99 protein-coding genes and 1 riboswitch (2 of these 100 running past the window's edge) are annotated in these 113,824 nt (G+C 67.7%); of the genes, 51 read left to right on the forward strand and 48 right to left on the reverse strand.

Annotation, left to right across the window (positions count from 1 at the left end):
- The 5 genes from ACFFGH_RS17800 to ACFFGH_RS17820 form a co-directional block, all read right to left on the reverse strand.
- On the reverse strand, window positions 1–103 hold the 5' portion of the coding sequence (locus ACFFGH_RS17800; RefSeq protein WP_386670711.1) for a WGxxGxxG family protein. The gene continues 128 nt to the left of window position 1, outside the view; only the first 103 of its 231 coding nucleotides appear in the window; the start codon lies at window positions 101–103; its stop codon lies beyond the left edge, outside the window.
- A gap of 216 nt (window positions 104–319) precedes the next feature.
- Window positions 320–1,918: a hybrid sensor histidine kinase/response regulator gene (locus ACFFGH_RS17805; RefSeq protein ID WP_386670713.1), complete on the reverse strand. Its 1,599-nt coding sequence runs from the start codon at window positions 1,916–1,918 to the stop codon at window positions 320–322.
- On the reverse strand, window positions 1,915–3,405 hold the full coding sequence (locus ACFFGH_RS17810; RefSeq protein ID WP_386670715.1) for an ATPase domain-containing protein: 1,491 nt from the start codon (window positions 3,403–3,405) through the stop codon (window positions 1,915–1,917). The genes ACFFGH_RS17805 and ACFFGH_RS17810 overlap by 4 nt, the downstream gene beginning before the upstream one ends.
- A 124-nt stretch (window positions 3,406–3,529) precedes the next feature.
- Entirely contained in the window at window positions 3,530–4,243 is a 714-nt protein-coding gene (locus ACFFGH_RS17815) for a glycosyltransferase (protein WP_386670717.1), read from the reverse strand.
- Between the two features lie 33 nt (window positions 4,244–4,276).
- The gene (locus tag ACFFGH_RS17820) at window positions 4,277–5,548 is read right to left on the reverse strand and encodes a mechanosensitive ion channel family protein (RefSeq protein ID WP_386670719.1); all 1,272 of its coding nucleotides are present in this window, start codon (window positions 5,546–5,548) and stop codon (window positions 4,277–4,279) included.
- Between the two features lie 84 nt (window positions 5,549–5,632).
- Here ACFFGH_RS17820 and ACFFGH_RS17825 point away from each other — a divergent pair, with 84 nt between their 5' ends.
- The 3 genes from ACFFGH_RS17825 (at window position 5,633) to ACFFGH_RS17835 (ending at window position 7,725) form a co-directional block, all read left to right on the forward strand.
- Window positions 5,633–6,559, forward strand: coding sequence for an ABC transporter ATP-binding protein (locus ACFFGH_RS17825; protein ID WP_386670721.1), 927 nt, complete (start codon window positions 5,633–5,635; stop codon window positions 6,557–6,559).
- 33 nt (window positions 6,560–6,592) lie between these two features.
- Window positions 6,593–7,354 carry an ABC transporter permease gene (locus tag ACFFGH_RS17830; RefSeq protein WP_386670723.1) on the forward strand — a complete coding sequence of 254 codons (762 nt, stop codon included), beginning with the start codon at window positions 6,593–6,595 and terminating at the stop codon, window positions 7,352–7,354.
- A gap of 107 nt (window positions 7,355–7,461) precedes the next feature.
- A complete protein-coding gene (locus ACFFGH_RS17835; RefSeq protein ID WP_386670725.1) occupies window positions 7,462–7,725 on the forward strand; it encodes a hypothetical protein in 264 nt (87 codons plus the stop codon).
- Window positions 7,726–7,773: 48 nt separating this feature from the next.
- Here ACFFGH_RS17835 and ACFFGH_RS17840 read toward each other — a convergent pair whose 3' ends face one another.
- The 4 genes from ACFFGH_RS17840 to ACFFGH_RS17855 form a co-directional block, all read right to left on the reverse strand.
- Entirely contained in the window at window positions 7,774–7,986 is a 213-nt protein-coding gene (locus ACFFGH_RS17840; RefSeq protein WP_386670727.1) for a hypothetical protein, read from the reverse strand.
- Between the two features lie 106 nt (window positions 7,987–8,092).
- Entirely contained in the window at window positions 8,093–8,374 is a 282-nt protein-coding gene (locus ACFFGH_RS17845) for a DUF3297 family protein (protein ID WP_386670729.1), read from the reverse strand.
- 79 nt (window positions 8,375–8,453) lie between these two features.
- Window positions 8,454–8,735 (reverse strand): DUF4031 domain-containing protein, encoded by a 282-nt coding sequence (locus ACFFGH_RS17850; protein ID WP_386670731.1) that lies wholly within the window; start codon window positions 8,733–8,735, stop codon window positions 8,454–8,456.
- 94 nt (window positions 8,736–8,829) lie between these two features.
- Window positions 8,830–10,164: a PilT/PilU family type 4a pilus ATPase gene (locus ACFFGH_RS17855; RefSeq protein WP_446686157.1), complete on the reverse strand. Its 1,335-nt coding sequence runs from the start codon at window positions 10,162–10,164 to the stop codon at window positions 8,830–8,832.
- Window positions 10,165–10,380: 216 nt separating this feature from the next.
- Here ACFFGH_RS17855 and ACFFGH_RS17860 point away from each other — a divergent pair, with 216 nt between their 5' ends.
- Window positions 10,381–10,590 (forward strand): cold-shock protein, encoded by a 210-nt coding sequence (locus ACFFGH_RS17860; protein ID WP_386670733.1) that lies wholly within the window; start codon window positions 10,381–10,383, stop codon window positions 10,588–10,590.
- 188 nt (window positions 10,591–10,778) lie between these two features.
- Here ACFFGH_RS17860 and ACFFGH_RS17865 read toward each other — a convergent pair whose 3' ends face one another.
- On the reverse strand, window positions 10,779–11,408 hold the full coding sequence (locus ACFFGH_RS17865) for a DUF4142 domain-containing protein (protein ID WP_386670735.1): 630 nt from the start codon (window positions 11,406–11,408) through the stop codon (window positions 10,779–10,781).
- 263 nt (window positions 11,409–11,671) lie between these two features.
- Here ACFFGH_RS17865 and ACFFGH_RS17870 point away from each other — a divergent pair, with 263 nt between their 5' ends.
- A complete protein-coding gene (locus tag ACFFGH_RS17870; protein ID WP_386670737.1) occupies window positions 11,672–12,577 on the forward strand; it encodes an SDR family oxidoreductase in 906 nt (301 codons plus the stop codon).
- A 9-nt stretch (window positions 12,578–12,586) separates the two neighbouring features.
- On the opposite strand, the gene ACFFGH_RS17875 is transcribed toward ACFFGH_RS17870, so the two are convergent.
- Window positions 12,587–12,910: a DUF3247 family protein gene (locus ACFFGH_RS17875; RefSeq protein ID WP_386670739.1), complete on the reverse strand. Its 324-nt coding sequence runs from the start codon at window positions 12,908–12,910 to the stop codon at window positions 12,587–12,589.
- Between the two features lie 129 nt (window positions 12,911–13,039).
- On the opposite strand from ACFFGH_RS17875, the gene ACFFGH_RS17880 reads away from it, so the two are divergent.
- Together ACFFGH_RS17880 and ACFFGH_RS17885 are read left to right on the forward strand one after the other, a co-directional pair.
- Window positions 13,040–15,202, forward strand: coding sequence for a TonB-dependent receptor family protein (locus tag ACFFGH_RS17880; protein ID WP_386670741.1), 2,163 nt, complete (start codon window positions 13,040–13,042; stop codon window positions 15,200–15,202).
- Window positions 15,203–15,413: 211 nt separating this feature from the next.
- Window positions 15,414–16,826 (forward strand): PQQ-dependent sugar dehydrogenase, encoded by a 1,413-nt coding sequence (locus tag ACFFGH_RS17885; RefSeq protein WP_386670742.1) that lies wholly within the window; start codon window positions 15,414–15,416, stop codon window positions 16,824–16,826.
- A 26-nt stretch (window positions 16,827–16,852) separates the two neighbouring features.
- On the opposite strand, the gene ACFFGH_RS17890 is transcribed toward ACFFGH_RS17885, so the two are convergent.
- Window positions 16,853–17,137 (reverse strand): hypothetical protein, encoded by a 285-nt coding sequence (locus tag ACFFGH_RS17890; protein ID WP_386670744.1) that lies wholly within the window; start codon window positions 17,135–17,137, stop codon window positions 16,853–16,855.
- 156 nt (window positions 17,138–17,293) lie between these two features.
- Here ACFFGH_RS17890 and ACFFGH_RS17895 point away from each other — a divergent pair, with 156 nt between their 5' ends.
- From ACFFGH_RS17895 to ACFFGH_RS17910, 4 genes are all read left to right on the forward strand, one after another.
- A complete protein-coding gene (locus ACFFGH_RS17895; RefSeq protein ID WP_386670746.1) occupies window positions 17,294–18,325 on the forward strand; it encodes a class I SAM-dependent methyltransferase in 1,032 nt (343 codons plus the stop codon).
- Complete coding sequence (locus tag ACFFGH_RS17900; RefSeq protein WP_386670748.1) at window positions 18,322–19,029, forward strand: pseudouridine synthase; 708 nt, start codon at window positions 18,322–18,324, stop codon at window positions 19,027–19,029. The genes ACFFGH_RS17895 and ACFFGH_RS17900 overlap by 4 nt, the downstream gene beginning before the upstream one ends.
- Entirely contained in the window at window positions 19,026–19,715 is a 690-nt protein-coding gene (locus ACFFGH_RS17905; RefSeq protein WP_386670750.1) for an HAD family hydrolase, read from the forward strand. Before ACFFGH_RS17900 ends, ACFFGH_RS17905 begins: the two co-directional genes overlap by 4 nt.
- 354 nt (window positions 19,716–20,069) lie before the next feature.
- Window positions 20,070–22,385, forward strand: a complete 2,316-nt coding sequence (locus ACFFGH_RS17910) for a glycogen debranching protein (RefSeq protein WP_386670752.1) — start codon at window positions 20,070–20,072, stop codon at window positions 22,383–22,385.
- Between the two features lie 121 nt (window positions 22,386–22,506).
- On the opposite strand, the gene ACFFGH_RS17915 is transcribed toward ACFFGH_RS17910, so the two are convergent.
- Both ACFFGH_RS17915 and ACFFGH_RS17920 read right to left on the reverse strand, forming a co-directional pair.
- A complete protein-coding gene (locus ACFFGH_RS17915; RefSeq protein ID WP_386670754.1) occupies window positions 22,507–23,067 on the reverse strand; it encodes a DUF1415 domain-containing protein in 561 nt (186 codons plus the stop codon).
- A 53-nt stretch (window positions 23,068–23,120) separates the two neighbouring features.
- Entirely contained in the window at window positions 23,121–23,603 is a 483-nt protein-coding gene (locus ACFFGH_RS17920) for a YajQ family cyclic di-GMP-binding protein (protein ID WP_386670756.1), read from the reverse strand.
- A 190-nt stretch (window positions 23,604–23,793) separates the two neighbouring features.
- Between ACFFGH_RS17920 and ACFFGH_RS17925 the strand changes: the two genes are divergently transcribed.
- The 3 genes from ACFFGH_RS17925 (at window position 23,794) to ACFFGH_RS17935 (ending at window position 26,392) form a co-directional block, all read left to right on the forward strand.
- Complete coding sequence (locus tag ACFFGH_RS17925; protein WP_386670758.1) at window positions 23,794–24,849, forward strand: NAD(P)-dependent alcohol dehydrogenase; 1,056 nt, start codon at window positions 23,794–23,796, stop codon at window positions 24,847–24,849.
- Between the two features lie 18 nt (window positions 24,850–24,867).
- On the forward strand, window positions 24,868–25,407 hold the full coding sequence (locus ACFFGH_RS17930; RefSeq protein WP_386670760.1) for a DUF1453 domain-containing protein: 540 nt from the start codon (window positions 24,868–24,870) through the stop codon (window positions 25,405–25,407).
- A 142-nt stretch (window positions 25,408–25,549) separates the two neighbouring features.
- Window positions 25,550–26,392, forward strand: a complete 843-nt coding sequence (locus ACFFGH_RS17935) for a DMT family transporter (protein ID WP_386671272.1) — start codon at window positions 25,550–25,552, stop codon at window positions 26,390–26,392.
- Between the two features lie 9 nt (window positions 26,393–26,401).
- Here ACFFGH_RS17935 and ACFFGH_RS17940 read toward each other — a convergent pair whose 3' ends face one another.
- The gene (locus tag ACFFGH_RS17940) at window positions 26,402–27,142 is read right to left on the reverse strand and encodes a DNA-formamidopyrimidine glycosylase family protein (RefSeq protein WP_386671274.1); all 741 of its coding nucleotides are present in this window, start codon (window positions 27,140–27,142) and stop codon (window positions 26,402–26,404) included.
- Window positions 27,143–27,495: 353 nt separating this feature from the next.
- On the opposite strand from ACFFGH_RS17940, the gene ACFFGH_RS17945 reads away from it, so the two are divergent.
- The 3 genes from ACFFGH_RS17945 to lpdA all read left to right on the forward strand — a co-directional run bounded on the left by ACFFGH_RS17945 (window position 27,496) and on the right by lpdA (window position 32,122).
- Window positions 27,496–28,956: a dihydrolipoyllysine-residue acetyltransferase gene (locus ACFFGH_RS17945; RefSeq protein ID WP_386670762.1), complete on the forward strand. Its 1,461-nt coding sequence runs from the start codon at window positions 27,496–27,498 to the stop codon at window positions 28,954–28,956.
- 99 nt (window positions 28,957–29,055) lie between these two features.
- On the forward strand, window positions 29,056–30,204 hold the full coding sequence (locus ACFFGH_RS17950) for a mechanosensitive ion channel family protein (RefSeq protein ID WP_386670764.1): 1,149 nt from the start codon (window positions 29,056–29,058) through the stop codon (window positions 30,202–30,204).
- A gap of 28 nt (window positions 30,205–30,232) precedes the next feature.
- Window positions 30,233–32,122 carry a dihydrolipoyl dehydrogenase gene (gene lpdA, locus ACFFGH_RS17955; RefSeq protein ID WP_386670766.1) on the forward strand — a complete coding sequence of 630 codons (1,890 nt, stop codon included), beginning with the start codon at window positions 30,233–30,235 and terminating at the stop codon, window positions 32,120–32,122.
- Between the two features lie 288 nt (window positions 32,123–32,410).
- On the opposite strand, the gene ACFFGH_RS17960 is transcribed toward lpdA, so the two are convergent.
- Window positions 32,411–32,638 (reverse strand): DUF2061 domain-containing protein, encoded by a 228-nt coding sequence (locus ACFFGH_RS17960; RefSeq protein WP_386671276.1) that lies wholly within the window; start codon window positions 32,636–32,638, stop codon window positions 32,411–32,413.
- A gap of 192 nt (window positions 32,639–32,830) precedes the next feature.
- Here ACFFGH_RS17960 and ACFFGH_RS17965 point away from each other — a divergent pair, with 192 nt between their 5' ends.
- From ACFFGH_RS17965 to ACFFGH_RS18005, 9 genes are all read left to right on the forward strand, one after another.
- Window positions 32,831–33,196, forward strand: a complete 366-nt coding sequence (locus tag ACFFGH_RS17965) for a hypothetical protein (RefSeq protein ID WP_386670768.1) — start codon at window positions 32,831–32,833, stop codon at window positions 33,194–33,196.
- Between the two features lie 32 nt (window positions 33,197–33,228).
- Complete coding sequence (atpB, locus tag ACFFGH_RS17970) at window positions 33,229–34,026, forward strand: F0F1 ATP synthase subunit A (protein ID WP_386670770.1); 798 nt, start codon at window positions 33,229–33,231, stop codon at window positions 34,024–34,026.
- Window positions 34,027–34,119: 93 nt separating this feature from the next.
- On the forward strand, window positions 34,120–34,410 hold the full coding sequence (gene atpE, locus ACFFGH_RS17975) for a F0F1 ATP synthase subunit C (protein WP_386670772.1): 291 nt from the start codon (window positions 34,120–34,122) through the stop codon (window positions 34,408–34,410).
- A gap of 103 nt (window positions 34,411–34,513) precedes the next feature.
- Window positions 34,514–34,984 (forward strand): F0F1 ATP synthase subunit B, encoded by a 471-nt coding sequence (locus tag ACFFGH_RS17980; RefSeq protein ID WP_386670774.1) that lies wholly within the window; start codon window positions 34,514–34,516, stop codon window positions 34,982–34,984.
- Between the two features lie 5 nt (window positions 34,985–34,989).
- Complete coding sequence (locus tag ACFFGH_RS17985; protein WP_386670776.1) at window positions 34,990–35,517, forward strand: F0F1 ATP synthase subunit delta; 528 nt, start codon at window positions 34,990–34,992, stop codon at window positions 35,515–35,517.
- A gap of 92 nt (window positions 35,518–35,609) precedes the next feature.
- A complete protein-coding gene (gene atpA / locus ACFFGH_RS17990; RefSeq protein ID WP_386670778.1) occupies window positions 35,610–37,160 on the forward strand; it encodes a F0F1 ATP synthase subunit alpha in 1,551 nt (516 codons plus the stop codon).
- A 107-nt stretch (window positions 37,161–37,267) separates the two neighbouring features.
- Entirely contained in the window at window positions 37,268–38,131 is an 864-nt protein-coding gene (gene atpG / locus ACFFGH_RS17995) for a F0F1 ATP synthase subunit gamma (protein WP_386670780.1), read from the forward strand.
- Between the two features lie 106 nt (window positions 38,132–38,237).
- The gene (gene atpD, locus ACFFGH_RS18000; RefSeq protein WP_386670782.1) at window positions 38,238–39,668 is read left to right on the forward strand and encodes a F0F1 ATP synthase subunit beta; all 1,431 of its coding nucleotides are present in this window, start codon (window positions 38,238–38,240) and stop codon (window positions 39,666–39,668) included.
- 128 nt (window positions 39,669–39,796) lie between these two features.
- Window positions 39,797–40,219: a F0F1 ATP synthase subunit epsilon gene (locus ACFFGH_RS18005; RefSeq protein WP_386670784.1), complete on the forward strand. Its 423-nt coding sequence runs from the start codon at window positions 39,797–39,799 to the stop codon at window positions 40,217–40,219.
- 413 nt (window positions 40,220–40,632) lie between these two features.
- On the opposite strand, the gene ACFFGH_RS18010 is transcribed toward ACFFGH_RS18005, so the two are convergent.
- Window positions 40,633–41,016 carry a GtrA family protein gene (locus ACFFGH_RS18010; protein ID WP_386670786.1) on the reverse strand — a complete coding sequence of 128 codons (384 nt, stop codon included), beginning with the start codon at window positions 41,014–41,016 and terminating at the stop codon, window positions 40,633–40,635.
- A 254-nt stretch (window positions 41,017–41,270) separates the two neighbouring features.
- On the opposite strand from ACFFGH_RS18010, the gene glmU reads away from it, so the two are divergent.
- Window positions 41,271–42,635: a bifunctional UDP-N-acetylglucosamine diphosphorylase/glucosamine-1-phosphate N-acetyltransferase GlmU gene (gene glmU, locus ACFFGH_RS18015; protein ID WP_386671278.1), complete on the forward strand. Its 1,365-nt coding sequence runs from the start codon at window positions 41,271–41,273 to the stop codon at window positions 42,633–42,635.
- Between the two features lie 200 nt (window positions 42,636–42,835).
- Here glmU and ACFFGH_RS18020 read toward each other — a convergent pair whose 3' ends face one another.
- The 6 genes from ACFFGH_RS18020 to ACFFGH_RS18045 form a co-directional block, all read right to left on the reverse strand.
- Window positions 42,836–44,158, reverse strand: coding sequence for a sensor histidine kinase (locus tag ACFFGH_RS18020; protein WP_386670788.1), 1,323 nt, complete (start codon window positions 44,156–44,158; stop codon window positions 42,836–42,838).
- 52 nt (window positions 44,159–44,210) lie between these two features.
- The gene (locus ACFFGH_RS18025; RefSeq protein WP_386670790.1) at window positions 44,211–45,548 is read right to left on the reverse strand and encodes a sigma-54-dependent transcriptional regulator; all 1,338 of its coding nucleotides are present in this window, start codon (window positions 45,546–45,548) and stop codon (window positions 44,211–44,213) included.
- 103 nt (window positions 45,549–45,651) lie between these two features.
- Window positions 45,652–46,875 (reverse strand): ABC transporter permease, encoded by a 1,224-nt coding sequence (locus ACFFGH_RS18030; RefSeq protein ID WP_386670792.1) that lies wholly within the window; start codon window positions 46,873–46,875, stop codon window positions 45,652–45,654.
- Between the two features lie 12 nt (window positions 46,876–46,887).
- Window positions 46,888–48,198 carry an ABC transporter permease gene (locus ACFFGH_RS18035; RefSeq protein ID WP_386670794.1) on the reverse strand — a complete coding sequence of 437 codons (1,311 nt, stop codon included), beginning with the start codon at window positions 48,196–48,198 and terminating at the stop codon, window positions 46,888–46,890.
- 10 nt (window positions 48,199–48,208) lie between these two features.
- Window positions 48,209–48,928, reverse strand: a complete 720-nt coding sequence (locus tag ACFFGH_RS18040; protein ID WP_386670796.1) for an ABC transporter ATP-binding protein — start codon at window positions 48,926–48,928, stop codon at window positions 48,209–48,211.
- Between the two features lie 40 nt (window positions 48,929–48,968).
- Window positions 48,969–50,243, reverse strand: a complete 1,275-nt coding sequence (locus ACFFGH_RS18045; protein WP_386670798.1) for an efflux RND transporter periplasmic adaptor subunit — start codon at window positions 50,241–50,243, stop codon at window positions 48,969–48,971.
- A gap of 181 nt (window positions 50,244–50,424) precedes the next feature.
- Here ACFFGH_RS18045 and glmS point away from each other — a divergent pair, with 181 nt between their 5' ends.
- Window positions 50,425–52,254 carry a glutamine--fructose-6-phosphate transaminase (isomerizing) gene (gene glmS / locus ACFFGH_RS18050; RefSeq protein ID WP_386670800.1) on the forward strand — a complete coding sequence of 610 codons (1,830 nt, stop codon included), beginning with the start codon at window positions 50,425–50,427 and terminating at the stop codon, window positions 52,252–52,254.
- A gap of 456 nt (window positions 52,255–52,710) precedes the next feature.
- Complete coding sequence (locus ACFFGH_RS18055; RefSeq protein ID WP_386670802.1) at window positions 52,711–56,571, forward strand: PAS domain S-box protein; 3,861 nt, start codon at window positions 52,711–52,713, stop codon at window positions 56,569–56,571.
- A gap of 166 nt (window positions 56,572–56,737) precedes the next feature.
- Here ACFFGH_RS18055 and ACFFGH_RS18060 read toward each other — a convergent pair whose 3' ends face one another.
- The 6 genes from ACFFGH_RS18060 to msrC all read right to left on the reverse strand — a co-directional run bounded on the left by ACFFGH_RS18060 (window position 56,738) and on the right by msrC (window position 61,790).
- A complete protein-coding gene (locus tag ACFFGH_RS18060; protein WP_386670804.1) occupies window positions 56,738–57,424 on the reverse strand; it encodes a histidine phosphatase family protein in 687 nt (228 codons plus the stop codon).
- The gene (locus ACFFGH_RS18065) at window positions 57,310–58,104 is read right to left on the reverse strand and encodes an adenosylcobinamide-GDP ribazoletransferase (RefSeq protein WP_386670806.1); all 795 of its coding nucleotides are present in this window, start codon (window positions 58,102–58,104) and stop codon (window positions 57,310–57,312) included. Before ACFFGH_RS18065 ends, ACFFGH_RS18060 begins: the two co-directional genes overlap by 115 nt.
- Window positions 58,101–58,427 (reverse strand): nicotinate-nucleotide--dimethylbenzimidazole phosphoribosyltransferase, encoded by a 327-nt coding sequence (locus tag ACFFGH_RS18070; protein WP_386670808.1) that lies wholly within the window; start codon window positions 58,425–58,427, stop codon window positions 58,101–58,103. Before ACFFGH_RS18070 ends, ACFFGH_RS18065 begins: the two co-directional genes overlap by 4 nt.
- 61 nt (window positions 58,428–58,488) lie before the next feature.
- The gene (btuB, locus tag ACFFGH_RS18075; protein WP_386670810.1) at window positions 58,489–60,336 is read right to left on the reverse strand and encodes a TonB-dependent vitamin B12 receptor; all 1,848 of its coding nucleotides are present in this window, start codon (window positions 60,334–60,336) and stop codon (window positions 58,489–58,491) included.
- A gap of 115 nt (window positions 60,337–60,451) precedes the next feature.
- Window positions 60,452–60,714: riboswitch (cobalamin riboswitch) on the reverse strand.
- Window positions 60,715–60,945: 231 nt separating this feature from the next.
- Window positions 60,946–61,308: a TfoX/Sxy family protein gene (locus ACFFGH_RS18080; protein ID WP_386670812.1), complete on the reverse strand. Its 363-nt coding sequence runs from the start codon at window positions 61,306–61,308 to the stop codon at window positions 60,946–60,948.
- Complete coding sequence (msrC, locus tag ACFFGH_RS18085; protein WP_386670814.1) at window positions 61,305–61,790, reverse strand: free L-methionine (R)-S-oxide reductase MsrC; 486 nt, start codon at window positions 61,788–61,790, stop codon at window positions 61,305–61,307. The genes ACFFGH_RS18080 and msrC overlap by 4 nt, the downstream gene beginning before the upstream one ends.
- Before the next feature lie 178 nt (window positions 61,791–61,968).
- Here msrC and bioD point away from each other — a divergent pair, with 178 nt between their 5' ends.
- Window positions 61,969–62,637: a dethiobiotin synthase gene (gene bioD, locus ACFFGH_RS18090; RefSeq protein WP_386670816.1), complete on the forward strand. Its 669-nt coding sequence runs from the start codon at window positions 61,969–61,971 to the stop codon at window positions 62,635–62,637.
- 220 nt (window positions 62,638–62,857) lie between these two features.
- On the opposite strand, the gene ACFFGH_RS18095 is transcribed toward bioD, so the two are convergent.
- On the reverse strand, window positions 62,858–63,403 hold the full coding sequence (locus ACFFGH_RS18095; protein WP_386670818.1) for a phasin family protein: 546 nt from the start codon (window positions 63,401–63,403) through the stop codon (window positions 62,858–62,860).
- Window positions 63,404–63,646: 243 nt separating this feature from the next.
- Between ACFFGH_RS18095 and ACFFGH_RS18100 the strand changes: the two genes are divergently transcribed.
- From ACFFGH_RS18100 to ACFFGH_RS18120, 5 genes are all read left to right on the forward strand, one after another.
- Window positions 63,647–64,282, forward strand: coding sequence for a YjfI family protein (locus tag ACFFGH_RS18100; RefSeq protein WP_386670820.1), 636 nt, complete (start codon window positions 63,647–63,649; stop codon window positions 64,280–64,282).
- The gene (locus tag ACFFGH_RS18105) at window positions 64,279–65,025 is read left to right on the forward strand and encodes a PspA/IM30 family protein (protein ID WP_386670822.1); all 747 of its coding nucleotides are present in this window, start codon (window positions 64,279–64,281) and stop codon (window positions 65,023–65,025) included. Before ACFFGH_RS18100 ends, ACFFGH_RS18105 begins: the two co-directional genes overlap by 4 nt.
- Window positions 65,018–65,653 carry a hypothetical protein gene (locus tag ACFFGH_RS18110; RefSeq protein ID WP_386670823.1) on the forward strand — a complete coding sequence of 212 codons (636 nt, stop codon included), beginning with the start codon at window positions 65,018–65,020 and terminating at the stop codon, window positions 65,651–65,653. The genes ACFFGH_RS18105 and ACFFGH_RS18110 overlap by 8 nt, the downstream gene beginning before the upstream one ends.
- A gap of 149 nt (window positions 65,654–65,802) precedes the next feature.
- Window positions 65,803–67,842 carry a flotillin family protein gene (locus ACFFGH_RS18115; protein ID WP_386670825.1) on the forward strand — a complete coding sequence of 680 codons (2,040 nt, stop codon included), beginning with the start codon at window positions 65,803–65,805 and terminating at the stop codon, window positions 67,840–67,842.
- A gap of 73 nt (window positions 67,843–67,915) precedes the next feature.
- The gene (locus ACFFGH_RS18120) at window positions 67,916–73,216 is read left to right on the forward strand and encodes a DNA repair ATPase (protein ID WP_386670827.1); all 5,301 of its coding nucleotides are present in this window, start codon (window positions 67,916–67,918) and stop codon (window positions 73,214–73,216) included.
- Window positions 73,217–73,339: 123 nt separating this feature from the next.
- Here the strand turns inward: ACFFGH_RS18120 and queD are convergent, their stop codons facing one another.
- From queD to acnD, 3 genes are read right to left on the reverse strand one after another with little or no spacing between them, the layout of a single operon-like run.
- The gene (queD, locus tag ACFFGH_RS18125) at window positions 73,340–73,705 is read right to left on the reverse strand and encodes a 6-carboxytetrahydropterin synthase QueD (protein WP_386670829.1); all 366 of its coding nucleotides are present in this window, start codon (window positions 73,703–73,705) and stop codon (window positions 73,340–73,342) included.
- Window positions 73,706–73,761: 56 nt separating this feature from the next.
- Window positions 73,762–74,949: a 2-methylaconitate cis-trans isomerase PrpF gene (gene prpF, locus ACFFGH_RS18130; RefSeq protein WP_386670831.1), complete on the reverse strand. Its 1,188-nt coding sequence runs from the start codon at window positions 74,947–74,949 to the stop codon at window positions 73,762–73,764.
- The gene (gene acnD, locus ACFFGH_RS18135) at window positions 74,946–77,561 is read right to left on the reverse strand and encodes a Fe/S-dependent 2-methylisocitrate dehydratase AcnD (protein ID WP_386671280.1); all 2,616 of its coding nucleotides are present in this window, start codon (window positions 77,559–77,561) and stop codon (window positions 74,946–74,948) included. Before acnD ends, prpF begins: the two co-directional genes overlap by 4 nt.
- A gap of 445 nt (window positions 77,562–78,006) precedes the next feature.
- On the opposite strand from acnD, the gene ACFFGH_RS18140 reads away from it, so the two are divergent.
- From ACFFGH_RS18140 to ACFFGH_RS18170, 7 genes are all read left to right on the forward strand, one after another.
- A complete protein-coding gene (locus ACFFGH_RS18140; RefSeq protein WP_386670833.1) occupies window positions 78,007–78,207 on the forward strand; it encodes a CbtB domain-containing protein in 201 nt (66 codons plus the stop codon).
- On the forward strand, window positions 78,198–78,971 hold the full coding sequence (locus tag ACFFGH_RS18145) for a CbtA family protein (RefSeq protein WP_386670835.1): 774 nt from the start codon (window positions 78,198–78,200) through the stop codon (window positions 78,969–78,971). Before ACFFGH_RS18140 ends, ACFFGH_RS18145 begins: the two co-directional genes overlap by 10 nt.
- Window positions 78,972–79,023: 52 nt before the next feature.
- On the forward strand, window positions 79,024–79,371 hold the full coding sequence (locus tag ACFFGH_RS18150) for a (2Fe-2S) ferredoxin domain-containing protein (RefSeq protein WP_386670837.1): 348 nt from the start codon (window positions 79,024–79,026) through the stop codon (window positions 79,369–79,371).
- Between the two features lie 191 nt (window positions 79,372–79,562).
- On the forward strand, window positions 79,563–80,789 hold the full coding sequence (cobW, locus tag ACFFGH_RS18155; RefSeq protein WP_446686159.1) for a cobalamin biosynthesis protein CobW: 1,227 nt from the start codon (window positions 79,563–79,565) through the stop codon (window positions 80,787–80,789).
- A gap of 4 nt (window positions 80,790–80,793) precedes the next feature.
- Complete coding sequence (gene cobN, locus ACFFGH_RS18160; protein WP_386670839.1) at window positions 80,794–84,588, forward strand: cobaltochelatase subunit CobN; 3,795 nt, start codon at window positions 80,794–80,796, stop codon at window positions 84,586–84,588.
- A complete protein-coding gene (locus ACFFGH_RS18165; protein ID WP_386670841.1) occupies window positions 84,585–85,649 on the forward strand; it encodes a magnesium chelatase ATPase subunit I in 1,065 nt (354 codons plus the stop codon). Before cobN ends, ACFFGH_RS18165 begins: the two co-directional genes overlap by 4 nt.
- Before the next feature lie 26 nt (window positions 85,650–85,675).
- A complete protein-coding gene (locus ACFFGH_RS18170) occupies window positions 85,676–86,302 on the forward strand; it encodes a vWA domain-containing protein (protein ID WP_386670843.1) in 627 nt (208 codons plus the stop codon).
- A 19-nt stretch (window positions 86,303–86,321) separates the two neighbouring features.
- Here the strand turns inward: ACFFGH_RS18170 and cobJ are convergent, their stop codons facing one another.
- Genes cobJ through cobG form a run of 4 tightly spaced genes read right to left on the reverse strand, consistent with a single transcriptional unit; the run spans window position 86,322 to window position 90,931 of the window.
- On the reverse strand, window positions 86,322–88,037 hold the full coding sequence (gene cobJ / locus ACFFGH_RS18175) for a precorrin-3B C(17)-methyltransferase (RefSeq protein WP_386670845.1): 1,716 nt from the start codon (window positions 88,035–88,037) through the stop codon (window positions 86,322–86,324).
- Window positions 88,037–88,771, reverse strand: coding sequence for a precorrin-2 C(20)-methyltransferase (locus ACFFGH_RS18180; RefSeq protein ID WP_386670847.1), 735 nt, complete (start codon window positions 88,769–88,771; stop codon window positions 88,037–88,039). Before ACFFGH_RS18180 ends, cobJ begins: the two co-directional genes overlap by 1 nt.
- The gene (locus tag ACFFGH_RS18185; RefSeq protein WP_446686160.1) at window positions 88,768–89,487 is read right to left on the reverse strand and encodes a precorrin-8X methylmutase; all 720 of its coding nucleotides are present in this window, start codon (window positions 89,485–89,487) and stop codon (window positions 88,768–88,770) included. The genes ACFFGH_RS18180 and ACFFGH_RS18185 overlap by 4 nt, the downstream gene beginning before the upstream one ends.
- The gene (gene cobG, locus ACFFGH_RS18190) at window positions 89,387–90,931 is read right to left on the reverse strand and encodes a precorrin-3B synthase (protein ID WP_386670849.1); all 1,545 of its coding nucleotides are present in this window, start codon (window positions 90,929–90,931) and stop codon (window positions 89,387–89,389) included. The genes ACFFGH_RS18185 and cobG overlap by 101 nt, the downstream gene beginning before the upstream one ends.
- Here cobG and cbiE point away from each other — a divergent pair.
- Genes cbiE through cobM form a run of 4 tightly spaced genes read left to right on the forward strand, consistent with a single transcriptional unit; the run spans window position 90,930 to window position 94,655 of the window.
- Window positions 90,930–92,135 carry a precorrin-6y C5,15-methyltransferase (decarboxylating) subunit CbiE gene (gene cbiE / locus ACFFGH_RS18195; RefSeq protein ID WP_386670851.1) on the forward strand — a complete coding sequence of 402 codons (1,206 nt, stop codon included), beginning with the start codon at window positions 90,930–90,932 and terminating at the stop codon, window positions 92,133–92,135. The genes cobG and cbiE overlap by 2 nt on opposite strands.
- Window positions 92,135–93,223, forward strand: coding sequence for a cobalt-precorrin-5B (C(1))-methyltransferase (locus tag ACFFGH_RS18200; protein ID WP_386670853.1), 1,089 nt, complete (start codon window positions 92,135–92,137; stop codon window positions 93,221–93,223). The genes cbiE and ACFFGH_RS18200 overlap by 1 nt, the downstream gene beginning before the upstream one ends.
- Window positions 93,220–93,933, forward strand: coding sequence for a cobalt-precorrin-6A reductase (locus tag ACFFGH_RS18205; protein WP_386670855.1), 714 nt, complete (start codon window positions 93,220–93,222; stop codon window positions 93,931–93,933). Before ACFFGH_RS18200 ends, ACFFGH_RS18205 begins: the two co-directional genes overlap by 4 nt.
- Window positions 93,930–94,655, forward strand: a complete 726-nt coding sequence (gene cobM / locus ACFFGH_RS18210) for a precorrin-4 C(11)-methyltransferase (RefSeq protein WP_386670857.1) — start codon at window positions 93,930–93,932, stop codon at window positions 94,653–94,655. Before ACFFGH_RS18205 ends, cobM begins: the two co-directional genes overlap by 4 nt.
- Window positions 94,656–94,700: 45 nt before the next feature.
- Here the strand turns inward: cobM and bluB are convergent, their stop codons facing one another.
- The 6 genes from bluB to ACFFGH_RS18240 form a co-directional block, all read right to left on the reverse strand.
- Entirely contained in the window at window positions 94,701–95,342 is a 642-nt protein-coding gene (gene bluB, locus ACFFGH_RS18215; protein WP_386670859.1) for a 5,6-dimethylbenzimidazole synthase, read from the reverse strand.
- Window positions 95,326–96,627 (reverse strand): cobyrinic acid a,c-diamide synthase CobB, encoded by a 1,302-nt coding sequence (locus ACFFGH_RS18220; RefSeq protein ID WP_386671286.1) that lies wholly within the window; start codon window positions 96,625–96,627, stop codon window positions 95,326–95,328. The genes bluB and ACFFGH_RS18220 overlap by 17 nt, the downstream gene beginning before the upstream one ends.
- The gene (cobO, locus tag ACFFGH_RS18225; RefSeq protein ID WP_386670861.1) at window positions 96,624–97,226 is read right to left on the reverse strand and encodes a cob(I)yrinic acid a,c-diamide adenosyltransferase; all 603 of its coding nucleotides are present in this window, start codon (window positions 97,224–97,226) and stop codon (window positions 96,624–96,626) included. The genes ACFFGH_RS18220 and cobO overlap by 4 nt, the downstream gene beginning before the upstream one ends.
- The gene (locus ACFFGH_RS18230) at window positions 97,223–97,651 is read right to left on the reverse strand and encodes a cobalamin biosynthesis protein (protein WP_386670863.1); all 429 of its coding nucleotides are present in this window, start codon (window positions 97,649–97,651) and stop codon (window positions 97,223–97,225) included. The genes cobO and ACFFGH_RS18230 overlap by 4 nt, the downstream gene beginning before the upstream one ends.
- Window positions 97,648–98,475, reverse strand: a complete 828-nt coding sequence (cobA, locus tag ACFFGH_RS18235) for a uroporphyrinogen-III C-methyltransferase (RefSeq protein WP_386670865.1) — start codon at window positions 98,473–98,475, stop codon at window positions 97,648–97,650. Before cobA ends, ACFFGH_RS18230 begins: the two co-directional genes overlap by 4 nt.
- A 143-nt stretch (window positions 98,476–98,618) precedes the next feature.
- Window positions 98,619–99,032 (reverse strand): YfeK family protein, encoded by a 414-nt coding sequence (locus ACFFGH_RS18240; RefSeq protein ID WP_386670867.1) that lies wholly within the window; start codon window positions 99,030–99,032, stop codon window positions 98,619–98,621.
- A 924-nt stretch (window positions 99,033–99,956) separates the two neighbouring features.
- Here ACFFGH_RS18240 and ACFFGH_RS18245 point away from each other — a divergent pair.
- A complete protein-coding gene (locus ACFFGH_RS18245) occupies window positions 99,957–100,361 on the forward strand; it encodes a hypothetical protein (RefSeq protein WP_386670869.1) in 405 nt (134 codons plus the stop codon).
- A gap of 377 nt (window positions 100,362–100,738) precedes the next feature.
- Here the strand turns inward: ACFFGH_RS18245 and ACFFGH_RS18250 are convergent, their stop codons facing one another.
- Window positions 100,739–101,389: a hypothetical protein gene (locus ACFFGH_RS18250; protein WP_386670871.1), complete on the reverse strand. Its 651-nt coding sequence runs from the start codon at window positions 101,387–101,389 to the stop codon at window positions 100,739–100,741.
- A gap of 180 nt (window positions 101,390–101,569) precedes the next feature.
- On the opposite strand from ACFFGH_RS18250, the gene ACFFGH_RS18255 reads away from it, so the two are divergent.
- Complete coding sequence (locus ACFFGH_RS18255; RefSeq protein WP_386671288.1) at window positions 101,570–101,728, forward strand: helicase C-terminal domain-containing protein; 159 nt, start codon at window positions 101,570–101,572, stop codon at window positions 101,726–101,728.
- 159 nt (window positions 101,729–101,887) lie between these two features.
- On the opposite strand, the gene ACFFGH_RS18260 is transcribed toward ACFFGH_RS18255, so the two are convergent.
- On the reverse strand, window positions 101,888–103,375 hold the full coding sequence (locus tag ACFFGH_RS18260) for a S41 family peptidase (RefSeq protein ID WP_386670873.1): 1,488 nt from the start codon (window positions 103,373–103,375) through the stop codon (window positions 101,888–101,890).
- A 134-nt stretch (window positions 103,376–103,509) separates the two neighbouring features.
- Between ACFFGH_RS18260 and ACFFGH_RS18265 the strand changes: the two genes are divergently transcribed.
- Window positions 103,510–104,808: a tetratricopeptide repeat protein gene (locus ACFFGH_RS18265; protein ID WP_386670875.1), complete on the forward strand. Its 1,299-nt coding sequence runs from the start codon at window positions 103,510–103,512 to the stop codon at window positions 104,806–104,808.
- A gap of 1,861 nt (window positions 104,809–106,669) precedes the next feature.
- Here ACFFGH_RS18265 and ACFFGH_RS18270 read toward each other — a convergent pair.
- Window positions 106,670–107,545, reverse strand: coding sequence for an AraC family transcriptional regulator (locus ACFFGH_RS18270; RefSeq protein ID WP_386670877.1), 876 nt, complete (start codon window positions 107,543–107,545; stop codon window positions 106,670–106,672).
- 78 nt (window positions 107,546–107,623) lie between these two features.
- Here ACFFGH_RS18270 and ACFFGH_RS18275 point away from each other — a divergent pair, with 78 nt between their 5' ends.
- Entirely contained in the window at window positions 107,624–108,790 is a 1,167-nt protein-coding gene (locus ACFFGH_RS18275; RefSeq protein WP_386670879.1) for an alpha/beta hydrolase, read from the forward strand.
- A 209-nt stretch (window positions 108,791–108,999) separates the two neighbouring features.
- Here the strand turns inward: ACFFGH_RS18275 and ACFFGH_RS18280 are convergent, their stop codons facing one another.
- The gene (locus tag ACFFGH_RS18280) at window positions 109,000–109,644 is read right to left on the reverse strand and encodes a thioredoxin family protein (RefSeq protein WP_386670881.1); all 645 of its coding nucleotides are present in this window, start codon (window positions 109,642–109,644) and stop codon (window positions 109,000–109,002) included.
- 26 nt (window positions 109,645–109,670) lie between these two features.
- On the reverse strand, window positions 109,671–111,779 hold the full coding sequence (locus tag ACFFGH_RS18285) for a protein-disulfide reductase DsbD family protein (RefSeq protein ID WP_386670883.1): 2,109 nt from the start codon (window positions 111,777–111,779) through the stop codon (window positions 109,671–109,673).
- 786 nt (window positions 111,780–112,565) lie between these two features.
- Between ACFFGH_RS18285 and ACFFGH_RS18290 the strand changes: the two genes are divergently transcribed.
- Window positions 112,566–113,824: the 5' portion of a hypothetical protein gene (locus ACFFGH_RS18290; protein WP_386670885.1), read on the forward strand. Its footprint extends 76 nt past the window's final position; only the first 1,259 of its 1,335 coding nucleotides appear in the window; the start codon lies at window positions 112,566–112,568; its stop codon lies beyond the right edge, outside the window.

Consider the following 113,824-nt stretch of genomic DNA (forward strand, 5'->3'; position numbering starts at 1 on the left):
CCGTGGTGGCAGCACCCGGCTGCGCCATCACCGGCGCAATCGCCGACGTGGTGAGAACGGTTGCGAGCAGGGCGGCGCCGAGCAGTTTTTTCGATGTATTCATGAGGACCTCTGCGTTGAAAGGAGGGGCGATCGTTGATCGCGGGGCCACCCTGACGTTTACCGCAGCTGTCGGACGTGAAACGCGACGGGAAAGCGACGCTCGTGTTACTCGCACGCTCAGTTTTGCGAGGACGTCAGGCGACGCCCGCGATCGCGTTCAATGCGCAAGCTTGCGCCGCGTGCAAAGGCACGCCACGGCTGTCCGAACGTCTGCGTGTCAGACCGCTGCGGTAGCCGGTTGCAGCGTCGTCAGCAGGTTCTGCAGCGCACCGATATCGACCGGTTTGCTGAAGTGGTGGTCGAAGCCGGCGTCGCGGCTGCGCCGCTGGTCCTGCACCTGGCTCCAGCCGGTCAGTGCGACCAGCGTGATGCGTGCGTTCGCCGGGTCGGCGCGTAGCCGGCGCGCGACTTCATAGCCATCGATACCCGGCATGCCGATGTCGAGCAGCACCGCGTCCGGCCGGAACGTCTGCACCGCGTCCAGCGCGGCCAGCCCGTCGAACACGACCTGGTTTTCGATGCCCAGCAGGTCCAGCACCATGCCCATCGACTGCGCCGAGTCCACGTTGTCGTCGACCACCAGGACACGCAGGCGGTCGGGTTCGCCTGCATCGCCTTCGGTGCTGTCGCGACGCGCGGGCACGCTGCCGCCCATCGTCTCCAGCAGCGGCAGCATGACGGCGAACTCCGAGCCACGGCCGCGGCCTTCGCTGGTCACCGATACCGAGCCGCCGTGCATCTCGACGATGCTGCGCACCAGCGTCAGGCCGATGCCGAGGCCGTCCTGCGCGCGGTGGGCCTCGCGACGGCCCTGGGTGAACAGCTCGAACACGTGCGCCAGCATTTCCGGCTCGATGCCGATGCCGTTGTCGCGCACGCAGATACGCACATTGCCGCCGTCGACGCATGCCGACATGGTGATGCGCCCGCCGGGCGGGGTGTATTTCGCGGCGTTGTTGAGCAGGTTGCCGAACACCTGGATCAGCCGCACCGGATCGGCATCGACCGGCAGCGGCAAACCGGGCAGGTCGATCTCGAGTCTGTGCTCGCCGGCATCGAGCAGCGGCCGGCTTTGCTCGACGGCGTTGTCGATAATCGTGGCCAGGTCGGTCGGCTCGCGCCGTAGCGCGATCGTGCCGCGCGAAATGCGCGAGACGTCGATCAGGTCATCGACCAGCCGCACCATGTGGTCGACCTGGCGCTTCATCATGCCGAACAGGCTGATGCGCTCCGGCGGCGGCACGGCGGTCTCGGAGCCGAACAGGTACAGCGCGTTGCGGATCGGTGCGAGCGGGTTGCGCAGTTCGTGGCCGAGCATCGCCAGGAACTCGTCCTTGCGCCGCGCGGTTTCGGCCAGCGCGTCGCGCGCTTCGGCCAGTTCCTGCAGGTGGCGGAAGATCTGGTACTGCCGCTCGCGCGCTCGCAGCGCCGTGCGCACGTTGCTGGTCAGTGCGGCCAGCCGCAGCGGCCGTTCCAGCAGCATCACGTTGCCCAGCTGGTCCATCGACCGCGTCAGGTGCGGCGAGGCGCCGCCGTCGCGCGTGAGGATCAGCACCGGCAGGTCCGACCAGCGCGGTTGCTGCTCGACCGCATCGGCGATCACGCCGTGCGCGCCATAGGCCAGCAGCTCTTCACAGACGAACACCGCGCCGGCGCCACGCTTGAGCTCGCGGGCGAGTTCGCCCGGGCTTGCGCAAGGAGTCGACACGATGCCGTCGCGCGCAAGCACCTCCGACGTCAGGCTCGCGTCACGCTGCGTCGGCAGCATCAGCAGAACCCGGTTCGGCGCAACGCCGTCGGTAAAGAACGGCTTCACTCGGGCAGGCGGCCTCCGCGCATATCGCGCGGATCATGGGGCACGCCGGTCAGCACGCCGCGCAGCTCCGACAGTGGCTCGCCGATCTCGATGCCGGTGGCGGTCAGGCGCAGCGGGCGGATCGTGCGCTCGTGCGCGCCGGTGCGCTTCTTCAGCACGGAGATCGCCTGCCTGACCTCGCCGCGGGTCTCGAAGTAACGCAGCATCACGACCGAGTCGGCGAGGTAGCTGATGTCGACCGGGTTGCTCATCTGGCCGATCAGTCCCTGCTGCGCGCTGACCAGGATCGTCACCACGCCGCAGTGGGCGAGGTAACTCAGCAGCTCATGCAGCTGCACGGTCATGAAGTTCTCTTCCGGCATCGCCTGCAGGTAGCCGTTGAGGCTGTCGATCACGACCACGCGCGCGCCGCCCTGTTCGACCGCATCGCGGACCAGGTGCGCGAACTGGCCCGGCGCGAGCTCGGCGGGGTCGACCGACTGCACGCTGATCACGCCTGCTTCGAGGTGGCGCTCGACGTCCAGCCCAATGCCGGCCGAGCGCTTGAGCATCGAACGCACGCTTTCGTCGAACGTGAACATCGCCGCGCGCTCGCCGCGCTCGGCCGCAGCGACCATGCACATCGTTGCGATCGACGACTTGCCGGTGCCGGCCGCGCCGATCATCAGCGTGCTGGTGCCGCGGTCGAGCCCGCCACCGAGCAGCGCATCCAACGCCGCCGAGCCGGTGCTGACCGTCTGCTGCTCGGTCTCGGCGCGGTGTTCGGCCGCGACGAGGCGCGGAAACACGCGCAGCCCGCCGGTTTCGATCGCGTAATCGTGAAAACCCGAGCTGAAGCGGCGCCCGCGGAACTTGCTGACACGCAGCCGGCGTCGGTCACCGCCGTACTGGACGTTGATCTGCTCGAGCAGGACCGTGCCGTGCACGATCGTATGCACGTGCAGGCCATGGTCGGCCGACGCGCAGTCGTCGAGCAGCAACACGGTGCACTGCTGGCCGACGAAATACTGCTTGAGCGCCAGCACCTGCCGGCGGTACCGCAGCGGCGAGCCCGCGAGCAGTCGCAGCTCGGCCAGCGAATCGAACACCATGCGCTGCGGGCGGCGGTCGAGCACCTGGTCGAGGATGCGCTTGGTGGTGTCGCCCAGCTCCACCTCGGAGGGGTGGAACATCGTGTAGTGCGAGTCCGGGTCCAGGCTGTCGTGCGGCGGCGCTAGCTCGTGGATGAACATGCCCTCGAGTGACCAGCCATGCGAGCGGGCAACTTCTTCGAGCTCGTGCCGGGTTTCCGAAAGCGTCACGTAGAGCACGCGCTCGCCGCGGGCGATGCCTTCGAGCAGGAACTGCAGCGCGAGCGTGGTTTTGCCCGAGCCCGGAGCGCCTTCGATCAGGTACATGCGGTCGGGGGTAAACCCGCCGCCGAGCACGGTGTCGAGGCCGCTGATGCCAGAGCGGAGCGGGGCAGGCTGGAACGTGGGTCCGGTCATTCGATCAATCCGCGGGAACTAGGAGCCGCGCGGTGTCAACCGGGTGGGCCAGTGTGAATGCTGCCACAGTCCCGCATTCTCGATGTGCAGGCGCCGGCGTTGCCGCCACGCGGCGTTAACCGGTTCAGTCGTGGTCGGGCTCGTGCCGCCGCTCGCCGTACCAGAGGTCCAGCCCCTGGCGCGACCGCAGCAGGCCGCGGCGCCGCCGTGCGAAATGCGCGAGCAGGCGCAGGTGGTCGAGCAACGAATGCGTGCGCAGCTTGCGGGCCGAGCTGGACACCGGCGCGCGCAGCACCACGAAACGGCCGTGGCGCGCCAATGCGCGGCTGAACGCGACGTCCTCGCCCGCGTAGTAGCGCTCGTCGAAGCCGCCGCTGGCCGCATAGGCGGCGGCCGTGCAGAACACGAAGCAGCCCGGCGCGATGCGCGCGATGCGCAGCAGCCAGGTCACGAATCGCAGCACCACGCGCTGCACCCATCGCAGCCGCCCATGCAGCTGCAGCCGCGCGCCGCCGCCGGCCGCGCCGCCGTCCAGCGCATCGAGCGCGTCGCGCAACGTGCCCACAGGCACCAGCGTGTCGGCATCGACGAACACCAGGGTGTCACCGGCCGCCGCGCGCGCGCCTGCGTTGCGCGTCGCCGCGATGTGCCGGTATTCGACCGGCACCACGCGGGCGCCGGCTGCGGCCGCGATGCGTGCGGTGTCGTCGTCGGAGGCGTCGTCCACCACGATGAGCTCGTAGCGGCGCCCCGCCGCGAGCGCGGCCGTATGCAGCGCCTCGAGCGTGGGCCCGATCAGCCGGGCTTCGTTATGCGCGGGGACGATGAACGAGATCACCGTTTGATGCTCACATGCCAACGCGGTCGGCGGTCACCCCGGCAGCGGCCGGCCGGCGGCCCGGTCGGCCTCGTCCACGTCCTCCGCGCCCGGTGAGCCCATCCGGTGCGCGGTGCTGCCGGACACGCGTTGCGCGGCGTGCACGCGCACCTCATTCGCGTCCGGGCGCGTGCTGCCGCGCACGACGTTCGCGCGCATCCGCGGCAGCGCCTCGGGGTGCTGCGCGTTGAGGTAGTCGATCATGCGTTCACGCACCGCGCAGCGCAGGTCGAACAGATCGCCCGAGTTGCGTGCGCTCACCAGCAGGCGCACCGCGATCGTCGTGCGGTCGCTCTCGGTGACCTGGGCGACGCAGACGCGCCCGTCCCAGCGCGGGTCGGTGCGGCAGATGCGCTCGAGTTCGGCACGCACCTCGGGCATCGGCGTGCGGTAGTCGAGCCACAGCGTCGCGTCGCCGAGCAGCTGCGACGAGGTGCGGGTCCAGTTCTGGAACGGATTTTCGATGAACCACTGCAGCGGCACGACCATGCGCCGCTCGTCCCAGATGCGCACGACGACGAACGCGCTGGTGATTTCCTCGACGCGGCCCCACTGGCCTTCGACGATCACCACGTCGTCGATCCGGATCGGCTGGGTCAATGCGATCTGCAGCCCGGCGATCAGGTTGCCGAACACCGGCTTGGCAGCGAGGCCCGCGACCACGCCTGCGATGCCGGCTGAAGCGAGCAGCGTCGCGCCGATTTCGCGGATCGCCGGGAACGTCATCAGCGCCAGCGCCAGCCCGACCAGGATCACCGCGACCTGGGTCATGCGGCTCAGCACGCGGGCCTGCGTCTGCACGCGTCGCGCGCGCAGGTTGTTTTCCACGTCGACCGGGTAGCGCTGCACGATCACGCGTTCAACCGCGCCGATCACGCGCACGATCAGCCACACCAGGCACAGCATGCCCAGCAGCGCGAACGCGTGCTGGATCGCGCGGCGCCAGTCCAGCCACAGCGGCGTCGATGCGACCGCGATGCTGAGAAACAGCAGCGGCAGCGCAACCGCGGCCGGCACCGCGATCGCCTCGACGATCTGCGTGCGCATGCCATCGGCCGCGCGTGCATGCGCACGCCGCGCCACCGCAAGCAGCACGGCCCGCACCACGTAACCGAGCAACAGCGCGACCAGTACCGGCCACGCAATCGCGATGAGTTCCTGCCATCTGTTCAACCGCACACACCCGTTTCGCGAAGATGGCGACGCATGGTGGGCACCCGGTCGTAAACAGGCTGTCGTAAGGGGCCTGTTGAAACGGTCTGTCATAAACGTCCTGTCGACCGGATGCGCATGGCGACGCGGGTGGCGCGGCGGCTAGCATGGGCGCCGCCCCGTTTCCGCAGGCCGCCTGTGCAACCGATCCTGTCGATCCGCAACCTCAGCAAGACCTATGCATCGGGCCACGTCGCGCTTGCGGGCATCGACCTCGAGATCCGTCGCGGCGAGATCTTCGCGCTGCTCGGGCCGAACGGTGCCGGCAAGACCACGCTGATCAGCATCGTCTGCGGTATCGTCAATGCGAGCGGCGGCACCGTGACGGCCGATGGCCACGACATCGTGCGCGACTACCGCGCCGCGCGGTCAAAGATCGGCTTGGTGCCGCAGGAGCTGTCGACCGACGCGTTCGAGACTGTCTGGGCGACCGTGCGCTTCAGCCGCGGCCTGTATGGCAAGCCACCGGACCCCGCGCACCTGGAGCGCGTGCTGCGCGAGCTGTCGCTGTGGGACAAGCGCGACGCGAAGATCATGACGCTCTCGGGCGGCATGAAGCGGCGCGTGCTGATCGCCAAGGCGCTCGCGCACGAGCCGAGCATCCTGTTTCTCGACGAGCCCTCCGCCGGCGTCGACGTCGAACTGCGCCGCGACATGTGGAAGATGGTCCGTCGCCTGCGAGAGAGCGGGGTCACGATCATCCTGACCACGCATTACATCGAGGAGGCCGAGGAGATGGCCGACCGGATCGGCGTGATCACGCGCGGCGAACTCGTGGTGGTCGAGGACAAGGACGTGCTGATGCGCAAGCTCGGCAAGAAGCAGCTCGTGCTGACGCTGCAGGAGCCGCTCGACCACGTGCCGGATGCGCTGGCGGGTTACCCGCTCGAGCTGGGCCCGAACGGGCACACGCTGGTCTACACGTTCGATGCGCAGGCCGAGCACACCGGCATCGCCGGGCTGCTGCGCCGGCTGGCCGAGCACGGCATCGATTTCAAGGACCTGCACTCGCGCGAGAGTTCGCTCGAGGAAATCTTCGTGGAGCTCGTCAATGCACGCCGCTGACCGCCTGCCTGCGCCCCGCACCGGAGCCCACCGATGAACCTGCACGCGGTACGCGCGATCTACCGCTTCGAAATGGCGCGCACATTCCGCACGCTGGCCGAGAGCATCCTGGCGCCGGTGCTGACCACGTCGCTGTATTTCGTCGTGTTCGGCGCGGCGATCGGCGGGCGCATGGGCGAGATCGAGGGCGTGAGCTACGGCGCGTTCATCATCCCGGGCCTGGTGATGCTGTCGCTTCTGGCCGAAAGCGTGTCGAACGCGAGTTTCGGCATCTACCTGCCGAAGTGGTCGGGCACGATCTACGAGCTGCTGTCGGCGCCGGTGTCCACGTTCGAGATCGTGCTCGGCTACGTCGGCGCGGCGGCGACGAAGTCGGTGATGCTCGGCGTGCTGATCCTGATCACCGCGCGGTTCTTCGTGCCGTACGAGATCCAGCATCCGGTCTGGATGGTCGGCTTCCTGCTGCTGACCGCGATCAGCTTCAGCCTGTTCGGTTTCATCATCGGCGTGTGGGCCGACAGCTTCCAGAAGCTGCAGGTCGTGCCGCTGATGGTGGTCACGCCGCTGACCTTCCTCGGCGGCAGCTTCTATTCGATCCACATGCTGCCGCCGTTGTGGCAGAAGATCGCCCTGTTCAACCCGGTGGTCTATCTGGTCAGCGGGTTTCGCTGGTCGTTCTACGGCATCTCCGATGTCGATCCGATGCTCAGCGTGCTCGCGATCCTGGGCTTCCTCGCGCTGTGTATGGGCGGGATCTTCTGGATCTTCCGCACCGGCTACAAGCTCAAGGCCTGAGCAGCGGGTTGTTAACGCCGCCAACGCGATCGCTTGCCATGCCGCTTACGCCCGCGGTGGGACGGTCTAGGTCTGCACATGCGATGCAGCCCATCAGGAGACCGAACATGAGCACCCGATCCAGCCCGAACGGCGATACCCGCAGCGGCGTCGGCCGGCAGAGCAACGACCCGCGGCCCGGCGGCACCACGGCCGGCGCGCTGTCGCCGGACAGCAACCTCGACAGCAAGCAGGCGATTGCCGGCACCGACACCGACGATCTCAGTGCGGGCAGCGAAGAAGAAATGCTGGCGCGCCAGGCGCGCAGCACGCCATCGATGAACGATGTGCGCAGTGACGTGACCAACCAGGCGACCGGCGAGCCGCGTTAAGCCCTGCCGGTGGCGCCGGAGGGCGATCGCCCCCGGCGCCTGCCTGTTTCAGTCTTCCTTGTGGCTGAGCTCGCCGGGTGCGCCCGGCGTCATGTTCGTCTGGGTGCCACCGTGGAACGACGGCCAGTCGGTTTCCCGCTTGCGCGTGTTGCGGTCTTCCGAGCTGTGGCCGTATTCGCGCGGCGAATGGCCGTCCTGCATCTCGGGCGGCAACGGATCGGCGTGCGGCGTGGACTTGCTGGGCATGGTCGGATCAGGCATCGGAGCGCTCCATCTATCGGAGGCCCCACCTTGCTCGCCACGCGATTAACGACGCGTGGAATCACGCGGGCCGCGGGCACGTACGGCGCCGCGGCCGGGTCGGCGTTCAGCCCGCGTCGGGCTGCGTCTGGTCGTAGAAATACGCTTCGACCGGGCCGCTGAGCTTGAGCGTCATCGGGTTGCCGCGGCGATCGCGCGCACGGCCGGCCTGCACGCGGATCCAACCTTCGCTGACGCAGTACTCCTCGACGTCGGTGCGGTCCTGGCCCTTGAAACGCACGCCAACGCCGCGCTCGATCAGCGCCGCATCGTGGAACGGGCTGCGCGGGTCGGTCGACAGGCGGTCGGGCGGGGTGGTGGCGGTGGAAGCGGCGGGCGTGTCGGTCATGGCGGTGCGGATCGTGTATCGGTCCGGCTATCCGGACGGCCGCACAGGATAAGCAATCGCGGTGGACGCGGCATCGTCGCTAGCGTTGGCGCGTGGCTTGGGCCCGGGCCTGCGCGATCACGGCCCGCATCAGCGCGCGGTCGCGGTGGCGCGAAATCGCCAGCGCGCCGAGTTCGACCGCCTGCACGCGCATCGCGGCATTGATGTCGTAGTGCGCGCCGCTGGGCCGGTCCTGGAATGCGTGCCGGGGCAGGCCCAGCCGCGCGGCGAACGCGTGCAGCTCATCGAGCGTATCGGCCATCAGGTGGGCCCAGCGCTGGCCGCGCCATAGCGTCACCGCATCATCGACATAGACGGTCATCGCGGCAGCATGCCCCAGCCCGGATCAGCGGGGCGCATCCGGATCGCGCTGGCGGTCTGCGCGCTCCCGCCGGGCGGGACTGCCCGAATCGCTACTACCGCTGCCCGGCCGCCTTCTCAGCCTGCAGCCGCGCCAGCTCGTGCGCCTCGAGTTCGCGCCGGCGCTCTTCCTGCTTGCGCAGTTCCTCCTGGCGCATCGCCTCGAGTTCCTCGCCGGTCGGTTCGGCGTCCAGCGTCAGCATCGTCGCAGCGGCCACGGCCGGCTCGCCGCGCGCGCTCTTGAGCTTGATGTTCAACCGCAGCTCGTTCGCGGAGTCGGCGTTGCGGATCGCTTCCTCGTACGAGATCCGCCCTTCGTTGTAGAGCTCGAACAGCGCCCAGTCGAACGTGCGCATGCCGAGCTCGCGCGACTTGTTCATCACGCCCTTGAGCTCGTTGAACTCGCCCTTGAAGATCTTCTCGGCGATCGTCGGCGTGTTGAGCAGGATCTCGATCGCCGCCACGCGGCCCTTGCCATCGACGGTGCGGACCAGCCGCTGCGAGACGACTGCGCGCAGGTTTGCCGACAGGTCCATCAGCAACTGCGTGCGCCGCTCTTCCGGGAAGAAGTTGATGATGCGCTCCATCGTCTGCGAGGCGCTGTTCGCGTGCAGCGTCGACAGGCAGAGGTGCCCGGTCTCGGCGAACGCGATCGCGTGCTCCATCGTCTCCGCGTCGCGGATCTCGCCGACCAGGATCACGTCCGGCGCCTGGCGCAGCGTGTTCTTGAGCGCGTGATGCCAGCTGTGGGTGTCCACGCCGACCTCGCGGTGCGTGACCAGCGACATCTTCGACTGGTGCGCGTACTCGACCGGGTCCTCGATCGTGATGATGTGGCCCGGCGAGGTGCTGTTGCGGTGGTCGATCATCGCCGCGAGCGAGGTCGACTTGCCCGATCCGGTGCCGCCCACCAGCAGCACCAGGCCGCGCTTGTTCATCACCACGTCCTTGAGGACCGGCGGCAGGCGCAGCTGTTCGAAATTCGGGATCTCGGCCGCGATCGTGCGCAGCACCATGCCCACGTGCTGCTGCTGGACGAACACGTTGACGCGGAAGCGCGACACGCCGGGCACGCTGATCGCGAAGTTGCATTCGAACTCGCGGGCGAACTCGGCGCGCTGACTCTCGTTCATCAGCGACTGCGCAAGCTGCGCCGTGACATCGCCGGTGAGCTTCTGCGCGCTCAACGGCGTCATCGCGCCGTGGGCCTTCATGCTCGGCGGAAAGTCGTGCGCGATGAACAGGTCCGAGCCGCCGGCCTTGCTCATTGCGCCCAGCAGCTTGTGCATGTAGCTGCGGGCCTGGTCTTCGGAGAGCGCGGTCATGGCAGCGGTAACGGCCGGGCCCTGCGCGACTTGGCGGCCGGCGTGCGGATCTGCGCCGACGGTCACGGATGAACGGTCGAGCCGGTGCTGTAGCGCTCCCGATTGCATTTCTCCGCCGGGGCGACTACGGTGCACATGCTGTGTTCGCCAGGGTCACCGTGATTCGTGGCCCGATGCGGTAGATCACTGATCCACTCCATCGTTGCACCTCGCTTCCTCCTTGCAACCAGCGCCACCGCCGTGAAAGCGGCACTTCAATTCAAATGTTCCAAGGAGCAAGTTATGTCGAACCGTGAAACCGGTACCGTCAAGTGGTTCAACGATGCCAAGGGCTTCGGCTTCATCAGCCGTGAGAATGGCGAAGACGTGTTCGTGCACTTCCGCGCCATCCAGACGCAGGGCTTCAAGAGCCTGCAGGAAGGCCAGAAGGTCACGTTCACCGTGACGCAGGGCCAGAAGGGCCTGCAGGCTGACGCCGTTCAGCCGGTCTAATCGGGTCCGCGGCGTTCACGCCGCATGCGCCGGGGGTCACCCCGGCGCGACCTGAAAGAAAAGCCCCGCCTCGGCGGGGCTTTTTTTCGTCCGGAGTTTCCGGTGGGTCGACTTTGCCGGCCTGATCCTGCACGGCCCCGGCCCGGTTCCCCGCGGCGCCGGCAGTCAGCCTGCCGGCGCCGCGGGGATCAGCGCTGCGCGAGCAGCTCGCGGCCGCGCTGCAGGTGCTGGGCGATCTGGCTGCGCGAGCTGGCCAGGAAGTCGCGCGCGTCCTCGTCGACCGCCTCCGGCAGCAGCCGATCGAGCATCGCCAGCGACTGCTGGTGGCCGTCGACCATCGCCTGCAGGTACGCACGTTCGAACTCGTCGTCGTCGAGCTCGGCCAGCGCTTCGAGGCGCTCGCTGCGGCGTTCGGCGAAGTCCGTCACCTCGGTCGTGGTGAACGGCTCAAGGCGCAGCGCCTGGGCCGCGGCGAGGTTTTCGGAATGGTGCGACAGCAGGGTCTCGGCGTACTCGGCCACGTCGACATCCAGGCCCAGGCGCTCGAGCGCTTCCTCGGCCGCCTCGATCTCCTGCTCGTCGACCGTGCGCAGCAGGCCCAGCGCCTGACGCGCCGAGTCGACGTCGTCGTCGTCCTCGTCGAGCGAGGCGCCAGCGTTGCGCGTGTTGATCGGGTCGTTGTCGAAATAGTCGTCCGGGTCGGTCTGCCATGCCTCGGGGACCAGCGGGGCGACGAACTGGCGCTGGCGACGGCGCGAGGCGACCACGGCAGTGGCGACGCCGGCGGTGACGAGGGTGAGCAATAGCTTGTGCTTCATGGTGACTCCAGTGCGAGGGGCGTCAGTGCGGATCGGCGCGACGCGTCGGCAGAGTCGTCGCAATCGCCGTGCCAGTGCTCGAGGCGTGCTGCGACGCGGGGTCTGTGGCGTCGCAGCACGAAAACTCTTCGCATGCCCGCAAGCTTTGCTTCACGCCGCCCCGGCACGCGCTCGACGTTGGCTGTGTTTTCACCGCGGGATCATGTGACGGCTGCTTTGTTGCAACGACGGCGGCGGAAAGCCGCGATCCATGCAGGAATGTCGTGCACGTCCCGCACAGACCGATCGACCAACAGGTCATCGTGATCACCGGTGCTACCAGTGGCATCGGGCTGTGCACGGCGCTGCTGGCGGCCGAGCGGGGTGCGAAGGTCGTGCTCGCCGCGCGCAGCGCAGGAACGCTGGACGCCGTGGCCGAGCAGATCCGTTTCGACGGCGGTGAGGCGGTCGTCGTCGCCGCTGACGTCGGCGTGCGGGCCGACGTGGCGCGCATCGCGGAGACCGCGGTCGAGCGCTTCGGCGGTGTCGACACCTGGGTCAACAACGCCGGCGTGTCGGTCTACGGCCGGCTCGACGAAGTCAGCGAGGAGGACAGCCGGCGGCTGTTCGATACGAATTTCTGGGGCGTGGTGAACGGCTCGCTGGAGGCGCTTGCGCTGCTGAGGCGACGCGGCGGGGCGCTGATCAACATCGGCAGCGAGGTGTGCGAGTCGGTGCTGCCGTTGCAGGGCATGTACAGCACGTCCAAGCATGCGGTGAAGGGCTTCACCGATGCGCTGCGCGTCGAGGTCGAACAGATCGACCGCGCACCGGTGTCGATCACGCTGATCCAGCCCGCGGCGGTGAATACGCCGTATCCGCAGCACGCCCGCAATTACATGGACCGCGAGCCGAAGCTCCCATCACGGATGCTCGACCCGCACCGCGTGGCCGAGGCCATCCTCAAGGCTGCGGTCGATGGCGGGCGCGACGTCAAGGTCGGCGCCATGGCCTACATGAACACCACGATGGCGCGGTTGTTGCCGCGCGTCAGCGACCTGATGTCGGCGCGGCGCGTCGATCAGCAGCAGGCGGACGTGGAGCCGCAGTTCCCGCAGGGTGCGCTGCACCGCCCGCACGACACCGGGCGCATCTACGGATCAGTGCCGTTTACGCCGCCCGATGCCTAGCGCCGGCGTTTAGCGAGGTCGATGACCCAGCGTGCTCTGCGGGTCCAGCCGGTCAATCCGCACGATGCGGTCCAGCCAGATGTCCCGCGGTGCAGGCGTGGCCCGCGGGTGGTTGAGTGCGGGCTTTTCGAGGCGCACCGTGCCGTTTGTGCCCTCGTGGCCGTGCAGGTCGAAGAAAATCTGCAGGCTCGGCCGCGCGCCGACGATGCCGACCAGCTGCTCGCCGTCCTCGAGTTCGAGTTCGACGTGCGCGCCGTTCGGCAACGCGGCGATCTTCGCGCGCAGGCGCTCGAGGTCTTCGGCGCTGGTGTAGACGTGGTTCGCATTGCGCATCGATCGGTCTCCGCAGGGACGGCCACCGCAGCCTAGGCGGGGCCGCGGAAAACCCGGGTGAAGCGGCGCGTGTACCAGTGTCGACACCGTCGCCGTTACGCTGGCGGCCTGTCGCTGCCCGGATCACCGATGTCCTGTTTTGAATCCAAACCGCTGTCGACCGCGCAATCGCACCGGTCGGGATTGCTGTTGCTCGCGTTTGCGGCCGCGCCGCTGCCCGCATGGGCCGGTCCGCAGGACGCCGAGCCACGCACGCTCGACCGCCTGCAGGTGACCGCGACGCGCAGTGCGCAGCCGACCGCGGCGGTGCCGGCCGCGATCAGCGTGGTCGACGCGGAGCTGCTCGACAGCGCGACGCTGGGCGTGTCGCTGTCGGAAAAGCTCGCGCTCGTGCCGGGGCTGCTGGCGCGCAACCGTCACAACTACGCGCAGGACGAACAGGTGTCGATCCGCGGCTTCGGCACGCGCTCGGCCTTCGGCATCCGCGGCGTGCGGCTGTACCTCGACGGCATCCCCGCGACGATGCCGGACGGCCAGGGGCAGCTGTCGCATTTCCAGCTTGCGACCGCCGAGCGCATCGAAGTGCTGCGCGGGCCGTTCTCGGCGCTGTATGGCAACGCCTCCGGTGGCGTGCTGCAGCTGTTCACCGCCGACGGGCAAGCGCCCGGCGAGGTCGAGGCGAGCGCGGTGTTCGGCGGCTACGGACAGCGACGGCTCGGGCTGACCGCGAACGACGCGTTCGAGCGTGTCGATTACCGCGTCGGCATCACCCGGTTCGACAGCGACGGCTATCGCGAGCACAGCCGCGCGACGCGCGAGTCGTTCAACGGCAAGGCGAACATCGCCCTCGGCGATTCGGGCCGGCTCACGCTGGTCGCGAACGTGCTGCATGCCCCGGACATCGAAGATCCGCAGGGGCTGACGCGCGCGCAGTTCGACACGGATCCGCGGCAGGCCAGCGCCGGCGCGCTCGCGTTCGATACCCGCAAGAGCGTGCGCCAGCGCCAGCTTGGTGCGGTCTACGAGCACGAGTTCGACCCGGCCTCGCGCCTGCGTGTGCTCGCGTATGGCGGCGAACGTGAGGTCTCGCAGGTGCTGTCGATCCCGGTCGGTACCCAGCGCAGCCCGCTCAGTGGCGGCGGCATCATCGCGTTCGAATCGCCGTACCGCGGCGTCGATGCGCGCTGGACCGTGCAGCGCCAGCTCGCCGGGCAGCCGGTCGAGTGGACGGTCGGCCTTGCGCACGATCGCCAGCAGCAGGACCGCAGCGGCTTCGAGAATTTCGTCGGCGATCAGCTTGGCGTGCGCGGTGCGTTGCGGCTGCGGCAGTACGACACCGTCGAGTCGTTCGACCAGTACGCGCAGATGCTGTGGCGCCCACACGATGCGTGGTCGCTGATGGCCGGCATGCGTCGCAGCGAGGTCAGGTTCCGCTCCGACGACCGCTTCATCACCGAGCGCAATCCCGATGACAGCGGGCGCGTGCGCTACGACGCGGTCTCGCCCGTGCTGGGCGCCAGCGTGCGGCTGCGGCCGGCGCTGCATGCATATGCGGCGTACGGCGAAGGTTTCGAGACGCCGACGTTCAACGAGATCAGCTATCGCGGCGACGGTGGCAGCGGGCTCAACTTCGAACTGCAGCCGGCGCGCACGCGCAGCGCGGAGGCCGGCCTCAAGCTCGATCGCGACGACGGGCTGCGCGCGGAGCTTGCGGTGTTCCGCGCCGATACGCGCCAGGAAATCACGGCCGCGACCAGCGCCGGTGGCCGCACCACGTTCCAGAACGCCGGGCGCGCGCGCCGGCGCGGCGTCGAGCTGTCGGCGATGCTGCCGCTGGCGCCGGGGCTGCGTGCGTGGCTTGCGGCGACGTATCTCGATGCGCGTTTCGTCGATGCGTTCCTCACCTGCAGCGGCGTGCCGTGCAGGTCACCCGATCTTCTGGTGCCGGCCGGCCGCCGCATCCCGGGCGTGCCGCGCACCAGTGCGGCCGTCGCGTTGCACTGGGGCGGTGAGACCGGATGGCAGGCGCGCGTCGATGGCCAGTACCTCGGCGCAGTGCCGGTCGCGCAGACGCGGGACGAGCGCGCGCCGGCGTATGCCGTGTTCGGGGCCAGCGTCGGCTACGGCGTCCGCAGCGAAAGCGGCGACGGACGCGTGTTCGTCGCGGTGCAGAACCTCGCCGACCGGCGCTATGCGGGTTCGATCATCGTCAACGAAAGCAACGGCCGCCATTACGAACCCGCGCCGGACCGGCACTGGCTCGCAGGGTTCGAGTGGCGCTGGCGGGATTGAGGTCGGATGAGCGAAATCGCGTGACGAGGTCGGTCGATTGAAACCGCGCGATCGAAACCAGGTAATCGCTGTCGCGCATTGAACCTGGCACCGATGAGCTGGCGGTGATTGAGCGGGCTGGCCGGCGCGAAACCGCTGACGGACGCGGCAACGCGCCGCATTCACGTCCCGCACGGCAGCCTCCAGAGTCAGTCCCCACGAGGCCGGACCGATGACACGCCTGCGCCTTGCCTCACCGCACCGGGCTGCGCTCGCCGCAGCGACCGCGCTGATCATCACGGCCTGCGCGGGGACGGCCGAACTGACGGTCGATGAGGGCACCGGGCCCGACCCGGTGTTGCCGCCGCCGGAGCGCGCGCTGATCCCGGTCGTCAATCCGCCAAACGCCGTCGGTTGGCCGCAGGGCCGGATGCCGACTGCGGCGCCGGGCCTGAAGGTCAACGCATTCGCGACCGGGCTCGATCATCCGCGCTGGCTGTACGTGCTGCCGAACGGGGACGTGCTGGTTGCCGAAACGAACGCACCGCCGAAGGACACGCCACCTTCGCTGCGCAAGTTCGCGATGAAGCTCGTGATGAAAAAAGCCGGCGCCGCGGTGCCGAGCGCAAACCGCATCACGCTGCTGCGCGATACCGATGGCGATGGCGTGGCCGACGAGCGATCGCCATTCCTGACCGGCCTGAATTCACCGTTCGGCATGGCGCTGGTCGACGGCATGTTCTACGTCGCCAACGCCGATGCGGTGGTGCGCGTGCCGTACCGGCCGGGCGACATGCGCATCACGGTTGCGCCGGAAACGCTCGCGACGCTGCCCGGTGGGCCGATCAACCACCACTGGACGAAAAGTCTGGTGGCCAGTCCGGATGGCCAGCGCCTGTATGTCGGCGTCGGCTCGAACAGCAACGTCGCCGAGCACGGCGTCCAGGTCGAGCAGGGGCGCGCGGCGATCCACGAGATCGACATTGCGACAGGCCGCAGCCGCGTCTTCGCATCGGGCATGCGCAATCCGGTCGGCATGGACTGGGAGCCCGTCACCGGCCAGCTGTGGGCTGCGGTCAACGAGCGCGACGAGATCGGCAGCGACCTCGTGCCCGACTACATCACCTCGGTGCGCGACGGCGGCTTCTACGGCTGGCCGTACAGCTACTTCGGCCAGCACGTCGATGTGCGCGTCGAGCCGCAGCGGCCTGACCTCGTCGCACGCGCGATCAAGCCCGACTACGCGCTGGGCCCGCACACGGCTTCGCTGGGCTTCACGTTCTACGAGGCTGATCTGATGCCGCAGTTCTCCGGTGGCGCACTGATCGGCCAGCACGGCTCATGGAACCGCCGGCCGCCGAGCGGCTACAAGGTCGTGTACGTGCCGTTTGCCGATGGACGCCCTGCCGGCATGCCGCGCGATGTGCTGACCGGCTTTCTCGGGAAGGGGCAGGATGACGCGTTCGGCCGACCGGTCGGCGTGGAAGTTGCGCGCGACGGCGCGATCCTGGTCGCCGATGACGTAGGCAATGTGATCTGGCGGGTGACGCCGGAGGCTGACGCGAAGACCGGCGCACCGATGCGCGGCCCCATTGTGCCGGCTGCGACGCGGTCACCTTCGCCCGGCGGCGCGCCGCGCCGCTGATGCGGCCGGCGCGCCTCGGTCAATGCTCAGTGGAACGTGTTGCCCGGCTGCACCGGTTGCGGTTCGGCGCTGAAGCGTCGCGGATAGTCGCGCTCGTCGCTGATGCGCACGATATCGGCGTCGGCCATCTCGGGCGCGCCGTACACGGCATAGGCGACTTCGCCTTCGCGCATGCCGACATGGTGCAGGCGGTAGCGCGGCCGGCCTGCGCCGCTGTTCTCCGGGTAGTGCATCGGCGGCTGCCTGCCCTGGACTTCAAGATCCAGTTCGGCGTTGTCGACCGTGCCGCCAACAAAAAGGGCTCGCGTCATCGCATGTGCTCCAGCAACCGGGACAGGGCCAGTGTGTGCCTGGCCCTGTTGGCCACGCATGAAGTCCGCGTTGGCTTTGCGCGAACGCAAGCAATGCCGACCGGATGGGCACATCGGCTCGACTAGAATCGCGGCCCCACGATGGTTGTGATTGCGATGGCTTCCGACACCGGGCGCGTGCTCGATACCCTGATGTTGCCGTTCGACGAGGGCCTGCTCGAATGGCCCACGGACGGCGCGTTGTTTCTGCGTGCAAGTCATGGCGTCGCACTGCACCGGCGGCCGGGCCTGGTCTGCGAACAGGGGTTCCGCCCCGATGCCGACACGCTCGAGGCAGCCGGCTTTGCGGTCACCGGCCACGATCCCGCACGCCGCTACGCCATCGTGCTCGTGCTGCCACCGCGTCAGCGCGACGAGGCGCGCGCACTGTTCGCGAACGCGATCGCGCGCACCGCGCCGGGCGGACGCGTCATCGCCTGCGTGGCGAACAATGCAGGCGCGCGTTCGGCCGAGTCCGACCTCGCCGCGGTCGCCGGGCCCGTCTCGCACCTGGGCAAGCACAAGTGCCGCGTGTTCTGGACCGCGCCGCTCGACGGCCCGGCCGATGCGGCACTGGCGCAGGCCTGGGCCGAGCTCGACGCGCCTCGCACGATCGAGGACGGCCGCTTCGTGAGCCGCCCGGGCGTGTTCGCCTGGGCCCGCATCGATGCCGCTTCGCGCCTGCTGGCTGCGCACCTGCCGGTCGGGCTTGCGGGCGATGCCGCCGATCTCGGCGCCGGCTTCGGCTATCTGTCGGCCGAATTGCTCGAGCGCTGCCCCGGCATCGGCACGCTCGACGTGATCGAAGCCGAGGCGCGCGCACTCGAACTGGCCCGGCTCAACCTCGAGCGCTACGCCACACGTGCCGAGCTGCGCTTTCACTGGCTCGACGCCACCCGCGGCCTGCCGGGGCGCTATGACGTGATCGTCAGCAACCCGCCGTTCCATGCGCAGGGCCGTGCCGACCGCCCCGACCTCGGCCGGCGCTTCATCGAAGTCGCTGCCGAGTCGCTGCAGCCGCGCGGGCGGTTGTGGCTGGTTGCGAACCGGCATCTGCCGTACGAATCGGCACTCGCCTCCGGTTTCGCACAGGTGCGCACCGTCGCCCAGGAAGGCGGCTTCAAGGTCATCGAAGGGGTGCGCGCATGAAGCTCGTCAAGCTGATCGCGAACCTCGGCTACGGCAGCCGCAAGGACGTCACCGCGATGTTCCGCGAAGGGCGCATCACCGATGCCGACGGCGAGGTGCTCTACGCCGACGACAAGGTCGAGCATGGCGCGATCCGCATCGATGGCGAGCCGCTCGACGCGCCCGCGGGGCTGGTGCTGATGCTGCACAAGCCGGTCGGATACACCTGCTCGACGAAGGATCCGGGCCGCGTGATCTACGACCTGTTGCCGCCGCGCTTCCGGCTGCGATCGCCGCTGCTGTCACCGGTCGGCCGGCTGGACCGCGACACCAGCGGCCTGCTGCTGATGACCGACGACGGCGCGCTGCTGCATCGCATCGTTTCGCCCAAAGCCAAGCTCGCGAAGGTGTACGACGCGACGCTTGCGCAGGACCTGCGCGGCGACGAGGCCGAGGTATTCGCGAACGGCACGCTGCTGCTCGAATCGGAAACCACGCCGCTGCACCCGGCAAAGCTCGAAGTGCTCGGCCCGCGCCTGGCGCGTCTGACGCTGACCGAAGGCCGCTATCACCAGGTGCGGCGTATGTTCGCGGCGGTCGGCAACCACGTCGAGGCGTTGCACCGGCCCCGCATCGGCGGGCTCGACCTCGGTGAACTGCCGGCAGGGCAATGGCGCGCGCTTGGCCCGCGCGATCTGGACACACTTTTTGGAGGCGGACAATGACGGCAAGGGCGATCGGTTTCGAACCCGCAGCGGTGCTGCTGGACATGGACGGGCTGATGCTCGACAGCGAGCGCGTGCACCAGGAGTGCTGGCGTGAGGCGGCCAAGCAGCTCGACCTGGAGGCCGACGATGACCTGTGGATGTCGCTGGTCGGCATGCACGAGGACGACCAGCACGACCTGCTGTGCGAACAGCTGGGCAAGTCCAAGGCCGAGCCGCTGATCGAGTGCTGCGACGCGCTGTTCGCAGAGCGCATCGAGGCCGGCCTGCCGCACAAGTCCGGTCTGGTGCCGCTGCTCGAACAGCTGGCCGGCGCGGACGTGACGCGCGCGGTGGTGACGTCCTCGAACCATGAGCGCGCATGGCAGAAGCTCGAGACCGCGGGGCTGCAGAAGTATTTCGATACGGTGATCACCGGCAGCGATATCGACTCGCCCAAGCCCGCGCCGGACATCTACCGGCTGGCGGCGGAGCGCCTCGGGGTCGACCCGGAGCGCTGCATCGTTTTGGAAGACTCCGAGCCCGGCGTGCGCGCGGCACTGGCCGCCGGCATGCACCCGATCCAGGTGCCCGACCTCATCGCTCCGGACGACGAACTGCGCGCGCTGGGATACCGGATTGTCGAGTCGCTGGCCGAGGCCAGCGAGCTGATCGGGCCGCGGCTGGGGCAGGCGGACGCACGCTAGCCGGGCAGGGACGGGCTCCATGCGTCCCGGGGGCAGCGTTAGCGGCGCACGCGCTGCCCCTTCCCGGCGGCCGTGCATGCGTGTCCAACAGCCATCGATCGACCTCCGGGTACGCCTCGATGCGTCTCGAACGTGCATCCAGGGCACTTGCTGCATCGGTGCTCCTCGAAGGGGCATGCATCCATGGCAGTGCACCGATCACGGCAAAGCGGTCCGTTCGATTGACCCGCGGCTACTGCGGGACGCGACCGCGCTCGTGAATACGATTGCAGCTCACGCGCCATCGACGTTGTGCGTTCGCACATCGGGCGACAGTTCCGGCGGGCACCGGCCCGACGACTGGAGCGCGACGCCATGGGTCATCTGTTCTTCCGGCTTTGCACCGCGATCCTGGCAACGCTGCTGGCGCTGGCGAGCGTGTCTGCGCGGGCCGGCATCAACAGTCAGAACCTCGGAGCGAAGTACGACTCGACGCAGAGCAACATCACGTTCCGCCTGTATTCCTCGCGCGCAAGCCGCATCGAGGTGGCGATCTACAAGACGCCGCAGGGCGCACAGGAGGTCGTCCGCTACGTGCTGACGAAGGACAGCACGACGCAGGTCTGGTCGAAGACCGTGTCGGTGTCGACGCTCAAGAACACCTACGGCGTATCGGGCCCGGTGTATTACGGCTACCGCGCCTGGGGGCCGAACTGGCCCTACAGCAGCAGCTGGAGGAAGGGCACGAGCACCGGGTTCATCAGCGACGTCGATTCCAAGGGCAACCGCTTCAACCCGAACAAGCTGCTGCTGGACCCGTACGCGCTGGAAATCAGCCATGACCCCAACACGCCGGCCTGCACCGACGGCACGATCTACGCGAGCGGCGCCTCGCATCGCGCCAAGGACAGCGGACCGTGCGCAAGCAAGGGTGTGGTACTTGCGCCGATCAGCACCTCGACCGGCACCCGGCCCACGCGCGCGTTCAAGGACGAGGTGATCTATGAAGTGCATGTGCGCGGGCTGACGAAGAACGACACAAGCGTGCCGTCATCGCTGCGCGGCACGTACGCGGGCGCTGCCTACAAGGCCGGCTACCTCGCCAGCCTGGGCGTCACCGCGGTGGAGTTCCTGCCGGTGCAGGAAACCCAGAACGACACCAACGACGTCGATCCGAGCTCCAGTGCAGGCGACAACTACTGGGGCTACATGACGCTGAACTACTTCGCGCCGGATCGCCGCTATTCCTCCGACAAGACGGCTGGCGGCCCGACGCGCGAATGGCGCGCGATGGTCAAGGCGTTCCACGACAAGGGCATCAAGGTCTATGTCGACGCGGTCTACAACCACACCGGCGAGGGCGGCCCCTGGAGCGGTACCGACGGGCTGACGGTCTACAACATCCTGTCGTGGCGCGGCCTGGACAATCCGACGTACTACTCGCTGACCAGCGATTACCAGTTCCCGTGGGACAACACCGGCGTCGGCGGCAACTACAACACCCGCAACGCGATCGCGCAGAACCTGATCGTCGACTCGCTCGCGTACTGGCGCGACAGCATGGGCGTGGACGGCTTCCGCTTCGACCTTGCCTCCGTGCTCGGCAACACCTGCCAGCACGGCTGCTTCAACTTCGACAGGATGGACTCCGGCAATGCGATCAATCGCATCCGCAGCGAACTGCCGCCACGTGCCGCGACCGGTGGCAGCGGCATCGACCTGATCGCCGAACCCTGGGCGATCGGCGGCAACTCCTACCAGGTCGGAGGATTCCCGTCCGGCTGGGCCGAGTGGAACGGGCGCTACCGCGACAGCCTGCGCAAGAAGCAGAACCAGATGGGCGTCGCCGCAGTGACGCCGGGAGAGGTGGCGCGGCGCGTTTCCGGCTCGTCCGACCTCTACGGCGACGATGGCCGCAGGCCATGGCATTCCGTGAACTTCATCGTCGCGCACGACGGTTTCACGCTCGCGGACCTGTACAGCTATAACACCAAGCAGAACAACCAGCCCTGGCCTTATGGGCCGTCCGACGGCGGCGAGAACGACAACCACAGCTGGGACCAGGGCGGTGTGCTGGCCGAGCAGCTCAAGGCACCACGCACGGGCCTGGCGCTGATGATGCTCAGCGCCGGCGTGCCGATGTTCAACGGCGGCGACGAGGCGCTGCGCACGCAGTTCGGCAACAACAACCCGTACAACCTGGATTCGTCGGCGAACTGGCTGCTGTGGACGCGTGATTCGTACGAGCAAAACCACCAGACGTTCACTTCGCGACTGATCGCGTTCCGCAAGGCGCATCCGGCATTGCGCCCGCTGAACTTCTATTCGGGCAGCGACGCGAACGGCAACGTGATGGAACAGCTGCGCTGGTTCCGGCCCGACGGGGCGCAGGCCGATGCCGCGTACTTCGATAGCCCCGACAACCACGCGATCGCGTGGCGCATCGACGGCAGCGAGTTCGGGGATCCGGCAAGCGCGATCTACGTCGCCTATAACGCGTGGTCCGGCCAGGTGGACTTCAGGCTGCCTTGGCCCGGCAGCGGCAAGCGCTGGTACCGCGTGACCGATACCGCCACCTGGAACACCGGGCCGGATGCGTTCGTGCTGCCGGGCAACGAGGCGCTGATCGGCGGGGAGGGCGTCGTCTATGGCCTGCAGGGGCGGTCGGTGCTGCTTCTGATTGCAAAGTGAGGCAGCGGCAGGCGCGCCGCGGATGATGGGACGGGCGCAGGTGAATGCCGCGCCCGTTTCTCGGCCGAAGGGCGGCACTGACGCCGGTGGCGCTTGGCCGCAGCTCTGAGCGTCGGCGCGTTCAGTCGAGCAGCCTGCGCCACCCCTCGATTCCGAGCCGCTCCATCGTCTCGATGTTGCGCTCAACGATCGCATCCGGATCGGGAAACGCCGCAACCGCGCGCTCCACGCTCGCCTCGCGCAGCAGGTGCAGCATCGGGTGCGGCGAGCGGTTCGTGCAGTTGGCCACGTCGTCGTAGGCCGTGCCCGCGAACTGGTAATCCGGGTGGAAGCTCGCCACCTGGATCTCGCCAGCAAGGTCCAGCGCCTCGATCGCCTGATCGGCCTCGTCCAGGAAATCGTTGTAGTCGTAGAAATCCTGCAGCACCTGGGGATGCACGATCAGCGTCGTGTCGATCGCCTCGGCCGGCGTCGCGTGCAGCAGGCGCAGCTCATCCTCGAGCACGGACCGCAGCGCGTCGGTCGTGTCCGCTTCGCTCAACACGAACCTTACCTGCTGCTTCACGTATACCGCTTTTGCGAACGGGCACAGGTTGAGCCCGATCACCACGCGCTCGAGCCACATGCGCGTCGCTGCGATCTCAGGCGCCTCGTCTGCTGCTTCGACGGGCTGCGGGCTCACCGCGCTCTCCGCGCCCCGGGGCATCGTGGTGCTGACAGGTCCATCGCGGATCGTCAGTCGCGGAAGTTGTCGAACTGCAGCGGCCGCTCGAACTCCTGCGCGCGCAGCAGCGCCATCGCCGCCTGCAGATCGTCGCGCTTCTTGCCGGTCGCGCGCAGCTTGTCGCCGTTGATCTGGGTGTCGACCTTGATCTTCGCGTCCTTGATGGCCGCCTGGATCTTCTTCGCCAGTTCGCGCTCGATGCCCTGCTGCACGGTGATCTTCTGCCGCGCTCCGGCGAGGTTGGTTTCGATGTCGCCAAACTCCAGGCAGCGCACGTCGATGCCGCGCGCGATCAGGCGGGCACGCAGGATGTCCTGCATCTGCTTGAGCTGGAAGTCGCTCGGCGCCTTGGCGGTGATCACCGATTCCTCGCGTTCGAACGTGGCATCCACGCCCTTGAAGTCGAAGCGCGTCGACAGCTCGCGGTTCGCCTGGTCGACGGCGTTGGTCAGTTCGTGGGTGTCCACTTCGGACACGATGTCGAAAGACGGCATGCGGGGCACCTGAGTAAGCGGGCCGGAAGGGTAGCGCATGTGGCCGGGGCCAGGCAGGCGGCTGCGGTGCGTGGCGGCGGATCCAGCCGGTGTCACGAAGCCTCGACCGAGCCCGCAGCGACAGGCCGCCTTGACCACCCTCTACACCCGCGTCGCTAGACTTCCCGCCTCCCCCGTCAGGTCTGCCGCCATGCTGCCCACCGCCGCCTATGCCGCCCACGAGCCGCGCTCGCCGCTTGCGCCTTTCATGATCGAGCGTCGTGAGCCGGGCCCGGACGAGGTTCTGATCGACATTCTCTACTGCGGCGTCTGCCATTCGGACGTGCATCAGGCGCGCGACGAGTGGGGCGGCGCGATCTTCCCGATGGTGCCGGGCCACGAGATCGTCGGCCGCGTGAGCCGTGTCGGCGACGCGGTGCAGCGGTTCAAGGTCGGCGATGCGGTCGGCGTGGGCTGCTTCGTCGATTCCTGCCGGCAGTGCCCGCAGTGCCTGGCTGGCGTCGAACAGCATTGCGCACTCGGCATGACCGCGACCTACAACTCGCGCGAGGGCAACACCGGCGCGCCGACCTACGGCGGCTACTCGACCCAGATCACGGTCGACGAGAAGTACGTGCTGCGCATGCCGGAAGGCATGGCGCTGGACCGCGCCGCGCCGCTGCTGTGCGCGGGTGCGACGACCTACTCGCCGCTGCGGCAGTTCGGCGCCGGGCCGGGGCACGAGGTCGGCGTGGTCGGGCTGGGCGGGCTCGGACACATGGCGGTCAAGCTGGCGGCCGCGATGGGTGCGCGCGTCACGGTGCTGAGCACGTCCGAATCCAAGCGCCCGGATGCGCTCGCGCTCGGCGCGCACGATTTCATCGCCACGCAGGACAAGAACGCGTTCAAGAGCCATGCCGGCCGCTTCGACCTGATCCTCGATACCGCGTCCGCGCCGCACGATTACAACGCCTACCTCACGCTGCTGAAGTTCAACGGCACGATGGTGCTGCTTGGCATTCCCGAACAGCCGCTGCCGGTCGCGGCGGGCGCGCTGATCATGCAGCGGCGCAAGCTGGCCGGCTCGTTGATCGCCGGCATCGCCGAAACCCAGGAGATGCTCGATTTCTGCGGCGAACACGGCATCGTGTCGGACATCGAGCTGATCGGAATGGAGCAGATCAACGAAGCGTACGAGCGCATGGTGCGCAACGACGTGCGCTACCGCTTCGTGATCGACATCGCGACGCTCGCGCAGAATCAGTAAGCCCGCCGCGCCGTCGCGATGCCGCTGCTGCTGATCCCGCTCGGGCTCGCGCTGCTGGTCGCGCTGTGGCTGCTGACGCTGCCGCTCGCGGTTTGGCAGCGCTACCGCCGCGGCCGGGCGCGCCGGCGCGCGCGGCCGTGGGCGGTGCGCGCCAATGCCTGGTCGCTGCTGCTGTCGGCGGCGCTGTTCATGCTCGGCGCTTGGTTCGCGACCATTTGGATCGACGGGGCGCTCGCATACGCCGCGCTCGGGCTGTCCGCCGGGCTGGTCGTGGGCTGGCTCGGGCTGTACATCGCACGCATCGAGCACGAGCCCGAAGCCATATTCCATACGCCGAACCGCTGGCTGGTGCTGGTGCTGACCGCGGCCGTCGCGGCGCGCATCGGGTACGGGCTCTGGCACCTGGCGCAATGGCAGGCCGATGCGGGGCACGCCGTATGGCTGGCTCGCCAGGGTGGGCTGCTCGCGTTCGGCGGGCTGCTGCTCGGCTACCACCTCGGCTACGCCTGGGCGCTGCGGCGCCGCATCGGTCGCGGTGCGTCGGTGCTGCGCTATTGAACTGCACGCGCGCAGCGGTCAGCCTTCGCGTTCGCAATCGGGGCAGGTGATGGACAGGATCGGGCAGCACAGGGACGCGCAACGGGGCACGGGAGCGGCGCCGAAGCCCCGGCGTTCGCCCGCGTTCACGGCCGCGCTGGCGATGCTGGCCGCAGTGGCGCTGTTCTCGGTGATGGATGCCGGCCTCAAGCAGCTCGCCGGCCATTACCCGCCGTTCCAGGTGGCGGCGCTGCGCGGCGCCGCGTCGCTGCCGTTCGTGCTGGTCTGGGCCGCGTCCACGAGCGGCCTGCGCCCGCTGCTGCGCGTGCGCTGGCGCCTGCACCTGCTGCGCGGCGTGTTCGGCGTCGCGATGATGGCCTCGTTCGTCTATTCGCTGCGCACGCTGCCGCTGTCGACCGCGTACTCGCTGTTCTTCATCGCCCCGCTGCTGGTCACCGCGATGTCGGTGCCGATCCTGGGCGAGCGCGTAGGCCCGCGCCGGTGGACCGCGATCGCGGTCGGCCTGATCGGCGTGCTCGTGCTGCTGCGGCCGACCGGCGAGGGGCTCGGCACGCTCGCATCGATTGCCGTGCTGCTGGCCGCGACGATGTATGCAGTCAGCGCGATCACCGTGCGCGTGCTCGCGCGCACCGACAGCACGCAGGCGATGGTGGTATGGCTGATGACGCTGATCGCGGTCGGCGCAGGCCTGCTTGCGTGGCCGGATTGGGTGCCGATCCGCGCAAGCGACGGCTGGCTGATCGCCGGCATCGGCCTGGCCGGTGCGCTGGGCCAGTACACGATCACCGAGGCGTTCCGGCGCGGCGAAGCGTCGATGATCGCCCCGCTGGAATACACCGCGCTGATCTGGGGGGTGCTGCTCGACGCGATGTTCTGGGGTGTGCTGCCCGATGCGGTGACCTGGATCGGCGCGGCGATCATCGTCGCCAGCGGGCTTTATCTGCTGCGCCGCGAGCGCGTGCATCTGGAAGCCGAACACCCCTGAGCACGGGCCTCAGCGGTAGAGCCTCTGGCAGGCCTCGCAGTAGAACGCGCGGCGCTCGGCCAGGCCCAGGCTCTTCCGGAAGCTCAGCGGCGTGCCGTCGCGTGGGCAGGTCTTCTTCGCATGCACCTGCCAGTTTTTCTTCAGCACGAATTCGCGCTTCCACGCCAGGAAATCAAAGCTGTACTCGCGCGCCTGCGTCACCAGCTCGCCGAGTTTGCGCGGTGGCAGCGCGCCGACCGTGCTTTCGGGGTGCACGCGGATGCGGTGCAGCACCTCGTTCTTGATGATGTTGCCGACGCCTGCGAACAGGTCCTGGTCGAGTAGTGCATCGGCCACCAGCGTGTCGGGCTGCGCGCGCAGCTTCCGGCGCGCCTGTTTCGGGTCCCACACGTCGGACATCACGTCCGCGCTCCAGTCGTAATGCTCGTCCAGATCGCCTTCGATGAAGCGCACCGAGCATGCGTAGAGGTTGAGTTCCTCACCCTTGCTGAAGCCCAGGCTCAGGCGTATCGGAGAATTCGCCTTGCGCTCGTTGATGCGGTGGCTGCCGAACATCAGCAGGTGGACCCGCAGAGCGAAGCCGTCGAACTGGATCAGGAAATGCTTGCCCCAGGTGCGGATCGCGCGCACGGTGCGGCCCCGCATGCGGTTGATGTCCTGGGTGCTGTTGCCTTCCACGCGCAGCACGCGGCGACCGACGAAGCGCGTGGTCGCTTCCCGCAGCAGGACCAGCGAAGGGCCTTCAGGCATCGGCCGGCTGCCTGCGTGCCTGGCACTGGCACGACATTGCCGCAGCCAGCCGCGCGCGATCGCTTGCCACAACCGGCCGACGCGCGGATGCGGCGGGTGTCGATTCGCAATGCGATCGCTGGTCGGGCTTGAGGTGCATGTCGGGCTCCGTTCGCGTGCCGACGCTAGCGTCGCCGTGGCGCAGGAGCCGTGAACACAGCCCCCATGCCGCGCCGCATGGTCGTGCTGCAAACGTTTACAGCCCGGCTGCGCATTGCCGAACGCGGTGAATGCCCCCGCTGCGCCAACCTCAAGGTTGGCGCGTTCACGCTCGATCGCCACAATAGGTCCTTTCGTGCATGGCGGAGCCGGACATGGCTGAGTGGAAGGAAGCACGCGTCCCCGATATCGGGAATTACGATGGCGTGCCCGTGATCGAGTTGCTGGTGGCGGTCGGGGACACCGTCGCGGCCGACCAGGGTCTGGTCACGCTCGAGTCGGACAAGGCGACCATGGAAGTGCCGGCGCCGTTCGCGGGGGTCGTGCGCGAACTCAAGGTCAAGATCGGCGATGAGCTGGCCGAAGGCAGCGTCGTCGCGCTGATCGAGCCGGCCGAGGGCGGAGCCGCGCAGCAAGAGCCCGCGCGCGCTCAGCCCGCACCGGGCGCATCGCAGACGCTCGCCGCGCAGCCGGTGCCGGACGCCGTGCCGGGCCCGGTGCCCGCCAACGAGCCCGATGTGCGCACGGATGCGGTAGTCGTATCAGGGCAGCCGAATGCGCTGACCCAGCAGTCGATCCAGCGCAACGCTGTCGCCGATACCGTCCAGGCGGCGGCCTCAGGCGAGGGCGACGCACCGCGGACGCCGCCGGTCGCGTTCACCGCCGATGAGCTGATGCCCGACAAGGTCCCGTATGCGAGCCCTGCCGTGCGCCTGTTCGCGCGCGAACTCGGCGTCGACCTCGCACGCGTCAAGGGCAGCGAACGCGGCGGCCGCATCAGCCGCGAGGACGTGCAGAAGTTCGTCAAGGGCGTCATGGCGGGCGGCACGACCCAGGCAGGCGCGACGGCGCCGGCCGGTGGCGGTGGTGGCCTCAACCTGCTGCCGTGGCCGAAGGTCGACTTCGCGAAGTTCGGCGAGATCGAAACCCGCGAGCTCACGCGGATCCAGAAGATCTCCGGCGCGAACCTCGCCCGCAACTGGGCGATGATCCCGCACGTCACCCAGCACGACGATGCCGACATCACCGAGCTCGAAGCGCTGCGCGTCGCGCTCAACAAGGAAAACGAGCGCAACAAGGACGCGGTGAAGCTGACGATGCTCGCGTTCCTGATGAAGGCGTCGGTCGCGGCGCTGAAGCAGTTCCCGACGTTCAACGCCTCGCTCGACGCGACCGGCGAAACGCTCGTGCTCAAGAAGTACTTCCACATCGGCTTTGCGGCCGACACGCCGAACGGCCTGGTTGTGCCGGTGATCCGCGATGTCGACAAGAAGGGCGTGATGCAGATCGCGCAGGAGACGTCGGAGCTTGCAAAGAAGGCGCGCGACGGCAAGCTCGGCCCGGCCGACATGCAGGGCGGCTGCTTCTCGATCAGCTCGCTGGGCGGCATCGGCGGCACCAGCTTCACGCCGATCGTCAACGCGCCGGAAGTCGCGATCCTCGGCGTGTCGAAGTCCGCGATGAAGCCGGTCTGGGACGGCAAGCAGTTCGCGCCGCGCCTGATCCTGCCGCTGTCGCTGAGCTACGACCATCGCGTCATCGACGGCGCCGCGGCCGCGCGTTTTACCGCGTACCTCGCGCAGTTGCTCGCCGACCTGCGTCGCAGCCTGCTGTAACCGGATGGCGCGCTGCATTCTGATTCCGGTTTCCCCCGGCCGCTGCGGCGGTCGGGCCCTGTCGTGCGGCCCGTGCCCCTCCAAAGCGGAGGTGGGCGCATGAGCGTGGCGCAGACCGGCCGCGGCATGCGCGACGCCGCCGGCGCCGCGGCCGACCGCGGGCTCGATTCGGTCGGCGCGTTGCTCGATTTCCGGATCGTCAACGTCGCCGGTCTCAGCATCACGGTCGGCGGCATCATCGCGGCGCTGGTCGTCATCGCGATCGCCTGGTTCGCCTCGCGCGTGCTGCAGCGCATGCTCACGCGCTACGGCGACAGCCACCAGCACGTCAATCGCGCATCGCTGTACCTGCTCTCGCGCGTGCTGCACTACCTCGTCATCGCGATCGCGGTCGTCGTGGCGCTCGACGTCGCGGGCGTGCCGATCGGCAAGTTCAGCGTGTTCGCCGGTGCGCTCGGCGTCGGCTTGGGCTTCGGCCTGCAGGCGATCTTCAGCAATTTCATCTCCGGCCTGATCCTGCTGTTCGACCGCTCGCTGAAAGTGGGCGATTTCGTCGAACTCGAGTCGGGCGTGTACGGCGAAGTGCGCGACATCAATATCCGCGCGACCACGATCGTCACGAACGACAACATCGACATCCTCGTGCCGAACTCCGAGTTCGTGAGCGGCCGCGTCGTGAACTGGACGCACCGTGAAGTGTCGCGGCGACTGCGCGTCAAGTTCGGTGTCGCCTACGGCAGCGACAAGGAAGTGGTGAAGAAAGCAGCACTTGAAGCGGCCGCCGAGGTGCCCTTCACGCTCGCACTCGACGGCCCGCGGCGGCCGCAGGTCTGGCTGGTCGAGTTCGGTGACAGCAGCCTGAACTTCGAGCTCGTGGTCTGGCTCAATGCCGAGGCCACCAAGCGCCCGTCGGCCGTGAATGCCGCTTACCTCTGGGCGCTCGATACGGCGCTGAACAAGTACGGCATCGAAATCCCGTTCCCGCAGCAGGACCTGCACATCCGCAGCCTGTTCGGTCACGAGGGCGAGGCGGCGCTGGCCGCGTGGCGCGGCGAGAAGACCGAGCAGGTCAAACCGGTGCCGCACGTCGCCGAGCCGGCGGCCGATGCCCAGCTCGGGCATCGCGAGCGTGCGGAGCTCGCGTCCAACGATGCGCAGGACGACGTGCGCCTGCAGCTCGAGAACCCGCCGAGCGAAGACCTCAATCAAGACACGCATCAAGACACGCAACCGGGCGACGCGCGATGACGCGGCGCCGACCGAGGAGAGGCAGGCAATGACGCAGCGGATCGAACTGAAAGTCCCCGATATCGGCGGCTACGACAACGTGCCGGTGATCGAGCTGCTCGTCGCGCTTGGCGACACGGTGGCGGTCGACCAGGGGCTGGCGACGCTCGAATCGGACAAGGCGACGATGGAAGTGCCCGCCTCGGCCGCGGGCGTCGTCACCGAGTTGCGCGTCAAGGTCGGCGACGAGGTGTCCGAGGGCAGCGTGATCGCCGTGATCGAGGCCGAGGGCGCTGCATCCGGCGGCGCGTCCGCGCCCGATGCCGCGGCCGCTGCGCCAGCCGCGGCCAGGCCCGCGCCTGCTGCCTCGAATGCGCCCGCATCCGCGGCAGGCATCGGCCCGTCCTACGGCGCTGCGCCGGCAAGCGCGGCACCGGCCTCGGCTGCTCCGGCGACCGGCAAGGCCGTCGCGGGCGACGCGCCTGCCGCAGCCGCAGCCAGCGGGCGTACCCCGGACCTCGAATGCCGGATGCTCGTGCTCGGCGCAGGGCCCGGCGGCTACACCGCGGCATTCCGCTCGGCCGACCTCGGCCTCGACACCGTGCTCGTCGAACGCTACGCCTCGCTCGGTGGCGTCTGCCTCAACGTCGGCTGCATCCCGTCGAAGGCGCTGCTGCACGCGGCCGCGGTGATCGACGAGGCCGCGCATGCGAGCGATTACGGCATCGACTTCGGCGCGCCGAAGATCACGCTCGACGCGCTGCGCGCCTACAAGGACAAGGTCGTCGGCCAGCTCACCAAGGGCTTGGCTGGCATGGCGAAGCAGCGCAAGGTGCGCGTCGTCGAGGGCACCGGCCGCTTCATCTCGGCGAACGAGCTCGAGGTCAGCGGCAAGGACGGCGCCAAGCTGATCCGCTTCGAGCAGTGCATCATCGCCGCCGGCTCGCAGCCGGTGAAGCTGCCGGCGTTCCCATGGGACGACCCGCGCGTGATGGATTCGACCGACGCGCTCGAGCTCGCGGAAATCCCTAAGAAACTCCTCGTCGTCGGCGGCGGCATCATCGGTCTGGAAATGGCGACGGTCTTCCGCGCGCTCGGCAGCGAGGTCACCGTCGTCGAGTTCATGGACCAGTTGATGCCGGGCGCGGACACCGACCTCATCAAGCCGCTGGCCGAGCGCCTGAAGAAGCAGGGCGTCGCCGTGCACCTGCGCACGAAGGCCGCACAGGTCGAGGCGCAGACGCACGGGCTGAAGGTGTCGTTCGAAAGCGCCGAGGAAGGCAAGCCCGCCGCAATCGAGGCGCAGCTGTTCGACCGGGTGCTCGTCGCAGTCGGCCGTACGCCGAATGGCGGCAAGCTCGACGCCGACAAGGCCGGCGTGCAGATCAGCGATCGCGGCTTCATTCCGGTCGACCGGCAGATGCGGACCAACGTGCCGCACATCTTCGCGATCGGCGATCTGGTCGGCCAACCGATGCTCGCGCATAAGGCGACGCATGAGGGCAAGCTCGCCGCCGAAGTCGCCGCGGGCGAGAAGAAGGAATGGGTCGCCCGCGTGATCCCGTCGGTCGCGTACACCGATCCGGAAATCGCCTGGGTTGGCGTGACCGAGACCGAAGCGAAGGCCAAGGGGCTCAAGGTCGGCGTCGGCAAGTTCCCGTGGGCAGCAAGTGGCCGCGCGATCGGCCTCGGGCGCACCGAGGGCTTTACGAAGCTCGTGTTCGACGAGGCCACGCACCGCGTGATCGGCGGCGGCATCGTCGGCGTGCACGCGGGTGACCTGATCGCCGAGGTCGCGCTTGCGATCGAGATGGGCTGCGAAGTCACGGACATCGGGCACACGATCCACCCGCATCCGACGCTCAGCGAGTCGGTCGGCATGGCTGCCGAGGTTTACGACGGCACGATCACCGACCTCTACATTCCGAAGAAGAAGTAGCGCGAGCAAACGCAGGACGCGCGCACGGGCGGGGAGTCGCAGCAGCGGCAACCCGCCAGCGCGACGATGTTGCGCACCAGTGCCCAGCGACGGCCATGGCAGCTCGAGCGGTGCGGTGCCGCATTCCGTGCGATCAAGCGCGCTGGTCGCTCACGAAGAAGCCCCGGCGCTTCAGGCCGGGGCTTCTGAGCCCACCGGTGCCATGCCTTGACGAGGAAACCGCAATCGGTGGGCTACCTGAAAGACAACGCGGGTGCAGATTGGTTCCGGCCCTACTCAGGCCAGCAGTTATCCCGGCGCAGCGAGTAGCTCGGCCGACCGACGACGCTCGATGTGCTGCCACCCGCGCTCGTCGAGATAGAACGCCACGGTGTCGAATGCAGGCTCGACAAGAGCGAGCGCGCTGCCGACCAGCACGCTGCCGGTCATCGCGTAGCCGACGAGGAACGCGACACAGAAGTGCACGGCGGCGAAGCTCAGGGTCCTGTGTATGGCAGCGCCTTGGATGAGAGCAATTCACATTCTTCCCGGCGTGGGCGCGTCGTCCAATCGAATCCTCAACCTGGCGCCATAGCCGCCGCCTATCCCGGTGCCGGGCAGCCCGCCCAAGAGCCCGGGCAGGCTTGGTTGCCCGAAAAACGCCGGCGCTCTATACTTTTGCGGCTTCACCGGGCGGTTCGCCCACTTCCCCAGACCGACGAGACCTGCGTGCACGATCCGATGACCGCAGGCCGCCGGCTGGCGTCGCGCGCGATCGTCTGGCAAGCCGGCGCAACGACGCTGGTCGCGCTGGCCTTTCTCGTCCTTGATGCAGCCTACGCGCTTGCAGCGGCGGCGGGTGGGGCGGCCGTGGTGGTGGCGCATGCCGCGGCAGCTTGGCTCAGCTACCGCGGCGGGGTCCAGCCTGCGGGTGTGGTGCTGGTGCGCTGGTTCACCGGCGTGCTGGTTCGGTGGGGAGTGGTGTTGGTGGCGCTGGTGCTGTGTTTCGGAGTCTGGCGCCTGGCGCCGCTCCCGGTGCTCGCAGGCGCGGTTGCCGCGCTGCTCGGCCAGGGCGCCGTGGCACTGCGTCGCTGACTTGAATTCATCTAATTGTGGATCTCTGACTTATGGCGGCCGAAGCAGAACTGACCCCGACCGGCTATATCCAGCACCATCTGAAGAACCTCACGTTCCAGGTGCAGGAAGGAAGCTTCTGGACGCTGCACGTGGACACGCTGGTGACGGCGCTGCTCATGGGCCTGCTGATGGTGTTCGCGTTCTGGATGGCCACGCGCCGACCGACCGCGGGCGTCCCGGGCAAGTGGCAGGCGTTCGTCGAGATCTGCCTCGAGTTCGTCGACCAGCAGGCGAAGGACACGTACCACGGTTCCAGCAAGCTCGTGACGCCGATCGCGATCACGCTGTTCTTCTGGATCCTGATGATGAACCTGCTGAAGATGATCCCGGCGGACTTCATCGCGCTGCCGCTCGAGGCACTCGGCGTGCACTACTGGAAGCCGGTGCCGACCGCCGACGTCAACGCCACCCTCGGCATGTCGATCAGCGTGTTCTTCCTGATGCTGTTCTTCGCACTGCGCGCGAAGGGGTTGGGCGGGTTCACGAAGGAGTTCCTGACCGCGCCGTTCGGCAAGTGGATGCTGCCGTTCAACCTGATCCTCAACATCGTCGAGTGGCTCAGCAAGCCGATTTCGCTCGCGATGCGACTGTTCGGCAACATGTTCGGCGGCGAAATCGTCTTCCTGCTGATCTGGGTGCTCGGCGGCGCCAGCATCATCGGCGCGCTGGCTGGCGGCCTGTTCGGCCTCGGCTGGATGCTGTTCCACCTGCTGGTGATCCCGCTGCAGGCCTTCATCTTCATGATGCTCTCGATCGTCTACCTGAGCCTCTCGGAAGACGCGCACTGACCATTTACAGGGCCCGGCGCCGCCGGCGCCTGGCCACTTGTTCCCAGTTCCACCCTCCTCGTTAAACCACTAAAGCACGTTTCGGAGAAAACCATGGAAACCATCCTCGCCAACCTTGCGCAAGTCCAGGCTTACACCGTTCTGGCCGTCGGCATCATGATCGGTCTGGCCGCGCTGGGCGCCGGTATCGGTCTGGCGATCATGGCTGGCAAGTTCCTCGAGTCCGCCGCCCGTCAGCCGGAGCTGATCCCGGTGCTCCAGGTCCGCATGTTCATCACCGCGGGCCTGATCGACGCGGCGTTCATCATCACGGTCGCTGTCGCGCTGCTGCTGGCGTTCGCGAACCCGCTGATCGGCGAGTTCACGAGCCGCCTGGTCGGCTGATCGCGCGTGGTCGACGCGGGCCGGCATCCGCCGGTCCGCGACTTCCGCAAGGGCGTGCGCCACGGCCGCGCCCCAGACCACTCCAAACGGCAGAGCGTTACCAATGAACATCGGCCTTACTCTCATTGCCCAGGCGTTGGCCTTCGCCGGCCTCATCTGGATCATCGCGACCAAGATCTGGCCGCCGCTTCTGAGCGCGATCGAAGAGCGTCAGAAGAAGATCGCCGAGGGTCTTGCCGCGGCGGACAACAGCCAGAAGGCACTTGCCCAGGCCCAGCAGAGCGCCGACGCCGCGATGCGTGAAGCACGTGGCAAGGCGAACGAAATCATCGACCAGGCCCACCAGCGCGCCAGCCAGATCATCGAGCAGGCCCGCACCGAGGCGCTGGCCGAAGCGGTCCGTGCCAAGGAACTCGCCCAAGCCGAGATCGCCACCGCCGCTACCCGTGCGCGCGAAGACCTGCGCCGTCAGGTCGCGGTGCTCGCGGTTGCAGGTGCCGAGCGGCTCCTGCGCCGTGAAGTCGACGCCAGCGCCCACAAGGCCCTGCTCGACGAACTCGCAGCCGAGATCTGATCGACATGAGCGAAGCCCTCACTTTGGCCCGTCCGTACGCGCGTGCAGCGTTCTCGCTCGCGCACGAGGCGGGGCGCCAGGACCACTGGACGCAAGCGCTGCGCTTCGCGGCTTCCGTCGCGGCCGACCCGCGCGTGGCTCCGCTGATCAGCCATCCGCAGTTCTCGGCGAAAGACGCAGCCGGCCTGCTCGCGGTGGACGACGCTGAGCCGACGTTCGGCCGCTTCCTCGAACTGCTGGCGAACAATCACCGGCTGGGACTCCTGCCCGAGATCGCCGGTCTGTTCGAGCAGCTGCGCGCCGAAGCCGAACACATCGTCAAGGCGCGCGTCGTCTCCGCGGCGCCGATGCAGCCGGCCGAACTGGAGGCGATCCGCGCCGCGCTGAAGCGTCGCTTCGGTCGAGAGGTCGATGTCGAAACCTCGGTCGACGAGTCGCTGATCGGCGGCGCCCTGATCGACGCCGGCGACGTCGTCATCGACGGCTCGCTGCGCGGAAAGCTTGAACGGCTCCAGTCGGCGCTCGCGCGCTGAACCCACGGCCGCGGCGCCTGCGACCCCCCGGCGCGGAACCGCGACCCAACGATTGAATTCTCCGGCGGCGACGCCGGCATAAGGGAAACCCCATGGCTACGACGCAGCTCAACCCGTCCGAAATCAGCGAACTGATCAAGACCCGCATCGAGAAGGTCCAGCTGGCCGCCGAGGCTCGCAACGAAGGCACCGTGACCTCGGTCTCCGACGGCATCGTGCGCATCCACGGCCTCGCGGACGTGATGCAGGGCGAAATGATCGAGCTGCCGGGCAACACCTATGCGCTCGCGCTGAACCTCGAGCGCGACTCGGTCGGCGCCGTGGTGCTCGGTGACTACGAACACCTGCGCGAAGGCGCGGTGGCCAAGACGACCGGTCGCATCCTCGAAGTGCCGATCGGCCCGCAGCTGCTCGGCCGCGTCGTCAACGCACTCGGCGAGCCGATCGACGGCAAGGGCCCCTTGGGCACCACGCTGACCGCTCCGGTCGAGCGCGTTGCACCGGGCGTGATCTGGCGTAAGTCGGTCGACCAGCCGGTGCAGACCGGCTACAAGTCGGTCGACGCGATGATCCCGATCGGCCGTGGCCAGCGCGAGCTGATCATCGGCGACCGCCAGACCGGCAAGACCGCGATGGCGATCGACGCCGTGATCAACCAGAAGGGCACCGGCATCAAGTGCGTCTACGTCGCGATCGGTCAGAAGAACTCGACCGTTGCGAACATCGTGCGCAAGCTCGAGCAGAACGGTGCGATGGACCACACGATCGTCGTGGCCGCGACCGCGTCCGAGTCGGCCGCGATGCAGTACATCTCGGCGTACTCGGGCTGCACCATGGGCGAGTACTTCATGGACCGTGGCCAGGACGCGCTGATCGTGTACGACGATCTGTCCAAGCAGGCCGTTGCGTACCGCCAGATCTCGCTGCTGCTTAAGCGTCCGCCGGGCCGCGAGGCGTACCCGGGTGACGTGTTCTACCTGCACAGCCGCCTGCTCGAGCGCGCCGCGCGCGTGTCCGAGGACTACGTCGAGAAGTTCACGAACGGCGAAGTGAAGGGCCAGACCGGTTCGCTGACCGCGCTGCCGATCATCGAAACGCAGGCCGGCGACGTGTCCGCATTCGTGCCGACGAACGTGATTTCGATCACCGACGGCCAGATCTTCCTCGAAACCGATCTGTTCAACGCCGGTATCCGTCCGGCCGTCAACGCCGGTATTTCGGTCTCGCGCGTCGGTGGCGCCGCGCAGACGAAGATCATCAAGAAGCTGTCGGGCGGTATCCGTATCGCACTCGCGCAGTATCGTGAGCTCGCGGCGTTCGCGCAGTTCGCGTCGGACCTCGACGAAGCGACCCGCAAGCAGCTCGAGCGCGGCCAGCGCGTCACCGAGCTGATGAAGCAGAAGCAGTACCAGCCGATGTCGATCGCTGACGAGGCACTGTCGATCTATGCAGTCAACGAGGGTTACCTCGACGACGTGCCGGTCAACAAGATCCTCGCGTTCGAAGAAGGCCTGCACGCGCACTTCGCCAATACGCAGGGCGATCTGATGCGCTCGGTCAATACCACCGGTAACTGGGACGGCGAGATCGAGGGCAAGTTCAAGGCCGGTATCGAAGAGTTCAAGAAGACCGGTACCTGGTAAGCCGGGAATCGATGTCGGGAATCGGGGCTGTCTCGCCCCGAGGCTCTCGCCTCTGACGATTCCCGACTTTCCATCCCCGATACCCGAGCGAGCAGAGCGAGCGACACATGGCAGGCGGCAGAGAAATCAAAACCAAGATCAAGAGCGTGCAGAACACCCGCAAGGTGACGCGCGCGCTCGAAATGGTCTCGGCCTCCAAGATCCGCAAGGCGCAGGACCGCATGAAGGTCTCGCGCCCGTACGCGCGGGTCATGAAGCAGGTGATCGGACATCTGGCGCAGGCCAGCACCGACTACCAGCATCCGTACATGGTCGAGCGCAAGGGTGTGAAGCGCGTCGGCTACGTGATCGTGTCGTCGGACCGCGGTCTCGCGGGCGGTCTGAACAACAACCTGTTCCGCAAGCTGCTCGGCGAATTCCGCAAGTGGCAGGAGCAGGGCGTCGAGATCGACGTCGTCACGATCGGCCAGAAGGCGTCGGTGTTCTTCCGCCGCATCAAGGTCAACATGCTGGCCTCGGTCACCCACCTCGGCGACGCGCCGAAGCTGGAGCAGTTGATCGGCGTGATCAAGGTCATGCTCGACAGCTACAGCGCAGGCAACATCGACCGCGTGTTCCTGGCCTATAACGGCTTCGTCAACACGATGGTGCAGCGCGCCGAGTTCGACCAGTTGCTGCCGCTGCCCCCGGCCGATTCGCAGGTCGCGCGCCATGACTGGGATTACCTGTACGAACCCGATCCGGCGACCGTGCTGGAACACATGCTGACGCGCTATATCGAATCGCTGGTTTACCAGGCGGTGCTCGAGAACATCGCTTCGGAGCATGCCGCGCGCATGGTCGCGATGAAGGCCGCGAGCGACAACGCGACCAAGCTGATCGGCACGCTGAACCTGGTCTACAACAAGGCCCGTCAGGCTGCGATCACCCAGGAAATTTCGGAAATCGTCGGCGGCGCCGCCGCGGTTTAAGTACTCGGGAGCCGGGAAGGACACCGGACCGGAACAGGCGCCCGCGCCGCTCCGACCGATCACCCAGGCCCGCACCCCAACCCCCTTTGAAGAGTCAGGAATCGTCATGAACGCCCAGGTCAACACTCCGGTCGCCACCAACGGCAAGATCGTCCAGATCATCGGCGCGGTCGTCGACGTCGAGTTCCCACGTGATTTCGTGCCGCGCGTATACGACGCGCTCAAGGTCCAGGGCACTGATATCACGCTCGAAGTGCAGCAGCAGCTCGGCGACGGCATCGTCCGCGCGATCGCGCTGGGCTCGACCGACGGTTTGAAGCGCAACCTCGTCGCGGTCAACACCGGTCGCGCGATCTCGGTGCCGGTCGGCGCCGGCACGCTGGGCCGCATCATGGACGTGCTCGGTAACCCGATCGACGAAGCAGGCCCGGTGCAGGCTTCCGATGCATGGGAGATCCACCGCGCTGCACCGTCCTACGAGGACCAGTCGTCCGCGACCGACCTGCTCGAAACCGGCATCAAGGTCATCGACCTGATGTGCCCGTTCGCGAAGGGCGGCAAGGTCGGCCTGTTCGGCGGCGCTGGCGTCGGCAAGACCGTCAACATGATGGAACTCATCAACAACATCGCGAAGGCGCACGCGGGTCTGTCCGTGTTCGCCGGCGTGGGCGAGCGTACCCGCGAGGGCAACGACTTCTACCACGAGATGAAGGACTCCAACGTCCTCGACAAGGTCGCGATGGTGTACGGCCAGATGAATGAGCCGCCGGGCAACCGTCTGCGCGTCGCGCTGACCGGCCTGACGATGGCCGAGTACTTCCGCGACGACATCGATCCGGCGACCGGCAAGGGCCGCGACATCCTGTTCTTCGTCGACAACATCTACCGCTACACGCTGGCCGGTACCGAAGTCTCGGCGCTGCTCGGCCGCATGCCGTCGGCGGTGGGTTACCAGCCGACGCTCGCCGAGGAAATGGGCGTGCTGCAGGAGCGCATCACCTCGACGAAGACCGGCTCGATCACCTCGATCCAGGCCGTGTACGTTCCCGCGGACGACCTGACCGACCCGTCGCCGGCGACGACCTTCGCCCACCTCGACGCGACCGTCGTGCTTTCGCGCCAGATCGCATCGCTGGGTATCTACCCGGCAGTGGATCCGCTCGACTCGACCTCGCGCCAGCTCGATCCGAACGTGGTCGGCAACGAGCACTACGACGTCGCGCGCAAGGTCCAGTCGACGCTGCAGAAGTACAAGGAACTGAAGGACATCATCGCGATCCTCGGCATGGACGAGCTCTCTGAGGAGGACAAGCAGGCCGTGTCGCGCGCCCGCAAGATCGAGCGCTTCTTCAGCCAGCCGTTCCACGTCGCCGAAGTGTTCACGGGTTCCCCGGGCAAGTACGTCTCGCTCAAGGACACGATCCGCGGCTTCAAGGGCATCGTCGAGGGCGAGTACGACCACCTGCCGGAGCAGGCGTTCTACATGGTCGGCGGCATCGAGGAAGCGGTCGAGAAGGCGAAGAAGATCACCGGCTGATCCGGCGATCGTTGAACGTCCGCGGTTCGCCTCACGCGAGCCGCAGGGCGTGAGATCCGACGGTTCCGCGCACTGCAGCGGGACCGATCGGGCCCACGCCGATCCTCATCGAGCAAAGCGAGAGATTCATGGCCACGTTCCGTTGCGACATCGTCAGCGCCGAGGAAGAGATCTTCCACGGTGAAGCGACCCTGCTGGTCGCGACCGGCGAGATGGGCGAGCTCGGCATCGCGCCGAAGCACGCACCGCTGATCACCCGCCTCAAGCCCGGCAAGGTCGTCGTGACGCTGCCGAACGGCGAGCAGCACGACTTCGCCGTGTCCGGCGGAATTCTCGAGGTGCAGCCGACGGTCGTGACCGTGCTGGCCGATACCGCCATCCGCGCGCAGGACATCGACGAGGCCGCGGTGCGTGCCGCGAAGGAAGAAGCCGAGCGCATCCTCGCGAATCGCAGCGAGAAGATGGAGATCGCCGAGGCGCAGATGAAGCTCGCCGAGGCGATGGCGCAGCTGCAAGCGCTCGAGCGCCTGCGTCGCAGCATGAAGCACTGATCCTGTGCAGCGCATTCGCGCCGACTCGCGGGTCCTTGAACGCCGGCTAGAAGCCGGCGTTTTTTGTTGGTCGCAGGACGAGCCCTGCATAGCATCAGACGGTCTGGGCGCCGGCTCTGCAGGCTCTGCGCACCCAGCGCTGGATCTGTCGATAAGGTCCCGTTGTCCGACGAGCACCCCTCGTCCGCGACGGCGGCGGCGCCTCTGAAGCGGCGCACCCGGTGCTAATCCCAGTGCGCACTAAGGCGCTACCGTGCGCGACCGCCGCGCTTGGCTAAGGCACACGGTGACAGAGCACAGTTGAGCAAGCGTGGCTGCTACCAAAGGGCAGCGGGCGAGGCCCGTTAATCGCCATAAGCCGATGCCGAGCGTGAAGACCTGCCGGGACCAGTGCACGTGCACTGCCGCATCGCTCAGCGGCGATAAACCCAGTGGCGTGAGAGCAGGAAGCCGAGCGCTCCCAGGACGAGCTCGACGCCGGGCTTCGCCAGCCAGGTCCATTTGAGCCCGACAGCCCGGTTGATCGCACCGATTGCCCAGGTGCTCAGCAGCGTCGTGAACGTCCACATCAACGCGAACCGCAGGAACTGTCGACGCCCGACCATCGTGTCGTCACCGGCGAACGTAATACGACCGTTGAGCCAGAAGCCCAGCGCCGCACCACTGACGCGCCCGGCGATATTCGCGATCTCAACTGCGAGACCAAGGTGGCTGAGGCCGACCATCACGCCCCAGTCGAGCAGCCACTGGACGATGCCGATCGTGAGGTAATGGCGGCCTTGTCGGGTCAGGCTCATCGGCTGGGTGCGTCCGGTACATGGCGCGCCTGTGCCATGTCCAGGGTCATGCGTAGGTGTGCACGTCCGGCCCATGGCGATGTCGTGTACGGCATGAAGCTGCTCGCACACCCGGCTGCGCCGCTCCAGATCAGGACGCGCGCAACGGCATCACGCGCATGAGGGTAATAAAGGGCGGTCGGCACCGCGGCATGCTAGCAGCGCGGGGGCCGTTAGAATCACCGCCCGCCCCGAACCTGCCCCCTGGAGCCCGCATGAGCACACCGCTGCACGTCGTCATTCTTGCCGCCGGAGAAGGCAAGCGGATGAAGTCGACGCGGCCGAAGGTGCTGCAGCCGATCGCAGGGCGCCCGATGCTCGCGCATGTCGTGGAAACCGCACGCGCGCTGCAGCCGGCAGGCATCCACATCGTCTACGGCCACGGCGGCGACCAGGTGCTCGCCGCGTTCGGCGACCAGCCGGACCTGCAGTGGACCGAACAGACGCAGCGGCTCGGCACTGGCCACGCGGTGCAGCAGGCGATGCCGGACGTGCCGGAGGATGCACGCGTGCTGGTCCTGTATGGCGACGTGCCGCTGATCCGCGCTGACACGTTGCAGCGCCTGCTTACCGCGCCCGGGCGCATTGCGGTGCTGGTTGCGGACTTGGATGACCCGACGGGTTACGGACGCGTCGTGCGCGACGCCGAAGGCCGCGTGGCGCGCATCGTCGAGCACAAGGATGCCGACAAGGTCCAGCGCGGCATCCGCACCGTCAACACCGGCATCCTCGTCTGCGACGGCCTGCCGCTGCGCCGCTGGCTGCAGCACCTGGGCAACGACAACGCGCAGGGCGAGTACTACCTCACCGACGTGTTCGCCGCCGCGGCGGGCGAGTTCAGCGCCGCCGAGATCGCGCACGTCGACGAGCCGATCGAGGTCGAAGGCGCGAACGACCCTTGGCAGCTGGCGCAGCTCGAACGCGCCTACCAGCAGCGCGCCGCGCGCGCGCTCTGCGAAGCCGGTGCACGGCTGCTCGATCCGTTGCGTTATGACCAACGTGGGTCGATCACGGTCGGGCGCGACGTCGAGATCGACGTCAATGTCGTCATCGAAGGGCGTGTCGAGCTCGGAGACGGCGTGCGCATCGGGCCGTTCTGCCGGCTCAAGGACGTCAAGCTCGGGGCCGGTACCGAGGTGCGCGCGCACTGCGATCTCGACGGCGTGGTGGTCGATGGCGCCGCGACGATCGGTCCGTTCGCCCGGCTGCGGCCGGGCACCGTACTTGCTGACGGCGTGCACGTGGGCAACTTCGTCGAAACCAAGAACGCGCGCCTCGGCGTGGGCAGCAAGGCGAACCATCTGACCTATCTCGGCGACTCGGAGATCGGCAGCAAGGTCAACGTCGGCGCGGGCACGATCACCTGCAACTACGACGGCGCGAACAAGTTCCGCACCACGATCGAGGATGGCGCGTTCATCGGGTCGAACACCTCACTGGTCGCGCCGGTCACGGTGGGCGAGGGCGCAACGATCGCGGCGGGCTCGGTGATCACGCGTGACGCGCCGGCCGAGAAACTCAGCCTCGCGCGGTCACGGCAGACGACGATCGAAGGCTGGCAGCGGCCGAAAAAGGGCTGACCCGACGGTTGATACGGTCTCGGGCGCAGCATGCGCCGGAGCCCTTGCTCCGGACGGCGCGGCGGACGGGAACGACTCGCGTGAGCTGAGCGGCGCGATCGGTTGCCGAAGCGTGCACGGGCCGCACAGCGCACCGCGGTGCGCGTCGGCCGCAGCCTTGCGGCCCGACCCAACCGCCACCGCCAAGCTGCGCGCACTGCCTAGTCGGGCACGATCATCGTCACGCACAGGCCGCCGTCTTCGCGATTGAGCAATGCGATGCGACCGCCATGCGCCTCGGCGATCTCGCGAGCCAGCGCGAGGCCGAGGCCGGTGCCGTTGCGCTTGGTCGAGTAGAACGGCAGCAGCGCATTCGCGAGCACCGCCTCGTTCATGCCCTGACCGCGGTCGAGGATGTCGACTCGCCACGCGTCGGGCATCCGCCGCACCACGAGTTGCACGTTCTCGGCTGACGAGCCGGACTCGTGTGCGTTCTTGAGCAGGTTCAGCAGCGCCTGCTCCATCTGCGCCGCATCGATCCGCACGAAACCTTCCACGTTCGTCTCGCCGGCAAACGCCACCTGCGCCTTGAGCTGGGCCAGAAAACGCGACCACGGCACCGCTTCGAGACGCGGCGCCGGCAGCTTTGCGAAGCGTGCGTAATCGCGGATGAAGCCTTCGAGGTGGCGCGCGCGCTCCTCGATCGTCGCGAGTGCGATCGGCAGGCGCTCAAGCTGCCCGCGTCGCAGCAGCTCGGCGCCGGAATGGGCGAGTGACGCGATCGGCGCAAGCGAGTTGTTGAGCTCGTGGCTGATCACGCGGATGACCTTCTTCCAGGTCTGCACCTCCTGCCGGCGAAGCTCCGCGGTGAGCTGGCGCAGCAGTACTAGCTCGTGGCGCCGGCCGTTGAGGCGGAAGTGCCGCCGCGAGAGGTGGTAGATGTCCTCGTCCTCGCTGTCACCGACGGTGAACATCGCATCGCCGCCGCGCTCGAACGCGTCGCGGAATGCATCCGGCGTGCGTGCCAGCAGCGCGGAGAACGCCTGGCCCTCGAGCCGCCTGCCCTCGCCGAGCATGCGCCGTGCGGCCAGGTTTGCGTGCACGACGCGGTCGGACGGATCGACGAGCACCATCGCGACCGGCGTGTTCTGCACCATCGTGTCGAGCAGCAGTTCGCGCTGCACCAGCGCGAGCCGCTGGTCGCGTAGCACGTCGCCGAGCGCGTTGTGACTGTCGACGAGTTCACCAAGTGCCCCACCGCCGGGCCATGACAGGCCGAAGCTGAAATCACCGTCGCGATAGCTTGCGACCGTGCCGGCGAGCGCGCGGAACAGCGAGTTCATCGGCGCGAACGCACGTTGGACATGCAGCAGCAGGACCGGAGCAAGCAGCAGCGTTGCGACGACCGCGGCCAGCCACCGACTGGCGAGCCAAGCTTCGAGCACGATCGTGATCAGCGCGCCGGCGAGCACGTATGCAATCGCGAGCGTACTGAACACGACGCTCAGCGGAAGTCTGCGCAGCAGGCGGCCGGGCGTCGTCATCCGGCACGCCCCGCAGGCGTTGCCTCGACAAACGAGTGCGTGAGCCGACTGTTCACGGACGACCGATCCCGAGCCGCTCCATGCGCCGGTACAGCGCCTGTCGGCTCAGGCCGAGGTCGGCGGCGGCTTGCGCGACCGTGCCGCCGTGGCGCGCGAGCGCGGTCTCGATCGCGGCGCGGTCGGGCTCGTCACCGGAGGCAGGTGCGGACACGGAGGGTGGCGGCAGCCCGAGGTCGGCCGCGGCGATCATTTCGCCACGTGAAAGCAGCCCCGCGCGCTGGATCGCATTGCGCAGCTCGCGCACGTTGCCGGGCCAGGCATGCGCAAGCAGCGCGCGCTCGGCATCGCTGCCCAGGCACTTGCCGGGCGGCAGGAAATGCCGCGCGAGCGGCAGGATATCGGCGGGGCGTTGCGCCAGCGCCGGCACCTTCACTTCGATCGCGTTGAGCCGGTAATAGAGGTCTTCGCGGAAGTGGCCGGACGCGATGCAGGCCGGCAGGTCGGCGTTCGTCGCACTGACGATGCGCACCTTGACCGTGCGCTCGCGATTGCCGCCAAGGCGCTCGAAACGCCCGGTCTCCAGCACGCGCAGCAGCTTGACCTGTCCCGCCGGCGACAGCGTGCCGACCTCGTCGAGGAACAGCGTGCCGCCATCGGCCGCCTCGAACTTGCCTTCGCGCGCCCTCGTCGCCCCGGTATACGCGCCGGCCTCGGCACCGAACAGTTCGGCTTCGATCAGCTCGCCCGGCAGCGCGCCGCAGTTGAGTGCAACGAACGGCCCGCTGCGAACCGGCGAGTTTGCATGCACGATCTCGGCGAATTTCTCCTTGCCCGCGCCGTTCGGCCCGGTGATGAGCACAGGCAGGTCCGATCGCGCGACTTGGCAGGCGAGCGTCAACGCCGCTTCGCTGGCCGCATCGGCATAGATGAACCCGCGCAGGTCGTACTCGCGTTCCAGCGCGCTGCGACGGCGCCGCTGCCCGCTGCGCTCGCGCGCGAGTTCGGTGCGCGCCTGCGACAGTTCGAGCAGGTTGTTGACCGTGGCAAGCAGCTTGCGGTCGTCCCAGGGTTTGGCGAGGTAATCGGCCGCACCGGCCTTGACGAGGTCGACCGCGCTTTCCAGGTGGGTCCAAGCGGTCAGCAGGATCACCGGCAGGTCCGGGTGACGGGCGCGGATCGCCTTGAACAATGCGATTCCTTCCTCACCCGAGGTCGTGTCGGCCTGGAAGTTCATGTCCTGCACGACAAGGTCGACCGATTCGCGTTCGAGCAACGCAAGGCCGGCCTGCGGCGAATCCGCGCTCAACGTGCTGATGTCGTGCAGCGAGAACAGCACGTCGAGCGCGGTGGCGACTGCGGGGTTGTCGTCGATGACGAGGATGCGGGCCATCAGGGCGTTGCCTGTCGGTAGGCCACATCCACGCGTGGCGGCTGGCAAGTGCGATAAACCATCGAACGAAACCCCAGATCGATCGCGGTGGAGGACTCCGGCGTCAGGCGCTGCGCGTCGCGATTGCCGGCGAAACCGTCGATGCGCGCCACGCCGGCCCGTACACGGCCAGTATGCCCAACACCCACAGCGCGAGCATGCCGCCGCCGAGGTATTCCAGCGGCAGTCGTGGCAGCTCGAGCTTGCTCACCAGGAACTGGTTCAAGGCGAGCGCAAGCGCGGTACCAATGACGATGCCAACTGTGGAGATCATGGCGTTTTCGATCAGGAAGTAGCGCAGGATGTCGACCCTACGTGCGCCCAGTGCGCGCCGTACGCCGATCTGCTTGCGCCGCTGGGTAACCCACAGGCTGGCCAGGCCGACGATGCCGCTGCCGGTGACCAGCAGCAGGCCGATCGTCACCGCCAGCAGCATGCCGGCAATCGACCGCTCCTCCTGGTAGCGCTCGGCACGCCGTTCTTCAACCGTGTCGTTGAAGATCAGCATCCGTTCGTTGGAGAGCTTGCCCAGAGCCTCCTCCGCTTCGCGCATTACTCGGTCGCGCTGGCCTGGCTCAGTGCGCACAACGTAGCTGCCGGTGTTGTCCAGATAGCGCACGGGCAGTACGAAGCTGATGTAGGCGTTGTCGCTGTTCTGGGCGAACGGCGTGATAAGTCGCTCGATCACGCCAATCACGCGCAGTGGCACAGCTTCGGTCCCGCTGCCGAGGCTCACGGTCTTGCCGACCACGCTCGGTGCGTCCGGAAACAGGCGGTTCGCCATCTGCCGTGTCAGGAGCACGCTATCGGCCTGCGGCCGGCCCTTCGCCGGATCGACCGTGCGCACGTCGTCGTCGGTGAAATCACGGCCCTCGACGATCTTCACGCCGAAGCCCTCGCTCACCGGATGCGGCGTGAAGTACGCCGCGCCGGTGATGCCGGACGACGGATCCTGCGGCCGGTTCGTCAGGCTCAGGCCCCAGCCGCTCTGCCCCATCGGGAACTGGTTGACCCAGGCGGCGCCCTTGACGCCGGGAATCGCGCGCAATGTTTCCACGTCCCGACGCTGCATCGCCTCGACATCGGTCGCCGGGCCAGCGCCCACGTACAGCATGTAGAACGTATTCGCCTCGTCGAGCCCGCTCGGTCTCGCGGCGCGGTCGGTGCGGTCTTTCACGATGTACAGCGCGTTCGCGATGATCGCGAGCGTCAGGGCGATCTGCGCGGCGATCAGCACCGCGCCGGTCTTGCTGCGCAGCAGCGAGGACAGAATGGGACGGATTTCCATGGTGTTCTCCGCTTACTGCGACTTGAGTTGGACGGCCGGGCGGACCTGGCATGCACGCCAGGTGGGCAGCAGACCGGCGAGCAGGCTGGCAACGAGTGAGAGCACAAGCGCGGTGGTCAACATCACCCAGTCGACGCGGGCCATCGTTCCGATCGCTTCGGACTGCTTCGCCATCAGCGCGAGCACGCCGAACGTGAGCGCGATGCCGAATGCCCCGCCGACAACGCCGACGACGCCAGCCTCGGTCAGGTACTGCTTGAATACCTCGCGACGCGGCGCGCCCAGTGCGCGGCGGACGCCGATCTCGCCACTGCGCGCGGTGAACTTCGCAAGCAGCAGGCCGACCACGTTCACCAGGCAAACGAGCAGGAAGCCGAACGCAAGCCAGGTCTGCAGGCGCCGGTCGTCACCAACGATTTCCTGGAAGTCGAGCCAGTCCATCACGTCGTACAGGCGGTTGTTCAGCGGGCGCTGAAAGCGGCCGAGCTTTTTCTGCTCGCTGACATAGTCGTCGAGGTAGGCTGCATACGCGGCGCGGTCGCCCGCGTTGGCAAGTTCGACCCAGAACTGCACCCAGGTGCATTCCGACGCCATCAGGCCCTGGTAGCCGGGTTCGACCTCTCCGTCGACGTTGCAGCTGATGCTGCCCTGTGACGTCATTTCGTTTGCGACCGCGTTGTTGAACGGGATAAACACATCCTCGAACGCGAACACATTGCCGCCAATGAGGCGATAGAACTTCGGCAGCGGCTCCCACTTCTCGATTACGCCTGTCACGGTGTAGTCGCGACCTTCGAACCGGAGGTTCTTGCCCACTGGGTCGGCTTGTCCGAACATACGGTCGGCCAGCTTGGTCGAAATGACCATGACGTTGCCGCCGCGCTCGTCGTCGCTCTCGCTCCACGGCCCGCCACTGCGGAACGGCACGTCGAACATCGCGAAGAAATCCGAGTTTACGGCTACGCCTTCAGTCGGCGAGGGCTGCTGGTCCGGGCGCCCGCTGTCGAGTGCGCCATTGATGCCCATCACCGCGGTCTCGCGCTCGCTGGGTCCGTCGGCCTTGAGCGCCAGTGCGTCACGGTAGGTCAACTGGCCCGGCGGGTCGTCGCTAGGGTTCGGCTGCTGCAGCGGCGCGTTGTCGAGCAGCGGCACGAACAGACGGTCGGATTTCTGCGGGATCGGGTCGCCACTCATGACGTAGAGCAGCGTCAGGGACGACATGCTGGCGGCAACGCCGACCGCGAGCGTGATGACCATCAGCGCGGTCAGGATCGGATTGCGGCGCAGGTTGCGAAAGCCCAGCTTCAGGTAATAGGCGAACATCGGCGTGGCCTCAGGCGAGCGTGGTCTGCGGCGCGCTGGCGACTGCATGCAGCGTCGGGCCATGGCTGATATCGGTGACCTGACCGTCGATGATGTGCACGTTCCGCTGCGAGCGCGCGGCTAGCTCCGGATCGTGCGTGACCATGATGATGGTCGTCCCCTGAGCGTTGATTTCCTCGAGCAGCTCCATCACGCCGCGCGCCATCTGCGAGTCGAGGTTGCCGGTCGGTTCGTCGGCGAGCAGCAGGCGGGGGCTGCCTGCAAGTGCGCGCGCAATCGCAACGCGCTGCTGTTGTCCGCCGGAGAGCTCGGCCGGGTAGTGCTTCATGCGCGAACTCAGGCCAACACGCGCGAGCGCGTCCTCGATACGCTTCTTCCGATCCGCACTGCCGAGACCGCGGTAACGCAGGGGCACGTCGACGTTGTCGAACAGGTTCAGGTCCGGGATCAGGTTGAAGCCCTGGAAAATGAAGCCGATCTTCTCGTTCCGAAGACGCGAGCGCTGGTTGTCGTTGAGCCCGCGCGTGTCCACGCCGTCCAGCCAGTACTCGCCGCCGCTGAAATCCTCGAGCAGGCCGGCGATGTTGAGGAACGTCGTCTTGCCCGAACCCGATGGGCCGGTGACGGCAACGAACTCGCCGTCGCGGACGTGGATGTCGAAGCCACGCAACGCATGGGTCTCGATCATGTGGGTGCGGTAGACCTTGCTGAGCTGGTTCATGCGGAGCATGGCGGGTCCTTTTCGGGGCAAAGGGGAAGGGAGGGGGCGATCACTGGCTGATCGAGATCTTTTCGGCATCACCGAAGCCGTCGCTGCCGGCGATGACGATGCGGTCGCCGGGTTTGGCGCCATCGAGCAGTTCGACCGCCTGGATGCTGGTCGCACCGATGCGGACCGGCCGGCGCTCGGCGCTGCCGTCCTGGACGAAGTACGCGTAGCGGCCGCCGTGTGCATCGACGAACGGTCCGCGCGGCACCATCAGCACGTTCGGGCGCTCCTCGATCAGCACGCGCGCCGAGACCCGCTGGTTCTGGCGTAAGCCTTCGGGCTGCTTGCCGTCGGCGAAGCGCACGCGGGCGAGCACCTGGCGGTTCACGACTTCGGGCGAAATCGAGGCAATGGTCGCAACCGCATTCGCGTTGCCGATGCGCACCTCGGCGGTCATGCCCAGCCCGAGGTCCTCGGCGTATGTCTCCGGCACCTCGAGCTCCACCTCGAGCTTCGACAGGTCAACCACCGTGAGCAGCGGTGCGTTTGCCGGTACGACCGCGCGGTCGGCGACCAGCGTCGTGCCGATCACGCCGTCGATCGGGGCACGCACGTTGAGTTCGTCGACTCGACGCTCCATCTCAGACACCACCAGCCGCTGACGCTGCGCCTGCTGCGCGCTCGTCTGCACACTGAAGCCGGCGCTGTTGCCGGTCAGCTGCGCGGCGCGAACCGCATTGCGATGCCTGATCTGAGCGGTTTTCAGTGCGTCCTGGGCGCGCAGGTAGTCGATCTCGGCCAGTGCGCCACCCTTGAAGCCGCGCTCGGTGCGATCGAGGTCGCGCTGGGCGGCCTGCAACGCGATCATCGCCTCGTCGGCTTCCTGCTGTGCGTCGAGCCGGCTGCGCGACGCCGCGATGCGTGCGCTGCCGGATTCGGCCTCGAGCTGCTCCAGCGTCGAGCGCTCCCGCGCAAGTTCGCTTTCCAGTTCGGGCGAGACCAGGCGCGCGAGGACCTCGCCCTTCCGGACGGTATCGCCGGCCTTGCGTTCGAACACCACGGTTGCCGGCACCGGGGCGTACAGCGTCGGGCTGACGGCGGCCACGACGCGGCCGTTGACCGAGGCGTCGCGCACCAGTGTGCCGCGTGTGACCTCGGCGATGCGCAGGCGGTCGGCATCGACCGAGCGCGAGCCGGCGAAGCGCGCCGACACCCCGAACGCGAGCAGCAGGGCGACCACGACGACGGCGCCGACCGCGAGCAGGCGCCGCTGCCTCCCCTCGGGCGGGGCAGTGGAGAGGCGCACGTCCTGGGCGGAGGTATCGCGAATGCTCATGACTCGGACGGGTGGCACAGGCAACCGCCTGCCCCCTGTCCTACGCACGGGTCGTGCCAACGCTTAAGTCTCTGATTCCATGGCCGTTGGCTGGCGGAAAAACCGTCCATTCGGACATGAGGCTGTCCGCGCGGACAAGGCGGACAGCTAGACTGTCAGTTCATCAGCAGGAACCGAATCCATGTGCGGCATTGTGGGCGCGATCGCCGATCGCGACGTGGTACCCGTCCTTATCGACGGCCTCAAGCGGCTTGAATACCGTGGTTACGACTCGGCCGGCATCGCCGTGCTCGACAAGGACGACATCCGCCGCGTGCGCCGCACCGGGCGCGTGTCGGAGATGGAAGCCGCCGCGCAGAACGAAGGATTCAACGCCCAGGTCGGCATCGGCCACACGCGCTGGGCCACGCACGGCGGCGTCACCGAGGCCAATGCGCACCCGCATTGCAGCCACGGCGTCGCGCTGGTGCACAACGGCATCATCGAAAACCACGAGCAGCAGCGCGAGAAGCTGCGCGCGATGGGCTACGAGTTCGAGTCGCAGACCGATACCGAAGTCATCGCCCACCTGATCCACTCCTACCTCAAGAGCGGCGCCGACCTGCTCGGCGCGGTGCAGCAGACCGTGCGCGAGTTGCATGGCGCATACGCGCTGGCCGTCGTCAGCCGCAAGGAGCCGGGCCGCCTGATCGCCGCGCGCATGGGCTGTCCGCTGCTGATCGGCCTGGGCGAGGGCGAGAACTTCGTTGCCAGCGACGTGTCGGCGATCATCCAGTCCACGCGCAAGGTGATCTTCCTCGAAGAGGGCGATACCGCCGAAATCACCCGTGAATCGGTGCGCGTGTTCGACGAGCGCGGCGAATCCATCGAGCGCGACGTGCACATGTCGGACGTCTCGCTGGCCTCGCTCGAGCTCGGCCCGTACCGGCACTTCATGCAGAAGGAAATCCACGAGCAGCCGCGCGCTATCGGCGACACGATCGAAGCGGTCATGGACAACGGTGCGTTCTCCGCCGAGCTGTTCGGCAAGGACGCCGAGGAACTGCTGCGCGACATCGACGGCGTGCAGATCCTCGCCTGCGGCACCAGCTACTACGCCGGCATGACCGCGCGTTACTGGATCGAGCAGATCGCCGGCATTCCGTGCAGCGTCGAGATCGCAAGCGAATACCGCTACCGCGCCGCGGTCGCGAAACCGCGCCAGCTGATCGTGACGATCTCCCAGTCGGGCGAAACGCTCGACACGATGGAAGCGCTCAAGTACGCGAAATCGCTCGGCCACGACCGCACGCTGTCGATCTGTAACGTGCCCGAGAGCGCGATCCCGCGTGCCAGCCGCCTCGTGTACTACACGCGTGCCGGTGCCGAGATCGGCGTCGCGTCGACGAAGGCGTTCACCACGCAGCTGGTCGCACTGTTCACGCTGACCTGCACGATCGCGAAGGTGCAGGGCCGGCTGAACGAGCAGGAAGAGTCGGGCTACCTCGACTGTCTGCGCCAGCTGCCCGGCAGCGTGCAGCATGCGCTGAACCTCGAGCCGCAGATCAAGGCGTGGGCCGACAAGTTCGCGCCGAAGAACCACGCGCTGTTCCTCGGTCGCGGCGTGCACTACCCGATCGCACTCGAAGGCGCGCTCAAGCTCAAGGAAATCTCATACATCCATGCCGAGGCGTACCCGGCGGGTGAGCTCAAACACGGCCCGCTCGCGCTCGTCGACGAGGCGATGCCGGTCGTCGTCATCGCGCCGAACGACAGCCTGCTCGAAAAGGTGAAGTCGAACATGCAGGAAGTCCGCGCACGCGGCGGCCAGCTGTTCGTGTTCACCGACGAGGACAGCCAGTTCGGTGAATCCGAGGGCGTGCACGTGATCCGCGCGCCACGCCACGTCGGCGCGCTGTCGCCGATCATGCATACGATCCCGGTGCAGCTGCTCGCGTACCACGTCGCGCTCGCGCGTGGCACCGACGTCGACAAGCCGCGCAACCTGGCCAAGTCGGTGACGGTGGAATAACCCCGGCGTCCGGGCCGGCCCGGTGCGATCGCGCATCGGGCCGGTGGCCGCGGCCTGCCGGCCGCACGCATTACCCCATAGGTTGCCCGGATCGCCTGCTCGGGATGGGCACGGCGCGTGTGCGTGCGTCATTCGGCACTGCGCCCGGGAGGCGGTCGGTCGGGGTTGCCGGCGCAATCAGTCGTGTCGCGGGTTGGCGGATGCCGGCCCTCGGGAGCTGCGCAAATGGCAGCGTGGCCCCATCCGCGCCCCGTAGCCAGGTCCCGGCCGACGGGACTGTTAACGGCCGACTCATTCCGGAGGTTGCGGTCGCGCTAAGCTGCACTGCGACGATGCCGGCGGTGCCGCTGCAGGACCGGCCCGGCCAGAACCGGAGCGGCGTGCTGACGGGCCACACGGTCGCCAATTGCGATGGCCGGCCAGGGGCCAGCGTCGATGATCCTGCGGAGCAAGCGCGTGTCCGATCCGAACCCGCTGTACAGCCTGTTGCCGAAGCAGTCCGAAACCGTCGGCCTGTTGATGCGGCTCGGCGGCGAAAAAACCGGTCTCGGGCCCATCGAAACCTGGCCGGAGCCGCTGCGCAACGCGCTGGGCATCATGCTCAACTGCCGGTTCCCGATGTTCATCTGGTGGGGCGACCGGATGATCAACTTCTACAACGACGCCTACATCCCGATTCTCGGCAAGCGGCATCCCGAGGCATTCGGTGGCGAAGCCGCGGTGATCTGGCATGAGATCTGGGGCACGCTGCAGGACGATATCCGGGCTGTCATGGAGCGCGGGCAAAGCTCGTGGCACGAGCGCGTCATGCTGCCGGTCGAGCGCCACGGCTTTCCCGAAGAGGCGTGGTTCACCTGGTCCTACAGCGCGATCCCGGATGGCAGCGGCGGAATCGGAGGCCTGCTGTGCGTGGTCGCCGAGGAAACCCGGCACGTGGCCGCCGAACGCGAGCGCGATCGGCTGCTGGCGCAGATCGACTACGAGCGCAGGCAGCTCGCAGAGGCATTCGAGCGCTCGCCGGCCTGCATGGCAGTGCTGCGCGGCCCGGACTATGTGTTCGAGTTCGCGAACCCGCGTTACCTCGAGCTCGTTGGTGACCGCGAGATCATCGGCCGGCCGGTGCGCGAGGCGATGCCCGAGCTGGTCGAGCAGGGCTTCCTGACCCTCATCGATGAGGTCTACCAGACCGGCAAGCCCTACGTCGGTCGTGATGTCGCGGTCCGCCTGCAGCGCGATCGGTCCGGACCAATGGAAACGCGGTACCTGGACTTCATGTACCAGCCGTTGCTGACGCCCGACGGGCGCGTCGACGGCCTGATCGGCCACGGCGTGGACATCACCGAGCGCCGGCGCGCCGAGGCGCGCGACCGCTTCCTGGTGGAACTCGACGAGGCCGTGCGCCCGCTGGTGCGCGCCGAAGACATCACCCAGACCTGTGCCCGCCTGCTCGGTGAGTACCTCGATGCCGACCGCTGTGCGTACGCGGACGTCGAGGCCGACGAGGACACGTTCAACCTCACCGGTGACTACACCCGGGGTGTGCAGAGCATCGTCGGGCGCTACACGTTCACCGCGTTCGGTGAGGACGTGCTGCGGCTGATGCGCAGTGGCGAGGTCTACCGCGTCACCGATGTCGAGTCGTACACGCCGCCGATTGGCGACCTGACCGCCTACCGGCTCACCCAGATCCGGGCGGTGGTCTGCGTACCGGTGCTCAAATCCGGGCGCTTCGTGGCCGCGATGGCGGTGCACCAGGCAACGCCGCGCAACTGGGCCGACGACGAGGTCGACCTTGTCCTGCATGTGGCGAACCGGTGCTGGGAATCGATCGAGCGCGCGCGCGTCGAGCGCGAACTGCGGCGCAGCGAGCAGCGCTTCCGGGCGGCCGTGGACGCGACCAGCAGCATCTTCTGGAACTGCACCGCAACCGGGGAGTTCCACAACGAGCAGCCCAGCTGGGCCGCGTTCACCGGGCAGACCTTCGACGAATACAGGGGCTACGGCTGGACCGCCTCGGTGCATCCCGACGACGTGCCCGGCACGCTTGAGCGGTGGAACGCGGCGGTCACTGCGCAAAGCATGTTTGCGACGCAGCACCGCCTGCGCCGCCACGATGGCACCTACCGCTTCTGCGACGTACGCGCGGTGCCGGTGCCGGACGAATCGGGCCAGGCGCTCGAATGGGTCGGCACCCATACCGACATCAGCGAGCGCGTTGAGTTCGAGCAGTCATTGCAGGAGAGTGAGGCCCGGTTCCGGATGCTCTCCGACAGCGCGCCGGTAATGATCTGGATGACGCGACCCGATGGCCGCGTCGAGTACGTCAGCCGGCAGTGGATCGAGTTCACCGGGCAGGAGCAGGCCCATGCGCTCGGCAGCGGCTGGGTCGATGCAGTGCATCCCGACGATCTTGAGCGCGCCACCCGGTACTACACCGAAAAGAACGCACGCCAGGAAGCGTTCTCGATCGAATACGCGCTGCGTCGTCGCGACGGTGCCTACCGCTGGTGCGTCGATACCGGAACGCCGCGTCACAGCGCCAACGGCGAGTTCCTCGGCTATATCGGCACGGTCTCCGACATCACCGAGCGAAAGCGTGCGGAAGAAACGCTCGCGTCCGAAAAACGCGTACTCGAGCTGATCGCGACCGGCTCGCCACTGCACGAGGTGCTCGACACGCTGGTGCGCCGGATCGAATCGCAGTCGGGCGACGGCATGCTCGCGTCGGTACTGCTCGTTTCCGAGGACGGCAGCTGCCTGCGACCGGGCGCCGGACCCAGCCTGCCCCCGGCGGTCTATGCGGCATTCGATGGGTTGCCGATTGCGGCGGGCATCGCCCCGTGCAGCACGGCGGCGCATGAAGGCACGACGGTCATCGCTGCCGACCTGCTGGCGGACCCGCAGTGGGCGGCCGTGCATGCGCTCGCATCGGCCGCGGGGATTGCGGCGTGTACGTCCAATCCGATCGTCGGCAGCGATGGCCGCGTGCTCGGCTCGCTGGGGCTGTACTACCGCCAGCCGCGCGAGCCGGGCGAGCGCGACAGGGAGCTGGCGCGCCTCGGTACGCACCTGGCGGGCATCGTCATCGAGAAGCACGAGCTCGACCAGCGGCTGCAGCGCTCGCTCGAGTCCGAGCAGCAGGCGCGCAGCCTTGCCGAACGTGCGAACGGCATGAAGGACGAGTTCCTCGCGACGCTGAGCCACGAACTGCGCACGCCACTCAATGCGATCCTCGGCTGGGTGGCGATCCTGCGGCTGCAGCGGTCGCTGCCGGATGAGCTGCTGCAGGCGGTCGATGTGATCGAGCGCAATGCACGCGCGCAGTCGCAGATCATCGCCGACCTGCTCGACATGAGCTCGATCGTGTCGGGCAAGATCGCGCTCGAGCTCGAACGGCAGCCCGTGCATGAACTGGTTGCAAGCGCGATCCAGACCGTGATGCCGACCGTGCAGGCGAAGGACTTGCAGATCGACGTGACCATCGATGCCGATGCAAAGGTGCCGGTCGACATCGACCCCAGCCGCATGCAGCAGGTGATGTGGAACCTGCTCAACAACGCGGCGAAGTTCACCCCGCGCGGCGGTCGCATCGATGTGCGCCTGCATCGGCGCGCCACCGCGTTGGAGATCGTCGTCAGCGACAGCGGCGAAGGCATCGCGCCGGAATTCCTGCCCTACGTGTTCGACCGCTTCCGCCAGGCCGATTCGTCGATCAGTCGTCGCCACGGCGGGCTGGGGCTGGGCCTGTCGATCGTGCGCCGGCTCGTCGACCTGCACGGTGGCCAGGTGCAGGTGCACAGCGACGGGCCGGGGCAGGGCGCCACGTTCTCGGTGCTGCTGCCGCTGCCGTCGCCTTCGCGCGATCGGCGCGCCCCGGATGCGGGTGAACCCGTTCGCGCGAGGCAGGCCGGGCAGTTGTCGGGCCTGCGCATTCTGGTGGTCGACGATGACGCCGACGCGCGGCTGATGACCGCGCGCCTGCTGGAAAGCGCGGGCGCACAGGTCTCATTGTCGGAGTCGGCCGGCGACGCGCTTGGGATGCTCGCCGGTCAGGCATTTGACCTGCTCGTGAGTGACATCGGCATGCCGGGCCAGGACGGCTACGAGCTGGTCCGCCACCTGCGTGCCGACGCGGCCAGCCCGAACCACACAATCCCGGCCATCGCGCTGACTGCATACGCCCGCACGCAGGAGCGCTTGCGTGCGCTACAGGCGGGGTTCCAGCAGCACCTCGCCAAGCCCGTCGAACCGGTGGTCCTCGTCGAAACGGTGGCCGCGCTGGCGCAGACGCTCAGGCAGCCGGTCACCGCGGGCTGAAGCGTGAACCCGTCCGCGCGCCGCGGCTGCGAGGCCGGCGGGCGCAGGCGAGGCGGCCAAACGGCTGCTTCATGCCGTGCGATCAGTAGGTCGGCGTGCGCGCTGCCCACACTGCAATCGCGGTTGCGGCGCCGGCCGGCTGCTACGCGCTAAGGAGCGGCAGGCCCTAACCGGGATCTGCTTCGACGTGGATCCAGATCGGTTGCAGGTGTGCGATGCAGGCCGATGCCGCCTGCGCCAGCGGCATGCCGCAGAGATGCAGCGCCGCGCGAATCACGCCTGCGTGGGTGACGACGATGTGCGGCGTCTGCAGTTCGGCAAGGGCCTGCCGGACGCGCGCAATCAACGCGGTGAACGATTCGCCGCCCGGTGCGGCAAACCCGGCGACATCTTGGCTCCACGCATCGAGCGCTGCGCGCGGTAACGCGTCCCAGCGCTGGCCCTCCCAGGTGCCGAAATCCAGTTCCCGGAGACGTGCGTCGATCAGGACGTCGCCATGCCGCGTGGGTGGGACGCTATTACCCGGGTCATCCGCCAACGCCGCAGCGCGCAGCGCGCGCGCAAGATCGAGGCATCGCGTCGTCGGGCTGCTGACGATCGGCCAGTCCGGCAGCTCGGCGGCGAGCGCGTCCGCGGCGCGTTCGAACGTGCCGGGGGCGAGCGGCGCATCGAGCCGGCCATAGCAGACGCCCTGCAGCGACGGCATCGGCGGATGCCGGATGAAGACGTGCATCGGCATCAACCGGCGTACCGCAGCGCAGCCAGCAGTGCGAGCCCGAACACGATCTCGCCGAACTGCTCGGCGCAGCCGAGCGCATCGCCGGTGTAGCCACCCAGACGCCTGTGGAACCATGCGCGCGACAACCCATGCACGGCCGCCGCGGCAGCGGTGCCGCAGGCCAGTGCAAAGATCCACGACGGATATACGCCCGCCACGACGAGCGCCGGCGCCAGGCCGATTACCAGCGTTACCGCCGCCAGACCCACCGTCATCGGCTGGGCCACCGGCTTGGCTTTTGCATCGTCGTCCAGCCGCACGTAGGGCAGTGACGCCATCAACGCCGCTGCCATTGCCCGTGCAAGCGGATGCGCGCAGACGAGATAGACGACGGCCTCGTCGGGCTGCAGCGCGACCAGCACCTGCCACCGCAACGCAAGCGAAAGCACCAGCGCGACGGCGCCGTAGCTGCCGATGCGCGAGTCGCGCATGATCGCGAGTGCCCGTTCCCGCGGGACGTGTCCGCCGAGCGCATCGAACGTGTCGGCCAGGCCGTCCTCGTGGAACGCCCCGGTCATCCACAACGAGGTCGCCAGCGCCAGCAGCGCAGCGACAGGCCATGGCAGCAGCGCCGACGCGGCGAGCAGGACCAGCGCACTTGCGAGGCCGACGACCAGGCCAGCGAGCGGAAAGTAACGCACCGATTGCGAGAGCCAGCGCGCATCGAAATGCTGCAGCGCTGGCACCGGCAGCCGCGTGAAGTACTGAAGGGCCACCAGAACGAGCCGCCACTCGTGCGCAAGCGCGCGGATCATGCCGCGCTCCGTTCGCTGATGCTGGCAGTTTCAAGCGTGGCCATCGTCGAGAGGATCGCACAGGCCGCGGGCAGCAGCGGGAGCGCAAGAGTCCCGCCGTTGCCCTTGGCGGCGCGCACGTGCGTATCGAGCGCCGCACTGGTCCGGACTGTGCTCGGCGAGCCCGCGTGCTGCGCTTTGGTGCCGGCTAACGTCGAGTCGGCGTGAGCCCTCGGCGCGGGAGCGCGAACGGACGCGATCGTGATCGCGTATCCGGCCGTCGAACTGCATCCATCCACCATCAACGCCGCACCGGACGCGGCCTGCTTGCCGCGGGCGAACACGCGCTCAAACGCGATCGCCTCGATCGGCAGCGCAACGGGCCCGATACAACGCACGTCCGCTTCAGCGGGCCGGCGCGTAGCGGAACGTCAAGAACCAGGTGCGGCCGGGCTGGTTGTAGAACGCCACGGTCTCGTAGTCGCGGTCGAACACGTTCGCCACGCGTGCCTGGACACGCCAGTCGGCACTAAGCGCGTACTCCGCACGAAGATCCAGCAGGCCATAGCCGGCGACGCGTCGCGTGTTGAGCAGGTCGTCATAGCGCCCACCTTCAGCCACTGCGGTCACGCCGAGGTGCACGTCGCCGAAGTCGCGATCGAGTTCGACACGGGCGCTCTGGCTTGCGCGACGCGGCAGTTCGAGGCCGTAGAGGTCCGCGCTGCGGTTTTCCGCATCTACGATGCTGAGGCTCGCATTCGCGTTCCACCCCACGATTTCCACGTTGCCTGTCAGCTCGGCGCCGCGCAAACGCGCAGTCTGCACGTTCTGGGGCAGGAACGTGTCGAAATCGAATGCGACCAGGTCGTCGACGCTGGTGCGGTACAGATCAAGCCGGATGCCGGTAGTGCCGCGGCGCCAGGCCACGCCCGCTTCAACCGTACGCGAGCGCTCGGGCTCGAGGTCGGGGTTGCCGAAGCCGAACGGGTAGTACAGGTCGTTGAAGCTCGGTGCGCGGAATGCGTTGCCGACGCTTGCGGTCAGGCGCCACGTAGTGGTTACGTCGAAACCGACCGCGAGATTGCCGGAGGTGTGTTCACCGAACTGGTCGTTGTCGTCGCTGCGCGCACTCGCCTGCAGATCGATGCGGCCGAAATCGCCGAGGTACTGGGCAAACACCGCGCGATTTACGCGTTCGGTCCGCGCGAACTCGAGATCGCTGTCGACGCGGTCGCGCAGCCAGTCGAAGCCGGCGCTGAGCAGCTGGCCTTGACCGACGACAAGATTGCCCTGCAGCGTCGCAATGTCGCGGTCGGTGTCGAAGTAACCCACGTCGAGCGCGCCGAGGAGGTTGTCGGATGCGTCGCGGTTGCGGCCGGCCGACAGCGTGATCGATGCGGTCTCGCTCGGCGTCCAGCCCACGCTGCCGCCGACGACCTGCTGCACGATCTCCGAGCGATTGACGAAGCTGCCGTCGTACTCGTTGTCGGCCTCGGCGCGCAGCGCGTGAGCCTGCACGGTCCAGGCCTCGTTGAGTTCGACACCGCCGCGCAGCGACAGCGATTCGCGCTCGTAGCCATCGCGGTCGGGTTCGGTCGTGAAGCAGCCGGCAAAGATCGGAAAACCCGCGCCGCGGCACGCATCGATGCCCTCGCTCCGCGTCCAGCCGTAGTCCGCACCGAACCATCCTCGTCCTACGCGGCCACCAACGCCGGCGCTCGCTTCATAGCTGTCGTGGCTACCGGCGCCGAATGCCAGGCGCGGCGCCACGCCGCCGGTGTCGCGACGGGTGAAGATCTGGATGACGCCGCCGATCGCTTCGCTGCCGTACAGGCTCGAGCGCGGGCCGCGCACGATCTCCACACGTTCGATGAGCTCCAGCGGCAGGTCCTGGAACCCGGCCTGGCCCGAGGTCACCGAACCGATGCGCACGCCGTCGACGAGCACGAGCACGTGGTCGGACTCGGCCCCGCGCAGGAACACCGAGGTCAGCTTTCCTGGGCCGCCCTGGTTCGCCACCGTGATGCCTGCACGGCCGCGCAGCAGTTCGGGCAGCGAGCGCGCCTGGCTGTGCACGATCGCGTCGCGATCGATCACCTCGACCGGCGCAATCAGGTCGCGCACGGGCACCGGTGCCCGGTTCGCAGTGACAACGACCTCGTCGAGGTCGGTCGCGCTGTCGGACGCGCTCTGGGCGTAGACGGGCAGGGCCACGGCGCAGGCCACGGCAAGGGTCAGCAGGCGGAACGACATCGGAACTTCTCCAGCGCAAACAGCGAGCGGTGCAGGAGGTCGCGCAGGAGGAAAAGAGGCTGGCATGCCGGCGCACGCATGCACCGACTCGCCGCCGCAACGCCCTCCGCGTCGCAACCCGTCATGCATCGAGGCCGGTCTCCGGGCTCGCGAGTGGAGCCGGTGCAGTGCACCGTCGGTCGCAGGACGACCGCTCCGGCCGCGACGCCTTCCCATGGGCTGCAGGCGCAGTCACCACAGTGGCGGTGTGTCGCGGTTTGGCTCGCTTACCGTTGCGGGGGCAGCGCCGGACTGGTCGCACGTATCGTGCGGCGTCACCGGCTTCCCGTTTCAGACCCGGCGTCGACACGACGGGTCACCTCAAGGCGCGGGCAGTCTACGTGAGCGGATCGGCGCCGCAAAATCAGCCGCGCGCATGAGGTGATGACGGCGCCGGGCACTGCTTGGGTGGAAGCGTGGTGCGCTGACGCGGCAACGGGCGTGAGGTGGTCACGGCGCGGCGCGACCGGGCGCGATCGGCACCGGCGGTTTCCCGAGACAGCGCCGGGCGCATCACGCGCTCCGGCCTGTCCATCGATCAGGCGCAATGTGCGCCCGCGGGCCGCACGATCAGTCGAACAGGCGGTCCAGGTCCGAAGCGGGCTCGGCCTCTTCTTCCTGCATGTGCATCGTTGTCGTGACCGGGCCTGCTGCCGGCTTGTGGCGCGGCGGCGGAAGCCCGGCGATCGCCGCTTCCGCAGCCGATACCAGCTCGGCACGGCGTGCGTCGGGCACGTCCTGCCAGTGGCAGTCCAGCAGTGCACCTTCGATCGAGTACAGCAGGTTCAGCGTCGGCTTGAAGCCGGCGCGCTTGATGCGCATGAACGCTTCAAGCGTGCCGACCGCGGCGAGGTCCTCCTGCGTATGCAGGCCGACCTGGCGCAGCCATGCGGCCGATTTCGGACCGATATTGCGCAGCTTCTGGGTGCTCATCGCAGCGATTCCACGAATACCTGAGCGATCGCCTCGAGCCCGCGCTGGTCGTCCTCGTCGAAGCGCTCCAGCTCAGGGCTGTCGATATCGAACACACCGAGCAATGCGCCGTCGGAATCGATCAACGGCACGACCACTTCCGAATTCGACGCCGAATCGCAGGCGATATGCCCCGGAAACGCGTGCACGTCGGCAATGCGCTGCGTCTGCCGGGTCGAGGCCGCTGCGCCGCACACGCCCTTGTCGAGCGGGATGCGCACACACGCGGGCAGGCCCTGGAACGGGCCGACGACGAGCTCGGTGCCGTCGAAGAAGTAGAAGCCGACCCAGTTCAGCGCAGGCAGCGCGTGGTAGACGAGGGCGGAGAGATTGGCGGCGTTCGCGACGCGGTCGCGTTCGCCGGTCAGCAGTGCACGCGCCTGGTCGAGGAGCTGCGCGTACTGTTCCGGCTTGGTGCCGGCAAGGGTGTTGGTGGTGAACATCGCGCGAGTGTAACAGTGGGCCGCCGCGGCCTTACCATGCGCGCCGCGACGCGCCGACGCATGGCGGGGACGCACCCGCGCACTGCCGGTCGCGGCCGCTGACCGGCGGCCGACAGCACAGCGTTCGCCAACCGCCGCGCTGCTCGCACGGCCTGCTTGATTTCATCGGAAACCGCCCATGCATCGATTCTTCGTCACCGGCACCGACACCGGCGCGGGCAAGTCGCTCGCAAGTGCCGCACTGCTGCATGCCCTGCGTGCGAACGGCCGCAGCGCGATCGGCATGAAGCCCGTCGCCAGCGGTTGCGAGGCGACGCCCGACGGACTGCGCAACGAAGACGCGCTGCTGCTGCAGGCCGCGAGTGATCCGACGCCCGCGTACGCCGACGTCAATCCATTTGCACTGCTGCAGCCGCTTGCACCGGAGCTGGCGGCCGCCGATGACGGGGTCGACATCTCGCTCGCGCCGATCAAGGACGCCTACGCGCGTCTTTGCGCCCGGGCCGAAGCAGTGGTGGTCGAGGGAGTCGGTGGCTGGGCCGCGCCGCTGTCGGCCACGCTGGACCAGATCGACCTCGTGCGCGCGCTGGACCTGCCGGTGGTGCTCGTCGTCGGGTTGCGGCTGGGCTGCATCAACCATGCGCGGCTGACCGCGCGCGCGATCGAAGCCGATGGCGCCCGGCTGATCGGCTGGATCGCGAGCGAGGTCGACCCCGGCATGGCACGCATCGACGACAACTTCCGCATGTTGCACGAGCGCCTGCCGGCGCCGTGCTGGGGGCGGCTGCCGCACCGGCCGCGACCCGACCCCGCCGAGCTCGCGGCCGGTTTGCGCATTCCGGCGTAAAGGCTGGCGGGACTGCCTGCACCAGTGGGATGCAGGCGGCAACCCCGGGCTGGCCGGTGCAGAAACCGCGTGTGCTACGCAGCGCTTCGTACGAATTCCGGGCATCTGACCAAGCCCATCGGTGACGATGATGGGCGGGTCAGCCAAAAGCCAGCCACAAAAAAACCCGGCTGCCGTAGCAGCCGGGTTTCGAATTCCCGCTCGGTGACGAGCGTAGAACTTACTTCGACGCCTTCGAAGCGGCCTGGGCCTGCTCGGTGGCCTTGGCCACGTTGGCTTCGAACTCGGACTGGGCGCGCTGGGCCTGGTCGCCGACGCGGCGCGTGGTGGCTTCGAGCTGCGACTTGGTGATGTTCGCGATCTCTTCCTGCGTCTTGAGCTGGCGACCGATCACTTCCTGCGTCGTGCTGACGGCCGACTCGAGGTTCTCGCGCGCAACCTGCACGCCCTTCGGCCACAGCGTACGCAGGCTGTCCATGTCACGGGCGCCGGCGGCTTCGCCGAAGAATGCGAACGTCGCGTTGGCACGGTTGCCCATCGCGCTCATCTGCATGCCGAACACGGCCTCTGCGTTGTCGAGCGCAAGGCGGTTGATCTGGGCTGCCGTGTCCGCGAACTGGCGCGTGGCGGCGGCAAACTGTTCGTTGAACTGCTGGTACATGGCGGCTCCTCTCTGAATCTGACGGAAGGTCAGGTTGTGCAATGCAGCATAGGCCTGCTTTTGCTGCATTGCAACAACTTTTGCCGAACTTGTTTCTGTCGGCAAAAATCCATTCAGATCAAATGGTTGAGCTTCACGCAGCGCAGACCGCGCCCGTCGCTCCGGCGAATCCCGGCGACGAATCCATCGGCCCCGGGTACAACGCCGATGGCGCCGGCAAGCGGTCACCGTGGCGGAAAAACGCGGCGCTAGAGCCTTGCATCTGCGCTCTCGCCATCCTTTTCCCGGCCGGATTGCTTGACGGCATTACAGGTAAGCTCTACCGTTGCTTACATGAAAGGGGATCGTGTGACCAGGACGTCCGCGGATTACCAGCGCGATTTTCGCGAACGCATGCGAAAGCTCGGGCTGGTCAAGAAGGATGTGTGGATCCGTCCGGAATATGCCGCCGAGCTGTCGGCGATCGAAAAGCGCATGCGCGAGCCGCGCGGCGACGCGAGCGTACGCGCAGACGGCGAGCACGGCTTCAGCACCGGCTGGTCGATCCACTCACTGCATGCCGCACTGGCGGAGATCAGCCCGGTACGCAGCGGTGCGATCGAGCTGGAGTGGATGGACGGGCTGGAGCCGAGCCTGCATCTGGTCATGCACGAGTACGGCGAGCTGCCGATCTTCGTCGCGGTCGGCGGCGAACAGCTGATTGTCGAAGCGCTGATGTGGCCGGTCGACGAGGTCGCGGACACGGCCGCGTTCAACGACCACGTGCTGCGCACCCACAAGGTGCTGCCGCTGACAACGGTCGGTATCGAGGTCATCAGCGACGTGCCGTGCTACACGATGTTCGGTTCGCTCGACACGCATTCGAGCCTCGCGAACATCGTGTTCGAAATCGAGACGCTCGCCGCGAACGTCATCAGCGTGACCGATGCGTACGCCGAGTTTCTGCGGCCCGAGGCCCGGGTCGGACTGGGAGAGCCCGCATGAACGCGCTGACACGGCTGTTCCACCGGCTGCGCAACGGCGCTGACGACCGCGGCGACTCTCCCGCCGGCAGCCCGGTGCAGCGCATCCTGGACATCGAGATCCGCGGCGCCGACGAGCGCCTGCACACGCTGCGCGCGGAGCTTGCGTCGGTCGCGAGCCGACGTGCGGCGGCGTCGGAAGACCTGCAGGCCACGGTCTCGGCAATCGACGCGCGCGAAGCGCAGGCCATCCGCGCGCTGCAGGCGGAGAAGCATTCGATCGCCCGCGAAATTGCCGGCGTCATCGCCGCACTCGAACAGCAGCGGGCGAGGGAGCAGGACCTCGTTCGATTCCTCGGCGAGCGCACGGTGCAGCTCGAAGCCGACATCGAAACCTGGACCAGTACGCTGCGCCGGCTCAAGCATCAGCTCGACACCGTGCGCGCGTCCGAGGGCGTGCAGCTCGCGCAGGCGATCGTTGCGAACCGACAGTCGACCTCTGCCGCGCTGCCCCGCAACGCGCTCGAGGCGGCGCAGCGGATGAAGGCGCGCCAGCTGGAGCCGCAGGCCGGCACCGATGGGCAGCCGCCGAAGCCGCAGTCGACCGACCTGCTCGACGCCAGGCTGCGCGACGCCGGGATTCTGGAAACCAATCCCCAGATCGCGGCCGTCATCGAGCGCCTGCAGTGCCAGATCCCGACGCCCGCCACGAAGGCTCCGCGTCGCCGCTCCACCCGCACCGCAACGGATGGCATCCATGAATGACTTCTTCCAGACCGCGCTCGCGTTTCCGACACTGCTCTACAGCGTCGCCCTCGCGGTCTGCACCATCTACTGGGTGCTCACGGCGACCGGGCTGGTGGAGCTCGAGGGGCTCGACGGTTTGATGGCTGTCGACGGCGACGCATCGGCCGTGCATAGCGGCGCCGGAATGATGGCGAAGTTCGGCCTCGGCGGCGTGCCTTTGGTGCTGGTGCTGACTGTGGTGTCGTTCTTCGGCTGGCTGACCACGTATTACGTCCAGCTGCTCGTGCTGCAGCATCTGCCCGAGCTCATCAGGGTGGTTGCGGGATTGCTGGTCGCGGTACTCGCTCTGGTGCCTGCGGTGATTGCCAGCGCGATCGCGCTCAAGCCGGTTCGCATCTTGCTGGACAGGCTCCGCCCCGAACCGCTACCGCCCGTGCTCGGCCGCACCGGCGTGGTCAGCACCGCGAACGTGTCGAATGACTTCGGCATGGTGACCGTCGACGACGGTGGCGCGGGGCTCGTGCTGCAGGTCCGCGATGACGGCACCGAGCAATTCAGGCGGGGCGATCGCGTCGTCCTCGTCGAGTATCTGGAGGGTCAGAACGCGTATCGCGTGATGGCCGAATCGAAGTTCCTCAGTCCCTGATGACCGGGTCCGCATGCGGGGGGGCATGCGGCGCCGCAACGTTCAAGTTTCACGCCTCGAAGATTCCCGGCGGGCTGGCTGCCGCCCGGTAGACCCAGCCTGTTCCATCGCCGCACACCATTTCGGCTGCGCCACAAGGAGATGTTGCAATGACCGTTTCGCTTTTCGCCCCGTTCCTGATCGGGACCGGGATCGTGCTCGTGGTCGTGCTCGGCCTCGTCGTACTGTTCAAACTGTTCTACACCAAGGTCGATCAGGGCACCGCGCTGATCGTCAACGACATGAGCTCCCAGCCGAAGGTGCACTTCACCGGCGCGCTGATCATCCCGGTGCTCTATCGCGCTGAAACGATGCGCATCAGCCTGATCACGCTGCAGGTCGACCGCCGTGGCAAGGAAGGGCTGATCTGCAAGGACAACATGCGGGCCGACATCACCGTCGCGTTCTATCTGCGCGTCAACGAAACGCAGGCCGACGTGCTGCGCGTCGCGAAGGCGATCGGTGCGAACCGTGCGTCGGATAAGGACGCGGTCGACGAGCTGTTCAACGCGAAGTTCTCCGAAGCGCTGAAGACGGTCGGCAAGAAGTTCGAGTTCACCGACCTGTTCGAGAAGCGGCAGGAATTCCGCGACGAGATCGTCAAGGTCATCGGCAACGATCTCAACGGCTACGCGCTCGAGGACGTCGCGATCGACTATCTCGAACAGACGCCGAAGAACCTGCTCGACCACAACAACATTCTCGACGCCGAAGGCATCCGCAAGATCACCGAGCTGACCGCGCGTCAGAACGTCGTCACGAACGAGCTGGAGCAGAACGAAAAGCTCGCGGTGACGAAGAAGAACGTCGAGGCACGCGAAGCGTTGCTCGCACTCGAGCGTCAGCAGGCCGAGGCCGAAGCACGCCAGAAGCGCGAGATCGAGACGATCCGTGCGCGCGAGGAAGCCGAGACGCTGAAGGTGCAGGAAGAGCAGCGTATGGTTGCCGAGCAGGCGAGGCTCGAAGCGGACGAGAAAATCAAGATCCGCGAGCAGAACGTGCAGCGCGAGGTCGAGGTGGCCGAGCAGAACCGCCAGCGTGCGGTTGCGATCGAGGAAGAGCGCGTGGTCCGCGCCCGCGAGCTGGAGAAGGTCACCACCGACCGTGAAGTCCAGCTGCAGGCCGTCGAGCGCGACAAGGTCGTCGAGGTCGGCAAGAAGGACGTCGCCAACATCACCCGCGAGCGCGTCGCGATCGACAAGACCGTGGCGGTCGAAGAAGAGCGCATCAAGGAAGTGCGCGTGGTCTCCGAAGCCGAACGCGAGAAGCAGGCCCGCGTGCTCGCGGCCGAGGCCGCTGCGCAGGAAGCGTTGGTCCGCACGGTGAAGGAAGCCGAGGCAGCCGAAACGTCGGCCAAGCACCGCGCCGTGGAAGTCACGACGCTCGCGCAGGCCAAGCTCGAAGCGGCGAACCGCGACTCCGAAGCCAAGCGCGTGCTGGCCGAAGGCGTCAAGGCCGAGAAGGCCGCACCCGGCCTGGCCGACGTGCAGGTGCGCGAAGCCGAGGCACTGGCGATCGAAAAGCAGGGCGTCGCCGAGGCGCGCGTCATCGAGGCGAAGGCCGCAGCGATGCTGGTCGAAGGCACGAACGATGCACGCGTGCTCGCCGAGCGGATGGCCGCCGAGGCCGAAGGCACCGCGAAGCTCGGCCATGCCAAGGCCACGTCGGTCGAGGCGGTCGGCAATGCCGAGGCGAACGTAACGGTGAAGAAGCTCACCGCCGAGGCCGAGGGCCTGACCAAGAAGTTCGAAGCGATCGATTCGCTGACCGACAACGCGCGCAGCCACGAGGAGTTCCGCATGACGCTGGAACACCACCTCGAGCAGGCAATGGCATCGATCGAGGCCGGCAAGGAAGTCGCCAAGGAGAACGCCGAGGTCATCGCGTCGGCCCTGCGCAACGCGAACATCGACCTGGTCGGCGGCGACGGCGGCCTGTTCGAGGCGTTCTCGAAGTCGCTCTCGCTCGGCAAGGCAGTCGAGGGTTTCGCCGGCAAGAGCCCGATCGTGCAGGACCTGATGGAGCGTTTCCTCGGCGTCGCAAGGCCCGAGCCGCGTGAGCGCCTGATCGAGGCGGGCGAGATCAGCCCGGTCACGCCGATCACGGCCGCGATCGAGAAGGCCGCGACGAAGGTCGAACCGGCCGTCTAAGCACGCAGCACGAAAGGAATCACCGGGGGTGGGCTCCGCCCCCGGTGCCATCACGGAATAGAAGGTGAGACCGATGTCCGAGCAGTCCCCGGTGCCCACGCAGGACGCTGCGTCCGAGTCCGCCATCGACCAGGCGGTCGCCCAGGGCGGTGCCTACGAAGTTCTCCGCCGCCGCCTGTCCGATCAGGGCCAGCGCCTGCGCGCAGCGACCGAGCAGCTCAACGCGCGGCGCCTGGAGGAGTTCGGCAGCACCCAGATGGAGATCATCGGTCGCCTGCGCGTGCGCACCGAGAACAACTGCATCGGTCGCGACGTGGTGCAGGTCGGCGAGCTGCTGCTGTTCGGCTACAACGTATTCATCGGCCTGAAGACCACCACCCGCATCGAGGACGTGTTCGGGCTGTACAGGCTGGTGACGACGGGCGACGGCTTCGACGTCGAGCCGGTCGACCAGGCCTCCAGTTTCCTCAGTGACTCGCAGTTCGTTCGCGACTTCACCGAGCTCTACGCGTATTACAAGAACGCCCGCCTGCTGCAGCTCGCGGTGCGCGACGGCAAGCTGCTGGCCGCGTTCCAGATCGGCGAGCGCAGCACCGACGTGCGCGTGTTCCGCTGGGCACTGTCGCCGCAGGGCGAAGCGACGTACATGGATGCGCGTGGTGAGCGCGACCTCACGATGCCGCCGCCGTTCGACTTCGAGTGGACCCGCGCCACGCGCGAGCTCATGGTCAACGGGCGCCATCCGCATCTGAACGTGCTCGACACGCTGTTCGTGGAGACCACGGGCGGTGATCTGACCCTCAAGGTCGAGAACAACACCGAGTCCGGCAAGGGGATCCATTCCGAGCCGGTCGACGACAAGACCCAGTCGCTCGACGATGCGACATTCGATTTCGCACGCGTCGGCTCGCTGATCCTGCTCAAGATCCTGCCGTACCGGGAAACCGTCTGGCGCGGCTTCATCTACAACACGCTCACCGGCAAGGTCCAACGCAACGACGCGATCATCCAGGCTTGTGTGCAGCTGCCGGAAGACCACGGGATCATCTTCCCGGGCGGTTACTACCTGCAGAACGGCGAGCACAAGGCGTTCGATGCCGCGATGGACGGCATGCAGTTCAAGCGTGCCGTGCGCTCGCCGAACGGCGAGGACGTGCTGTACATCTTCTACGAACGCGAGGCCGGCCGGTCGGCGCTGTTCGTCTACAACATGATCCAGCGCAAGCTGCAGAACCCGGTGTTCGGGCACGGCTATGCGCGACTGCCCGACGGGCGCATGGTGATCTTCCATGCCGAAGGCGACGGCGCCACGCGCATCCACCCGATGCAGGTGTGGCAGACCCCGTTCGTCAGCGACGAGTTCGCTGCAAGCCGGCCGCCGAGCAATACCTATCTCGGGCGCCTCGGCAATGCCGAGCTGGTGCGCGGCATCTCGAACCTGCTTTCGCTCAGCCGGGAAATCGAGAGCGCTGAAGTCTCGATCCAGCGCTACCAGCTGCTGACGCAGGACACGCGCCGCGTGTTCGATGCGCACCACTGGCTCGATGATGCGAACTGCGGCGGCGTGGCGTCGCTGCTGCGCGAGATCGCGTCCACTGGCGAGTCGGTGCTCGACGAGTTCGAGAAGGTCCAGAGCATCCGTCGGCAATCCGAGCAGGCCATGGAGCAGGCTCGGGCCGACCATGCCGCCCTGGTCGGCCGCCTGCTGCCGGAGAATTTCACGCAGGTGCAGGAGTTCGTCGACGCGCTCAACGACATCACGCGCCAGCGCGGGCACCTGCTGACGATCCGCGAATACCGCTACATCGATGTCGAGGCGATCGATGCGATGGGCATGGAGCTGCAGGCCCAGCACGAGCGCATCGGCGCGGCCACGGGCGAGTTCCTCGCCGGCGACAGGGCGTTGGTTCCGCTCGCCGAGCGCCTGCAGGTGCTCGATGCCGAGGCGCAGGCCGCCGAGACCGCGAAAGCGCTGACAGAACGGCTGAGCGCGCTGCAGGCGATGTCGTCCGACCTCGACATGCTCAGCGAGCTGATGGCTACGCTGAAGGTCGACGACGCCGCGCAGCGCACACGCGTTGTCGAGGCGATTTCGAGCCTCTACGGCCGACTCAACCAGGCCCGTGCGCGCGCCGATCAGCGCCGCAAGACGCTCGGCTCGGCTGAGGCCGTGGCGCAGTTCGGCGCCCAGTTCACGCTGTTCGGGCAGGCGATCACGAGCGCGCTGGGGCTGGCGACCGATCCGGAGAAAGCCGACGAGCAGCTGTCGCGGCTCATGGTCCAGCTCGAGGAGCTGGAGAGCCAGTTCGGCGAGCACGAACAGTTCCTCGGCGACATCCTGAGCAAGCGCGAAGAGCTGCTGGAAACGTTTGAGGCGCACAAGCAGGCACTGCTCGACGACCGTCAGCGCAAGGCGCAGTCGGTGCTCGATGCGGCCAATCGCATCCTCTCGGGCCTCGGCAAGCGCACCGAGAAGTTCGGCAACGCCGACGATCTCAATGCGTTCTTCGCCGGCGACCCGCTGATCCTCAAAGTGCGCGAGCTGGCCGACCGGCTGCGTGCGCTGAAGGATTCGGTGAAGGCCGACGACGTCGAGGCACGCCTGAAGGGTGCGCGCGACCAGGCAGTGCGCGCGCTGCGCGACCGCTCCGATCTGTTCGAGGGCGGCGGCAACGTCATCAAGCTCGGGCGCCACCGTTTCAGCGTGAACACCCAGCCGCTGGACCTGACGATCCTGCCGCGCGGCGATCACCTGGCGCTGCACCTGACCGGCACGGATTTCATGGAGCCGATCGACAGCCCCGAGCTCGCGCAGCTGCGCGAGTACTGGCAGGTGTCGCTCGAGTCCGAGTCGCCGTCCCTGTACCGCGCGGAGTACCTGGCCGGCGAGATCGTGGCTGCGGCCGACGCGGGCGCGGAGGGCCTGAGTCCGGAGGTGCTGCAGCGCCTGTCGGCCGATCCCGAAGCGCTCAACAAGGCGGTGCGCGACTTCGCAGCGCCGCGTTATCGCGACGGTTACGAGCGTGGCATCCACGACCACGACGCTGCCCCGATCCTGCGCACGTTCCTTTCGCAGCGCTCCTCGGCCGGCACCCTGATCCACGCGCCACAGCCGCGTGCGCTGGCGGCGCTGTTCTCAGCAGCGCACGGCAGCGATGTCGATGTGGCCGAGTGGGCCGTCCGCGCTGCCGGAGCGAAAGCGATGCAATCGCTTTTTGGCTCGCGGTCCAGCCTGGACACGTTGCTGTCGGAGGTGGCCGCGCGGCTGGCCGCATTCACCGAAACCGCTGGCTTGCCGTTCGACGGCGCCGTGGCTGCGGCGGCGGCCGCGTATCTCGTCGATGAAAGCACCAGCGGTGCGACAGGTCTGGTCCTGTCGCGCTACGGCCGCGAGCTGGCCGACATGCTCGCCGCGCGTATGGCTGCGGCCCACCTGCACGAAGCGTTCGAGCGCTCCCTGGAGCAGCTCAAGGACCGACCGGGCGCACGATGGTTGCATGCGGTGCATTGGCTGGAGGCGCTGTGCAAGGATCCGGCGGCCGCGCCGCTGGCCGGTTACGTGCCCGAAGCCGCCGCGTGGATCCTGACCCGCGCGACGATCGCCTGGCGCGACAACGCCGCGCCGCTGATGGCGACGGTGGAAGGGCTGCTGGGCGAGCACCCGCGCGTCGATGGCGGCAAGCTCACGCTGTCGGCCGACGACTTCCTCGCCCGGTTGCGCGCGCACCGCGAGCAGTTCCTGCCCGGTTACCGCCGTTACCACGCGCTGCGGCACGAAATCGCCACGCGCGAGCGAGACGCGCTGCGACTGTCGGAGTTCCAAGCGCGGCCGCTGTCGTCGTTCGTGCGCAACAAGCTGATCAACGAGGTCTACCTGCCGATCATCGGCGACAACCTCGCCAAGCAGATGGGCACCGTGGGCGAGGGCAAGCGCAGCGACCTGATGGGCCTGCTGATGATGATCTCGCCGCCCGGCTACGGTAAGACGACGCTGATGGAGTACGCGGCCAATCGGCTAGGCCTGATCTTTATGAAGATCAATGGTCCGGCGCTCGGGCACGAAGTGCGATCGGTTGATCCGGCGCAGGCACCCGACGCGACGTCGCGGCAGGAACTCGAAAAGCTCAACCTCGCGCTCGAGATGGGCAACAACGTGATGCTGTATGTCGACGACATCCAGCACACGCACCCGGAGTTCCTGCAGAAGTTCATCTCGCTCTGCGATGGCACGCGCCGCATCGAGGGCGTGTGGAAGGGCAGGACCAAGACCTACGACATGCGCGGCAAGAAATTCTGCGTGGTCATGGCCGGCAACCCGTACACCGAGTCCGGCGAAATGTTCAAGATCCCGGACATGCTCGCCAACCGCGCCGACATCTACAACCTCGGCGACGTGCTCGGCGGCATGGAGGAGACCTTCACCCTCAGCTATATCGAGAACAGCCTGACCTCGAGCCCCGTGCTCGCGCCGCTGGCGACGCGCGATCTGAAGGATCTATACGTATTCGTCGACAAGGCGCTGGGCCGCGAGGTGTCAACGAACGACCTTTCGCACGCGTACAGCGCGGCCGAGACGAACGAGATCGTGGCTACGCTGGAGCGGATCATCAAGGTCCGCGACGTCGTCTACCGCGTGAACCAGCAGTACATCGCGAGTGCCGCGCAGGCCGACAAGTACCGGGTCGAGCCCGCGTTCAAGCTACAGGGCAGCTACCGCAACATGAACAAGCTGGTCGAGAAGATCTCGCCGGTGATGAACGAGGCTGAGCTGCAGCAGCTGATCTCCGACCACTACCAGGGCGAGGCGCAGCTGCTCACGATTGGTGCCGAGGAGAACCTGCTCAAGCTCAAGGAGCTGCGGGGCGTGCTCACCGCGGAAGAATCCGCGCGCTGGGAGCAGATCAAGCGCGACTTCCTGCGCAACAAGGCAATGGGTGCGGACGACGCCGATGTAGGCGGGCGCATCGTCGCGCAGTTGGCCGACATCGCAAGTGGCCTGCAGTCGACCAGGGTGGATGCGTCCTCACTGGCACCGGCAGCGCCGCAGGAAGCCGCCCCGTGGCCGGAACTACTCGCGCTCGTGCGGCAGTTGCTGGAGCAAAGGGCGCCGGCCCCTGAGACCACGAACCCCGACGCGCTGCCCGCGTCGATGCGTGCCGCGGTGGATCCGCTGGTCGAGGCGCTCCGATCGAGCCAGGATCAGCAGACGCGGATCAATGCCGCGATGATCCATCTCGCCAACGTGATCCGGGCCGGTATCCCGAGCGCGAAGGTCAGCCGGGCTGCCCCGAGACCGCACGTGCCGACGCCGGAAGAGCAGCTGCTCGACGAAGCACTCGAGCGCCTTCGCGTCGCCGGGGCGGAGCCGGTCTAGCGGCACGTCCGCGCCTCGACAGCGGACGAAACGCTTTACGCGCAATGCGGCCGGGCTTCCCTGCGGGCCCGGCCGGGTGCGATGTAATACTCGCGGCCGGCTTCGATGCCAGCATTGCGACGGTCAGGCCGCGCCGGGCCCGCGGTAGCGACACCCGGCAGTGCACGTCTCGTGCACCACCACCTGGCTGAGCAGTGGCAGCGTCGGCTTGAGCTGGTCCCAGATCCAGACGGCGAGCCGCTCGCTGGTCGGGTTCTCGAGCCCTTCGATGTCGTTGAGGTAGTTGTGGTCGAGCCGGTCGTACAGCGGCTGGAACGCGCGTTTGACGTCGGCGAAATCCATCACCCAGCCGGTGTGCTCGCCGAGCTCGCCGCTCAGGTGCAGCTCGATGCGGAACGAATGCCCGTGCAGCCGCGCGCACTTGTGGCCCTCGGGCACGTTCGGCAGCCGATGCGCGGCTTCGAGGGTGAAGATCTTGAAGATGTCCATCACGGCATTGTCTCACGCCGCTCGGCGGGCGATCCGGTACGCCCGCCGCGGTCTGCTCAGAACGAATCGCGCGGCACGCGCACGTGGCCATCCATCAGCACGCGCGCGCTGCGGCTCATCACCGCCTTCGCGACCGTCCACTGACCGTCGACCTGGCGCGCTTCGGCGCCGACGCGCAACGTGCCCGACGGGTGGCCGAAGACCACTTCAGTACGTTCGCCGCCACCCGCCGCCTCGCTGACCAGCGTGCCGGGAATCGCGGCGGCCGTTGCGATCGCGACCGAAGCCGTGCCCATCATCGCGTGGTGCAGCTTGCCCATCGACAGCGCACGCACGAGCAGGTCCACGTCGTCCGCACCGAGTGCTTTGCCGCTGGATGTGGTGTGCGCCTGCGGCGGTGCCACGAACGCGACCTTCGGTGTGTGCTGCCGCTTCGCCGCTTCGCTGACGTCCTTGATCAGGCCCATGCGCACTGCGCCATGCGCGCGGATCGCTTCGAACTTCGCGAGCGCGGCCTTGTCCTCGTTGATCGCGCCCTGCAGCTCCGTGCCCGTGTAGCCGATGTCGCTCGCATTGACAAACACGGTCGGGATGCCGACGTTGATCATCGTTGCCTTGAACGTACCAACCCCTGGCACGTCGAGATCATCGACCAGGTTGCCGGTCGGGAACATAGCGCCGCCGCCTTCACCGTCATCGGACGGGTCGACGAATTCGAGCTGGATTTCGGCCGCCGGAAACGTCACGCCATCGAGCTCGAAATCACCGGTCTCCTGCACCTCGCCATTCGACACCGGCACGTGCGCGATGATCGTCTTGCCGATGTTCGCCTGCCAGATGCGGACCGTACACAGGCCATCGTTCGGCACGCGCGCCTGATCGATCAGGCCGTTCGCAATCGCGAACGGGCCGACTGCTGACGACAGGTTGCCACAGTTGCCGCTCCAGTCCACGAACGGCGCATCGATCGACACCTGGCCGTAGAGGTAATCGACATCGTGGCCGGGCTGCTCCGACTTCGAGATGATCACGCACTTGCTCGTGCTCGACGTCGCGCCGCCCATGCCGTCGGTGTGCTTGCCGTACGGGTCGGGTGAACCGATCACGCGCATCAGCAACGTGTCGCGCGCCGGGCCCGGCACCCGCGCGGCTTCCGGCAGGTCCTCGAGCCGGAAGAACACGCCTTTGCTGGTGCCGCCGCGCATGTACACGGCGGGGATTCGAAGCTGCGGTGCGTGGCTCATGCGGCCGCCTGCTTGTTCGCTTCCAGGAAGTCCTGCGCGAAGCGCTGCAGCACGCCCCCTGCTTCGTAGATCGCGACTTCCTCGCCGGTGTCGAGGCGGCAGGTGACCGGCACTTCGACGCGCTCGCCGTTGCGCCGATGGATGACCAGCGTGAGTGTTGCGCGCGGCGTGCGCTCGCCGACGACGTCATAGGTCTCGGTGCCGTCGATGCCGAGCGTGTGGCGGTTCGTGCCAGGCTGGAATTCCAGCGGCAGCACGCCCATGCCGATCAGGTTGGTGCGGTGGATGCGCTCGAAGCCCTCGGCTGCGATCGCCTCGACGCCGGCCAGGCGTACGCCCTTGGCGGCCCAGTCGCGCGAGGAGCCCTGACCGTAGTCGGCACCGGCAATGATGATCAGTGGCTGCTTGCGCTCCATGTAGGTTTCGATTGCTTCCCACATGCGCGTCACCTTGCCCTCCGGCTCCAGGCGTGCGAGCGAACCCTGCTTCACCTTGCCGCTGTCGTCGCGCACCATTTCGTTGAAGAGCTTCGGGTTCGCAAACGTCGCGCGCTGGGCGGTGAGGTGATCGCCACGGTGCGTGGCATACGAATTGAAGTCTTCTTCCGGCACGCCCATCTTCGCCAGGTATTCGCCGGCAGCCGAGTTCAGCATGATCGCGTTGCTCGGCGAGAGATGGTCGGTGGTGATGTTGTCACCCAGCACCGCGAGCGGACGCATGCCGATCAACGCGCGTGCGCCAGCGAGCGCGCCTTCCCAGTACGGCGGGCGACGGATGTAGGTGCTCATCGCGCGCCAGTCGTACAGCGGGCTCGCCTGTTCGCCGTGCTCGACGCGCACGTTGAACATCGGCGTGTACACCTTGCGGAACTGCTCGGGCTTGACCGATGCCTTGAGCACCGCGTCGATTTCCTCATCGGACGGCCACAGGTCCTTGAGCCGGATCTCCTTGCCGTCGACCACCGCGAGCACATCCTTTTCGATGTCGAAACGGATCGTGCCGGCGATCGCGTACGCGACCACCAGTGGCGGCGAGGCGAGGAACGCCTGCTTTGCATACGGGTGGATGCGGCCGTCGAAATTGCGGTTGCCGCTGAGCACCGCGGTCGCGTAGAGGTCGCGGTCGATGATTTCCTGCTGGATCGCGGGATCGAGCGCGCCGCTCATGCCGTTGCAGGTCGTGCATGCGAACGCGACGATGCCGAAACCGAGCTGCTCGAGATCCTGCGTCAGACCGGCTTCGTCGAGGTAGAGCTGCACGGCCTTCGAGCCCGGTGCGAGCGAGGTCTTCACCCACGGCTTGCGCGCAAGGCCCAGGCGGCTCGCGTTGCGTGCAAGCAGGCCGGCGGCGATCACGTTGCGCGGGTTGGAGGTGTTCGTGCAGCTGGTGATTGCCGCGATGATGACCGCACCGTCCGGCATCAGCCCCTGGGCCTCCTGCGCACGTGCCTGGTCCAGATTGCCTGCGATGCCACGTTCGGCGAGTTCGCTGGTGGCCACGCGTGCGTGTGGGTTGGACGGGCCCGCCATGGTGCGCACCACGCTCGACAGGTCGAACGTGAGCGTCCGCTCGTACTGCGCCGTCGCGAGCGCATCGGCCCACAGGCCGGCCGTTTTTGCGTAATTCTCGACCAGCGCGACCTGCTCGTCCGTGCGGCCGGTCAGGCGCAGGTAGTCGAGCGTGTTCTGGTCGATGAAGAACATCGCCGCGGTCGCGCCGTACTCGGGCGCCATGTTCGAAATGGTTGCGCGGTCCCCAAGCGTCAGCGCCGAAGCGCCTTCGCCGCGGAACTCGAGGTAGGCGCCGACGACCTTCTGCTTGCGCAGGAATTCGGTCAGCGACAGCACGACGTCGGTCGCGGTGATGCCGGGCGCAGGCTTGCCGGTGAGTTCGACGCCGATGATTTCCGGCAGGCGCATCCACGACGCACGGCCGAGCATCACGCTCTCGGCCTCAAGGCCGCCGACGCCGATCGCGATCACGCCCAGTGCGTCGACGTGCGGGGTGTGACTGTCGGTGCCCACGCAGGTATCGGGGAACGCGACGCCGTCCTGCACGTAGACGACCGGGCTCATTTTCTCGAGGTTGATCTGGTGCATGATCCCGTTGCCCGGCGGGATCACGTCGACGTTCTTGAACGCCTTCTTCGTCCACTCGATGAAGTGGAAGCGGTCCTCGTTGCGGCGGTCCTCGATCGCGCGGTTCTTCGCGAATGCGTCGGGGTCGTAGCCGCCGCACTCGACCGCAAGCGAGTGGTCGACGATCAGCTGCACCGGCACCACCGGGTTCACCTGCGCCGGGTCGCCACCCTGGTCGGCAATCGCATCGCGCAGACCGGCCAGGTCGACCAGCGCGGTCTGGCCGAGGATGTCGTGGCAGACCACGCGCGCCGGGAACCACGGGAAGTCGAGGTCGCGGCGGCGCTCGATCAGCTGGATCAGGTAATCGCGCACTTTTGCCGGCTCGGCGCGGCGCACGAGGTTTTCCGCGTGCACGCGCGAGGTGTACGGCAGCGTGTCCCACGCGCCCGGACGGATCGCGTCGACGGCGGCGCGCGCATCGAAATAGTCGAGCTGGGTGCCCGGAAGTGGCTTGCGGTGGTTGGAATTCATAACGGACCGTTGGCGAAGGGCGGGCGGGACGAGGGCCGCTCCGGCGGGGCGGCGGCAGGGCTTGAAGGTCGGCTTTGGGGCGCGACGGCCGGCGGGACGCGTGGCGGCCGGAAAGGCCGGTCCACCGCAGCCGGGGAAGCCCACCATTTTACCGCCATGGAGGGGCGGGCATCGCCTGTGCCGGCAGTCCGTCGCCGCCGGGTCAGCTGGCGGCATGGGGACTGGTCGGATCCGCGGCGAATTTTTTCGATCACTGGGGACAGCACGGGGCGCAGCCGCGTGCGACCGGCCAGCCGTCTCGCCCGTTCAGCCGCAACCTGACGCCGGCCCGGTCGCGCCAGCGCCGGTCCGTTTCGGGCAGACGGGTCGTCGATCTGCACGTAAACTTGCCCTTCGGCGAACTAGAATCCCCGCGTTCCGAAGTGCACCCATTAAGGAGTTCCAGATGCCCGTCACGCCCGGTCTGAGCCGCGTTCAGATCAATAGCAAATCGCGTACGGTCGTTCTGGCCGAGCGGATCGTATCGGCCGCGCTGGCGCTGGGCCTGGGCCTGGTCGTGCTGTACGGAGCCGCGTTCTCCGAGATGCCGGAAGTCCACAACGCCGCTCACGACGGACGCCATTCCGCCGGGTTCCCGTGCCACTGAGTGCTTCGCCGACCGCGTCGGACAGTTTCAGCCTAGGCACCTTCAAGCGCATCGTTCTGGCGGCCGTGCTGGCCGGATCGGTCGCGGGCGTGGCCCTGACCGCGGTGCAGGGCATGCAGGTCGTGCCGTTGATCCTGCAGGCCGAAGTCTACGAAGCCGCGGCACCGGACGCGGCCCAGGCACCGGAAGCCGCCCGTCCGCATGAGCACGCCGAGGCCCAGCCCGCCGCGCACGAGCACGAGGACGACCACCATCACGACGCGAACGCCTGGCAGCCCGAAGACGGCGTCGAGCGCACCGCTTACACGGCGCTGGCCAATATCAGCCTCGGGGTAGGTTTCGCGCTGCTGCTGATCGCGTGCATCAGCCTGCGCGACCGGCCGACGACCTGGCGATCCGGTCTGCTGTGGGGGTTGGGCGGCTATCTGACGTTCTTCGTCGCGCCGTCGCTCGGCCTGCCGCCCGAAGTGCCGGGCACCGCCGGCGCCGCGCTCGGCGACCGCCAGCTCTGGTGGGCCGGAACCGCCGCATGCACCGCGGGCGGCCTGGCGCTGCTGTCGTTCGCACGTGGCGGTATCCGCTGGGCGGGGCTGGCACTGCTGGCATTGCCGCACCTGATCGGAGCGCCGCAGCCGGTGGTCCACAGCAGCACGGCGCCGCAGGAACTGGCGCGCGCGTTCGTCTTCGCGACGGCGATTGCCAACGCAGCGTTCTGGCTGTGCCTGGGCGCGTGCGCCGGGCATTTCTACAAGAAGGCCGCCTGACACTCGCGGCCCCGGGCGCTGCCATCGCGGTAGCGCCTTCTGGACCAGGCTCATGAGAACCCATCACAGACACGTCCTGATGTGCGTCGGCCCCCGCTGCACGCCCGACGGTGAACGTGCCCAGGCGATGTTCGAGCTGATGGGCGAGAAGATCGACGCGCGTCCCGAGCTGAGCATCAAACGCACCCGCACGCACTGCATGGTCGCCTGCAAGGCGCAGGCCCCGGTGCTCGTGGTTTACCCGGAAGGCGTCTGGTACCGGGTCGAAGACGAGCAGGCGCTCGACCGGATCGTGACCGAACATCTGGTGGGCGGTCGGGAAGTCACGCCGTTGATCTTCCATCGGCTCGGCAGCGGCGATACCGGTTTGCTGGATGCCAAGGAAGCGGCCTGTACGTGACACCGTGACCTCAGCCGTGCGCTGGGGCCGATCGCTGTACGCGTCAGCACGTCGTGAGCACCGCAGGTCGGCAAAGGCCGATAGCCCGGTCGCGGCACGGCTCGCCAGCATGTCTGCACGTCGACGCTGTCCTGGCGCATCGACGCGCGAACATCCGCAGAAGCCCGAGCGCAAACATTCACGACCCCGCGTTGCTTGCGCCCTTCGCAGCATCCCGGGCATGCCGGCCGCCATGGGGTGGGGCTGTACACTTCGACCGCGGTTTATCGGCCCAAGCGCGACGGCAGATTCGAGCTCATCGCATCGCCCCGGCCGTCCACATTCAAGTTAGGAGCACGCAGGTGCCTGCAACCATTCGCAAGATCCCCGTAACGATCGTCACCGGCTTTCTCGGCAGCGGTAAGACCACGATGCTGCGCCATCTGCTGGAGCAGGCGCAGGGCCGACGCATTGCCGTGATCGTGAACGAGTTCGGCGAGCTCGGCATCGACGGCGAAATCCTCAAGGGCTGCGGCATCGGCTGCGACGAGGGCGACGAGAGCGCCGGTCAGCTGTACGAGCTGGCCAACGGCTGCCTGTGCTGCACGGTGCAGGAGGAGTTCTATCCGGTGATGGAGCGTCTGGTCGAGCGGCGCGAGCAGATCGACCACGTGCTGATCGAAACCAGCGGTCTCGCGCTGCCCAAGCCGCTGGTGCAGGCGTTCGGCTGGCCGTCGATCAAGAACAGCTTCACCGTCGATGCGGTGATCACCATGGTCGACGGTCCGGCGGTTGCAGCGGGCCAGTTCGCCGCCAATCCGCAGTCGGTCGATGAGCTGCGCAAGGCCGATCCGAACCTGGACCACGAGTCGCCGCTGCACGAGCTGTTCGAAGACCAGCTGATCGCCGCGGATCTGGTGATCCTCAACAAGACCGACCAGCTCGCCGACACCGATCGCGAGGCCGTCGAAGCGCTGATCCGCGCGGAGATTCCGGAGCACGTGAAAATCGTGCCGGCGCAGTACGGCCGGCTCGACCTCGGCACGCTGCTGGGCCTGGAGGCGGCGTCGGAAGAAGGCATCCACCTGCGCGTGGGCCACCACGGCGAGGGCGAGGACCACGACCATGACCACGACGACTTCGACTCGGTGATGGTCGAAGCGCAGCCGGCCTCGCGCGAGGAGCTGGTCCGGGCGTTGAAGCAACTCGTCCAGCAACACACGATCTACCGGGTGAAGGGGTTCGCGAATCCGCCGGGTTCGCCGATGCGACTGGTGATCCAGGGCGTCGGCACGCGGTTCGACAGCTACTTCGACCGGCGCTGGCAGCCCGATGAAGTGCCCGGCTGCCGCTTCGTGCTGATCGGTGCGGAGCTCGATCAGGCCACGCTGCAGGCAGCGCTGGACGAAGCACTGGCGCCGCGGGAACAGATGGCCTGACCACGTGCACCTGCTGAGAACCACGCCCGGCGGCTTCGTCGACGACAGCGAGGGTGTCGTTCGGATCGACCAGCAGCCCGCTTCGATCGTCATTCTGAGTTCGGCCGACACCACGCTTTCGCTGCTGGCGGGCGTGGTGGCCGAGTTCGGCGACGAGTTCCCGAGCGTGCGCCTGGCCAATGTGAGCTTTCTTCGCCAGCCGGCCTCGGTTGATTTCTACATCGACGATGTGCTGCAGCATGCGCGTGTTGTGGTGGTCGACCACCTGGGCGGGCAGTCGTACTGGCCGTACGGGATTGAGCGGCTGGTCGAGTTGGCGAAGGAGCGCGGTCAGGTGCTCGCGATGTTCTCCGGCGACCTGCAGGAAGATCCCAACCTGCTGGCGCTGAGCACGGCCGAGCCGGATCTGTGCCGTGAGCTGTGGCGCTACCTGCGCGAGGGCGGGCGGCACAACGCGGTCAACTTCATGCGCAGCATCGCGTTCAACGCGTTGGGGCATGGCAGCGCCCCGGCGCCGCTGCGCGTGCTGCCGGCCGCGGCGCTGTACTGCCCCGGCAAGGAGCCCGCGACGATCGCCGACTGGCAGGCGCGCTGGACGCCCGGCGCAGCCACGGTCGCGATTTTGTTCTACAAGGCGCATCTGCAGGCGGCGAATCTTTCCGCGTTCGACGCGTTGATCGATGCGCTCGAAGCGCGCGGACTCAATCCGCTGCCGATCGCGATCACCTCGCTCAAGGACGAGATCAGCCTGGACGTGGTGCGGATGCTGTGCGACGAACACAACGTCTCGCTGGTACTCAACACCACGTCGTTTGCGGCGTCATCGCCAATGGCGGACGAGCCGTTCGTGCTCGCCGGCGACGCGCCCGTGTTGCAGGTGATCATGAGCGGCGGCAACCGCGAAGCCTGGGTGGCCGCGAACCACGGCTTGAATGCGCGCGATATCGCGATGCACATCGCGCTGCCCGAGATCGATGGCCGCATCGTCACCCGCGCGGTCAGTTTCAAGGACCGCGGCTATTACTGCGAGCGCACCCAGGTCGACGTGGTCTGCTACCGGCCCGATCACGAGCGCGTTGCGTTCGTTGCCGAACTCGCGGCGCGCTGGTGCCGGCTGCGTCAGCTGGACAACTCCGAAAAGCGGCTTGCGCTGGTGTTGGCGAACTATCCGATGAGCGAGGGCCGCATCGGCAACGGTGTCGGCCTGGACGTGCCGGCCTCGGTGCTGGCCATTGCCGGCATGCTGCGCGACGAGGGCTACGGGCTCGACACGCTGCCTGCCGACGGCGATGAGCTGATCTCGCGGCTCACCTCCGGTGTCACCAATGACCCGACGGTGCGCAGACTGCGGCCAGCCTGGCAGAGCCTGTCGGTCGACGATTACCTGGCCGAACTACGAAGCTGGCCCGAGGACGTCCAGGCGGCCATCGAAGCGCGCTGGGGCAGCCCCCAGGCCGATCCGACCGTGCGGCAGGGGCGCTTCGTGATTTCCGGCTGGCGCTGCGGCAATGTGTTCATCGGCCTGCAGCCGGCGCGCAGCCACGATGTCAGCGATTACGCCAGCTACCACGATGCCGAGCTGGTGCCGCCGCATGCGTACCTGGCGTTCTACGTGTGGCTGCGCCGGACGTTCGGCATTGATGCGGTGGTGCATGTAGGCAAGCACGGCAACCTGGAATGGTTGCCCGGCAAGAGTGTCGCGCTGGGTGCCAGCTGCTGGCCGGATGTCGCGTTGGGGCCGATGCCGCATCTGTACCCGTTCATCGTCAATGATCCGGGCGAGGGCAGCCAGGCCAAGCGCCGCGCGAACGCGGTGATCATCGATCACCTGATGCCGCCACTGACGCGCGCCGAGAACTACGGTCCGCTGCAGGATCTGGAGCGCCAGGTCGACGAGTACTACGACGCACTGATGATCGATCCGCGCCGCTCCAAGCTGCTGCGCAAGACGATCCTCGCGACCATCGTCGAGCACCGGTTGGACAAGGAGCTCAGCATGGACGCGCCGGTGGACGAGGACAGCGAGGACTCGCTGCTCAACTCGGTCGACGCCTATCTGTGCGAGCTGAAGGAAACGCAGATCCGCGATGGCCTGCATATCTTCGGCAGCTCGCCCAGCGGTGTGCAGCGACGCGACACGCTGGTGGCGCTGGTGCGCTATCCGGTCGGTGACGGGCGCGGCCGCAATGCCGGCCTGATCGACGCGCTGGCGCGCGATCTGGAACTGCATGCCTGGCTGGATCCGTTTACGACCGACTCGGCCACCGCCTGGGCCGGTCCGCGCCCGGCGGTGCTCGAATCGCTCATCGAAAGCTCATGGCGCCATTGCGGCGATACCCGCGAGCGCCTGGAGCTGCTCGCATCCAGGCTGATCGGCGCCGCGCTCGGCGACGAGCCGCTGCCACCGGATCTGCCGCCGCTGCCACAGGCGCACGCGGTGCTGCAGCGGCTTTGCGACGACATCCTGCCGCGGCTCGACGCCTGTGGCGGCGAGGAGCTCAGGCAACTGCGGCGCGGTCTGGAAGGGCGCTTCGTCCCGCCGGGCCCGAGCGGCTCGCCATCGCGCGGCCGGCCGGACGTGCTGCCGACGGGCCGCAACTTCTATTCGCTCGACACGCGGTCGGTGCCGACCCAGACCGCCTGGATGCTCGGGCTGAAATCGGCCCAGCAATTGATCGAGCGCCACCTGCAGGACCACGGCGATTACCCGCGTGCGGTAGGCCTGTCGGTGTGGGGCACGGCCACGATGCGCACCGGTGGCGACGACATCGCGCAGGCGATGGCGTTGCTCGGCGTACGGCCAAAGTGGGTTGCGGGCAGTCATCGCGTTACCGACTTCGAGATCATGCCGGTCGAGGCGCTGGACCGGCCGCGGATCGACGTGACGCTGCGGGTTTCGGGCTTCTTCCGCGACGCATTTCCGAACGTCATGCACCTGTTCGACGCTGCGGTCCAGGCCGTCGCCGAACTCGATGAGCCGCCCGAAATGAACCCGCTGCGCGAGCGCGTGCAGCGCGAACGCGACGCGATGATCGCCCAGGGCCTGCCCGCCGATGAGGCGCGTCGCCGCGCGGGCTGGCGCGTGTTCAGTGCGCGCCCGGGCCATTACGGCGCGGGCCTGCAGGAGCTGATCGACCAGCGCCAGTGGCAGGACGATGCCGACTTGGCCGGGGCGTATCAGCGCTGGGGCGGCTTTGCGTATTCGCAGAAGAGCGAAGGCGAAGCGGCGGAAGACGCGTTCGGCCTGCGCCTGTCGACGATCGACGTCGTACTGCAGAACCAGGACAACCGCGAGCACGATCTGCTCGATTCCAACGACTACTACCAGTTCCAGGGCGGCATGACCGCCGCGGTGCGCCACCTGAGCGGCAGCCAGCCGCAGATCTACTACGCCGACCACAGCAACCCCGACGTCCCGCGCATCCGCACGCTGCGCGAGGAGATCTCGCGGGTGGTTCGTGCCCGGGTGACGAATCCGAAGTGGATCAACGGCGTGAAGCGCCACGGGTACAAGGGCGCCGCCGAGATCGCCGCGACCGTCGATTACCTCTACGGCTACGACGCGACGGCGCGCGTGGTGGAAGACCACCAGTACGAGATGGTGACTGACGCGTTCGTCAACGACGACCACACCCACGATTTCATGCGCCGGCACAACCCGGTCGCGTTGCGTGACATGTGCGAGCGGCTGCTGGAGGCGATCCAGCGCGGGCTCTGGCAGCAGCCGGGCGCGTATGCCGGGCAGATCAGCCAGCGACTGCTGGAGAGCGAGCAGCTGTTCGAAGGAGGCCATCGATGAGCGCAGCCGTTGACCAACGGGCCACCGTGCCGCGGCCTATCTTCCCGTTTGCCGCGCTGGTCGGGCAGGACGCACTGCGCGAAGCGCTGCTGCTGGCTGCGGTTGATCCGGCGCTGGGCGGCGTGCTGATCACCGGTCCCCGCGGCACCGCGAAATCCACCAGTGCGCGCGCGCTGGTCGAACTGCTGCCGGAGGGGCGCATGGTCACGCTGCCGCTCGGCGCAACGGAAGAGCGCCTGATCGGCACGCTCGATGTGCAGGCGGCGCTCAGCGAAGGCCGCGTGGTGTTCGCCCCGGGCCTGCTCGCCCAGGCGCACCGCGGCGTGCTGTACGTCGACGAGGTCAACCTGCTGCCCGACGTTCTCGTCGATGCCCTGCTCGACGTCGCCGCCAGCGGCGTAAACACCGTCGAGCGCGAAGGCATCTCCCACAGCCATGAAGCCAGCTTCGTGCTGATCGGCACGATGAACCCGGAAGAGGGCGAACTGCGGCCGCAGCTGATCGATCGCTTCGGGCTGATGGTGGAACTGGAAAACTGCTTCGACCCTGCCGTGCGGCAGCAGATCGTGCAGGCGCGGCTGGCTTTCGAAGCCGACCCGGCCGCGTACCGCGCACGGTTTGCGAACGCGCAGGTCGAACTCGCGCAGCGGGTGAAGCATGCGCGCCTGGCCCTGCCGTCATTGGCGTTCAGCGACGAGGTCCACGCCCGGGTCAGCGCGATCTGCATCGAGGCCGGCGTCGACGGCCTGCGCGCTGACCTGGTGATGCTGCGTGCCGCACGTGCGCTGGCCGCATTGGAGGGCGCGCAGGCGATTGCACTGGCCCATGTCGACCGCGTGGCCGAGGCCGCCCTGCGTCATCGCCGCAAGGACCGCGGGCCGCAGCCGCCCACGCGTGAGCCGGCTCCATCGCAGGCTCAGGACGATCGCCACGATCGCGGCGGCACCGGCGCTGCAGAACCTGCGCCGGCGACCAGGGAGGGCGATTGGGGCTATCTGCCGCCCGAGCCGGTGGGCATGGCGGAGGCAAAGAAGCTCCGGCCCGTTCTCCCAAAACCGTAGCCCACCGGCCGGGCCCCGCCGCGGGAGTGATCCGCGGCGGCCGGTGGAGCACAGGGCCTGCCCGGCAACGCGGCGACGCGCCGAGCGCGCGCATCCATTGGTTGCGCACGCTGCAGGCCAAGCGTGATGCGCCGCTGGATGCTTCGCATCTGCGCTATCGCCCTGCCGGCCCGGGCGTCGAGGTGCTGCACTGCTTCGTGCTGGACTGCTCGGGCTCGATGCTCGCGGCGGACAAGCTGGCGCGCGCCAAGCGCGTGCTGCTGGACCTGTTCGACAGCGCCGCGCGCAAACGCCACCGCGTCGCGCTGGTCTGTTTCGGCGGCGCCGGTGCGCAGCGGCGGTTCGGCCCGGCGATTCCGCGCTGGTGGAACGAACGCTGGGTGCAGCCGATCGGTGGTGGCGGCGGCACGCCGTTGCATCAGGGTCTGGACGAGGCCCGGCGCGTGCTGCACGACGCTGCGCGCTCGGCGGCCGGTGCCGAGCGCTGGCTGTGGCTGCTCAGCGATGGCCGCACGACCGAGCGGCCGCCCGTGCCGCAAGCCGACCGCCGGGTCGTGATCGACTTCGAGACCGCGGCAGTCCGCTGGGGCGTGTGCCAGGAACTCGCCGGTCAATGGCAGGCGGATTACCTGCGCGCCGAGAATTTCGACTGAGCTGAGCCCAGCGGCCGACTCAGTTCGGCGCCGGATACCAGCGCGGCGTATAGACCCAGTCGCTCGCGTCGTCGCGCGGAAACCGCCGGGTTGTCGACGAGCCCACGATGACCGTCGTGCGCATGTCGACCTGGTCTGCGGTCAGCTCGCCCAGGCTCAGCGAGACCAGACGAGCGCCCGGGCGTTGGATGTCACGCCCGAGCACCACCGGAGTATTGCTGTCGTGGTACATGCGGATCAGTTCAAGCGCGCGCTCGAGCTGCCACGGCCGCGCCTTCGAAATCGGGTTGTAGAAGCCCATCACCAGATCCGCTTCCGCAGCCAGGCGCAGCCGCTTTTCGATCACGTCCCAGGGCTTGAGGTTGTCCGACAGCGAGATCAGGCAGAAATCGTGGCCCAGCGGCGCGCCGGCCATCGCAGCCGTCGCGATGGCGGCCGACACGCCGGGCAGGATGGTGAGTTCGACGTCGTGCCAGGCGGGATCGGCGGCGCTTTCCAGCGCTTCCAGCACGGCGGCCGCCATCGCGAAGATGCCCGGATCGCCCGAGGACACGATCGCCACGTGTCGGCCCTCCGACGCCAGCGCGAACGCATGGCGGGCGCGCTGCATTTCCTCGCGGTTGTCGGTGCCGTGCGCACGCTGGTGCGGGCCGAGCGGGCCGGCCATCTCGACGTAGGTGCTGTAACCGAGAATGTCGGTGGCCCGTTCCAGGGCCGCGCGTGCGGCGGGAATCATGAAGTCGCGGCTGCCTGGCCCCAGGCCGACCACCGCCACGCTGCCACGCGCCTGTCCGATCTGTGCGGGGTCGAGTGGGCTGGGTGCGACTGCGATCGCCAGGGTCGGGGATTCTTCGGCGAGCCGGTACGGCGCCGGCAGACCGCACGCGAGCCACTGCGAAGGCGCGGCGTCGTGCTCGATTTCGACATAGCGCACCGCCGCGCCCAAGCGCGTCGCCGCCTCGCGCAGTGCGGCCCGCCGCATGTGTCGCCTGGGCGCGATGAGCGTCGCAAGCGAGCGCCGGGCCAGCCCGCAGCGATCGAGCGCAGCACCGACGTCGCGTTCCAGCGCGTCCGCGTCCTCGCGGTCGCAATCAATCGCGACGGCCACGCTGCGTGGATGGATGCGCAATTCGCCCGCCTCGCCGTCGCCGGCCTGCGGGGTAATGCGGATGACGCGAGCGGCATCGTCAGTGCGCGTAAACCGCAGCGGCTCCAACCACGGCGCCTCGCCCGAGATGCGCACCGGCGCTCCGGCCAGCAGATCGGAGACGAAGCGCTTGCCCTCATCGAGGCTTGCCAGCGCATAGCCTTCCGGCGGATCGAGCAGGCAGGCGCCGAAGCGCAGTTCGCCGCTGGTGGTGATCGCCGGTGCCACGCCGAGCGCCGCGCCGATCTCACGCGCCAGGTCGTTTACGCCGCTCAGTCCGCCGAGCAGCGGCACCACCGCGCTGCCGTCTTCGGCGACCGCGAGCACCGCAGGATCGGCGTCCTTCTGCGCACCCGCCACCCGTGCGGCGAGCGCGCGAATGACGATGCCCGCCGCGCAGATCGCGACGATCGGAGTGCCGGCCGCGTGCAGTTCGCAGAGGTGTCGACCGAACTGCTCGTATGGCACGTCGACGTCATCGCCGACGCGATCGCGCAGGCCATGGATCGCGCTGCCGGGCAGGCGCTCCCGCAACTGGCGCGCAACGGCCAGCGCGCCCGGTCCCAGCACGATGATCGCCGCGCCCATCAGCCCTGCCACTTCGGGCCCGGCATCAGCACCAGCGAGAAGTACGGCGACGAGCCGGGCTCGACATCCTCCAGCGGCACGATGCGCTGGCCGGGCATCGTGGCCCGTTCGATGTAGAGCGCCCGCTCCAGCAGTCCCAGCTCGGCAATCACCTCGCGCACCTTGGGCAGGTTGCGGCCCAGTTTCATGACCACCACCGCATCGGCGCCCTGGATGCGCTGGCTGAGTTCGTCTTTCGAAAGCGTTCCGGACAGCACCAGCAGGGACTGGTCGCGATACACCAGCGGTGCACCCAGCATGGCCGCGCCGCCCAGCATCGCGCAGACACCGGGCACGACTTCGGTCGTGTACCGCGCGGCAAGCCGGTCGTGCAGGTACATGTACGAGCCGTAGAGCATCGGGTCGCCTTCGCAGATCACTGCGACGTCGTGGCCCGCATCCAGATGCGCGGCGACCTGCGCGGCGGCGCCGTCGTAGAACTCGCGCATGATGTCGTCGTAGCGCTGCGGACCGCTCGGCGCCTCGGTCGTGATCGGATACACGAGTGGCAACCGCGTGTGGCTCGCGTCCAGATGCCCCTCGATCGTGGTGAACGCATTGCCGGCCTTGCCACGCGCGGCGAAGTACGCCACCACCTGCGATTCGCGCAGGCGGCGCACCGTCTTGAGCGTGACCAGCTCGGGATCACCCGGGCCCACGCCCAGCCCGTACAGCCGCCCCGGCGCGGGGCTCATTCGACCTCCGTGGCAAGCGCGTTGACTGCCGCGGCCGCCATCGCACTGCCGCCGCGCCTGCCGTGCACGACCACGAACGGCACGCCGCGCGAATGCTCGGCCAGCATCGCCTTGGATTCGACCGCACCGACAAAACCCACCGGGAACCCCAGGATCAGCGCCGGCCGCGGCGCGCCCGCGTCGAGCAGTTCGAGCAGACGAAAAAGCGCAGTCGGCGCATTGCCGATCACGACGACGCTGCCCGCCAGCCGCTCGCCCCACAGGTCCAGTGCCGCAGCCGAGCGCGTGTTGCCGATGCTGCGCGCCAGCGCGGGCACCTGCGGATCGTGCAACGTGCAGATCACCTCGTTGTTCATCGGCAGCCGCGACAGGGTGATGCCTTCAGCCACCATGCGCGCATCGCAAAGGATCGGCGCGCCACTGGCGAGCGCCTTCCGACCGATCGTGCCGGCCCCGGGTGAGAACGCCAGGTCGTTGACGATGTCGGTCATGCCGCAGGCATGGATCACGCGCACCGCGAGCTTCTCGAGGTCGGCGGGGATGCGGGAGAGGTCTGACTCGGCGCGGATCGTGGCGAACGACTTGTCGTAGATGGCCTGGCCGTCGCGAATGTAGTTAAGCATCAACAGTCTCCTGGCCGACCGCACGCAGGACGACAGCCGCTTCTTGGATTGATAGGCGATGCGCGATGCACTGGCCGAGGCCGGGGCGGTCATCGCGGCGGTAGAGATCGTAGAGGTGCGGCGCGACCGCCAGCAACGTATATGCGGCCGCAGTCGGGGCCGCGCACGAACGCGGGCAGCCCGACACATGCACCATTCCGGGCGGCAGCACGCCGGCCGCGAGCACCATTGCATCGGCCTTGGTGTCGACCGGACTGCGCGCGCAGCCCGTCGAACCGGCGCAGGCGATCAACCGTGCCAACGGCTGCTGTGCATCGCAGATCAGATCGAGGTCGCGCAGGCGCGACAGCGTCATCGCGACGCGGCCTGGCTCGACATCCGGCAGCAGCGCGCCCTGCCAAGGCGTCAAGCGCAGGCGGCTGCATCCTGCTTCGCGCGACAGCTCGGCCAGGCGGTCGAGCCGATCGGCATCGATCCGGCCCAGCGGCGGTTGGAATCCGACGTAGCAGTACGCCCCGTCGCGCTGTGGATGTGCGCCCAGACGCGATGCACTGTCGACACCGCGGCGTCGCCAGTTGCCGAGGTCCGCCTGCGACGCGGACGCAATTCGTGCGCGCGCCTGCGCATGCTCGACGATGGCGTCGGCACCGGTGTGGGCGACCAGCTCACGCATGCGTCCGATCTCGGCCTGGCGCAGCTCGAGAAACGCGTGGGTCAGCGCGATGACCGTGGCGGCCGCGTGCGCTTCCTCGACCACGCCTACGAGGCTTCCATCGTCGCGATGCGAAGGCGGCGTGCCCGCCAGGCCAACCGCAAAACGCGCGCCGCTCGCTGCAGGCAATGCCGCCAGCCAGATGTCGTGCGGGTGGTCGAGTTCGGCCAGGCCCTCGCCACCGTCGATCAGGATCGCGAACTTCGGCGACAGCGCATCGAAGCCCGGCTCCAGCTGCATCGCCCGCAGCAGTTCATCGGCCAGCGGACGGGTATCGAGCAGCGCCTGCGGATCGATGCCGGCGGTCGGGCTGATCATGACGTTGCGGCGATCGTCGCGTGCAGACGTGGCAGTGGGATCAACCGTGCCCGCATCGGTGCCCTGCGTGCGCAGCGGCCCGAGCCCGGCGGCTGTAAGCGCGTCGATCAGCGCATCCTCGTCGGTCCGCCGGATGCCGCGCAGCTGCAGATTCGCCCGGTTCGTGAATTCGATTACTCCCGAGCCATGGCGGCGCGCGCAGTCGGCAATCGCTGCGGCTTGCGCAGCCAGCAATTCGCCACCCGGGAGTTTTATGCGGCACAGGCCGCCGTCGACTGCGTCGACGATGCGATGCAGGCTGGGGCAGCCGCTGCGCGAACGGGCGCTCATGTCGCCGCCCCGGCGTATCGCATCCATCTGGTTCCGTTGCCCCGCGGGCCGATAGTCTAGCGGCTCGCTCCAACGGGCGGTTCGCCGCTGCTGGCGCGTGCTCAATTGCGATTGCGTGCCACGAATGGCAGCCTTAGACAGATGAATATGACGTCGAAATGGTCGGGCTAGGGGCATGCAAGCCTGGCTGACCGTAGTCGGTATCGGGGACGACGGCTTCGACGGATTGACGCGCCCGGCGCGCCGCGCGCTGTTCGCCGCGACCCAGGTGCACGGCGGCGAGCGCCACCTTGCGATGCTGCCCGCGCGGGTGAGGGCCGAGCGCCGCCCATGGCCGAAGCCGTTCGATGTGCAGGCAGTGCTCGCTCGCCGCCACCAGCCCACCTGCGTGCTGGCCAGTGGCGATCCGATGTTCTACGGCGTGGGTGTGGTGCTCGCGCGCTGCGTGCAGCCCGACGAGCTGCGCATCCTGCCGGCGCCCTCGTCGGCCTCGCTTGCGGCTGCGCGTCTCGGGTGGCCGCTGCAGGAGGTCGAGGTGGTCTCGCTCGTGGCGCGGCCGCTGACCGCGCTTGCAGCGCAGCTGCAGCCCGGCACGCGCCTGTTCGTGCTGAGCGAGGATGGCCACACGCCCGAGGCCGTTGCGCGGCTGCTGCAAGACCGCGGCTACGGCGACAGCCGCATGACCGTATTCGAGCACCTGGGCGGCAATGCCGAGCGTCGTATTGCGAACACGGCCCGCGGATGGCCGCGCGACTGCGTCGTGGCGGCACTGAACCTGGTCGCACTCGAATGCATCGCGGACCCGGGCGCAGCCGCGTGGCCGCTGTGCAGCGGACTGCCCGACGAGGCCTACCGGCACGACGGGCAGATCACCAAGCGCGACGTACGCGCGATCACGCTGGCGCGGCTGGGGCCCAGACCGGGTGAGCTCTTGTGGGATGTGGGCGCAGGCTCGGGATCGATCGGCATCGAATGGGTGCGGGCGCATCCGCACTGCCGGGCGATCGCCATCGAAGCCAATGAGGCGCGCCAGGCGATGATCTCGCACAACCGCGACGCACTCGGCGCAGCCGCGCTGCGTCTGGTGGAAGGCGCTGCGCCCGAGGCACTGGAGGGCTTGCCAGCGCCCGACGCGGTGTTCATCGGCGGCGGCATCACCGCGCCTGGCGTGCTCGAGGCCTGCTGGAGTGCCTTGCGTCCGGGTGGGCGGCTGGTCGCCAATGCGGTGACGCTTGAGGCCGAACTCCGGGTCGCGCAATGGCGCGGTCTCCATGGTGGCCGACTGACGCGTATTTCACTGATGGATGCGCAGCCGCTGGGCGGGTTCGAAACCTGGCGCGCGGCGTTGCCGATCACGCTGTACGACGTGGTCAAGCCCTGATGCGCGAGGAAACGCCGGAGCAACCGCGGCCACTTCGCAGTGGCTACACCACCGGCGCCTGCGCGACCGCAACGGCGCTCGCGGCCGCGCGGTTGTTGCTCACCGGCGAAGCTGGCGACGTCGTCACGATCGTGTTGCCGAAGGGAAAGCAGGTCGATTTCAGACTGACCTACTGCCGCCGCGTGGCGGAGCGCGCGGAAGCCGGCACGATCAAGGACGCGGGCGATGATCCCGACGTCACGCATGGCGCCGTGGTGTTCTCCCGGGTTGCGCTGTGCGAACGGCCGGGCGTGGTGTTCCATGCGGGGCCGGGCGTAGGCACGGTGACGCGGCCCGGGCTGTCGCTCGCGGTCGGCGAGCCGGCGATCAATCCGGTGCCGCGGCAGATGATCGGCGACCATCTGCGTGCCCTGCAGCAGGCGCACGGTTACACCGGTGGATTCGATGTCTGGGTCGGCGTTGAAAACGGCGAGCAACTCGCGCTCAAGACGATGAACGCACGGCTCGGCATCCTCGGCGGGCTGTCGATTCTTGGAACCACCGGCATCGTGCGGCCGTTCTCGTGCTCGGCGTACATCGCCTCCATCCACCAGGGCATCGATGTGGCGAACGCGAACGGCTGCACGCACATCGCCGCCTGCACCGGCAACCGCAGTGAGACCGCGGTGCGCGAGCGCTACGGGTTACCGGACATGGCGTTGATCGAGATGGGCGATTTCGCTGGTGCCGTGCTCAAGCACCTTCGGCAGGTGCCGGTGCCGCGACTCACGCTCTGCGGCGGCTTCGGCAAGTTGAGCAAGCTCGCCGCCGGTCATCTGAACCTGCACAGCAGCCATTCGGCCATCGATCTGCAGCAGCTCGCGCAGTGGGCGGCCGCGCAGGGCGCGAGCGATGCGCTGCTGGACGCGATCCAATCGTCCAACACCAGCCAGCAGGCGCTCGCGCTGTCGCTCGCCGCCGGCGTGCCGTTGGGCGACATCGTCTGCGCCGAGGCCCGACGAATCGCACGGGGCATCGTGCCGGCGAGCGTCGAGGTCGACGTGCTCGCGATCGACAACACCGGCCGCATCGTCGGACAGGCGGCGTGAGCCGCATCCTCGTACTCGGCGGCACCGGCGAAGGACTGGCGCTGGCGCGACGTCTCGGCCCCGACGATATCTACAGCGTCGCCGGTCTGGGCAAGCGGCCTGAAGGCTTGGCCTGTTCGGTACGCGAGGGCGGCTTTGGTGGGGCGGACGGGCTTGCGCGTTTCATCGCCGCCGCCGGTGTGGATCGGGTAATCGACGCCACCCATCCGTACGCGGCGCAGATCAGCGCCAACGCACGTCATGCGACGTTCGCGACAGGTACCGCGCTGTGGGCGCTGCGCCGTGCTGCGTGGTCTGCCCAGCCCGGCGACGACTGGCGCATGGTGGACGACTGGGACGGCATCATGGCCGCGATCGCGCCGTTCCGCCGGCCGCTGTTTACGCTCGGGCGCGAGCCCTTGCAGCACCTCGATGACATTCCCGCGTCCCAGTACTGGACCGTTCGTTGTCTCGACGCGCGGGCCGGGACCGAGCGCGCGCGAGTGCTGGCCGATCGCGGGCCGTTCGCACTCGCGGCCGAGCGTGAGCTGTTCGAGCGTGAGCGCTTCGACGTGATCGTCAGCAAGAACAGCGGTGGCGCGTCGACCGAGGCGAAGCTCGAAGTCGCGCGCGAGCGCGGTCTGCCCGTGGTGATGCTTCGGCGTCCCGTGCTGCCGGAGGCCGACCGGTCGTTCCGTACCCTCGAAGAGTTACTGAGCAACCTGCCATGACCGTTTTCTTCATCGGCGCCGGCCCCGGCGATCCGGAACTGATCACCGTCAAAGGCCAGCGGCTGGTGCGCAGCTGTCCGGTGATTCTCTACGCGGGCTCGCTGGTGCCGCGCGCCGTGCTTGAAGGGCATCGTGCCGAGCAGGTCGTCGATACCGCCGAACTGGACCTGGACCGGATCGTGGAGCTGCTCGCCGCGGCGCACGCGCGGGGCCAGGACGTCGCGCGCGTGCACTCGGGCGATCCGTCCTTGTACGGCGCGATCGGCGAACAGATTCGCGTGCTGCGCGAGCTCGATATTCCCTATGAAATCGTGCCGGGCGTGACGGCCACGGCCGCCAGCGCCGCCAGCTTGGGGTGCGAGCTCACGCTGCCCGGCGTATCGCAGACGTTGATCCTGACGCGACACGCGGACAAGACGCGCATGCCCGAAGGCGAGGCGCTTGCTGATCTGGCCCGGCACCGCGCGACGATGGCGATCCATCTCAGCGTGCGAAAACTGCCCGAAATCGTGGAGCTGCTCGCGCCGCACTACGGCGCGGACTGCCCGGTTGCGGTCGTCTATCGCGCCAGCTGGCCGGACGAGCGCCGCGTCTTGGGCACACTGGCCGACATCGTGGCGCGCGTGGACGAAGGCGCCACGATCGAGCGCACCGCACTGATCCTGGTCGGTCGCGTGCTGGCGATGGAAGGCTTCGCCCGTTCCACGCTCTACGCGTCGTGATGTCGGCCTGAGCGGACGATTAGGCCCGCGGCTGGTTCAGCGGGTTCAGCTGCCCCAGCCGTTTTCGTACAGGCAATCGGCCAGCGGGGCGCGCTGCGCCCAGCCTTCGGCCTGCAGCATCGGCTGCTGGTAGAACTCGTCGACATGGCCGAGGCAGAGGATCGCGACCGGCTTCGCACCCTCGGGCATCCGCAAAAGCTCGCGCACCGCATCGACATCGAACATCGACACCCAGCCCATGCCGAGTCCTTCTGCGCGTGCGGCCAGCCACATGTTCTGGATCGCGCAGGCGACCGATGCGAGGTCCATCTCCGGCATCGTACGTCGGCCGAAGACGTGCGCCTCGCGGCCGTCCATGAGCGCCATCACCAGCAACTCGCCGCATTCGCCCATGCCTTCGACTTTGAGCTTCATGAACGCATCGCGGCGCTCGCCCAACGCATCGGCCGTCGCCTGGCGCTCGCGTTCGACCACGTCGCGCAGTGCCGTGCGTAGCGCGGGGTCGGTGATCCGCACGACGCGCCAGGGCTGCATGAAGCCGACACTCGGCGCGTGGTGCGCGGCATCGAGCAGTCGTTCTAGCACGCGCGGATCGACCGCGCCGGCAACGAAATGCCGCATGTCCCGCCGCTCGTGAATCGCGCGGTAGACGGCGGCCCGTTCGGATTCGTCAAACGGCTTGGCCATTGAAGATCGCGGTGATGAAAGCGGGGTTGGAGGGCCAGTAGCCGTGCATGTAGGTCGCGGTAACGCTGCCTTGCTGATGCAGTGCTTCGCCGGGCGATCCGCGAAGCGGATGCAGCGCCCTCAGGCGCGGCGTCAGCGGCGTTTCGATCTTCGAGTAGTGGAAGCAATGCCCGGTCAATGCGCCGTGCGCGGTGTCCAGCTGCTGCATGCCCAGCGCGGCGAGTCTGCGCTGCATGGTCGCGTGTCCGGGCAGCACGCCCAGCATCGGAAACGTCTCGCCCTGCTGGTCGGTCAGGTGCTCCATCAGGTAGAGCATGCCCCCGCACTCGGCCAGGACGGGCTTGCCTGCGTCGATCAAGCCGCGGATCGCCTCGGCGCTGCGCCGGTTGCCGGTCAGCCGCGCTGCGTGCAGTTCCGGATAGCCGCCGGGCAGGTAGAGCGCATCGGCGTCGGGCACGGCTTCGTCGGCGAGCGGGGAGAAGCCACGCAGCTCGGCACCGAGCGACACCAGCAGGTCGAGATTGGCCGGATAGACGAACGAGAACGCGGCGTCGCGCGCGACCGCGATGCGCTTGCCCTCGAGCGTTCGGCGCAGCTTCGGCATCGGCTCGGCGCGGAACTCGACCGGCGCCGGCAGTTCAACGATCGGCTGGCCCGACAGCGCATCGGCGGCCAGGTCGAGTCGGCGATCGAGGTCGGCAATCTCGCTTGCCTGGAACAGGCCCAGGTGGCGGTCCGGAAGCTCGATGTCGCCCTCGGCGGCTACGTGCCCGGCCCAGCGCATGCCAAGCGGCAGTGATTCGCGCAGCATCGTCGCGTGGTGCGGCGAGCCGACGCGGTTCGCGAAGACGCCATGGAACGGCAGGCCGGGCCGGTAGTGGGCAAGGCCCGTCGCCACCGCGCCGAAGGTCTGCGCCATCGCCTTGGCCGAGATCACCGGCATTACCGGAATGTTGAAGCGTGCGGCGATGTCCGCGCTGCTGGGCGTGCCGTCGTACAGCCCCATCACGCCTTCGACCAGGATGAGGTCGGCGTCGGCGGCCGCGTCCGCGAGCATCGCGCTGCAGGCGTCCTCGCCCACCATCCAAAGATCGAGTGAGTACACCGGCGCGCCACTGGCACGCTCGAGGATCATCGGATCGAGAAAATCGGGGCCGACCTTGAACACCCTGACCCGCCGCCCGAGTCGACGGTGATGGCGCGCCAGCCCGGCCGTGATCGTCGTCTTGCCCTGCCCCGAAGCCGGGGCCGTGACTAGCAGGGCAGGGCAATGGGCCGTGCTCAGAACTCGACCCCGGGCTGCGCCTTGACGTGCTGTTCGCGGTACGGGTGTTTGACCACGCGCATCTCAGTGACCAGGTCGGCCGCTTCGATCAGCCGCTCGGGCGCATGGCGTCCGGTCACGACCACATGAAGCATCGGCGGTCGCGCGGAAATCACCTCGAGCACCTCGTCCAGCGGCAGGTATTCGTACTTCAGGACGGTGTTGAGCTCATCGAGAATCACCATCTGGTATTCGCCGCTGCGGATCATCCTGCACGCTTCGTCCCAGCCCTTGCGTGCGGTCGCGATGTCGGCATCGCGATCCTGCGTGTTCCAGGTGTAGCCGTCGCCCATGGTGACGAAATCGCAGTTGGGCACGGCACTGAAGAAGTCGCGCTCCGCGGTGTGCAGTGCACCCTTGATGAACTGCACGACGCCCAGTTTCATGCCGTGCCCCAGCACGCGTACCGCCATGCCGAACGCGGCCGTCGTCTTGCCCTTGCCGGTGCCCGTGTTGACTACCAGCAGGCCTTTTTCGACCGTGGCTTCGGCCTGTTTCTTTTCATGGCCTTCGCGGCGCCGTTCCGTCATGCGCTGGTGCGAGGCTGCGTCGGTCTTCACAAAGCGACTCCTTCTGAAGCGGAAACGATGGATGGGCCGGCGTCGAGCGTGTCCATCGCGATTGCCACGGTGACGCCGTCGTAGGCGGTCTTGGCGGTCACAAGGACGCCGTTGCGTGCGCCAAGCAGGGCGCACGGCTCGCTGACCGCGCGCACACCGACGTGCCTGGAAGCCGCATCGGATTCGGTAAAGGCTTCCGGCGCGAGCCCGGCGATGCGGTCGCGCGCGATACCGCGCAACGGCAGCGCGTGCCGGTGACAGAATTCCACCAGGCCCGGCTCGGCTGTCTTGTCTTCGATCGTCGCCACCTGGCGGACCTGCGCGAGCGAGCGGGCGCCCAATGCCGCCAGCACAGCGGATTCGACGTGCTGGACCGTGATGCCGCGCCGACAACCGATGCCCAGGGTGAGCAGGCGTTCGGTCATGCCATTGCGTCGATGCGACCGAGCGCCATCGACGGTGCAGCGGTTCCTACGACTGCGCCAATCACCACGATTGCCGGCGAGCCAAGGCCGTGGTGCGTGACCGCCTGAGCCAGCTCCGCTAGTGGACAGATCATGTGCCGCTGCTCGGGCCGCGTCGCTGATTCGATGACCGCGCAGGGCATGTTGGGATTCATGGCCGCGGCCAGCAGCGCCTCGGCGATCTCCTCGATGCGCGTGATGCCCATATAGATCACCAGCGTCATGCCGCTGGCCGCGAGCAGTGCCCAGTTCGGAGCCTGTTCGCCCGCGCTGTGACCGGTGACGAAGATCACCCCTTGCGCGTAGTCGCGTTGGGTCACCGGAATGCCGATCGTCGTCGGCGCAGCGATGCCGGCGGTGATGCCGCTGATCACTTCCGCCTGCACGCCCGCTGCGCGCAACGCCTGCAGCTCTTCGCCACCACGTCCGAAAACGAACGGGTCGCCCCCTTTGAGGCGCGCGACGTGCCGGCCCGCACGCAGGTGTTCGAGCATCATCCGGATGATCTCATCCTGCGACGCGGAGGCTCGTCCGCCGCGTTTGCCGACGTAGATGACCTGCGCGTCCGCACGCACGAACTGGAGCGTATCGGCGGTCACCAGATCGTCGACGAGCACGACGTCGGCCAGCGCCAGCGCGCGTGTCGCCTTCAGCGTGAGCAGCTCGACATCGCCGGGGCCTGCGCCGATGAGCCAGGCGCGCGTGCGGCCGGCATCAGGCTGTACTGCGTCGGACTCGGGCTGGATGGTTCCGTCTTGCACGTGGGCGCAGTCGAGTCGGGTCATGGCGTCCTTCGGTCGGGGCTCGGTGGCGTATCCGCCTGCCCAAGGCGCCCTGACCACGAGTGCGCGGGAAGCATATCGCAGATCCCCCGGCCCGGCGGAAAAGGCTGCTGCGCGTTCCGGCCGCGTAATCGCCGCTTCGCCCGCTACGCAGCGGGCGCGTCAGGCCGCCCTATGGCGGGCGGAGACGAAGTATCAGCGCCGCGAGCGGCGCCAGCGCGTATGTGACGCAACTGCTTTAGTAACCACTGCCGGCTCGGCACCGGGCTCGCCTTGCCACAGCGCACCAGGTACGGCTTGCCGCTCATGCTGCTCTTCGACGCGGCCAACTCGACGAACGACTCCGTCGTCGTGATGAGGTCCTTTTTGAGCAGGTAGGCGTACTTGCGCCCGAGATGCTCCTTGGCCTCGCCAGCCGCGTGCCAGGACCCATTCCGGCTGAACTGGCAGCCCGAGCTGGCCAGAGTAGAAAAGAGTGATTCGATCTCGTGCTTGGTGCCCGGGGCCAGGTCCCGACCTTGCGCAGAAAAAGCTGCCGTCAGGAGCAGCAGCGACAGCATGGTTCTCATGAATTTTTGCCCACAGCGCAAACGCCTGAGTTGAGACGGCCGCCTGATTGCGGTGCCAGGTGGCAGCAGTGCGGGGTCATACCGCACTTCCCGGAGTGCCTCCGCTTTTTACCCGCACCGAACTGCACAGCGAGCGAACGGTGCGCCGCGCCTACTGCTGGCGTTCATCCCTGTGTTGGGCGCAGGCCTCACCGGCAATGCGGCGGCCATCGACGTCGGTTGAGGTCTCCGAAAGCAGTGCCAACATGTTCAGCCACCGCGCATGCGGTGACCGCAACAACCCCGCACCGATCAGGTAGTGCTTCCCGTCGCTGGTCCGCACCTGGCTGGAGAGCTGGCGCGTCGCCGCGGGCCTTCTGAAGGTCCCGCTTCGGCCAGCGAAAGCAACCGCGGGCGCAGCGGCCCTCGCGGCGCAGCTTCACGAGTCGGGAACCCAGCAGTGGTTGTGCTGCGCTCAAGGGTCGTGCCTGGCCGCGTCCGCTGCTGGCCGGAAGCGGGCGCGGCCAATAGCAGCGAAGCGGCTATCTCGGCCCGGGAGTAGTGATCAGCCCTATTGGTGCGCGCAGTGAGTCGGTTTGGCTCTGCCCACGTCCACTTGCGTCGCCCCAGTTGGGTTTTAGTTGGGGGCGAAGCGCGAGATCTGTGGCGCGAAAGAAGCCATCTGCGCGTGGGCGCGCGGCGGATGTGCTTAATGCCCACATTGGCTGCACGGAGAGATACGTGACGCGTCGCTTCACTCGTTGGCTCGCCCGCTGCGCCATCAGCACGTGCGCTTTGGCCTTGGCGGGCTGTGGAGAAACTCAGCTGGCCTCGAACGAGGAGATTCGTCTTGGGAGTGGGCAGATGGTTGTGGCTGAGCGAACGCTCCGCGGCAAGAGCCTCTCGGAAATGGGAGGGCCTTCGACCCTGGTAGAAATGAACACGACCCTGCTCATCAAAAAGGGGCCGCATGGCACTCCGCCCGCGCCTCGGTGGCGCGGGCCCTACGTTCCACTGCTGCTGGATTACGACGCCGAGAACCGCACATGGTCGCTGATTACGACTGTCAACATGTGCGAGGAATGGATTGCGCTCGGGCGTCCGAACCCGCCTTACATTGAGTTTGCATCAAGGAACGGTGCCCCGTGGCAGCACGTGCCTCTCAAAGACCGGTTCATCGGGCGCGAGGCCAACCTCCTCACTGATCCGAGCACAGAGGGGGAACCAGATTTGGTAACTCCCGCCTATAAGCGCGAAGTGAATAGCAGGGTTGCGCCCATGCATCGGCAAATTATCCCTGACCGGGGTCCAAAGCAGGGCAACTTCTGCCCCCTCAAGTAACCGCCGGCCGGGGACTTACGTGGCGATGGGCATGATCAACGTCCGAACGGGATGGCCGCTAAGGCTCGGAAAGAGTCATTCATCGGAGGTCCGCCCCCCCCGGCCCAAAGCGGACACTGACGGTAGACCTGTTCCATCCGCTGTCGCAACAGTTCGCCTCAGTCGCCTACGGCGCCTCCGGCAGCGTTTCCAAAGCCGTCGCCTTATGTGCACTCGACGACGCCTTCCGGGCCCGGGTTTGCATTGACGATCATCCACATGCAGCCAGCAGACCGGACAGGGACAAAATGTAAAGTTGGAAGCGGAGGCGGCACGGCACCTCCAGGAGATGCCGTGCCGCCTGTTCCAACGGCTGGGCCCGCTAACGAGCCAGCGGCTTATGGCTGCTTGGAATACACGCTGATGATTGAGTTGGCCGAGTGGACAATTTCGGCGCTGCTTGAATCGCCGACGGTCAGGTTCGTCCCGTTGTAGCGAATGAATCCGTACGCGCGCGCAGCCGCTGACGCACCGTTGTATTGGGTGACGGTGTTCCAGCCGGGGTCATGGGTCGTCAGCACGCCATGGCCTCGCGTCGGCGCCTCGACGGCGTCCCACACCAGTGCCATTTCGATTTCGACCTCGGCGCAACCGCCTTCTTCCCGGTTTTTATCCCACGCGCAGCGGTATGCGGAGCCGGTGGCCGTGAGCTCGGCACTCGCAACAGTGCGCGAGGAGAGTTCGAATGTATTCCCTGCCGTGCTGATTGATTCGATGGCGCCGGTGCATACGTCCTCACGCAGGAAATCGACGTACATGACGCCTTCAATGTAGCCATTGACGCGTTCGCGCTTGAAGTCCGACGTGACCGCATACACCGTGGTCCGCACGGTTTCGCAAGCCGACTTCTGTTGCACCCACGATGCCGTGGTGACGACGTTATCGGCGCGGAACACATAGGGCATCGAGTACGGGGCGGCTGCAGCAGGCGTGGCAAGTAATGCGGCGATCAAGGCGCCCAAGGCGGTCGTGGCAAGTACGTTTTTCATAGTCCTTTGAATTCCCGTGTGGATTGATTTGCCAGCGGATACGCGAGGACGCGGGCCCCGGCAGGGAGCCGGGCCACAGAATGATGCAGGCAAGAAGAGCGCCATCGCGGCCGGCACTATACCTGCTACCGCTCGAGCCACATCCGAGCGGTTGCTGCGCCGGCTACGGGAGCCGGCTGCATCTACGGCCCTGTCCCCGTCCAGTATGCCGGGCGCCTGATCCGCACTCCGGAGGACAGGGGTCGCATCGTTGTGCTGGACCGGCGGGTAGTGCAGAAGCGCTACGGGCAGGACATTCTCGACGCGCTTCCGCAGTTGCGACGCGAGATTGGCCGCTGAAGCACATCAGCTTTACGCAGTGGGTAGTGCTGTCGGCCTTACCGACACGCGCATGTCCGCTTCTGGCCAGAAGCGGACGTTCAAAGGTTGCTGCTCGGAGAATGTAGGCATGGACGAGCCAAAGGGACCTCGGCACATCGTTACTTATCGGAGATAACGTTAGCCCGGCCCGCGTTTGAGCACTTCCTGCAGGGCTGCATCTAGAACAACATCAGTCTGGACAGGAACCACAGGTGTCTCGATGGCGACGTCAGGCACAACGCCCCGGGGCGCGGGGTCCCCGTTCGGCCGAAGGATGCGGGCTTTCGGGAACGTTACTTCGATACCGGACTGCGGTAGCGCGAACTTCTCCGCCGCGCCGTAGGTGCTTGCCAGATCGGCAGTTTCCTCGCCGAGCACGGTCGCGAAACCGTAGTCCTGCGCAATGGCCGCTACGAGCACGGCATTGGAGTAGGAGTGCCGATTGATGAGCAGGTAAACGGGTCCGGTAAAGCGGGCGTCGCTGCGCGGCTGCACGAGCGGAATCGGGAAGCTGACCCGGCTGCCGGCGCGCTTGCCAGCATAAGCGGCAGCCAGCTTCACTGAGATGGCCTCCGGATCCGTGCCTTGGGCTTCGGCGCGCTTCGCGTTAGCGGCGGTCGCGGCCTCGCTAACGCGAATATCGAACTCGGGGCTGAAGCGGAACGGCTTGTCGGCGAACCACGCGATCATCGGATCGGAGAACGAGTTGTCGCCGCCAGGGTTGTTGCGCAAGTCGATCAGCACGGCGCTGGCCCCGGCATCGATGAAACTCGTGAATGCCCGGTCGATGAAGGAGTGGAACGCCGACGGGTCCCACGGGTTGGTCGAGTTCGCCCGGTTGTCGTAGAACGGGCCGGGGCGCAGGTAGCCGATGCCGTCCTCGATCATCCGCGCCACGCGCTCGTTCCCGTCCAGGTCGAAGCTTGCGGGTGCCGCAGCGGCAGCGGTCCCGAACTCGGCGCGACTGCGCGCGGGCACGGTCACCCTGCGACGCAGGCCCTCAGGCGTGGTCGTCTCGACGAGGTACTGCGTGGCGCGGTCGCCGTGCCACCAGACCAGCATCGGAAGCCTCGTCTCCAGCTGCGTATAGGCCAGGTAATCGTTGTCGGCCGATACGAGCGTGCGCACACGGCCGAGCCACTCGAGCGCGGGTATGCCGTCGATCGAGCGTACCTCGTCCCCCGGGGAGATGGTTTCAATGCCGCTGTAGTCGTCCCGGACAACGACGCGCTCGCCGACCACGCGCAGGGCCAGCGGAAACGCGCTGCCGCCAGCAGCCCGGTATTCCTCCCACTCCGCCATCGGCGGCTCGATGGCGGCATGTGCGACATTGCCGTAGGCCACGAAGCGCTGGAACTCGCGCCGCAGGTCCTCCGGGGCGATGGCGGACGTTCCCAGCTGGCTGCGCAGCCGGCGATACATGGCGTCGTACTCCGCCTGTGGGCGTCGGGCGAACAGGTCGTAATGCGAGGCTTGCAGCCCTTCGTACAGGTGGTCCAGCTCGGCCTGGGCCGCCGTCGTTCGTGGGGTCGCGGCCGCTTGGATAGCAGGCGCGGCACACGCCGCGGGAAGCCCGGCCGTAGTGAGCAGGGCAAGTGCAAGGAAGAGTTTCGAGAGCAAAGGCATGCGGGTATCTCGGGCTGATGAGCCTCGCAGGAGGCGTCGAGTGGTTGCCGCGCCATACGAACCCAGCAATCCTCGCCACACCATGACGGTTTCCTCCTGCTTTCCTGAAGCACGCATCCGGATTTCTGACCACATTGAAATCAATCACTTGCCCTGATGAGATCCAGCTCGGCAACTGGCGCGTCATCCGCGCAACAGGCGAACTCATAGGCGCAGACGGTCCCCAGCGGCTCGAGCCGAAGGTCGCGGATCTGCTGTTCCTGCTGGCCGCGTCGCCCGGGGAGGCGGTGAGCCGCGAGCGAATCATGGAGGCACTCTGGCCCGGACAGGTCGTCGGAGACGACAGTCTGGCGCGAGCCGTGTTCAAACTGCGGCAGGCGTTGGGCGACGACGCGAAGGCGCCTCGCTACATCGAGACACTGTCCAAGCGTGGCTACCGGTTGATCGCGGACGTGACGTCCGTGCCGTCCCTGGACACGCCTGCCAACGTCGAACCGGCTGCCGCGTCGTCCACCCGTAGCGTTCCGCGACTAGGTGCGTGGCTCGCCTTGTGCGCGGCGGCACTGGTGCTTGTAGCAGGCGCATGGTGGCTCGCTAGCCGTCGAGCCGCGCCGGAGCGCGACCCGGGCCAACCCGGCGCCCTGACGGCCCAGGCGGACGATTTCTATTTCCAGTTCACGCGCGGGGACAACGAATCGGCGATCGAGCTCTACGAACGTGTGCTCGCCCTGCGGCCCGACGACCCCCACGCGCTTGCCGGGCTCGCGAATGCACTCGTGCAGCGCGCGATCCGCTGGCCGGTCCTCCCGGGCCAGCCACCGGTGCATTTCACCCGACTCGGCGACGCGCTCGCGCACGGCCACCTCGACCGCGAGCCCGCTTCGCGGCAATTGGAGCGCGCACGCTTGATGGCAGAGCGGGCCGTTGCTGTGGCCCCGGAGTCGTCTGCGGCGCACAAGGCCGTCGGTTTCGTCGCCAGCGCTCAAGGCCGTTTTCAAGATGCACTGACCGCGTATGAGCGGGCCGTCGAGCTGGATCCGGATGCGTGGGGAACGCTGATCAACATTGGCGATGTTCTTGAGATCACCGGCCGTGAGCGCGAAGCGCTGCCTTATTTTGAGCGCGCCTACGCCGCGATGGAGCGCGGCTATGCGAACAGCCCGGTGCAGATACGCCCATGGCATGCGCCACTAGGCGCCCTCATCGCGAAGCGTCACGCAAGCCGGGGCGATTCGGCGGCGGCGGAAGCGTGGTATCGCAGGGTCCTCGGACATTCGCCCCTGCACCCGGAATCCACAAGGGGGCTGGCGCAGCTGATGCGGGCTGGCGGCGACGAGGCCGAAGCCGAGCGCCTATGCGCCGAGTTGAGCCACCGTGTCGGCGCCGGCGCTGCATGCGATAGCACTGCTGAGGCGGCGACCGCTCCAGAGTGACGTCCTTGCGGACCGCGGGCGGAAAGCGAAGGGCCTATTCGTGCCATTGGGGCTCACGGCGCTCGTGGGTCCGCTCTTGGCCGAAAGCGGACCTAGTCAATAACAGCGGAGCGGTCAGCGCGGAGCGGTACTAGCGTTCAACCCGATCGGTACGCGCAGACTCCAACTCAGGAGAGCCAGGCTGGCTTTCCACAGCGCTTGTCGTGGCTGCAATGCTTCCCATAGTTGCTTTGGGGGCCATGTTCACGCGCGGCGCGAAGAAGCGACGCCCCGGGGAACTATTCCGACGTCTAGCAACTCGTATAAGCCGACGCCGCTTCGCGGCGCGACTTAACTCAAGTGTTAGGCTGCTATGGAAAGCACACGCGTGATGGGAAAGAGCGAGCCAACGGATCGGGCTGACAAGCTGTTTTCGTTTGTCTTGGCCATGTCTCTAACCGCGGGTGCGCTGTGGTCCTTGTCGATCCTCAAGAGAGTGCCCAGTCACCTGCAGACGCCGGAGCCGGCGACAATCGAGGTCATCTGGCTAGCACCCGCTCTGCCAAAGCGTCTGGTGCCGGATTCGGAGCAACGCGCACCGGAACAAGTTCGCAAGTCGCGGGAGAGTCGGCCTGGTCGGCAGGTGCGACGCGAAGAGGCCCGTGGCAGAGCTGCCTCTGAAATAACTGCTCAATCAGAGGGGTCTGGACCACCGACACACCCGGGCAATTCGCCTTTAAACCTTTCTGTACCGGGGGAAACCGTCTCCTTTGAGCGCGTACCGCTGGGAAGCCAACCGAACCCAATCACGTTGGAGCCGGATCGCATCAGGCTCTCGTTTACGGACCGGTCAATTGGAGGCACGCTGCAGCGAATGGCCAAAGCACAAATCTGCGTCGAGCTCGGCCAAGCACTACGCTCGGCTGGGTCAAACGTTGCTGTGATCATTCAGAACATGCAAGAGAATGGGTGCATGAAATGAAGTCGGTGCGGGCCCAGCCGAACACGTCGTCCAAGCCGACGCCGCTTCGCGTCGCGGCTTAACTCAGGTGTTAGGCCTCTAATGAGATACCTGAGCCTGCTGATTTAGGCGCACACAGCGCGGGTGGAGGTCTCGTGCCGCACTCGGGCAGCGCGAGGCACAAGACTTCATCCAAGAAATGGCTGGCGCTGCGCCGGGCGCGGCCGCACTGCTGCTGGGCGGTCGGGCCGGCCAGGTACGAATATGCCTTCGCGTTCGAGCACGTCGGCGCCACCTCCTTGTCTCCGGTGAAACTCGACCAGCTTTCCTGGCTAGGCGCGTAGGATCGCCAGCACCCGTACGGGCGTAGAGAAGCGCAGGGCCACCCGGTCGCGGCGAGGGTAAGCGCAGTTCTTGAAACATGGTCTGCCCGTTCTTGCGTGCGCCGATGCCGCTGCGTCACGGTTCCAGTTGTGGCTGACCAGCCTGACGGCGTCGACCAGGCGAGGTCCGCTTCCGACCCGAAGCGGACCTTGGTACGCGGTATTCGAGCGGCGCCCTCGCCGCATCGAGCGGACGTAGCGTCGGACAGTCCGCCCCCGTGTTTGGAGCCCGGCCTAGCTGGTGCGGGTGGGACTAGGTGGCCAACCCGGCGTCTGAGCGCCGGGACGGCTTCTGACCCGAGGCGGCCCAGTAGCCCCGTTCTGCCTACCAAATGCATTCAACGGTGACGGCGATCGACCCGAACGCGCCACTCATCCTCGGGGCGCGTCGCTTGTGCCTTCAGCCAACGCCTGCCGCACGCAGCAACGTGCGCGGACCATACGTCACGAGGCATCCCCATGGTCTTGCCGATACGCTTCGCCAGGTGCCGTCCATCGCCATCGGCGCGTAATGTGCGCGGCCCCTTCAGCTGCGTGCTCAACCACCACGGTGGTATCCGTGGATCAAGCGGTAGAACCAGAACGCTTCATCGGTTTCCATCGTCCTGCGGAGCCGGGCAGGCGAGTAGCCGCTGATGCGACGGACCTCGCGGCCCAGGTGCGACTGGTCGGAAAAGCCGGTCTCGTGGGCGATCGTGCTCCAGGCAACCGGACCCTCGGGGTGCAGCTGGGCGACGGCTCTGAACGCATGTTCAGCGCGCACGTACAGCTGGAGGTCGCGTCGGCTCTGCCCGGTCGTCGCGCGGACGCGACGCTGGAGTCGGCGCAACCCCGCCAGGTTTGGGCTGGTCGCAGCGCGCAGACCCAGTCCGGCGAGCCATGACGTGAATGATGGGCGGATCGCACCGCTCGCTTCGGCGGTGTCGGCCCACGACCGCAGGGCGGTTTCCAGTCGGGCGAACGGGGCGCCGGTTCCGGTGGGCACCTTGCGGCAGGTATCGAGCAGGGCGCTGCCAGAGGGCAGCACGTCAGCCAGCGGGACGACGCGGTTGCGGAACCGGCCGAGGTCCATGCCCGCATAGCGGGCCAGGAATTCAGGGTACACGCTCACCGTGAGGGCGTGCACCGCGCCGGGAGACCAGCTGGCCACTGGGATGTCATGCGGCCCGGCGAACGCAAGGTCGGGAATCGGAGGGCCCAAGTCCGGTGCGCGATCGTCGGCCGGACTGTCGAGCATGCGCAGCTCGCCGTGCAGGACCCAGCTGATCGTGGGAAACGGCGCTGCCGGGTAGTGGTTGAACCGCTGTCGCGCATCGAGCGTCACGCCGCGCGTGTCGCGCTCGACGGCCATGAAGATGCAATGGCGCAGCGCCGGCGAAGGCAGGTGCAGGGTCGCGTGTTCGTGCCGGTCCATCGTCTGTCGTTTCGGTTCTATACCCGCCGGTGTTGCGTCCCGAGACTGCGCGCATCGGCCCTGATCACCCTACGCACCATGTCGACACTCATCTTCCAGGGAAGCCCACGTCACGTCGCGTCCGGGCTGGCCATCTTAGCGAGCAGTACGTTCGACGTGCTCGTGCGCCGCCTGCGCGGCCGGCCGCTATGCAAGGCGTGGCCCGTCGAGTTCGAAATCGGCACCCTCTTCTACCGGCGCCAGTTTGAGCGGGCGCTGGCGTACGCCGACATTCGCGAAGGACGCGCGTATTTCGACGCCGTTACGCTCGCGATCCGCGGGCGCTGGCCCGTGCGGGTCGAAGCGGTCGCGCGCGACGCCGCTGCGCCGGGCGGGCACTGGTTCCGGCCGCACGCGAAATGTGCGCCGGGTGGGCCGGTCGTGCTCTACCTGCACGGCGGGGGCTATGCCTTCTACGCGGACGTGTCGCACCGGTTTGTCGCGATGCTGGCGTTCCGGCTGGGCCTGCCGGTCTTCGCCCTGGACTATCGACTCACGCCCGAGCACCCGCACCCGGCGCAACTCGAGGACGCGCTGGCTGCCTACCGCCGGCTCCTCGCGGAGGGCGTCGCCCCCGAGCGGATCGTCGTCGCCGGTGATTCGGCAGGCGGGCACCTCGCGCTGATGCTCATCGTCGCGCTGCGTGATGCCGAACTGCCGCAGCCGTCGCTGGTGGTGGCGCTGAGCCCGTGGACGGACACCGGTCGGCGTGGCGCAAGCCAGTTCGGCCACGACGTCTTCGACATGGTGCAGGGCCGGCAGACGGTCCTGTACTCCTCATGGCTGAAAGGCGACACGGATGCCACTGATCGCGAGCTTTCGCCCATCTATCGCGACTTCCGGGGTCTTGCACCGGTCTACCTGCAGGCAGGGGGCAAGGAGATCCTGGTGGACATGGTGCGCGACTTCGCGGCCGAGCTCCGGCGGCAGGGGGCGAGCGTGCACCTCGACGTCTGGCCGCACATGACCCACGAGTTCCATGCCTATGGCGACCGCCTGCCCGACAGCGACCAGGCGCTCGCTCGGATCAGCGCGGCGATCGCGTGGGCGCATTCCCGGGAGTCGATGCCGTTTTCGGCAATCATGCAGAGCGAGGTCGCAGCGTTCCACCCACGACCGGCAGCGGTCGGGTCCTGCAGCGCGATGGCCTTGACGCGGGACAATGGTCGCGCACCACCCCAGGCCTGTCTTCAGCAGAACGCATAAACATCACCCGGATTGACCCCGGCGCGAGGCATAAAGACTGCGCCGTCGGTTCTCGAGCACGTCGTTCTAACTCAGGTGGTAGCTCACCGGCTGATGCCCGCTGCTGGCCGGAAGCGGACGTCCGATGCGGGCGCGGCGGGTGCTGTGGCCTTGCGCAGCGGCTGTGGGCGTTCCGGGGCGGTACCACCGCCCCGGAGCCAGGTGGAACGTCAGTTCGCGTACTTCACCGAGCACCCGTACGGGCGCGTCACGCTGACGCTCACCGGCTTGCCCGCGGCCAGTTCGGCCAGTGCCTGCGGTACGTACTGCGTCGCCTTCGCGATGTCGGCGGTGTCGGGGCTCGGAATGCTGTCGATGCCGCCGGCGTAACGCAGCACGCCCTTCGGGTCGATCACGTACATGTGCGGCGTGGTCTTGGCGCCGTATGCGCGGCCGGTGTCGCCGGTCGGGTCGAGCAGGTAGGCGGTCTGCACGGCACGGGCGTCCTTGCGAACCTTCTCGGCGGCGGCGCCGTCGACGTTGCCCTGCTTGCCGGGCGCGGACGAGTTGATGCTCAACCAGACGACGCCGTCGGCGGTCGCGTCGCGCTGCTGCTTCTGCATGTTGCCGGAGCCGTAGTGCTTCTTGACGAACGGGCACTCGTGGTTGGTCCATTCCAGCACGACGGTCTTGCCGGCGTAGTCGGCCAGCGCGTGCTTCTTGCCGGTCGAATCGACGAGCTGGAACGCGGGGGCCGGCTGGCCGACCTTCGCGGCGGCTTCGGTGGCCGCGGCCGCGGAGGCATCGGGGGCGGCGCAGGCGGTCACGCCGGCGGCGGCGAAGGTCAGTGCAACGGCGAGCAGTGAGGCTTTCATCGGTCGGTCTCCTGGGGTCGGCAAGGTCACATCGAGCGGATCGCGTCGGCGACGGCGTCCGCGGTCAGCAGCTGCGGCAGCACACGGGGCGCGCCGCCGTCAGGGGGGTAGAGCACGTACAGCGGCACGCCACTGCGGCCGTAGCGCTGCAGGTAGCGCGTGATCGCCTCGTCCTGGCGCGTCCAGTCGCCCTTGAGGTAGACGACCTCGCGCGCGGCGAGCGCCTCGCGCACGCTGTCGCTGGTCAGCGCGACGCGTTCGTTCGCGAGGCAGGTGATGCACCAGGCCGCGGTCATGTTGACGAGCACCGGCTGGCCCGACGCACGCAGCTCGGCAAGGCGCTGCTCGCTCCACGGCTCGAAGCCGGCCGCGTCCGCGGCGGGTGCGGCGGCTGTGGCCGGCGCGGTCACCGACAGCGGCAGGCCGAGCGCGAGCACGAGCGCCGCCGCGGACGCGATCGCGGTCGTCGTGCGCAGCTTCGGCGAGCGCATCACGGGCCGGCGCCCGAGCAGCCACAGCGCGAACGCGAGTGCGGTCAGCGCGGCGAGCAGCCAGGCCATGCCGAGCGGCGAGGTCTGCTCGCCGTACACCCACAGCAGCCAGACCACGGTCAGGTACAGCGGGAACGCGAGCAACTGGCGGAAGCCTTCGAGCCACGGGCCGGGTCGCGGCAGTGCGCGCGCGAGCGCCGGCACGAAGCCGAGCAGCAGCATCGGCGCGGCAAGGCCGAGGCCGAGCGCGGTGAACACCGCAAGCGCGGCGGCTGCCGGCTGCGCGAGCGCCCAGCCCAGCGCGGTGCCCATGAACGGTGCGGTGCACGGGCTTGCGACCACGACCGCGAGCGCACCGGTGAAGAATGACGCGCGTGCACCGCCGCCTTCGGTCAGCTTCTGGCCCGCGCCCATGAAGCGGCCGCCGAACTCCCACACGCCCGAGAACGACAGCGCCATCGCGAACAGCAGCAGCGCGACCGCCGCGACGAAGCGCGGCTCCTGCAGCTGGAAGCCCCAGCCGAGTTGTTGCCCGCCCGCGCGCAGCGCAATCAGCACGCCGGCCAGCAGCCCGAACGTGGCCACGATTCCGAGCGTGTACCAGAGGCCGTGCCGGCGCAGCTCGGCGCGGTCATCGGCCGAGCCCAGCGCGCCCATCGCCTTGATCGACAGCACCGGGAACACGCAAGGCATCAGGTTGAGGATCACGCCGCCGAGGAGGGCGAGCAGCAGCGCGGGCAGCAGGCTGAGCGGTTCGACGGCGTTGTCCGCCACCGTGGTCGGGGAGGACGGTGGCGGGGCGCCCGCCTCCGCGCCCGTTGCAGCCGCCGCGTTGCCGGCCGCGAAACGCCGGGCTCTGCCATCGCCGTCGACCGCAACCAGCGCGACCTCCTCCGGCAGCGCGGTGAAGTACTCGCTCTTCGGCCAGCGCGCCCGCCAGCCATCGGCCGTGCGCTGCCACTGCGGCTGCGCGCCGTTCGCGACGACCTCCGCGGTCTCGGGAAACCACTGCCATTGCGCCGGCATTGCAGCCGCGTCGAGGCCGGCCAGCGTCAGCGCGATCGCGTCGGTGTCCTCTGCGACATCGAGCGTCCCCGTGCCCGGGCGCGGCTGATCGGCGCGCGCGGCCGCGAAGTCGTTCGCCCAGCGCGCATCGGCCCCCGCGCTCGGCGCGACCGGCAGCTCGAGCGCGTACTCGGCCTTGCCCGGAATGCACTCGACCTCGCAGATCAGCCAGTTCGCGGCCGCGCGCACGGGCAGCGTGCTGCCCGCGTAGTCGGCCGGGACCGTGATCGACACCGGCAGCAGCCGGCGATCGCCATAGCCGAAGTTGACGATGTCCGACAGCACGAAACGCTGTGGATGCGGCCACGCGATCGGCGCGGCGGTCACGCCGTCCGGCAGCGTGAGCGCGATCTCGGTCGGCAGGCCCGAATCGCCCGGGTTGCGCCAGTAGGTATGCCAGTGCGGGTCGTGCTCGAGCAGCAGGCCGAGCGTCAGCGTCCGGCCGGGCTCCGCCGCGGTCGATTCGGCGACCAGGCGCGACTGCAGGTGGTCGGTGCGCACCGCCGGCGATGCTGCGATTACGGTTGCCGGCGCCAGCAGCGCGGTGAGCAGAGGCAGCAGGGTGGGCAAGCGAATCATCTGGGCGTCGGTCCAGTGCGTGTTGCAGGCGAGCGGCGTCGTGCGCGAACGCGGCTGGAGACGGCCGTCGGGCGGTGCTGTCGCACCCACGCTAATCGCGCCGGGCCCGTTCGCCACCTGCCAGAGGTCAGGGGGCGGGCGTTCAACGGACCGGCGGTCAAGGCCGCGCGGCGGTGGCGCCGGCAACGCGGTCGAGTAGGGCCGACAGCGCGCATGCGCGGTCATCGCTCAGCCTTCCGGTTGCCATGCGTAGCTGAGTTTCAGGAGCTTGAGGTATCCGAGCGCGTCGACCTCGACATGGAAATTGTCCGCGAACGATGACGAGGTCGATGACCGTCGTGCTGCGGATCGTGCCCGTTGAAGAAGCGCCTACGGGTCGTGACGAGGAAAGGCGCGGGTTTGAGCGCGATGCGGCGGTGCAGTGACAACCTTTCGTCTTGGCCGAGGAAGCTGCGGGAGCGGCAGGCCGAGTTCCGCTCCAAGTGCGTCGGCGCCTATGCAGTGCTTCGAGCCCGCGCGAATCCGTAGGGTTGGCTCATGCGTCCGCGTCAACTGCTAGGTTGTCCGACCGCGACCCCATTTGACCTGGTTGGCTGTGGCCAAGTCGGCCGCTGCGTCGCCACACCCGCGTGTCGGGTGAGCTAGCTGAGGATCGTGGTGAGGCCGGAATTTTTCTCTGTCCGCTCGACGGCCTCATGGCCTTGCTGGCCGCGTGCACTGTTATGGCGCTCCATCGATGCGGTACCGCCATTCGCTGCGGGAGGCGGGAGCCGTCGAGGCCTTTCCATGCGCTTCCTGAATCCTGCTGCTAGCGTACTTGCGGCGCCCATCGTCGCTTTGAGCCTGTTTGCCGCGCCAGCGGTGCAGGCACACCCGGTTGAAGGCTCGATCCACACGGTGTCCCGCCACGGAGATCCGCTGCTGTGGGGCAGCGTCAATGCAATAAACGGCGAGGTCTACATGGCCGGCGGACCCACCCGGGCACCAGACTGCGACAACGGCGTCCTGAAGGACGGCAGCTACTACTATCAGGTCACCGACCGCCGCACCGGCCGGCTGATCACGGCCCAGCCAATCACCTCGCGGCGCTTCGAGGTCCAGGGCGGGCTGATCCGTAATCCCCGATGGTCCGACGGAGACGAAACTGACTGCGGTAGCCACACCATCGCGATGCCGACGAGATCGCCCTACACCCCCAAGAATCCGAACATGCTGATCGCGGTTACACGAGTCAGCGACTACGAACGGATCTGCGGCCGCGGCGTCGACTGCGGCGCCCGCGGGTTCGAGTCCAAGCGCACGTTCTGGCGCCGCTACCAGATGCGCACCGACAACGTCGGCATTGCCGAGATCACGGCGTTCCGCTTCTACGACGCAAACGCGAACGCTCGGTACGACAAAGACGAAGTCGACATGCCCGAGTGGATTGCGCTGCTGACCGCCGACCATATGGACAGGTACGAGCAATTCGACGAGTTCGGACTGATCCAGGTGAAGGTGCTCCCCGGCAGATACGCCATGGGCATCGTGGACGGCCGGCACGGTTACCCCTGGCACGAGACCGCCACGCTGACGAAGGGTCACGACGGCTCCCCGGGGTACGTTCGATTCGAGCTCAAGCCCAACGAGAAGCGCACGATCGCTTACGGCGCCTACTGCGTCGTGCCGACGGGGCAAGACCCGTGGTACTGGCGAGAGGGCGAGGGCGCAACATTGGTCGACGCCCAGGATCTGGCCGCACTGCGATCGCTCAATCTGCGCAATACCGACGGCAGCCACTTCGATCCCTGGTCCCTCAACGACTATTCCGTCTGGGTGAGCATTGACCGCGGGTCACTGAGCAAAGAGCTTTCAGTCGCCATCGGCTCAATGACACTGAGTATCCGGAACGGCTTCTCGAACCCCATGAGCCCCATCATGCCGATCCGAAGCTCGCTCGGAGACTTGCTTTCGGCCGCCAATACATCGCTGGCGGCGGACGGAGATGCACGCCCAGGCGACGCCGAGTACGCCACGCAGAGCCGCCTCCAGCCGGCGATTGCCAA

It is taken from the genome of Lysobacter korlensis, assembly GCF_042434515.1.

What these genes read in the sequence shown, in the direction of transcription:
- ACFFGH_RS18165 (WP_386670841.1), top strand. Translation starts at nt 84,585, where the DNA reads ATGAGCGCAGCCGTTGACCAACGGGCCACCGTGCCGCGGCCTATCTTC.
- ACFFGH_RS17940 (WP_386671274.1), bottom strand. Translation starts at nt 27,142, where the DNA reads ATGCCTGAAGGCCCTTCGCTGGTCCTGCTGCGGGAAGCGACCACGCGC.
- glmU (WP_386671278.1), top strand. Translation starts at nt 41,271, where the DNA reads ATGAGCACACCGCTGCACGTCGTCATTCTTGCCGCCGGAGAAGGCAAG.
- ACFFGH_RS17925 (WP_386670758.1), top strand. Translation starts at nt 23,794, where the DNA reads ATGCTGCCCACCGCCGCCTATGCCGCCCACGAGCCGCGCTCGCCGCTT.
- ACFFGH_RS17945 (WP_386670762.1), top strand. Translation starts at nt 27,496, where the DNA reads ATGGCTGAGTGGAAGGAAGCACGCGTCCCCGATATCGGGAATTACGAT.
- ACFFGH_RS17830 (WP_386670723.1), top strand. Translation starts at nt 6,593, where the DNA reads ATGAACCTGCACGCGGTACGCGCGATCTACCGCTTCGAAATGGCGCGC.
- atpE (WP_386670772.1), top strand. Translation starts at nt 34,120, where the DNA reads ATGGAAACCATCCTCGCCAACCTTGCGCAAGTCCAGGCTTACACCGTT.
- ACFFGH_RS17985 (WP_386670776.1), top strand. Translation starts at nt 34,990, where the DNA reads ATGAGCGAAGCCCTCACTTTGGCCCGTCCGTACGCGCGTGCAGCGTTC.
- ACFFGH_RS17950 (WP_386670764.1), top strand. Translation starts at nt 29,056, where the DNA reads ATGAGCGTGGCGCAGACCGGCCGCGGCATGCGCGACGCCGCCGGCGCC.
- ACFFGH_RS17880 (WP_386670741.1), top strand. Translation starts at nt 13,040, where the DNA reads ATGTCCTGTTTTGAATCCAAACCGCTGTCGACCGCGCAATCGCACCGG.
- glmS (WP_386670800.1), top strand. Translation starts at nt 50,425, where the DNA reads ATGTGCGGCATTGTGGGCGCGATCGCCGATCGCGACGTGGTACCCGTC.
- cobA (WP_386670865.1), bottom strand. Translation starts at nt 98,475, where the DNA reads ATGACCCGACTCGACTGCGCCCACGTGCAAGACGGAACCATCCAGCCC.
- ACFFGH_RS17935 (WP_386671272.1), top strand. Translation starts at nt 25,550, where the DNA reads ATGCTGGCCGCAGTGGCGCTGTTCTCGGTGATGGATGCCGGCCTCAAG.
- ACFFGH_RS17885 (WP_386670742.1), top strand. Translation starts at nt 15,414, where the DNA reads ATGACACGCCTGCGCCTTGCCTCACCGCACCGGGCTGCGCTCGCCGCA.
- ACFFGH_RS17980 (WP_386670774.1), top strand. Translation starts at nt 34,514, where the DNA reads ATGAACATCGGCCTTACTCTCATTGCCCAGGCGTTGGCCTTCGCCGGC.
- ACFFGH_RS18115 (WP_386670825.1), top strand. Translation starts at nt 65,803, where the DNA reads ATGACCGTTTCGCTTTTCGCCCCGTTCCTGATCGGGACCGGGATCGTG.
- ACFFGH_RS17850 (WP_386670731.1), bottom strand. Translation starts at nt 8,735, where the DNA reads ATGACCGTCTATGTCGATGATGCGGTGACGCTATGGCGCGGCCAGCGC.
- ACFFGH_RS18010 (WP_386670786.1), bottom strand. Translation starts at nt 41,016, where the DNA reads ATGAGCCTGACCCGACAAGGCCGCCATTACCTCACGATCGGCATCGTC.
- bluB (WP_386670859.1), bottom strand. Translation starts at nt 95,342, where the DNA reads ATGGCCAAGCCGTTTGACGAATCCGAACGGGCCGCCGTCTACCGCGCG.
- ACFFGH_RS18005 (WP_386670784.1), top strand. Translation starts at nt 39,797, where the DNA reads ATGGCCACGTTCCGTTGCGACATCGTCAGCGCCGAGGAAGAGATCTTC.
- atpD (WP_386670782.1), top strand. Translation starts at nt 38,238, where the DNA reads ATGAACGCCCAGGTCAACACTCCGGTCGCCACCAACGGCAAGATCGTC.
- atpB (WP_386670770.1), top strand. Translation starts at nt 33,229, where the DNA reads ATGGCGGCCGAAGCAGAACTGACCCCGACCGGCTATATCCAGCACCAT.
- atpG (WP_386670780.1), top strand. Translation starts at nt 37,268, where the DNA reads ATGGCAGGCGGCAGAGAAATCAAAACCAAGATCAAGAGCGTGCAGAAC.
- ACFFGH_RS18105 (WP_386670822.1), top strand. Translation starts at nt 64,279, where the DNA reads ATGAACGCGCTGACACGGCTGTTCCACCGGCTGCGCAACGGCGCTGAC.
- ACFFGH_RS18280 (WP_386670881.1), bottom strand. Translation starts at nt 109,644, where the DNA reads ATGAAAGCCTCACTGCTCGCCGTTGCACTGACCTTCGCCGCCGCCGGC.
- cbiE (WP_386670851.1), top strand. Translation starts at nt 90,930, where the DNA reads ATGCAAGCCTGGCTGACCGTAGTCGGTATCGGGGACGACGGCTTCGAC.
- bioD (WP_386670816.1), top strand. Translation starts at nt 61,969, where the DNA reads ATGCATCGATTCTTCGTCACCGGCACCGACACCGGCGCGGGCAAGTCG.
- ACFFGH_RS17895 (WP_386670746.1), top strand. Translation starts at nt 17,294, where the DNA reads ATGGCTTCCGACACCGGGCGCGTGCTCGATACCCTGATGTTGCCGTTC.
- ACFFGH_RS18025 (WP_386670790.1), bottom strand. Translation starts at nt 45,548, where the DNA reads ATGGCCCGCATCCTCGTCATCGACGACAACCCCGCAGTCGCCACCGCG.
- ACFFGH_RS18120 (WP_386670827.1), top strand. Translation starts at nt 67,916, where the DNA reads ATGTCCGAGCAGTCCCCGGTGCCCACGCAGGACGCTGCGTCCGAGTCC.
- msrC (WP_386670814.1), bottom strand. Translation starts at nt 61,790, where the DNA reads ATGTTCACCACCAACACCCTTGCCGGCACCAAGCCGGAACAGTACGCG.
- ACFFGH_RS18260 (WP_386670873.1), bottom strand. Translation starts at nt 103,375, where the DNA reads ATGCCTTTGCTCTCGAAACTCTTCCTTGCACTTGCCCTGCTCACTACG.
- ACFFGH_RS17910 (WP_386670752.1), top strand. Translation starts at nt 20,070, where the DNA reads ATGGGTCATCTGTTCTTCCGGCTTTGCACCGCGATCCTGGCAACGCTG.
- ACFFGH_RS18230 (WP_386670863.1), bottom strand. Translation starts at nt 97,651, where the DNA reads ATGACCGAACGCCTGCTCACCCTGGGCATCGGTTGTCGGCGCGGCATC.
- ACFFGH_RS18180 (WP_386670847.1), bottom strand. Translation starts at nt 88,771, where the DNA reads ATGAGCCCCGCGCCGGGGCGGCTGTACGGGCTGGGCGTGGGCCCGGGT.
- ACFFGH_RS18240 (WP_386670867.1), bottom strand. Translation starts at nt 99,032, where the DNA reads ATGCTGTCGCTGCTGCTCCTGACGGCAGCTTTTTCTGCGCAAGGTCGG.
- ACFFGH_RS17905 (WP_386670750.1), top strand. Translation starts at nt 19,026, where the DNA reads ATGACGGCAAGGGCGATCGGTTTCGAACCCGCAGCGGTGCTGCTGGAC.
- cobM (WP_386670857.1), top strand. Translation starts at nt 93,930, where the DNA reads ATGACCGTTTTCTTCATCGGCGCCGGCCCCGGCGATCCGGAACTGATC.
- ACFFGH_RS18030 (WP_386670792.1), bottom strand. Translation starts at nt 46,875, where the DNA reads ATGGAAATCCGTCCCATTCTGTCCTCGCTGCTGCGCAGCAAGACCGGC.
- ACFFGH_RS18270 (WP_386670877.1), bottom strand. Translation starts at nt 107,545, where the DNA reads ATGGACCGGCACGAACACGCGACCCTGCACCTGCCTTCGCCGGCGCTG.
- ACFFGH_RS18200 (WP_386670853.1), top strand. Translation starts at nt 92,135, where the DNA reads ATGCGCGAGGAAACGCCGGAGCAACCGCGGCCACTTCGCAGTGGCTAC.
- ACFFGH_RS18150 (WP_386670837.1), top strand. Translation starts at nt 79,024, where the DNA reads ATGAGAACCCATCACAGACACGTCCTGATGTGCGTCGGCCCCCGCTGC.
- ACFFGH_RS17865 (WP_386670735.1), bottom strand. Translation starts at nt 11,408, where the DNA reads ATGAAGCACAAGCTATTGCTCACCCTCGTCACCGCCGGCGTCGCCACT.
- ACFFGH_RS17840 (WP_386670727.1), bottom strand. Translation starts at nt 7,986, where the DNA reads ATGCCTGATCCGACCATGCCCAGCAAGTCCACGCCGCACGCCGATCCG.
- ACFFGH_RS18040 (WP_386670796.1), bottom strand. Translation starts at nt 48,928, where the DNA reads ATGCTCCGCATGAACCAGCTCAGCAAGGTCTACCGCACCCACATGATC.
- ACFFGH_RS17820 (WP_386670719.1), bottom strand. Translation starts at nt 5,548, where the DNA reads ATGACAGACCGTTTCAACAGGCCCCTTACGACAGCCTGTTTACGACCG.
- lpdA (WP_386670766.1), top strand. Translation starts at nt 30,233, where the DNA reads ATGACGCAGCGGATCGAACTGAAAGTCCCCGATATCGGCGGCTACGAC.
- ACFFGH_RS17810 (WP_386670715.1), bottom strand. Translation starts at nt 3,405, where the DNA reads ATGACCGGACCCACGTTCCAGCCTGCCCCGCTCCGCTCTGGCATCAGC.
- ACFFGH_RS18110 (WP_386670823.1), top strand. Translation starts at nt 65,018, where the DNA reads ATGAATGACTTCTTCCAGACCGCGCTCGCGTTTCCGACACTGCTCTAC.
- ACFFGH_RS18140 (WP_386670833.1), top strand. Translation starts at nt 78,007, where the DNA reads ATGCCCGTCACGCCCGGTCTGAGCCGCGTTCAGATCAATAGCAAATCG.
- atpA (WP_386670778.1), top strand. Translation starts at nt 35,610, where the DNA reads ATGGCTACGACGCAGCTCAACCCGTCCGAAATCAGCGAACTGATCAAG.
- ACFFGH_RS17860 (WP_386670733.1), top strand. Translation starts at nt 10,381, where the DNA reads ATGTCGAACCGTGAAACCGGTACCGTCAAGTGGTTCAACGATGCCAAG.
- cobJ (WP_386670845.1), bottom strand. Translation starts at nt 88,037, where the DNA reads ATGGGCGCGGCGATCATCGTGCTGGGACCGGGCGCGCTGGCCGTTGCG.
- acnD (WP_386671280.1), bottom strand. Translation starts at nt 77,561, where the DNA reads ATGAATTCCAACCACCGCAAGCCACTTCCGGGCACCCAGCTCGACTAT.
- queD (WP_386670829.1), bottom strand. Translation starts at nt 73,705, where the DNA reads ATGGACATCTTCAAGATCTTCACCCTCGAAGCCGCGCATCGGCTGCCG.
- ACFFGH_RS17835 (WP_386670725.1), top strand. Translation starts at nt 7,462, where the DNA reads ATGAGCACCCGATCCAGCCCGAACGGCGATACCCGCAGCGGCGTCGGC.
- ACFFGH_RS18065 (WP_386670806.1), bottom strand. Translation starts at nt 58,104, where the DNA reads ATGATCCGCGCGCTTGCGCACGAGTGGCGGCTCGTTCTGGTGGCCCTT.
- ACFFGH_RS17845 (WP_386670729.1), bottom strand. Translation starts at nt 8,374, where the DNA reads ATGACCGACACGCCCGCCGCTTCCACCGCCACCACCCCGCCCGACCGC.
- ACFFGH_RS18060 (WP_386670804.1), bottom strand. Translation starts at nt 57,424, where the DNA reads ATGGTTCCACAGGCGTCTGGGTGGCTACACCGGCGATGCGCTCGGCTG.
- ACFFGH_RS18275 (WP_386670879.1), top strand. Translation starts at nt 107,624, where the DNA reads ATGTCGACACTCATCTTCCAGGGAAGCCCACGTCACGTCGCGTCCGGG.
- ACFFGH_RS18080 (WP_386670812.1), bottom strand. Translation starts at nt 61,308, where the DNA reads ATGAGCACCCAGAAGCTGCGCAATATCGGTCCGAAATCGGCCGCATGG.
- btuB (WP_386670810.1), bottom strand. Translation starts at nt 60,336, where the DNA reads ATGTCGTTCCGCCTGCTGACCCTTGCCGTGGCCTGCGCCGTGGCCCTG.
- ACFFGH_RS18245 (WP_386670869.1), top strand. Translation starts at nt 99,957, where the DNA reads ATGAACACGACCCTGCTCATCAAAAAGGGGCCGCATGGCACTCCGCCC.
- prpF (WP_386670831.1), bottom strand. Translation starts at nt 74,949, where the DNA reads ATGAGCCACGCACCGCAGCTTCGAATCCCCGCCGTGTACATGCGCGGC.
- ACFFGH_RS17900 (WP_386670748.1), top strand. Translation starts at nt 18,322, where the DNA reads ATGAAGCTCGTCAAGCTGATCGCGAACCTCGGCTACGGCAGCCGCAAG.
- ACFFGH_RS17930 (WP_386670760.1), top strand. Translation starts at nt 24,868, where the DNA reads ATGCCGCTGCTGCTGATCCCGCTCGGGCTCGCGCTGCTGGTCGCGCTG.
- ACFFGH_RS17920 (WP_386670756.1), bottom strand. Translation starts at nt 23,603, where the DNA reads ATGCCGTCTTTCGACATCGTGTCCGAAGTGGACACCCACGAACTGACC.
- ACFFGH_RS17875 (WP_386670739.1), bottom strand. Translation starts at nt 12,910, where the DNA reads ATGCGCAATGCGAACCACGTCTACACCAGCGCCGAAGACCTCGAGCGC.
- ACFFGH_RS18035 (WP_386670794.1), bottom strand. Translation starts at nt 48,198, where the DNA reads ATGTTCGCCTATTACCTGAAGCTGGGCTTTCGCAACCTGCGCCGCAAT.
- ACFFGH_RS17890 (WP_386670744.1), bottom strand. Translation starts at nt 17,137, where the DNA reads ATGACGCGAGCCCTTTTTGTTGGCGGCACGGTCGACAACGCCGAACTG.
- ACFFGH_RS18045 (WP_386670798.1), bottom strand. Translation starts at nt 50,243, where the DNA reads ATGAGCATTCGCGATACCTCCGCCCAGGACGTGCGCCTCTCCACTGCC.
- ACFFGH_RS18250 (WP_386670871.1), bottom strand. Translation starts at nt 101,389, where the DNA reads ATGAAAAACGTACTTGCCACGACCGCCTTGGGCGCCTTGATCGCCGCA.
- ACFFGH_RS18185 (WP_446686160.1), bottom strand. Translation starts at nt 89,487, where the DNA reads ATGACCGCCCCGGCCTCGGCCAGTGCATCGCGCATCGCCTATCAATCC.
- cobG (WP_386670849.1), bottom strand. Translation starts at nt 90,931, where the DNA reads ATGCCCCTAGCCCGACCATTTCGACGTCATATTCATCTGTCTAAGGCT.
- ACFFGH_RS18020 (WP_386670788.1), bottom strand. Translation starts at nt 44,158, where the DNA reads ATGACGACGCCCGGCCGCCTGCTGCGCAGACTTCCGCTGAGCGTCGTG.
- ACFFGH_RS18285 (WP_386670883.1), bottom strand. Translation starts at nt 111,779, where the DNA reads ATGATTCGCTTGCCCACCCTGCTGCCTCTGCTCACCGCGCTGCTGGCG.